Here is a 114957-nt window from a genome sequence, read left to right as displayed (position 1 = left end):
ATAAGACAGTTGCCGCCGTAGCAAAAATCTTCTAACAACTGTTTGTTAGAGGACGATGAAAACTTCAAGACCTTAGGCTTGAAGTTTAGCAATGAAACCAAAGGTTTGCTTGCGTCCATGCTACCTTAGGCAAGCTGTCAAAAAAATAGAATTTATGACAGAAAAAATCAAAATACAAGAAGTCCTCGTCGTCGAAGGCAAAGACGACACCGTCAATCTACGTCGCTTTTATGATGTAGATACATACGAAACCAGAGGATCAGCTATCAATGATGAAGATTTAGAGCGCATCGAAAAACTCAATAATCTGCGCGGAGTTATCGTATTTACTGATCCAGACTATAATGGCGAACGCATTCGCAAGCTGATTATGACAGCTGTTCCGACCGCTAAACATGCTTTTCTCAATCGCGGTGAAGCAGTGCCTAAGTCCAAAACTAAAGGACGTTCGCTGGGCGTTGAACATGCCTCTTTTGAAGATTTGCAAAAGGCTTTGTCTGGTGTTTTGGGTAACTATGATGATGAAAATCATTTTGATATTAGCAAGTCCGACCTTATGCGCTTTGGCCTTCTCATGGGAGCTGATAGCCGCAAGCGCCGTGAGTATCTTGGGGAAAAGCTGCGTATAGGTTACAGTAATGGCAAACAGCTGCTTAAACGCTTGGAACTCTTTGGAATTACTAAGGCGGAAGTTGAAGAAGTGATGGAAAAGTATCAAAAAAGATAGAAATTGGAAGACAAAATAGCTACAATCAGACTAGAGCGAGGCACAAAAGGTGCTAATATGTTTAGGAAGTTTAAAGTTTTCATTGATGGCGAATACGTTGGAAAAATTAAGTGAGGGTAGAAATTAAAATTTCATGTATCAGAGGGCATGTACGAAGTTTATTGTAAGATTGACTGGGAACAAAGCAACACCTTGACGGTTGACCTCCCAGCAGCAGGTGCAGATCTGATTGTTAATTCAAAAGGAATAGCAGAATAATTGAGGAGGAAATCAATATGACAGCTTTTTACCTACTAGTTCCTTTCCTGTTTATCAGATTTATTTTTCTCTCACTCTTGGATAGGAAAGCAACGGGGCGGGCAGTCTATTTTGCTTCGATGCAGGGAAAAGAAATAATAGCTTACTATCTTTATCAATTATCTACCCTTATGCTTCTGATTGTTCCTTTCTTTTTAAAAGTCAGTCTTCATTTCTCTAGTTTTTTCTATTTAGGGTTGGGTGCCTATCTCTTAGGCAGTGTGCTTCTTTTTTTGGTCATAAAGGATTTTGCCAACCCTGATGAAAAAGGATTGAATACCAAAGGGCTCTATGCTCTGTCCCGTCACCCAATGTATACTGCTTATTTTGTTTTATTTTTAGGCGTGGCGATGCTGACTCAGTCGTTAACACTGCTCATTTTCTTAGCGATTTTTCAACTATCAGCTTACTTTATCATACTGGCGGAGGAAAGAGAATGTTTAATAAAATTTGGCGCTGCCTATCAAGAATACCAAAAACGAGTTAGGATGTATCTGTGAAGTTTATTTTTACAAATCAGACTGTTTCTATAAGGAAGATTAGCTAATAAGAGCCCTTCTACGTGGTGTTACACCCATTGAAAGAAATAAAATTCCCAAAATGGCTTATCTTAGGGGGATTCTGGAGTTTACAGGTTTGCAGTCTGTTCAAACTTATATTCAGAGTGGTAACATCATTTGTGAGACGGATTTGTCGGATGAAAAGTTTAACCAGCTCATTCACGATACTATTAAAATCAAGCCTAACTGGTGCAGATTGCTGCGGAGCAATCTTTTGTGACAGCTTCGACATCTCACGCATACCAATGATGTCTGACCTTCAGAACTTTCCTACACCTAATTATTCGTAAAATGTTATAAATTTTCTCTCCCCCAACCATTCAAAGACATCAGTAAATTTAATAATTCCTTGCCCTTATTTGTCAGTGAATACTGAGTATGGAGTGGCCAAGTCTTGAAGTCTTCTTTGAAAATAAGCTTGTTTCGAATGAGACTGTCTAAAGATCGCGTCAGCGTGATTTTGGTAATGCCATCAACTCCTCTCTTTAGCTGATTAAAGCGGATGGGGCCTTTTTGCGAGATAACCCAAAAAATCTGTAGTGCCCATTTGCTTGAAAGAGCGTCCATAACACGGGTTAAACCGCAATTCCAGTTTGGCTTTGTTTGCATTATTTTCTCCTGATTTGGTAGGTCACAAAAAAGTGCCTACTGTTTTTCTTTTGATAAGCCTATTATAATAAAACTATCTTAAAAAACAAGGAGGCTTATGATGAATGATTATTTGAATTTTTTAGATGGACGCGTATCAGTCAGACGATTTGATCCTGATGCAGTCCTGCCAAATGATCTTATCAAGGATATGTTAGAGCATGCCAGCTATGCTCCGTCTGGTAATAATTTTCAACCTTGGCGCGTTGTGGTTGTGAAAAATAAAAACAAACAAGAAGATCTGAAAAAACTGGCAGCCCTTCAGCCGCAAGTTGCAACTGCGTCGGCAGTATTTCTCTTATTTGGGGATGAAAATGCCTATGATTTGACTTGGTGGCAGGAATTTCATGTGCAAAAAGGTATTATCACGAAAGATGAAGCAGCAGCGCGAGCTGAACGAATTCGTCAGTACTTTGACCTGCACCCTGAGGATAAGGAGACTCAGGGTTTACGATTAGATGTTGGGCTCTTTGCTATGAATCTCATGCAGGTTGTGAGGGTTTACGGCTATGATAGTGTGCCTATGCGTGGCGTGGATTTTGATGCTATTAAAACCTATCTCGACATGCCGAATGGTTGGGAACCTATTTTGATGCTGCCGGTGGGAAAAGCATTGCAGGCAGGCAATCCGCATGTGAGGAAGTCTGTTGCAGAATTTGCAGAGATTATTGAATAAGGTAAGCGGAGGCTAAGAACTATCGGCCTTTGCTTTATTTATGTTACAATAAGGAAGGTGAAAAATTAAGTGATTTTATATACTCAGGAGAAGAACAACATGTGCCTCATTTGTGAACGGATTGATAGGATTAAATCAAGAACCAATCCTTATTTTGTTAAAGAATTAGAAACTGGTTATGTTGTTGTTGGCGATTATCAGCATTTCAAAGGGTATACGATTTTTCTTTGTAAGAAGCATGTGACAGAGCTTCACGACTTGCCCAAAGACTTTCGTGACAAGCATTTGTCTGAAATGGCAGACGTATCACAGGCAGTCAGTGCAGCATTTTCAGCTGAAAAAATGAATATCGAAAGTTTGGGAAATGGCGATAGTCATCTGCATTGGCACCTTTTTCCAAGAAAAACTGGTGATTTAGGAAATCATGGTTGCAAGGGTAAAGGTCCTGTTTGGTGGCTGCCTTTTGAGGAGATGTATGCGGTTAAAGCAAGTTCTTCTGAGATAGAAGAATTGAAAGATCAACTTTTACAACACTTACCGAAATAGAAAGAGAAAACATGAAAATCGCAGACAAAACCGTTACTCGCGCGATTTTGGAGCGCCACGGGTTCACGTTTAAGAAATCATTTGGTCAGAATTTTTTGACCGATACCAATATCTTGCAGAAGATTGTGGATACGGCTGAGATTGACAAAACTGTCAATGTCATTGAGATTGGTCCTGGCATTGGTGCTCTGACCGAATTTTTGGCGGAGAATGCCGCTGAGGTTATGGCTTTTGAGATTGATGATCGCCTTGTCTCGATTTTGGCGGATACGCTGCGCGATTTTGACAATATCAAGGTGTTCAATGAAGATATTCTCAAGTCCGACTTGCAGACGTGTATCAAGGAATTTGCCAATCCTGACCTGCCTATCAAGGTGGTAGCCAATCTACCTTACTATATCACGACGCCTATCCTCATGCACCTGATTGAGAGTAAAATTCCTTTTGCGGAGTTTGTGGTCATGATGCAAAAAGAGGTAGCAGACCGCATTTCAGCTCAGCCAAATACCAAGGCTTATGGGTCTTTGTCAATCGCTGTGCAGTATTACATGACGGCTAAGGTTGCTTTCATTGTGCCACGTACCGTCTTTGTGCCAGCACCCAATGTTGACTCAGCCATTCTTAAGATGACCCGCCGTGAACAACCGCTCGTGCAAGTGCAGGATGAAGATTTCTTCTTCCGCGTCGGCAAAGCTGCCTTTGTCCACCGCCGTAAAACCCTCTGGAACAATCTCACCAGCCACTTTGGTAAATCAGAAGAGGTCAAAGTCAAGCTGGAACAAGCCTTGGAAGCAGCAGACATCAAACCATCTATTCGTGGTGAAGCACTGACGATTACAGACTTTGCCAGATTGGCAGATGCTCTACGAGAAGTTGATTTGAAATGAAGGATTCTTATGACTAAGCCCAAACTAATCGCTGCTTTCTGCGCTGTTCTTTACTTTATACAAGCTTTCCTTCATTTCTTGATTTTGTTAGGCTTGCCTTTGGGTGGTTTCTTTTTCGGAGGACTTTACACGGTCTTCCCGCTTTGGCTAAGACCAGCCAATCTCTTTTTCGCCCTGATTTGGTCATTTTTTGCTTATTTTTACTTGATCTATGGGCAAATTCTTCCAAGCCGCTGGCCCAAAGCAAAGCTGAATCTCGTTATGATGACAATGACCGGCTTGTCTTTATTAGCAACCGTTTTTAATCTTTTTATCAGCAGCAGCCCGCTTGAAAAGTATGGCACAGGCAGTGTGACAGCTTTGACCTTCTTGCTAGGTTGCTGCCTGCTTGTCTTATCAAAAAAATCTCGCTAAGTCAGTGAGATTTTTCTTATTATTTAAACTAAAGCAATCAATCATAATTTAAATCCATTTGATTAAATCATCTTACTGGAATATTTTAGCTTCTTTCAATGTTAAGGAAAGGACGGGATTTGAACCCGCGCATGAACAATGTCCACTTGCCGGATTTCGAGTCCGGTGCTGTACCAAGCTGAGCCACCTTTCCAAAATATAACGAGGAAGCACAATGAGGCATAACTTGTGTTAGGCACACTGTGGTCAAACAATTTTATAATATTTTTTGAATGAACTTGACAAGGCAGTGAAATAAAAGATAATACTGAAGAAGTAGATTAAGTTAAACTAACGTTGTCAAGGCATTCAAAAATGCGGAGAAAGGGATTTGAACCCTCACGCTCATACGAGCACATGCGCCTGAAGCATGCGTGTCTGCCGTTCCACCATCTCCGCAAGTAATAATTATATTATACGCTTTTTTTAAAATTTGCCAATAGCTACCAGCAAAAAGATTGTTTTTTTGATATAATGAAACTATTAAGTTTAGTAAGGAGAGCGTTTGCAAGGAAAAATTATTGAGTCCCTAGCTGGTTTTTATTATGTAGAGTCAGATGGTCAGATTTATCAGACACGAGCGCGTGGTAATTTTAGGAAAAAAGGACATAAACCTTATGTTGGTGATGAAGTAGATTTTTCAGCTAAAGAAAATTCTGAGGGTTATATACTGGCTATTCATGAACGAAAAAACAGTCTAGTGAGACCGCCAATTGTCAATATTGATCAGGCAGTAGTCATTATCTCTGCTAAAGAACCTGATTTTAATCATAATTTGTTAGACCGTTTTCTCATTCTTTTAGAACATAGGAAGATTAGTCCCATAATTTATCTTTCTAAAACGGACTTACTAGAGGATTTAGATGAATTTAAAAAGGTTCAAAAGCAGTATCAAAAGATTGGTTATTATTTTGTTTATTATTTAGAAGATTTAACTCCTCTTTTAAAAGATAAAATAACTATTTTTATGGGACAAACAGGTGTTGGGAAAACGACCTTGCTCAATACACTTGCCCCTGATTTGGCACTAGAAACTAATGAGATATCAGATAGTTTAGGACGAGGTCGTCACACGACACGCGCAGTTACTCTGTATAACATTTATGGCGGGAAAATTGCGGATACTCCTGGATTTTCTTCGCTGGATTACGAAATAACAAGTAGTGAGGAATTAAATGCTGCTTTTCCTGAACTTCTGAAGTTAAGTGCTGCTTGTAAGTTTCGTTCCTGCACTCATACGCATGAACCGGGGTGTGCTGTTAAATCGGCTCTGGCACAGAGAAAAATATGGAAAAAACGCTATCAAACTTATTTGCAAATTCTTAGTGAAATTGAAAATCGCCGAGAGACTTATAAAAAAGTATTAAAAAGAAAGTAGGTCTGTTATGTTGCTCAATCAAATTGCCCCTTCTATTTTAGCTGCAGATTATGCTAACTTTGAAAGTGAATTAAAGCGCATTGAAGAAACTGGTGTGAAGTACGTTCATATTGATATTATGGATGGACAGTTTGTTCCAAGCATTAGTTTTGGTGCCGGTATTGTTGCTAGTATGCGTAAACATAGTAAGCTCGTCTTTGATTGTCATCTTATGGTAGTTAATCCAGAGCGTTATGTTGATGATTTTTCTCAAGCTGGTGCTGATATTATGACAGTACACGTAGAAGCCACCCATCATATTCACGGTGCCCTTCAAAAAATCAAGGCTGCTGGTATGAAGGCAGGAATTGTCATCAACCCTGGAACACCAGTTGCTGATTTAGAATCTGTCTTGTCTTTAGCAGATCAGATACTTATTATGACAGTTAATCCTGGTTTTGGCGGTCAGGCTTTTATTCCAGAAATGTTGGAAAAAGTAAGAACTGTTGCTAAGCTTCGTGAAGAAAAGGGTTTATCATTTGATATTGAAGTTGATGGCGGTATTGACAATGAAACCATTAAGTTAGCAAAGCAAGCCGGCGCCAATATCTTTGTAGCAGGTTCTTACCTTTTCAAAGAAAATCTAGCTGCTCAAGTTGAAACTTTGAAAGCGGCTTTAAATGACTAAGGTAGCTCTGTTTTCTGGAGGCGATCTTACTTATTTCACGAGAGATTTTGACTATTTTGTAGGTATTGATAAGGGAAGTTCTTTTCTGTTGAAAAATCAGTTACCGTTAGACTTAGCTATTGGGGATTTTGATTCTGTCTCAGCAGAGGAATTTAAGCAGATTAAAGCCAAGGCTAAAAAGCTGGTGATGGCTCCTGCAGAAAAAAATGATACAGATACAGAGTTGGCTTTAAAAACAATTTTTGACTGTTTTGGCAGGGTTGAAATAATTGTTTTTGGTGCTTTTGGCGGTCGGATAGACCATATGCTGTCCAATATTTTTTTACCTAGCGATCCTGATTTAGCTCCTTTTATGCGCTGTTTTAAATTACGTGATGAACAAAATTTAGTGGAATTTTTTCCAGCAGGGCAACATCAAATTGAACAGGCAACTGATATGGTTTATATTTCCTTTATGGCAGCAAACGGCGCTCATCTGTCTATTCAAGATGCTAAATACGAATTAACAGAAGAGAACTACTTTCAAAAGAAAATTTACAGCAGCAATGAATTTAAGGACAAACCGATTTGTTTTTCAGTCGCTTCAGGTTATGTTGTTGTCATTCAAACAAAAGATAGGACCTAATAATAAATGGATATTCTTACTCTCTTACTGGCTTTGACAGCTTGTTTTATCAGCTCTGCTATTTTTCTAAAACTGGATAAAAATCAATCGGGACTTGAAAAAAAGTTAGATGACAATGCGGATAACCTTTCTGATCAAGTTTCTTATCAGTTGGAGGTTGCTAATAAAAATCAATTGCTTGCAATTAATCAGCAGTTGACACGTTTACAAAATGATCTCTCTCAACAATTAACTGACTTAAGAGAGGTATTACATCAAAATCTAAATGACAGTCGGGATCGATCGGATAAGCGTTTAGAGCAAATCAATTTACAATTAAATCAGTCGGTCAAAGAAATGCAAACTTCCAATGAAAAACGCTTGGAAGAGATGCGGCAAACCGTTGCAGAAAAATTAGACCAAACCTTACATACGCGCCTGAAAACATCTTTCGAAACTGTTTCTAAGCAGTTGGAAAATGTTAATCAAGGTTTGGGTGAAATGAAGAACATGGCACGTGATGTTGGTACCTTGAATAAGGTTCTGTCCAATACTAAAACACGGGGAATTCTGGGTGAATTACAATTAAGCCAAATTATTGAAGATATTATGACCGAATCTCAATATGAACGTGAATTTGCAACTGTGAAGGACTCAAAAGAACGTGTGGAATATGCTATTAAATTGCCGGGGAATCAGCAAGGAACCTATGTTTACCTACCTATTGATTCTAAGTTTCCACTGGAAAATTATTATCGTTTGGAAGATGCCTATGATCTTGGTAATAAGGAGCAAATTGATCTTTATCGAAAAAAACTGCTAAGCAGTATCAAGACTTTTGCTAAAGATATTCAAAAGAAATATCTCAATCCACCAGAAACAACCAATTTTGGGATTATGTTTTTGCCAACAGAAGGGCTTTATTCGGAAGTTGTTAGAAATGCAAGTTTCTTTGATGCTTTGCGGCGTGATGAACATATTGTTGTAGCGGGTCCGTCAACTTTATCAGCTCTCTTAAATTCTTTGTCTGTTGGTTTTAAAACATTGAATATTCAAAAAAATGCTGATGATATCAGTAAAATTTTAGGAAATGTCAAGACAGAATTTGCTAAGTTTGGAGGTCTTTTACAGACAACCAAAAAACAACTCAATCAAGCTAGCAACAATATTGATAAACTTTTAACAACACGCACCAATGCAATTGGTCGAGCACTAAGAAACATTGAATTATATGAGGATGAAAGCACTAAGTCGGCTTTAAACCTTCCGCCGCTAGAAGATGAGGAATCAAATGAAAATTAATCAAATGAAAAAAGATGAACTTTTCGAGGGATTTTATCTCATTAAATCAGCAGAGCTCAGAAAAACAAGAGCAGGAAAAGATTACCTTGCCTTTACCTTTCAAGATGATAGTGGAGAAATTTCTGGTAATCTTTGGGATGCTCAGCCTTATAATGTTGAAGAATTTACTGCTGGGAAAGTTGTCTTTATGAGGGGACGCCGTGAAGTTTATAATGGGACACCACAGGTCAATCAAATCAGCTTACGGCATCCTAAGGATGGAGAGCCTAATGATCCTAGAGATTTTAAAGAAAAACCGCCTGTTGATGTTGAAGAGGTCAAAGATTATCTTGAACAGATGCTCTTCAAAATCGAAAATGCTACCTGGCAACGGATTGTCCGTGCCCTTTATCGTAAGTATAGTAAAGAATTTTTCAGCTTTCCGGCAGCTAAAACAAATCACCATGCTTTTGAAGTTGGTCTGGCCTATCATACAGCAACTATGGTTCGTTTGGCTGATAGTATCGGGGATATTTATGAAGAACTTGACAAAAGTCTTCTGTTTGCGGGTATCATGCTGCATGATTTAGCCAAAGTTCTTGAGCTATCTGGTCCTGATAATACCGAATATACTATTCGTGGCAATCTTATTGGTCATATTGCTTTGATCGATGAAGAAATTACTAAAGTTTTATCAGAATTGTCTATTGATGATACTAAGGAAGATGTTATTGTCTTGCGCCATGTTATTCTCAGCCATCATGGTCTCTTAGAATATGGCAGTCCCGTTAGACCTAAAATTATGGAAGCAGAAATCATTCATATGATTGATAATATTGATGCTGAAATGATGATGATGACGACTGCTCTATCTCGTGTATCAGAAGGAGAGATGACTGGTCGTATCTTTGCTATGGATAATCGTTCTTTCTATAAACCTAAAACAAACCATCAAAACACGAAAAAAGATGACTATTAGAGCTCTAATGTTCGTCTTTTTATTTTTTAATATGATATAATAAAAGTAAAAAACGAATGGTGATTTTATGAAATTGCGACGTAGCGAACGAATGGTTGTTATTTCAAATTATTTAATTAACAACCCCTATCAACTAACCAGCCTTAATACTTTTGCTCAAAAGTATGAAGCGGCAAAGTCTTCGATTTCTGAAGATATTGCAATTATTAAGAAAGCTTTTGCTCACGCTGATATTGGCCATATTAAGACGGTAACTGGTGCCAATGGTGGTGTTATTTTTACACCGACTATTTCAGATGATGAAGCGAGAACGGTTGCACAAGAACTTTGTCAGCGACTGGCAGAAAGCAACCGTATCTTGCCGGGTGGCTATATTTATTTGTCTGATTTACTATCGACACCAAGTATTCTAAAAAATATCGGTCGTATTATTGCCAATGCTTTTAAAGATGAAAAAATTGATACTGTTATGACAGTGGCAACCAAAGGTGTTCCTTTGGCTAATGCCGTTGCTAATATTCTTAATGTCCCTTTTGTCATTGTGCGTCGAGATTTGAAGATTACAGAAGGTTCAACAGTATCTGTTAATTATGCTTCTGGATCAAGCGATCGTATTGAAAAGATGTTTTTATCAAAACGCAGTTTAAATCCCAACAGTTGCGTTTTAATTGTTGATGATTTTCTTAAGGGTGGGGGAACCATCAGTGGTATGGTTAGCCTTTTGAGCGAATTTGACAGTCAGTTGGTTGGAGTGGCTGTCTTTGCCGATAATGCTCAGGAAAAACGTGAGGGCATCAGCTATAAATCTCTTTTAACAGTAACCAATATTGATGTTAAAGAAAGCAAGGTAGATGTTAAGTTGGGAAATATTTTTAGTAAATGAAATATAGCACATAGTGAAATTGAAATAGTATAGAGAAAGTTCATATAAGGTCAGTTTAAAAATAGCTAGAAGATATAAATCAAGGAAAAAGTGTTTGACAAAGCGATTCTGCTGTGTTATTATGATAAATGGTACTTTTTACTTTTGGTCTCTCAAAAGTGTACAGAGACGTGCTGACAAATGTTGCAAAGTACACACAGATTAGGACTGTCACCAAGTGCCTAATCACCCAAAAATAAAAAAATACAGGAGAATGTAGATGCCTACAATTAACCAGTTGGTTCGTAAGCCACGTAAGTCTAAAGTAGAAAAATCTGACTCACCAGCATTGAATATTGGCTATAATAGCCATAAAAAAGTTCATACTAAACTTGCTGCACCTCAAAAACGCGGTGTTGCAACACGTGTTGGAACAATGACCCCTAAGAAACCTAACTCTGCTCTTCGTAAATTTGCTCGTGTTCGTTTGAGTAACCTTATTGAAGTCACTGCTTATATTCCAGGTATTGGTCACAATCTGCAAGAACACAGTGTTGTACTTATTCGTGGTGGACGTGTAAAGGACCTTCCAGGGGTACGTTACCATATTGTTCGTGGTGCACTTGATACTGCCGGTGTTACTGATCGTAAACAAGGCCGTTCTAAATATGGTACTAAGAAACCAAAAGCATAAGGAAGGGAGATTAAGAAATGAGTCGTAAAAACCGTGCGCCTAAGCGCGAAGTATTGCCAGATCCATTATACAATTCAAAACTTGTAACACGTCTTATCAACCGTATTATGCTTGATGGTAAACGTGGTACAGCTGCATCTATCGTTTATGGAGCTTTTGAACAAATTAAGGAAGCAACAGGGAATGATGCACTTGAAGTCTTTGAACAAGCCATGGAAAATATCATGCCTGTACTTGAAGTACGTGCACGTCGTGTTGGTGGTTCTAACTATCAAGTCCCAGTTGAAGTTCGTCCTGAACGTCGTACAACATTAGGTCTTCGTTGGTTGGTGACTGCATCACGTACTCGTGGTGAACACACAATGAAAGATCGTCTTGCAAAAGAAATCTTAGATGCGTCAAATAATACAGGTGCCTCAGTTAAAAAACGTGAAGATACACATCGTATGGCTGAAGCTAACCGTGCTTTTGCACACTTCCGTTGGTAGGATACAACCCGCTTTGACACTTGTCAACAAGGGGAAACTAGACAAGCGCTTTTTGAGAGCTTGATCTTCTTGTTTAATTGACATGAAACAAAACATAAAGCGGGTAGGTTATGCCTATCCGTTTTTAATAACAAAGTAATAAAATAAAAAATAGGAGAAATAAACCTCATGGCTCGTGAATTTTCACTTGAAAAAACTCGTAATATCGGTATCATGGCTCACGTTGATGCTGGTAAAACAACTACAACAGAGCGTATTCTTTACTATACTGGTAAAATTCATAAGATTGGTGAAACACACGAAGGTGCTTCACAAATGGACTGGATGGAACAAGAGCAAGAACGTGGTATCACAATCACTTCAGCTGCAACGACTGCTCAATGGAAAGACCATCGTGTCAATATTATTGACACACCGGGGCACGTAGACTTTACTATCGAAGTGCAACGTTCCCTTCGTGTTCTAGATGGTGCTGTTACTGTTCTTGATGCTCAGTCAGGTGTTGAACCTCAAACAGAAACTGTTTGGCGTCAAGCAACTGAGTATGGTGTTCCTCGTATCGTATTTGCTAATAAGATGGATAAAATTGGTGCTGATTTCCTTTATTCAGTGAGCACTCTTCATGATCGTCTTCAAGCAAATGCACACCCTATTCAATTGCCGATCGGAGCAGAAGATGATTTTGAAGGTATTATTGATTTGGTAACAATGAAAGCCGAAATCTATACAAATGATCTTGGTACAGATATTTTGATTGAAGATATTCCTGCTGATTACCTTGATCAAGCTAAAGAATACCGTGAAAAATTGATTGAGGCAGTTGCTGAAACTGATGAAGATCTGATGATGAAATATCTTGAAGGTGAAGAAATCACTGAAACAGAATTAAAAGCAGCTATTCGTAAAGCTACTATTAATGTTGAATTCTTTCCAGTTCTTGCGGGTTCAGCTTTCAAGAATAAAGGCGTCCAAATGATGCTTGATGCGGTTGTTGATTACCTTCCAAGTCCGCTTGATATTCCTCCTATTAAAGGTGTTAATCCAGATACTGATGAAGAAGAAGAGCGCCCAGCATCTGATGATGAACCATTTGCTGCTCTTGCCTTTAAGATTATGACTGACCCATTCGTGGGACGTTTGACTTTCTTCCGTGTTTATTCTGGTATCCTAAACAGTGGTTCTTATGTGTTGAATACCTCTAAAGGAAAACGTGAACGTATTGGACGTATTCTTCAAATGCATGCCAACAGCCGTCAAGAAATTGAAACCGTTTATGCTGGTGATATTGCGGCTGCAGTTGGTTTGAAAGAAACAACAACTGGAGATTCATTAACTGATGAAAAAGCAAAAGTGATTCTTGAATCAATTGAAGTTCCAGAACCTGTTATTCAGTTGATGGTTGAGCCAAAATCGAAAGCCGATCAAGATAAAATGGGGATTGCTCTTCAAAAACTTGCTGAGGAAGATCCAACTTTCCGTGTGGAAACAAATGTTGAAACAGGTGAAACCGTTATTTCTGGTATGGGTGAGCTTCACTTGGATGTCCTTGTTGACCGTATGAAACGCGAATTCAAGGTTGAAGCTAATGTTGGTGCTCCTCAGGTGTCATATCGTGAAACTTTCCGTCAAGCTACGCAAGCACGTGGTTTCTTTAAACGCCAATCCGGTGGTAAAGGTCAATTTGGTGATGTTTGGATTGAATTTACTCCAAATGAAGAAGGTAAAGGGTTCGAGTTTGAAAATGCTATTGTGGGTGGTGTTGTTCCACGTGAATTTGTTCCGGCCGTAGAAAAAGGTTTGATTGAATCTATGGCTAATGGTGTTCTTGCTGGTTACCCAATTGTTGATGTTAAGGCCAAACTTTATGATGGTTCTTACCATGATGTTGACTCATCTGAAACAGCCTTCAAGATTGCTGCGTCGCTTGCTCTTAAGGAAGCTGCTAAAACTGCGAAACCTGTTATTCTTGAACCAATGATGTTAGTCACTATCACTGTTCCTGAAGAAAACCTTGGTGATGTTATGGGGCATGTCACTGCCCGTCGTGGACGTGTTGATGGCATGGAAGCACATGGTAATAGTCAAATTGTTCGTGCTTTTGTTCCGCTTGCTGAAATGTTCGGTTATGCAACTGTTCTTCGTTCAGCATCTCAAGGACGTGGGACCTTTATGATGGTATTTGACCACTATGAAGATGTTCCAAAATCTGTTCAAGAAGAGATCATTAAGAAAAACGCTGGAGAAGCTTAATTTCTTTAGTGAACATGCTAATTAATCCTTTATAAAAGAAATAATATTTTGTAGCATTTCAATAGTGATTATTAAGAGAAAATAAGAAGTTTAAAGTAATAAATCTTGACTTCTTATTCTCTCTTTTTTCTTGCTAGAATAGGGAAAATCGTTTGCAATTTTCTTAAAATAATTATATAATAATTTTGTTGAAAGGTTGGTTTATATTTGTGTAAGTTAATCTTTTCACAATCGTCTAAAAGGCAATGCCTTTTAAAATAAATTTTTTTGATTTTCATAAGGAGGAAATCACTAATGGTAGTTAAAGTTGGTATTAACGGTTTTGGTCGTATTGGACGTCTTGCTTTCCGTCGTATCCAAAACGTCGAAGGTGTTGAAGTTACACGTATCAATGACCTTACAGATCCAAACATGCTTGCACACTTGTTGAAATATGATTCAACTCAAGGTCGTTTTGATGGTAATGTCGAAGTTAAAGAAGGCGGATTTGAAGTTAATGGTAAATTCGTTAAGGTTTCAGCTGAACGTGATCCAGAACAGATTGACTGGGCTGCTGATGGTGTAGAAATCGTTCTTGAAGCAACTGGCTTCTTTGCAAGCAAAGCAGCTGCTGAAAAACACTTACATGCTAATGGTGGAGCTAAAAAGGTTGTTATCACTGCACCAGGTGGTAATGATATTAAGACAATCGTCTTTAACACCAACCACGATGTTCTTGATGGTACTGAAACAGTTATTTCAGGTGCTTCATGTACTACAAACTGTCTTGCACCAATGGCGAAAGCTTTACATGATAACTTTAGTATCAAAGAAGGTTTGATGACAACTATCCATGCATACACTGGTGATCAAATGGTTCTTGATGGACCACACCGTAAAGGCGACCTTCGTCGTGCACGTGCTGCTGCAGCAAACATCGTTCCTAACTCAACTGGTGCTGCTAAAGCTATTGGTCTTGTTATTCCTGAATTGAATGGTAAACTTGACGGTGCTGCACAACGTGTTCCAGTTCCAACAGGTTCAGTTACTGAATTAGTTGCTGTACTTGATAAAAAGGTAACTGTTGATGAAGTGAATGCTGCTATGAAAGCTGCTGCAAATGAATCTTACGGATATACTGAAGATCCAATCGTATCATCAGATATTGTAGGTATGTCTTTTGGTTCATTGTTTGATGCAACTCAAACAAAAGTTCTTGATGTTGATGGCAAGCAATTGGTTAAAGTTGTTTCATGGTATGATAACGAAATGTCATATACTTCACAACTTGTACGTACTCTTGAGTACTTTGCAAAAATCGCTAAATAATACTCATTATTTTGTAAAAGGGGACCTTTGGTCCTCTTTTTCTTATAAAGGTTAAGAACTTGAAAAAAGCGATACTGTGTGTTGGTTAAAATTATTGCTATAAAACTATGATTTATTTTTGCGTTTTTTGGTCTATGAAGGAAATATCTGGAATATTCTCTTTTGATTCATTACCTAGCTGCAGTAAATTTTATAGCAAAACGATTTTAATCTGATTACCCGAATAAGGTTATTTTCAAGAAATAACTAATCTTCTCCCCCTCCTTGCAGTAATTGGAACAATGACTTTACTTAATAAAGAGCTATCGTCGCTCGCTTATTAAATATAAATAAAATTACTTTGTTACTTTTATTGATTTTGTGATATAATTATCATGTATAAAAAAAATTAAGGAGTCTATATTCATGGCAAAATTGACTGTTAAAGATGTTGATTTGAAAGGGAAGAAAGTTCTCGTTCGTGTTGACTTTAATGTCCCTGTAAAAGATGGCGTTATTACAAATGATAACCGTATTACTGCAGCTCTTCCAACAATTAAATACATCATTGAACATGGTGGTCGTGCTGTTCTTTTCTCTCACCTTGGACGTGTCAAAGAGGAAGCAGATAAAAAAGGGAAATCTCTTGCTCCTGTAGCTGCTGATTTGGCTAAAAAGCTTGGGCAAGAAGTTGTTTTTCCAGGTGTAACACGTGGTGAACAATTAGAAGCAGCTATTAATGCTCTTAAAAATGGTGAAGTTCTTTTGGTTGAAAACACTCGTTTTGAAGATGTTGATGGTAAAAAAGAATCTAAAAATGATCCTGATCTTGGTAAATATTGGGCAAGTCTTGGCGATGGCATTTTTGTAAATGATGCATTTGGTACTGCTCACCGTGCTCACGCCTCTAATGTTGGTATTTCAGCTAATGTGGACAAAGCAGTTGCTGGCTTTCTTCTTGAAAACGAAATTGCTTACATTCAAGAAGCTGTTGACAATCCTGTTCGCCCATTTATCGCTATCCTTGGTGGTTCAAAAGTTTCAGATAAGATTGGTGTTATTGAAAATCTTCTTAAAAAAGCTGATAAAGTCCTTATTGGTGGTGGTATGACTTATACTTTCCTCAAGGCACAAGGTATCGAAATTGGTGATTCACTTGTTGAAGAAGACAAACTTGACATTGCTAAAGATCTTTTGGCTAAAGCAAATGGGAAATTAATCTTACCAGTTGACTCAAAAGAAGCTAATGCTTTTGCTGACTACACTGAAGTTAAAGATACTGAAGGTGCGGCTGTTGATCCAGGTTTCCTTGGTCTTGATATCGGTCCAAAATCAATTGCTAAATTTGATGATGAATTAACAGGTGCTAAGACAGTTGTTTGGAATGGTCCTATGGGTGTCTTTGAAAATCCTGATTTCCAAGCTGGGACAATCGGTGTGATGGATGCTATCGTCAAACAACCAGGTGTTAAATCAATCATCGGTGGTGGTGACTCAGCTGCTGCAGCCATCAACCTTGGCCGCGCAGATAAATTCTCATGGATTAGTACGGGTGGAGGTGCAAGCATGGAATTGCTTGAAGGAAAGGTACTCCCAGGCCTCGCTGCACTCACGGAAAAATAAGATGTACGCCTGTAAGTCTCAATCCTGATTTTGTAAAAAAGTGCGAAATCGTAATGATAGCAAAGGGGTGGATTTGTCCACCTTTTTGTGAGAATGAAGATATTGTGATGAAAAGAGTTGTGAACGCAACTCTTTTCTAGTGCATACAGTAGATTTTTTGCCAAATAAGGTGAGCTCAGAAAATCAGTGGAGACAAGGGAAGGATACTTTCAGGTTTGGCTGCATTGACTGGTAATAATCCTCTTTATTGAGAAGGTTGGGGAAAGGCTATAATGCGTCTTTTATGTGTATGATATCAGCCTCAATGAAATTAAATAAGACTGAGACATTATTATAAGGTAGTTTTCAATTAGCTTCTTTTTTTCTAATCATGTTACAATAAAAGTATGAAAAAATATCATTTTGATCTCCAAAAATTTACATTGGGTATGCGGACTTTTAAATCGGGTTTAGCTGTTTTTTTAGTGCTTTTACTTTTTGATATACTTGGCTGGAAGGGCCTTCAAATTGGTGCTTTAACGGCTGTTTTTAGTTTACGTGAGGATTTTGATAAAAGCATCCATTTTGGGACGTCACGTATAGTTGGTAATAGTATTGGCGGGGTTTATTCACTGCTATTTTTTCTCATCAATAATCTATTTCACTTTCAGTATTGGGTTACAGTTGTTTTTGTTCCAATATTTACCATGTTAACCATTATGACTAATGTGGCCATGAGTAATAAGACGGGAATTATTGGTGGTGTTGCAGCTTTGCTTATTATTACGCTTTCTATTCCCAAAGATGAAACAATTCTTTATGTTTGTGCTAGAGTTTTTGAAACTTTTGTAGGGGTTTTTATTGCTATTTCTGTTAATTCAGATATCGATAGAGTACGAAAATTTTTTACAAAAAGTAAAGTTTAGAGTTTATGTCAGGAAATATGACATATAGGCTTGACAGCTATAAATTTTCAGAATATAATAGACAATGAAAGGAGGAAAGTCATGAAAGAAAAAGAGCTTCGACGATCAATGGCGGTTTTTCCTATTGGAACTGTAATGAAATTGACGGATTTAACGGCTCGTCAAATTCGTTATTATGAAGACCAAGGTTTATTGACGCCAGATCGTAGTTCTGGAAATCGACGTCTTTACTCGCTGAATGATATGGATGTTTTACTGGAAATTAAGGATTTCTTAGATGAAGGATTAAATATCGCGGCTATCAAGAGAGAGTATGCTGATCGTAAAGATCGTGCTCTGAAAAAGCAAAAAGCTTTGACAGATGCGGATGTTCGACGTATCTTACATGACGAACTCCGAAATCAGGGTCGCTTTTCGAGCCCAACGCAACATCTTGGTGGTTTACGTATGTAAATACGTAACGTGGAATTTAATTTTTAAAAGGAGGCCGTTATGGCAATCACAGCAGCAGACATCCGTCGTGAAGTTAAAGAAAAGAATGTTACTTTCCTTCGTTTAATGTTTACGGATATCTTGGGAACCATGAAAAATGTTGAAATCCCAGCTACTGACGAACAATTAGACAAAGTACTTTCAAACAAAGCGATGTTTGATGGCTCTTCAATTGAAGGTTTTGTACGTATTAATGAATCAGACATGTATCTTTATCCTGACCTTAATACTTGGACTGTTTTTCCTTGGGGAGATGAAAACGGAGCCGTTGCTGGATTAATTTGTGATATTTATACAGCAGAAGGAGAACCATTTGCCGGTGACCCACGTGGTAACTTGAAAAAAGCACTGCGTCATATGGAAAGTCTAGGTTATAAATCGTTTAACCTCGGTCCAGAACCTGAGTTTTTCCTTTTCAAAATGGATGAATTTGGTAATCCGACAACAGAAGTAAATGATAAAGGTGGTTACTTTGATTTAGCACCAACTGACCTTGCTGATAATACCCGTCGTGAGATTGTCAATGTCTTAACAAAAATGGGATTTGAAGTTGAAGCAAGTCATCATGAAGTGGCTATTGGTCAACATGAAATTGATTTTAAATATGCAGATGTTTTAACTGCCTGTGATAAAATCCAACTTTTCAAATTAGTTGTTAAAACGATTGCCCGTAAACATGGTTTGTATGCAACCTTTATGGCCAAACCTAAATTTGGTATTAATGGCTCAGGGATGCACTGTAATATGTCTCTGTTTGGCAGTGATGGTAAGAACGCTTTCTTTGATCCACAAGATCCTAAAGGGATGCAGTTATCTGAAGTTGCTTATCAATTCTTAGGTGGTTTGGTAAAACATGCTTATAGCTATACTGCTATCATGAATCCAACTGTTAATTCATATAAACGTTTGGTTCCTGGTTATGAAGCTCCAGTCTATATTGCTTGGGCGGGACGCAATCGTTCACCGTTGATTCGTGTTCCAGCTTCACGTGGTGTTAGTACACGTCTGGAGTTGCGTTCGGTTGATCCTACAGCTAACCCTTATTTAGCTTTGGCTGTTCTTTTAGAATCTGGTCTTGATGGCATTGAAAATAAAATTGAAGCACCAGCACCTGTAGAATCAAATATTTATGTTATGACTGTTGAAGAACGCAAAGAAGCAGGTATTGCAGATCTTCCATCAACTCTTCATAATGCTCTGAAAGCATTACAAGAAGATGAAGTGGTTAAAGCAGCCTTAGGCAACCATATTTATACAAGTTTTCTTGAGGCAAAACGTATTGAATGGTCAAGCTATGCTGCTTTTGTATCGCAATGGGAAGTTGACAACTATTTGGATCTTTATTAAGGTTAAAAAACAGCCGATAGCTGGCTGTTTTTTTAATCAATCTAATAATTGAATTTTCAGAATTTTTTGAGGAAATCTGTTTTTCTTCATTAATATATGATATAATTTAGGCGTTTATTCGAAAATTTAGCAATAATGACATTTGGTTAGGAGAAGTGTATGAGAGAGGTTATTAAAAAAGCTAAGCAGACGACTTTGTGGGATCCATCTTTTGAGACAGATGCCTGTGGGATGGGCTTTGTTGCTCAAATTGATGGTATTGCCAGTCATCAGTTAGTGGATTATGCCTTAACGATGTTAGAGAGAATGAACCACCGTGGAGGTACAGGTGCAGAGCCTGATACAGGAGATGGTGCTGGTATGTTGTTGGCCATGCCAGATGAGTTCTTTAGATTGAAGGCTAAAGAAGAAGAGATTGATTTACCACCATTGGGAGATTATGCTGTTGCCCAATTGTTTCTTCCTCAAGATAAAGTAGCAAAAACAATTTTAGAAGATAGTTTGATTAGTGAAATCAAAAGATTAGGCTTTCATGTATTGCTGTCGCGTGATGTTCCTTTCAATTATGACAACTGTGGTCCAGCTGCTCAGGAAATCATGCCAAGTTTTGTGCAGCTTTTTATTGAAAAACCTACTGAAACAAATAGTGGGTGTGCTTTTGAAGATAGTCTTTTCCGTCTGCGCCGCAAGTTGGAAAAAACGTTTGCTGCAGATGAACTTTTTATTTGTTCCTTATCAAGCAAGACGATTGTTTATAAGGGAATGCTGCATGCTTTTCAGGTTCGTCTGTTTTATCCTGACTTGTCAGATGAAATGTTCAAATCACACATTGCTTTAACACATTCTCGCTTTTCAACAAATACTTTCCCATCTTGGGATCGTGCTCAGCCTTTCCGCTTCTTAGCGCATAATGGAGAAATCAACACGCTTCGTGGTGCTGAAAATTGGATGCATAGTCATCAAATTGAAGTCTACAATGAAGAAAATTCAGACTCTGCTAAATTAGAAAACTGTCTAGAATATCTCTATCGTCATGGTCGTGATATTCCGCAAAGCTTATTGATGATGGTACCTGAAGCTTGGGGGAAAGATGCAGGACTTTCTAAAGAATTAACAGCCTTTTATGAATATGCTTCCAGTTTTGTCGCTCCTTGGGATGGCCCAGCCGCTCTCGTTTTCACTGATGGTGAGATGGTTGGGGCTCGTTTGGATCGTAATGGTCTTCGTCCTAGCCGCTATTCTCGCACCAAAGATAATTTTTTAATTTGCTCTAGCGAATCGGGTGTCGTTGATATAGCACCTAGTCAGGTTGTTGAAAAAGGGGTCCTTGGTCCCGGCAATATGATGTTAATTGATACCAAAAAAAACTTGGTATTAAAGAATGATGAGGTTAAAGAGCATTATTCTAAACAACACCCTTATCAACAGTGGGTGCAAGGAAATGTTACTCTTTTGGATGACTTTGCTGCTCAAGAGGAAATTGTCAATGATTATGATGTGAACCAAATGTGGAAAATTTTTGGTTATACAGATGAAACCATTCGAACAGTTATTCTCCCCATGTCAGAAAAAGGAGAGGAACCTGTTATTTCAATGGGCTTTGACAGTCCATTAGCAGTATTATCGAAAAAACCACAGTCTCTCTTTACTTACTTTAAGCAACAATTTGCTCAGGTAACCAATCCTCCTATTGATGCTATTCGTGAGCAATTAGTGGTGTCAACGACAGTCTTTTTAGGCGGTGATGGCGATATTCGTCAAGATAATGCTGATAATTGTGTCAAGGTTCGAGTTGACAGTCCTGTCCTTTCTAGTCAAGATTTTGCAAAATTAGCCAATTTAACAGATGAACGTTACAAGGCAACAACTCTATCCACTGTTTATGACTTAGGAGATTCTGACAATAATCGCCTGCAATATGCTTTGGAAGATCTTTTCAAAAAAGCTGATGAAGCAATTAATCAAGGCAGTAAGATCATCATTTTGTCAGACCGTGGAGTCACTAAAGGTCGCATAGCCATTCCTATTTTGTTGGCAGTTTCCGGTTTGAATAATTACATGGTTGTCAAAGGAAAAGCAAGTCAATTTTCAATTGTTGTTGATACGGCGGAAGCTTTTGAAGTTCATCATTTTGCAACCTTGGTTGGTTTTGGTGCAACAGCTATTCATCCTTATGGGGCTTATGCAACTCTAAAAGCTTTTGATAAGACCAATGACTCTTTTGAAAAATATCGTAAGGCTGCCGAAAAGGGCATTGTTAAAGTCATGAGTCGTATGGGAATTTCAACAGTACTCGGATATAAAGGTGCTCAGCTTTTTGAAGCCATTGGTCTTTCTGCTGATGTTGTTAACCAATACTTTAGAGGAACAGCTACGCGTATTGAAGGTTTGAGTCTGAAGCAAATTGAAAAAGAATACCTAGAACGCGTTGATTTCGCCTTTGGACCGAGAGCCAATGATTTCTTGCCTTCTGGTGGTTCCTATCAGTATAAGACAGATGGAGAGTATCACCTCTTTAATCCACGCTCTATCTATAATTTCCAACAATCCATTCGTCGTGGTGACTATGGTCTCTTTAAACAATATTCAACTGAACTAGATAATGAGGCCTTAAAACAACCGACGACTCTGCGTTCTCTTTGGGAATTTCATTCTAAACGACCAAAAGTTGATTTAGCAGAAGTTGAGCCTGCTAAGGAAATTGTTAAGCGTTTTAAGGTTGGTGCCATGAGTTTTGGTTCTCTTTCTAAAGAGGCGCATGAAACCATTGCTCAAGCGATGAATACTATCGGAGCTAAATCAAATTCTGGTGAAGGCGGTGAAAATCGCAAACGCTTCAAACCGCAAGTTGATGGTCGCAATATTAATTCTAAAATTAAGCAAGTTGCTTCCGGACGGTTTGGTGTTAATGCAGAATACCTTATGTCTGCAGAAGAATTGCAAATCAAATTAGCACAAGGAGCTAAGCCTGGTGAAGGCGGACAACTTCCCGGTCAAAAGGTCTTTCCTTGGATTGCTGAAATTCGCGGAGCAACCCCAGGTGTGCGCTTGATTTCACCACCACCTCATCATGATATTTATTCCATTGAAGACCTAGCACAATTAATTTATGATTTGAAAGCTATCAATCCTTATGCCAAAATCAATGTTAAATTAGTATCAAGTACAGGTGTTGGTACGATTGCTACGGGCTGTGTTAAAGCGGGTGCTGATAAGGTGGTTATTTCAGGTTATGATGGTGGTACAGGTGCCTCTCCTCGTAATTCTGTTCGTGATGCGGGGCTTCCATGGGAAATGGGCTTGGCTGAAGCTCATCAGACCTTGTCTATGAATCGTCTTCGTCAACGTATGACTTTGGAAACAGATGGAAAATTAATGACGGGTCGCGATATTGCTATTGCTACTTTATTGGGTGCAGAAGAATATTCATTTGCTAGTCTAGCTTTGATTTCAGTTGGATGTGTCATGATGCGTGTTTGTTCACTTAATACTTGTCCTGTCGGTGTCGCAACACAAAATCCAGAATTACGTAAAAACTTCTCAGGCAAGCCAGAACATGTGATTAACATGATGACTTTCTTGGCAGAAGAATTACGTGAATACATGGCTGAGTTAGGTTTCCGCTCTGTTGATGAAATGGTTGGTCATGCAGAAGTTTTGAAATCGAGATTTGTTGCACAAGGTAAGGCAAAATCTCTTAATTTTTCAAGGGTTATTGGGAACAGTTTCCCAATTGATCGGAAAAATGAAGATCCTTTTGCTGAAGAACGTCAATGGAAAGAACTGGATGGTTTTGCAGCAGCAGCTATTGAAAAAGGCATTAGTGTTACTATTGAAAATACCATCAATAATGTGGACCGTTCAGTAGGGAGTCGCATGGCTGGTTGGATGGCAGAACGTTATGGTAATGACGCTGTTAAAGAAGGTTTAATTAAATATCATTATACTGGCATTGCAGGGCAAAGTTTTGCGAGTTACCTTACACAAGGTTTAGAGTATACCTTGATTGGTGAGGCTAATGACTATATTGCTAAATCTATGTCAGGTGGACGCTTAATTGTCAAACCGCCGCACGACGCAGCCTACGACGTTGAAAATTCACCAATTGTTGGTAATGTCTCTCTCTTTGGTGCTGTCAAAGGTGAAGCTTATTTTGCAGGTCGTGCTGGTGAGCGTTTCTGTGTTCGTAATTCAGGAGCAAAAGTCGTTGTTGAAGGTGTCGGTGCTCACGGTTGTGAGTATATGACTGGCGGTGTAGCTGTCATTCTTGGAACGACAGGTCGCAACTTTGCTGCTGGTATGAGTGGTGGTGTTGCCTATATTTACGATGTTCATGGTGATTTTGCTCAAAAAGTCAATATGGAGATGGTAGATCTTTATCAGATTGGTGAAACTCGTGGTGATGACATCTTAAAAGACATGATTGAAAAGCACTATGAATATACAGAAAGTGTCAAGGCCAAACGTCTTTTGGATAATTGGGATGAAGAGGTGAAAAGATTTATCAAAGTTTATCCAAGTGATTTCCATGAAATTAATGATATTGAATATGCTCTCAGCCAAAAAGGCATGAGTGGTGATGAACTCGAATTACGTACATTTGAAGTAGCAACTGGCGGCGATGCTACAGCGCAAGAGCGTCAAGCTTTGTTGGCTAGTGTAACAGGAGGGAAATGAGATGGCAGATCCGTTTGGATTTTTAAAGTATGAGCGCAAGGACAATCCCTATCGTCCTGTTAATGAGCGTATCAAAGATTTTGAAGAATTGCAGACAACTTTATCAGTTGAGGAACGTCAAAAGCAAGCTGCTCGCTGTATGAATTGTGGGATCCCTTTCTGTCATGAGGGAACTTTCTATGGTGGCGGTCGTGCTGTTTCAGGTTGTCCCAATGACAATTTAATCCCTGAATGGAATGATTTGATTTATAAGGGCGATTTCAGACGTGCTTTTGAACGCTTGACACGAACTAACCCTTTACCAGAAATGACAGGTCGTGTCTGCCCGGCACCTTGTGAAAAGGCCTGTACAGAAGGTTTAAATGGTTCGGGTGTTACCATTCATGATAATGAACGTTTTATTATTGATAATGCATTTGAAGAAGGCTGGGTAGCTGATTCTGGTCGCCCTATTGAGCGTACAGGTTTTAAAGTAGCTGTCGTAGGTTCAGGTCCTGCTGGCCTATCAGCTGCTTGGCGTCTTAACCAGTTGGGTCACAGTGTAACTGTGTTTGAGCGTTCTGATCGCTTTGGTGGTTTGCTCATGTATGGTATTCCCAATATGAAATTGGATAAGAAAATTGTGCAACGCCGTATTGATACGATGGCTTCAATTGGTATTAATTTTGTTGCCAATACAGAAATTGGTCGTGATATTACAGCAGAAGAATTATTAGAAAAATTTGACCGTGTAATCTTGGCAACTGGAGCTAGCGTTCCTCGTGACTTGGATATTCCAGGCCGTGACTTAAAAGGCATTCGATTTGCTGTTGATTTCTTAACAGAAACGACTAAAAATCTTTTGGACAGTGACACACACGAATTACCGCCCTTGCTTGAAGGAAAACATGTCTTAGTTATTGGCGGTGGCGATACTGGAAATGACTGTATCGGTACGGCTGTTCGTTTGGGAGCTGCTAGTGTTAGACAATTAGAAATTACGCCGCAACTGCCTGAAAAGCGTCTGCCAACAAATCCATGGCCACAATATCCTATGATTAATCGTACAGGCTATGGACAGGAAGAAGCCGATTTTGTTCAACAGACTGATTTGACGGACTATATCACGTCAACAGTAGAATTTCTTGGTGAAAATGGCCAAGTGACTGCGGTGAAGACAATTAAGGTTGGACCTGGTTTCAAAGCCATTGAAGGAACTGAAGAGGTAATTAAGGCAGATCTTGTTCTTCTTGCTATGGGCTTCACAGGTGCTGAAAAAGCGCTCTTTGACCAATTCCGAGTTGAATGTGTTTATGATGACTATTCAACTCGAAATGAGAAGGTTTTTGTTGCAGGTGATGCACGCCGTGGTCCTAGTCTTGTTATTTGGGGAATTCGAGAAGGACGCAAAACAGCAGAGAAAATTGATCAAAACCTCAGAATGATGGTTACAGAGTGAGAGTAGAACAAAAGAGACAGGACTTTCGTCTCAGGCTTTTCTTTGTTATCAATTAGTAATAGAAAAACTTCTTTTTCTTAAAAAAGTTGAAATAATAATTCGGTATGATGTTACTATTACTAAAAGGAGAAGTTAAGAATAATCGTTATGAAAAAACAATTTTTGGAAAAAGCTGTGTTTACTGTTGCGGCTACGGCAGCAACAGTTGTTTTAGGAAATAAAATGGCTGATGCAGACACTTATACTCTTCAAGAAGGAGATTCTTTTTTCAGTGTTGCTCAACGATATCATATGGATGCTTATGAGTTAGCTTCTATGAATGGAAAAGATATTACCAGTCTGATTTTGCCGGGTCAGACTTTAACTGTTAATGGTTCGGCAGCACCGGATAATCAGGCGGCAGCGCCAACTGACACTACGCAAGCAACCACTGAAACGAATGATGCGAATGCCAATACTTATCCTGTTGGTCAATGTACTTGGGGGGTTAAAGCTGTTGCAACTTGGGCAGGCGACTGGTGGGGCAATGGCGGTGATTGGGCCTCTAGTGCTTCTGCACAAGGTTACACTGTCGGTAACACTCCGGCAGTAGGGTCTATTATGTGTTGGACAGATGGTGGTTATGGACATGTTGCCTATGTCACAGCTGTTGGTGAAGATGGTAAAGTTCAAGTACTGGAATCCAATTATAAAGATCAACAATGGGTTGATAACTATCGTGGTTGGTTTGATCCAAATAATAGTGGAACACCAGGCAGTGTCAGTTATATTTATCCTAACTAAAATAAAAAAATTAGAGAAGATTTTCTTTTATCAGATTGACGACAAGCTTTTTGAGGCTTGTCTTTTTTGTTTTAGACAAAATAAAAAGCCAATGTCTGTAGACACTGGCTAAGGATGGGGCAAAGAATAGCGTTTTTGCTTAGGCTTAGACAAGCTCTTTAATAATAGCTGCTTACAATTATGATTTAAGACTTATCTGGTGTCAATATCATAGGAATGATAATAGGTTCACGTTCTGTTTTTTCATATAAAAATGGGCGTAGTGCATTGACAATAGCGCCATTGACCGATTGAATGCTGGCTTCTTTATTTTTTAGAGCGATACGAATCGCATTGAAAAGAATGCGTTGACTGCTGCGGATGAGATCACCAGATTCACGCATATAAATGAAACCGCGGCTGAGAATATCTGGGCCAGCTAAAATCATTTTGGTTTTAAAATCAACAGTTGCTACTGCTAAGACAACACCATCTTCGGAAAGATCATGTCGGTCGCGCAGAACCGCTGTACCAATATCACCAATACCATTACCGTCAACATAAATATCTTGCGCATTGAAATGACCGGCACGTCTAGCAGAATCTTTGGTTAGAGCTAGGACATCACCATTTTCCATGATGAAAATATTGTCTTTAGGGATACCGGTATCAATAGCTAAGCCGGCATGAACCTTTTGCATGCGGTATTCCCCATGAACAGGCATGAAGAATTTAGGTTTTATAAGGCGCAGCATCAATTTTTGTTCTTGTTGTCCGCCGTGTCCTGATGTGTGAATATTATTGACCTTACCATGGATGACTTCTACACCAGCTTCTTGAATGGTATTGATCAGCTTATTAACACTAGTTGTATTACCAGGAATTGGGCTAGATGAGAAAATGACGGTATCACCGGGCTGCAATTGAACTTGTCTGTGTGTTCCATTGGCAATTCGTGAAAGAGCTGCCATAGACTCTCCCTGACTGCCTGTACACATTATCATGATTTCACTAGCATGATATTCTTTGATTTCATTTGGCTCTATAAAAGTCCCCTTGGGTACTTTTATATAACCCAGTTCAATACCGTTGACAATAGCTTTTTCCATCGAACGTCCAAAGACGGCAATTTTACGGCCTGTTTTGACAGCAGCTTCTGCAGCCTGTTGTAAACGAAAAATATTTGAAGCAAAGGATGCAAATATAATACGTCCATGAATACCTTCGATGATATTCATAATGGACTGGCCAACCACTTTTTCAGAATTGGTAAAAGTTGGGATTTCGGCATTGGTTGAATCAGATAAGAGACAAAGAACGCCATCTTCACCCAGTGCGGCCATGCGGTGGATATCTGCTGGCTCACCAACAGGTGTCCAATCAAATTTAAAGTCACCTGTACAGACAACTTTACCTTGAGGAGTATGAATGACAATTCCTAGAGGCTCTGGAATTGAGTGAGTTGTTCGGAAAAAAGTGACGCTAAGATTTTTAAAGGTTAACTCAGTATTATGATTAATTTCATACATCTTAGCATCACGCAAGAGACCGTGTTCTTCCAATTTACCGCGGATGAGAGCTAGAGCCAGAGGTCCTGCATAAATAGGGATATTGGCTTGCTTTAAGAGAAATGGAATCCCACCAATGTGATCTTCGTGTCCATGTGTAATGACGAGAGCTTTTATACGATCCACATTGTCAACAATATAAGAATAGTCAGGAATAACATAGTCAATACCGAGCAGATCGTCTTCAGGGAATTTGATCCCTGCATCAACAATGATGATTTCATCTTGGTATTCAATACCGTAAGTATTTTTACCAATCTCACCTAGACCTCCAATAGCATAAACGCCAACTTCTTCAGGTTTTAAATTAATATTTGCCATTTTAGAACTCCGTTAATTGAAAGGCACCTGTTTCTTTTTCATACTCCAAGTGTTTATCTGAAAGAAGTTCTATTAATTCAATATTATAAGCTATTTTTTCTTCAACTAATTGACGAGCTTGAATACGTCCGTCCAGTTCGGTTTGAGCATCAATATCGAGGTATAAAGTTTTGGTTTGTTCGCGGCGTGGGCTGCTGTCTTTAGTTTCTTGATAGAAAACTTTGTAAATCATAGTGTTCCTTTCTGTCATATCATGATTAATCCAAACTACAAAAAATCAGTCAAATATAACTACATTTGACAAAAATTTATGAAATTTTTACGAGTAATAGATTTAATCTTGATTGTTACAATTACTCAAATTATACCATAATTTAAGGAGTTAGTAAAAGTATTAAAGGAAAATTATTATACTGGGTTCTATCTTTGTTAGTAATGTGAAACCTATATTATCAACTAAAAATGACGATATCCTCTATTAGACTTTAATTTAGCTCCATTTTTACAGCACCTTTTTGATGCTTCAGACTTTAACAAGTTTTGTTGTTTCTTTAATGAAAAGATTTATCAGAGAATTGAGAGACTATCTATAAATTTTCTATAGTGACATTAATGTCGTCTGACATTGATGTCACTTTCTTTTTGTTTTTTTATCTTTTATAATAATGCTATACCGTTAAGAAAGGAAAACGTATGAATACTCCAGTTATTGTTGCCAAAGATATCAGAAAAATTTTTAACAAGGCTGTTGCACTTGATGCTATTAGTTTTTCGATTGAAAAGGGTCAAATCTTTGGATTTCTTGGACCTTCAGGTTCAGGAAAAACCACGACAATCAATATTTTAACCGGACAGTTAATGGCAGACAACGGTCAATCCTCTATTTTAGGACAAGACTCCCGCAAATTAACGAGTCAAGAATTAGGGAAAATCGGTTTAGTCGGTGATACCAGCGGTTTTTATGAAAAAATATCTCTTTATAATAACCTGCTTTTTTATAGTAAATATTATGGGATAGATAAAACGACTGTTGACAATCTCCTCAAGCGGGTCGGTCTCTATGACAGTCGAAAAACAGTAGCCGAAAAGCTCTCGACAGGTATGAAGCAGCGGATGCTTCTAGCTCGTGCATTAATTAATAAGCCTCGCGTTCTATTTCTTGATGAGCCGACCTCAGGTCTTGATCCGGCTACTTCTCAGACTATTCATTCTTTAATTTTAGAACTAAAAGCGGCAGGGACTGCCATTTTTCTAACTACCCATGATATGAATGAGGCTACCCTGCTTTGTGATAAATTGGCTTTGCTTAATGAAGGCCGGCTAGTTGAACAGGGCAGTCCAAAAGATTTAATTCAGAAGTATAATCAAAACAAACGGGTTAAGTTGAATTATCAAGATGGTTCGGAAAGAATTTTAGATTTTACTGAACTAGGTCAAGCGATGGCTAGTGATAGTGAAAAAATAATTGCAATTCATTCTTGCGAACCGACATTAGAAGATATTTTTATTCAATTAACAGGAGGTAAACTCAATGTTTAGACAATTTATGGCTCTTCTTTGGTTGCGATGTCAGATTATTCTTTCTAATAAGAGCATTCTCTTGCAAGTACTTATGCCTGCAGCTTTGATTTATCTTTATCGTTTTATGATAGACAGTCAGTCTGGTCCAAAAGCCCAAATGGCTCTTGCCTATCTGATGATCTGTATTCCTTTTGCCATTGTCCTAGCTGTAGGCAATCCAATTTTAACTATTTTGGCAGATGAAAAAGAAAAGAAAACACTAAAAACTCTGCTGCTTAGCGGTGTTAATACTAGTGAGTACCTCTTATCAACATTAGTTGTCCCAATTGTCTTAACAGTAGTCTATCTGACGCTTACTCCACTTATTTTGGATGTGCCGATTGATCATTTAGTAAATTATTGTCTTGTCGGTAGCGCTACAGCTTTAGTAATCGCACTTCTCTACTTATTGTTAGGCTTACTTGTCAAATCACAAGTTATGGCCCAGGTTGTTGCGGTTCCAACGATGCTTATTTCGGCTTTCTTACCAATGTTATCTGGTATGGATAAAACCGTTACCAAAGTGACAGACTATAGCTTTATGGGTCTTTTTACGAAGTTTTTTACCAAATGGGAAAAATTTTCTTGGCACCATGCCACCTTACAAATATTGAGTTTATTTATCTGGCTTTTGGTTCTTTTGATCCTAATTGTTACAGTAGCTAGACAACAAAAGAAAAGCTAGTTACTCATAAATAAATTAGTCTTCCTTATTACAAGGAGGTTAAAATGGAGGAGAATATGATTGGATTAAATTTTGTCTTTGAAAAAGATGAGTTGCTGTATTCACTGAAATTATCAACTCAAATTGATCAAAACTATAGCTTGGATTATTTTGATTTTGATAAACAAAGTTTTGAAGATTTTATTGATTACTTGGAATTCTTAGAATTTGATCAATATATCTTTATTAAGCTTGAAGAAAATAATAGATTAAAACATCTTGTTAGCTATTTAAAAGCCCAACTTGATATGAAAATTGAAGTAATTGATATTGAAGATCTTGATAACTTACTTGAAAATTCTAAAATACAGGAAATTAAAACTGAATTGGAAAATCATGATTTATATCACAAACTAAGCTCTCTTAAGACAGAGCAAATCTTTCAAAATGGCTTTAAAGCCTTTAAAACTGCTACTTATACAAATTTGCCTAAAGGGTTATTGAAACACGCTTTTGTTGATGATTTGGGGAAATTTATTTCAGAAAATCATAATTTACTAAATCATTTTGCAATCAACAGTGCTGTCTATACAAATAACAAAGTTGTTAAAGAAGAGTGGCCTATTATTATTAAATCTGTGGCAGATTTTGAAAAGCTAAACTTTAAGATTTTGAATCAGGAGTCTTTGAGAAAACTTTTTAGGCAGTTTGTCGATTCTGGACGAATCAGTTTGACAAATTATATTGCGGATTATGGTGTATTAGCGGGAATTGCTAAATTAAATTCCTTATACTTCATGGAGGGGCAGTTTTATTTAGATTCTCAAGCGAAAATGAGACTTGGGAATTCAGGAGACAGCTACCAGAAACTCCATAATCAAGCTAGTTTGCAATTATCGGAAATTGATAATTTATTAATAAAAGAGAATGTAAAATATTTGTTGACAGCCTTGTTAGATATTACATATATTTACGGGGAAGTAGATTTTATTACCCCATATAACAACTATCAAATTGAAGCAGTCGATTTACCGCTTAACCAGTTAGAATGGATTGCCTTTAAAAATGATAGTGCACATTTTGCTTTTAATGTTAAAACTGGGCGTTTATTTAAAGTGAATGATTTAGTTACCCAATATTTAGAATACATCATTAAAGATAAGACCGGTAACATTGACAATAAGAAATTAATGAGTCAAGTGAAGGAGAAGCTGCAAGTATATGGATAAATCATTAATTTTTAGTAAGCTTCAAAAAAGAGCAGAAGAGCTAGAAATCATTGAGAATCTTTATGAGGATGATATCTTTGCGAACTACTACCGATCAATTGTTAATCAAGATGAATTGTTAGAGGATGATATTGACAGCTATAAACAATTTTTTGATAAGTCAATGCCCATTTTAGAAATTGGTAGTGGGACAGGTAGAATTTTTAACCCTTTATTTGAAGATGGCTATAATATTTTTGGTTTAGAGCCTGCAAAAGAAATGGCAAAGTATATTACCAATGAAGGCCGAGATAGGATTTATTCTCTTACCCTACAAGAAATTGGGAATCTTCCGCAGAAAAACATCGAGGTCATTATTATTCCAGCAACTTCAGTTTCGCTTTTCAGTCATGGAGATTTCTATGATTTTTTGAAAAAGATTAAAGAAACTCAGCCCCATATCAAGAGAATTGTATTTGACTTCTTAAAAGAAAGCTTTTTTGAATCAACGGCTGGCCTTATACAATCTAGCCAAATAGATGGTGAAAAATTTTACAATGTTAACTTTTTTGATCAATCTGAAGAACGGATTATCTACAATTTGGTAAGTCCTCAGAAAATAGGTTTTTCTGTTAAATATTCTTATTCCTATGAAATATTAGAAAAACTGTTTAAAGAATCAGGTCTTAGATTGAAAATTATCAAAGATTTAGATAATTATGCCATGGTAGAAGGAGTTTTTCATGGGGAAGAATAATTTGCTTTTAATTGGTTCAGAAAGCCATATTTGTCAGGGCTTTTTGAAAAATTATTCCGAGGATTTTGATCAAATCGTTGGAATTGATTTTCCTAAAAAATCTAGCAGTTTAACAACGTACCTTTCTGTTGATTTTCGACAAGATGATTCTTTCCACAAGATGGAAACCTTTTTAAAAGAATTAGACCTAAACTTTTCCAGCGTTGTGTTTACTTCTGGTATTAATTATATGAATGATGCATTTGGAGTAACACTTAAGGACTGGGAAAACACATTTGATATTAATGTAAAGGCAGCTCTCTTTTCTATGAAGGCAATTTATAGCTATCTGTCTGACAAAGCTTCTATCGTTTTTATAGCTTCGCAAAATGGTGTTGTTGCTCACGAACAAAGAATAGATTATGGGCCTGCCAAAAGTGCCTTAATCCAATTGGCAAAAAATCTATCAGTTGATTACGCTAAAATAGAGGATAAGGATATCAGGGTCAATACAATCTCGCCTTCATATATCATTAATGATAGTAATAAGGAACTGTTATTTTCGAGCTTTGGGAAACGCTTATTAGCAAAGATTCCTTATAGGAAGTTTGTGACTGTTGAAGATGTTAGTCAGACACTATTTTTCCTTCTAAGTAAGAACAGCAGAGCTATGCGTGGACAAAATCTCATTTTAGATTATGGTTATACTATCATTTAGGAGGTAGATAATGTATCAAACAATAGAAGAATATAAGGATATTCAGTACCAAATTAACGATAATAGAAGATGGCTATATAATGTCCGAAACGATCGTATGATTACGTCCAACCATCATTTGGAAAAGTATTTGGAAGCTATTGAAGAACCTGATAACCCTCTGCACGATTTTTATACCTCTCCTTATAGGAGAGGAAAATGGACCAACTTTCACCTGATTAGACTAATTTTAGATAGTTCTAAGATTAATGCTTTCTATAAAATTTCTTTATTTTTAAATAGATGGTATTTAACACTTTTGATGTTAATAAGCAGTTTTATCTTGCTACCTATTGTAGCAACAGCAACCTCTGTTGATTTGACTCATTTTTCACTGGGACACTTTTCAGCTTGGGATATGGTAGCTATTTATTTTGTGACTACTGTGATAATTCTCCCATTGCATGAGTATGCTCACTTCTCAGTTTATTATAAGTATTTGAAACCATCTAAAGTTACTTTTGGATTCTCTTTGAGATATTTTTCTATGCCTGTCTTCTTTATCAAGGTTCCTTTTTATAAAATCTTAAAAGGAAGAAAGAAGAATGAGTTGGTTTTAGCTGGTGTAAAATTTCAAGTTGCTATTTGGTTTTTCTTAACCTTAATAGCTTTGATATATCCATCTAATTTCCTATTTGGATTAATCATTGTCAATCTAGGACTTATTGTTACCAATTTATTGCCGTTTTTAAAATTAGATGGTTATTGGTATCTTAGCAACTTGCTTAAGGTAGAGGACTACATGGCTTATTTCAAGGATATGTTTTCAAAGAATAAAAAGTTCAGATTAGATATCTTTTTGTTAGGTATCGTAAATTTTCTTATGATCATTCTTTCCATTATTAGTTTTATTCATAGTTTACTTGGCCATTTTATTTAGAAGGTGAGGAGAAAAATGAAAAATTATGCTTTGCTAAACGGTGCTTATGATAATAAAACCATGTATGATTTCAAGCCCGTCAGGGCAGATAACACTTATTTATATGATAGTCAAAATAGGAAGTATCTTGATTTAAGAAGTGGTTTATGGAATACTTCACTTGGTTATATTGATTCTCTCTACCAACGGGTTTCCAAGCGATTTGATCAAGTATTAAATAAAAAACTCCCTTATCTTGATATTCATTCTTTTCAACATGATATTTACGATGAAGTGGCCCAAAAAGTTTTAGAGCTAACAGGGCATGCTTTTAAGCGAGTTCTTTATACGAATTCTGGTTCAGAAAATACAGAATTAGCTTTAAAAATCGCTGATTATACCAATAAGAAGGGGGAAAATAATCGTATTCTAGCCTTTAAAGATTCTTATCATGGAACCTTCTTTGGCGGTGTTTCAGTGAGTGGTATTGATCAAGAAATCAATAGTTCTTTCTATCCGAAATATGGAGAAGTAACGTTTATAGACTACCCCAAATCTGCAGAACAAGAAAAAAATGTCCTAGATTATATTGCCAATGTAGCTTCCTTCTATGATGTCATGATGATTGAACCGATTTTGGCTTCGGCAGGTATCTACTTTGCCAGTACAGATTTTTTCAATGCACTTTTAAAACTACTGAGAAAAAATCAAGTTTTGATTGTCTTTGATGAGGTAGCTACTGGATTTTTTAAAACAGGGAAGCCGTTTTATTTCCAACAGTTATCTGAAAAACCGGATATTTTATGCCTCAGTAAAGCTATTAATAACGGCATTACGTCTTTTGGCTGCGTCTGTGTTAATGAAGAAGTTGATGCAAAATTACAGAAAAATCCCAAAACGATGGAGCATTTCTCAACTCAAAATGGGAATCTTTTAGGATTAGAGTCGGCTAATATTGTTCTGGATTACTATCTTAAGTCTAGAGACGTTATAAAAGGCAAAGTCAAAGATATTTCTGATAGTATTTCAAATGTCTTAGATTCACAAAATGTGTTCTACCGTAATCAGGGAATTATGACAGCGATTAGGACAGAAAGCAACCAATCGTTACAGCTAATGAAGTCGTTAGAAAAACTTGGGATACTTACTTATCTTTACGTTAATGAAGAAGAAGAGGGACTGTCTATTATGCCACCGATTAATATTAATCTAAATGTTTTAGAAAAAGCTCTCAAATTGATTTCTAAAAAAATTGAAAGTCAAAATTCTTTTTAAGCTCAGTTTTTAGAGATAAAAACTTTGAAAGGGGGTGATGAAATGGAAGAAAAGAAGCAAATGTCTAATGTGAATCTTTATCAAGAAATTGAAGTTGACGAATTAAACACTAACTTTGGAAAGTTAATTTGGCAAGCATTGTTACAGCCAGTTATTTTATAGCTTAATCAAATTTCTAATATAATTTTGAAGGGAGGTGATAGAATGAAAGGACAAAATAAAAATGAGACAAAGCTGTCTGTTTTAAAATTTGAGGAAGTTACTTCAGAAGAATTAAATGGTTGGGGGTCTTATGCTTTAGGAGTAGCAGTAGGTGCAGGAGGAAGTTTAGCTGTTGCTGTTGCTATCACTTAATATAGAGAGGAGTTCCTGTGAAAATATTACTTTCAAGAAAGCTACTCTATTTGGAAGTTTTCATAACATTAATATTAGCATATTTAGGTTCAAGTTTTTTAAAGAATCATGAGATATTAACGAATTTTCAAATTTTGTTAGTTAGTACCTTGTCGATTCTTACTGTTTTTACAGCAGGAGTCGCAGTTGCAAATTTTAAAACAAATCAAGAAATTAAAAAGAAGGAGGAAAAAGATGGAAAAAGAGTTGATGTTTGAAGAGGTCACAGTTGAAGAGCTGAATGGAATTAATCTTAATGACTTTAATAATGGGGTTATAGCAGGAGCAGCAGTTGTTGCAGCAGGAGCGGGACTTGCTGCTGTTCTGACATAGACAGATATAATTCTTTAAGATGGAGACAAATTTCTTTTTGGAGGTTTGTCTTTTTGTTTATTTTAATAAGTTACAGTAAAAAGTGTTCTGTACTAATCTAATAAATCAAAAAAGAAAAGCCCTGTAATACCCTTAGCAGGTAAATATACCTACTATAGATATTACAGAGCTAGTTGCTATAATTAATAATTTACTAGAGATTGTCTAACTGAAGAGAAGTAGTGTCTAATAGATGTTCATTATTAGCGCACGGCCATTACTAACATAACAAGGGTAGTTAAAATTTCCAATACTTTTTTCAAGTTCATTTGATAAAGACTTCCTTTCATTTGATGAGTCTATTCTACCCCAGATTCCTCAAAGCAACAACGACATTAGTGTCACCTCTTGGAAAAAGAATATTTTTCTAAAGAGAATCATCCTTTTTGTACTAGTGACTTCCCCTTTTACTTTGAAAGTATAGACGCTAAAGTTCTTTGTTATGCTAAACTTAATAACCTCTCTTGCTAGTCTATCCCATCATTTGCCATCTCCATCTTAACATCTGCAATTATAACAGGATCACCTAGAACTTCGCCCATCACCAAGGCTTGCTGATAGAGTTCCTTAGCTTTTTTCTTATCCTTGACAACCTTGACATAGTACTTGGCTTCAAGTTCTAAAAGTGGCGGTTTATAGGTGTGAAGCTGAGCCTTATCAATAATTCGCTGAGCCTTCTTCATTAAAGGAAGAAGATTCTGGTAATCATTATGAAGGGCATAAACACCTGATGCCTCCATAACAGCAATCAAAAGTTCAATATTATAAAGTTCGTCTACTGTTAGCTCTTGCTTGAGCAATTTTTGCTCAAGCAACTTGAAAGTTGTCTGATCATAGTCCGCTGTTTTTCCGCACTTTTGTAAAAAATAGCTCATGTAAAGATAGTCATTAAAGGCAAAGGTCTCCTTTTTGAGGACTTGCTCAAAGGCATCGTCGTAAATCTCCTCAATGTTAGGAATGTCTTTTTCATGAAAACTGTCTAGGATATTCTCTGACAAATCTAAAAAGAGCAGTTCATCCTCAGGCAGGATATCAAAGTATTTGTCATAGATTTCTTCGATCAGCTCCTGTTTTTGCTGAAGTCTTTCCTTATCAGCATAGGTGGGAAATTTAACAATCTGCCCCTTTAGCTCCCAGTAATCATCTGGCAGCTGGATATCGCTGCCTTCCAGCAGGTCGGCTATTTTAGTTCCTAAGCGATCAGCAATGAATTCTAATTTTTCTAGGGTCGGCAAAGACTGCCCGCCCTCAATCCGCTGAAGCTGTCGAATGGTCAGTTTTGTTTCATCTCCGCACAAAAGGCTTTGTGTGAGTTGCTTGCGATTCCTTTCTGCTTTAATCCGCCGTCCTAAATCTTCTTTTATTGTCATGATGGCTCAGTTCCTCTCAATATGCTGATTATATCATTATCTCCTATGTCTGTACAGTATCAAGAATGGTTTTCTGTTATTCTGGATTCTGAAATGTTTCGGTTTAGATTTTCCACTTGTTGCTATGTCTGTCTTTAAGTTTAGTTATCAGCTATGGTGCAGTTCATAATATCTGTAGTGGGTAAATCCGCCTTGGATAGTGTAGGAATGTTAAATAACGCTTTTCCTAGTGATTTTCTTTTATCGTTCTACAAAAGTTTCATTTAAAATTAAAGGTGTTAAGATTTTAGATGTATTGGTATTTTAAATATCATTTGGGAGGATCAGATTGCTGTTTTCCTGATTTATTATTAGTCTTAGAACAAGAAATAGTGCTAATTCAGCTTTTCACTGTCAACGCTTAATTTTTGCAGATCTGTTTTAGTCAGTTTAAAATTTTGTGCTTCAAGATTGCTTTGAGCTTGTTTGAGACTGCTGGCGCCAGGAATGGCAAAAATGGTGCTAACATGTGCATGGATTAACCAGTTAAGAGAAATCTGTGCAGGTGTCTTATGATATTTATCAGCCAGTTTTTGCAGAAGCTCAATCAAGGGTTGAGTTTTTTTAAGACTGCGGCTGCTTAATTCGGAATTTAATCGCCGTAACATGGAGATCTTTTTGATGCTGTCTGATTCTGCATGAAAGCGGCCTGTCAGTACACCTTGCTGTAAGGGACTGTATGCAATAAGAGAGATCCCTCGCTCTTTAGCAACATCTAAAACACCGTTTCGCTCTGGTTTGCGGTGCAAAAGGTTATATTTTACTTGGTTAGAATCCAGTCTTAAACCAAACGATTTGAGGAGCTCATCCATTTTTACCATTTGATGGGCCGAAAAGTTGCTGACCCCAATGGCTTTTATAAGGCCTTTTTCTTGCAAGTTTGCTAATTCTTCTGCTTGTTTTTTGAGAGAGGAAATGGAAGTAGGGTGATGAATTTGGTAAAGATCAATAAAAGGTCTTTGCAGGTTACTCAGTCTGCCGCTGAAAGTCTGTGCAATTGTTTTGGCAGATCGCAAAAGCGGAAACCATTTATCAGCAATATAGATAGTTTCTGTCAGACTGCCTTCTTTTTCCAGCAGCTTTAGGATACTGCCGATAAATTTTTCTGAATTTCCATGTCCATAATACTCAGCGGTATCAAGCCAGTTAATTCTGCCTTGCAAAGAGGCTTTAATGATATCATAAACCAAATAACTGCTAACAGGTTTCCACCAGTTTCTGCCCTGGTTGCTAAATTGCCAAGTTCCCAGTCCGATAGGAGATAGAAGAAGATCTGAGTGCCCTAAAGATCTTAAGTTTTTTATAAAAAAGCTCCTTTTGATTACTAGTTCAGATAGCCGTGATTGCGATACCAGCGGACAGTATCTAACAAGGTTTCCTCAAAAGGTCTGAATTGTCCGCCAAGTTCCTGCTCAGTTTTTTTATGGCTAAAATATGTCCGAAGATATTCTTCAGCTGTAATGTCTGCAATTTCTTTGCTGACCAGAACAGGTTTGCCAGTAATCTTATGATAAAGTTCATTCCATTGGGCTAATGCCTGAACTAGAAAAATGGGAATATGACGTTTTGGAGCAGGAATGCCTGTTATTTCTTCCAAGGTTTTGACAATACTTTCCATAGTCATATGACGGCCTGCTGCCAAATAGCGTTCATTTCTGCGCCCGTATTTTAGAGCTAAAATATGAATATCAGCAACATCTCTGGTATCAACGACACTATAGCTAGCTTTGGTGATGATCCCGGGTAGTTTTTGCTGCATGTAATCCAAGATTAGTTGTCCCGTAGCAGTTGGTCCCATATCTCCCGGACCATACATAGAACCTGGTAAAACATAGCAAAGAAATAAATCTGGATACTCCTTAAGAAAATTGCTCACAGCATTTTCGCTTAGGATTTTACTACGATAATAGTCTAATTTGGTACTAGGATCTCGTGACATCGTCTCATCAATTAGCTGATGACGTTCCCCTTTAAGTACAGCAATAGAAGACGTATGAATCATTTGACGAATACCTTCTTCGTAGGCTGCTTTCAATAAATGAGTGGTTCCTGTAACATTAGTATCGTAGAGTTCTTGCCAATGTTTTCCGCCTTTGTGACTATCGCGAAAAAAAGCAGCTGTATGAAAAAGAGTGTCGCAATCGGTAAAAGCAGACCGAAAAGCTTCGGGATTAAGGATGTCTCCTTTAACATACTGGATAGGCAAATCACCAAATTGTAACCTAGCTTTTTCCATGGAACGTACGAGAGCAGTGACTTTAATACCTTGTTTAAGTAAAGCGCGAACAAGATTGTTACCTAAAAGACCGGTGGCACCAGTTACAAAAGCATGTTTGATAGTTCTTGGACTTCTTGTGTAAGGAGAATTCATTTCAATTGTCCTTTCTTAGTGGCGAGTTAATTAATAAAAGTTTAATCAAAAATAGATGACATGTCATCTATTTTTGATTATTTTATATTTTTTAACTTAAATTGTCAACAATTTGGTGAATCTAGTGTAAAATAATAAAGAAACGAATTATATTTTTAAAAGGAAAGTGCACAATGTCATTGAAAGGGTCTCAATTTAGGTATTTATTTAAAAGTGCTGAAAAACTGGCTATGAAAGAATTAAGTAAATTATTAGAACCTTTGGGAATAACTCCTAATCAAGGAGAAGTCCTTGTTATATTAGGAAGCTGTGCTCCATTATCTTTAAAAGAATTAGGAAATCTACTCATCTGTGAAGAGAAAAGTCCTAGCAGATTGGTACAGTCACTTATTAAGAAAGGTTTAGTTGCTAAAGAAAGATCGACCAGTGACGGGCGCAGCTTCCTGCTTTCTTTAACGGCAGCAGGCCTAAAACTGCTGCCGCAAGTTGAAGCATGCGAAAATAATTTTGATCAAAAATTAGAGAAAGACTACCCAGAAATTGAACGTTTTAGTCAAGCTTTAAGGGAGTATACGAAAGGTAGTTTTTACGAGGAGAAGCTCAAACGTCGTTCTCTCTGGGATAAAGAATGAAAGGAAATTCATGAAACTTTTAGCATTTGATACCTCTAGCACAGCACTCTCTGTTGCTATTTTAGAGGATGATCGGTTATTAGCTGACGCAAGTCTCACTATCAAAAAAAATCATAGCATTAGTCTGATGCCAACCATTGATTTTTTGATGAAGTCAGTTAATTTAAGTCCTCAAGATCTGGATAGGATTGTGGTTGCTGAAGGACCGGGATCCTACACAGGTCTACGCGTGGCTGTAGCGACAGCGAAGACCTTGGCTTATACGCTTACTATTGATTTGGTTGGCGTGTCTAGCTTAGCGGCGCTGGCGCTTAATAGTCATCATGAAGGGTTCATTGTACCTATCATGGATGCCAGGCGGAATCATGTTTATGTTGGTTTTTATGAAAATGGCAGAGCAGCGAAGGCTGATCAATATGCTTCTTTGAATGCTGTTTTGGAACAATTAAAAGGAAGAAAGCAAGTCACCTTTGTAGGAGAAGTGACAGCATTTCGCCAAGAAATTAATCAGACCTTTCCTGAGGCAAAAGTCTTGGAAGTTCTGCCATCCGCTTTTAAAATCGGTCAGGTCGGACAAAAGCTTACTCCAGTTGATGTTCATGCCTTTGTTCCCAAATACCTTAAAAAAGTGGAAGCAGAAGAGAATTGGCTCAAAACGCATGAAGATTCTGGTCTTTCTTATGTCAAACGGGTGTAATGATGAAAGATGAGAAAAACCAAGAAATAGCTGCTATCCTTTTTGCCATCCTAGAGGATGTTTATCAGGTCTCTCCTTGGAGTCAAAAACAGATTTTAACTGATATGAATCGTCTAGATGTGGATTATTTTTTTGCTTATGATGATAAGGAAATTGTGGGCTTTTTATCTATTCAGCATTTAGTAGGGGAGTTAGAATTGACAAATATAGCTATTAAGAAGGCCTATCAAGGACAGGGGCTAGGTAGTCAACTCTTGGCGATGTTAACAAAGGATGAACTGCCCATCTTTCTAGAAGTACGAGCTTCCAATCAAGCAGCACAAGCTCTTTATCAAAAATTTGGCTTTCGATCTCTTACTACAAGAAAGGATTATTATCATAATCCTAAAGAAGATGCCATTTTGATGAAACGTGAAGGTTTAATAGATTATTAAGATAAGAAAGACATATGATAGATAGATACATTTTAGCCATCGAATCATCCTGTGATGAAACCAGTGTGGCCATTTTAAAAAATGAAGATCAACTTTTAAGCAATATTATTGCCAGTCAGGTAGAAAGTCATAAGCGTTTTGGTGGTGTGGTACCAGAAGTTGCCAGTCGTCACCATGTTGAAGTCATTACGCTTTGTATTCAGGATGCTTTGCAGGAAGCTGGAATTACTGCAGGTGATTTATCTGCTGTTGCGGTAACTTATGGTCCGGGTCTTGTTGGAGCCCTTTTGGTAGGAATGGCAGCAGCTAAAGCTTTTGCTTGGGCTAATCATTTGCCCTTAATTCCAGTTAATCATATGGCAGGTCATTTAATGGCAGCACAAAGCATTGCCGATTTGCAGTATCCGCTTTTAGCGCTCTTGGTGTCAGGGGGACATACAGAACTTGTCTATGTAGCGGCTCCCGGTGATTATCGTATTGTTGGGGAGACTCGAGACGATGCTGTTGGTGAGGCTTATGACAAAGTCGGGCGCGTCATGGGCCTTACTTATCCTGCAGGCAAAGAAATTGATCAACTAGCTCATCAAGGGCAAGATATCTATGATTTTCCGCGCGCTATGATTAAAGAAGACAATTTGGAATTTTCCTTTTCAGGTCTTAAATCAGCTTTTATTAATCTTCATCATAATGCCCGACAAAAAGGAGAGCAACTCCGCTTAGAAGATTTATGCGCTTCTTTCCAAGCAGCTGTTTTGGATATCTTGATGGTGAAAACAAAAAAGGCTTTGGCAGCTTATCCTGTAAAAACTTTGGTTATTGCTGGAGGTGTGGCAGCTAACCAAGGTCTTCGTGAACGCCTAAAAGAAGACATAAAAGATATTAATGTTGTCATTCCACCACTACGTCTTTGTGGTGATAATGCTGGAATGATTGCTTATGCTGCGGCCGTTGAATATGAAAAGGGCCATTTTGCAGAACTCGATCTAAATGCTAAACCCAGTTTGGCTTTTGAAGGATTAGAATAAAAGTCAATACTCTGAACCCCATGTTCAAGTATATTTTTCTATGTTATAATAAAGGTATTATCTTTTGTGGAGAATTGTATGCAAGAAAAAGGCTTCAAGGAAGGAGTTAAGGCATCTCTGCCAACAGCCTTAGGTTATGTTAGTATTGGACTTGCCTGTGGAGTTGTAGGAGCAAATTCAGGTTTAACGACTTTTCAGATGGGCTTAATGAGTCTGTTAGTCTATGCTGGCAGCGCTCAATTTGTTATGTGCGCCATGTTTGTAGCTGGTGCAGATTTATTTTCAATTGTCATGACTGTTTTTTTAATTAATCTTCGAAATTTCTTGATGAGTTTGCATGCGACAACGATCTTTACTAAATCCAGTCTTTGGCAAACTATCTGTATCGGAACACTCATTACAGATGAAAGTTATGGTGTTCTCTTGAATGAACATGTTCATCATAAAAATATTAGTACAGCTTGGATGCATGGCAATAATATTACGGGGTATATTGCTTGGTTATTTGCAGTTATTTTGGGAACTGCCTTGGGTTCTGTTATTCCTAATCCTGAGACGCTTGGTTTAGATTTTGCGCTTATTGCCATGTTTGTTTCTATCTTTGAATCTCAATTAGCCGCTATGATGCAGTTCGTAAAGCTTAAAAAGATAGGACTTATTTTATTGGCTGTAACCTTATCTTATTTTTTATTAGTTATTGTGATATCTGAATCTTTGGCTGTTTTACTTTCAACATTAATAGGTTGTTTTGCGGGGGTGCTTCTTGATGTCAGATAATTTTATTTTACTTGCCATAGGACTTAGTGCCTTAGTAACATGGATTCCACGGATTGCTCCCTTTATTTTAACTAAATATAAAGCCTTGCCGAATTTTATTATTCGTTTTCTCAATTATCTGCCAATTACGATTATCTTTGCTTTAACATTATCTAGCGTTGTCATTGAAAGAACAGGGCATTTACCAAGTATCAAATGGTTGGAATTGTTGGCGGTGTTGCCGACTTTCTGGGTGGCTGCCAAGACAAAGAATATCCTCTTAGCAGTGGTGGCAGGAGTTCTTATAATGGCTTTTCTAAGATTTGTTTTTTGAAGATAGAGCACTTTGGTTCTTATTCCTACCAAGGAAGGTAAATGTTTTTACTATCTTTTCTGTGAGAATAAAAAAATCAAAAAAAGCAAGAACATTTAGTGTCCTTGCCTTTTTTGATGGCGTTTTTCCTGCTTCAGTTGATATTTGTACTGCTTTAGAGCTTGCCGTTTTTCTTTACTTTGAGATTTTTTCTCTTTTTTTAAAGCCTCATGAAGCTTTTGCATCTCTGCCTGAGCCTTAGTAGAAACCGCAGACTGTTTTTTGGATTTATTAAGAACCCTTTGCATACGCTTGGGATTCATCTTCTTAGGCTGCGGTATACTATCAGCATGAGAACTAGTTTTGATATGATCGTATTTCTTAATCAAACTGGGCAGCTTTTTAGCAATAAAGTTCCAAATATCAGAATCCTTAGGCTCTTTGCCAAATGGATAACGAAAGACTTTATATTGTCCTTTACGGTTGACATGTTCAACCAAAGCAAACCAAAATGTGCCATCAAAATAGACTGTCAATTTCATGATAGTCCCCTCCAAAAGAAAATTTGATAAAGGACGACCTGGAGGGAAGGTTACTGACATCATCATGATGCTTGCAGACTACCAACTGCAACGTGTTTTTATATCATAAATCATTATAGCACGATGGGAATTACAGGTAAAGATTAAAGTAATATTATAATTATTAGTAGTGTAAACTGCCAGCAACCCAGCCAGTACAAAGGGCTGCTGTGATATTGAAGCCGCCAGTATGGGCGTTAATATCAAGCACTTCACCAGCAAAATGTAGACCAGAAATAGTTTTGCTTTCCAAGGTTTTAGGATTGATTTCCTTTAAGTCAATACCACCCTTGGTCACAAAAGACTTAGCTAGAGACATTTTACCAGTAATTGGAATCGGTAAAGCTTTGATTTTATGGAGAATTTTTTCCAAATCTTTTTTGGAAAGCTGTTTGACCTTGTGGTCATAACCTTCTGATAGAAATGCTGCTAGACGTTCAGGCAAGAATGTCTTCAAGGCATTTTTCAACGATTTTTCCCGAGTTGTTTCAATTTTTTTCAGCAATGCTTCTTTAGTAAGCTGTGGTAATAAATCTAAATAGGCTGTTTCTCCTCCCTGAATAAAAGTGGATAAGCGCAGTGCTGCAGGACCAGATAGACCAAAATGCGTAAAAAGCAGATCATGATTGATCTGATGTTTACCACATGTCAATGTCACATCATCAAGTGAAATCCCCTGTAGCGCTTTGTGAGGAAAATCAGTCAGTAGAGGACTCTCAGCGGCTTCAAGATGGGTCACTTTCAATTTGAAATGTTTAGCAATAGCATAACCAAAGCCAGTTGAACCGGTGGAAGGATAAGATTTTCCGCCAGTTGTAATAATCAACTGCTGGCAGGTGAAAGCTTCATCAGCTGATTTAACAATAAACTGTCCATCCTCTTTTTTGACGGAAACAATTTCGCACTGTGTCTTGATTAAACCACCAAGTTCTTTGATTTTTCTTTCCAGACAATCAATAATAGTGCATGATTTGTTTGTTTTGGGAAAGACTCTGCCGTGATCTTCAACCTTTAAGGCGACGCCATTATCTTCAAAAAAAGACATAATATCATGATTATCAAATTGAGAAAAAACACTATGGAGAAAACGTCCATTGCCGGGAATACCGGCTAGTAAATCCTCTAAAGTGCCGTTATTGGTAACATTACAGCGTCCTCCACCAGTACCAGCCAGCTTTTTACCAAGCCGTTTGTTCTTTTCTAGAAGAAGGGCTTTCTTACCATAAAACCCAGCAGAAATGCAGGCCATCATACCCGCAGGCCCGCCGCCGATAACGATTGTATCAAAATGTGTCATGATTTTATTCTAGCATAAATGATGCTCCTTTAATAGGAAAAGAAACAACAGGTTGTTTTCCTATCATAAATTGACAGATTAAGGGCGATATGATACTATCTTCATAGTATTAATTCTGTAAAAATGAGGATATTATGGCAATTGAAAAGACAGTCAGCGAATTGGCTGAGATTTTAGGAGTGAGCCGACAAGCGGTTAATAATCGTGTCAAATCTTTTCCTGAAGAGTATGTTGAAAAGAATGATAAAGGTGTTACTGTTGTTAATCGTGCTGGTCTGATCAAATTAGAAGAAATTTATAAGAAAACTATTTTTGAAGATGAACCTGTCAGTGAAGAAGCAAAACAACGTGAATTTCTAGAAATTTTGATTGATGAGAAGAATACAGAAATCACTCGTCTTTATGATCAGCTCAAAGCAAAAGACAGTCAGCTAGAATCAAAGGACGAACAGCTGCGTATCAAAGATGTTCAAATTGCTGAAAAAGATAAGCAAATTGATCAACAACAGCAATTAACATTGACGGCTATGCAAGACAAAGAACAATTGAAGCTGGAACTTGATGAAGCCAAAGCAGAAGTTGAAGAAATTCAAAGCCAGCAAGAAGGCATTAAAAAAGGCTTTTTTGCACGTTTATTTGGTGGAAAATAAGGGACTTCTGTATGTAGAGGCTTTTTAAGCAGTTATAAGGAAATAACCATTAGCATGTTTTTAAAAAGAAGTAAAAAAGCAGCTGAGCGCTGCTTTTAAATGTATCGGACCACATCTTCTTTACTTTGCCGAGTTTTAGGGGTGGCTTCCTCATCACGGTAGCCAAAGCCAGCCATGACAGATACGCCAAATTCTTGAGGATTGATGATTCCCTTGTTCGCTAGAAGTGTCTCAACCTTTTCTTGGTCAAATCCCTCAATTGGGCAGGAGTCAATCTCTAAGCAGGCTGCGACAGTCAGCATATTGGCCAAGGCGATATAAGTCTGCTTGGAAGCCCAGTCAAAAATGGTCTGGTCACTGTCTAAAAGTTTAAAATCACTTTTTTGAAAATGTTCAAATGATTGGCGTTTACCAGTAGCTTGTTCATCGGATAAGTGTTGAATATCCGTCATGATATGGGAGATATAGTTCGAGCTGTAAATGGTGTCTGGTTTTTTACGCGCTAGAAGGATGACAAAGTGACTGGCACCCTTTAGGCTGTTCTTAGCACCCCAAGCTATGGGAGCTAAGTCATTCTTCAGTTCTTTATCCTGAATGACTAGAAACTGCCAAGGCTCAAAACCGAAAGAACTAGGTGAGAGTCGGCCGGTCTCTAAGATAGTTTGAAAATCCTTATCAGAGATTTTTTTATTAGGATTGAAATGTTTGCAGGCATAGCGGAAATGAAAAGCTTGTAAGAGTTCTTCTGCTTGAATAGTCATATATTTTCCTCCAAGTAATATTTCTTTCTTTTATTATAGCACGATGAAAGAATTTCTTGAAGAACGCAAATTTTTGTTATATACTATATAAAAAGTTACCTAGCTATATTTTTTATACTGAAAGAAGGGAAGAATATGCAGACAGATGTCAATAAGGAACGGATGTGTCCTGTTGCAAAAACCTTGAGTCTGATTGGTGGAAAATGGAAGGGACTGCTTATCTACCGCTTGATAGATGGGAAAAAACGATTTAATGAACTGCAGAGGATGAACCCAAGAATTTCTCATAGGAGCTTAACCCTGCAGCTCAGAGAATTAGAAGCTAGCGGTCTGATCAAGCGAACGGTCTATCCGGTTATACCACCTAAAGTAGAGTATGAACTAACAGAATTGGGACAGTCTATGAAGCCAATCATTATAGCCATGTACCAGTGGGGGACGAGATTATCAAGATAAAGAAAGTGAAGGAACGGCCTCCGCTAAGCAAACTCGGTAGTAGGGTAAAATATTGACTGATATAAAAAATGTAGTTTACTCGTGGTACTAGTTAATCTCAAAAATTCAGTTTGTAATAACAGTAAGACTAATAAAGATTCGTCTGAAACCTTAGACATCTGACGTTATAACGGTATTTTATCGGAACTGGGCAATAGTTCTGATAGAGCAGATGAGAGATTTTTGATGATTGTTGTGTAGTCCAATTGGGTCTTTTCTTCTTAACTAGTACCACGGGACAATTAGCATGTTTTTGAAAAGAAAACTGGCTCATTCTCTTTGAGGAGAATTGCCAGTTTTTTGTTGTAAGGATTAGAATGGTAATTTACCTGCAAATGCCCCCATTGTCTTTTGCGTAGCATCTTCAATTTGACCAAGTGCATCATTAATAGCCTGAACAGTCATATCTTGCAGAGTTTCCCTATCATCGGGATCAACAACAGCTTCTTTAAAGTCAATAGAAACTAATTTCTTATTACCTGTAAAGGTTGCGACAACAAGATCTTGTGCAGATTTACCAACAAAAGTCATGCTAGCCAATTCAGACTGCTTTTTTTCCATTTGCTTTTGCAATTTTTGCGCTTGTTTCATCATATTTTGCATATTCATCATAAGATTTTTAAGATTCCTTTCGTGACAAGGGTTTAGACCTTGTTTAAATTTGTTTGTGGATTAAAATCGTCTTATTGAAAAGTAAGAACTGAGTTGTCAGCCTGTTTTTTATTATATCATTTTTAATTAGCTAGAGGAAGAAGTTTTACATTGATAGTGTTAGAGTTTTTTAATGCTATATTAAGACAGATCTTAGGATGAAGATCAAGCTTTCTTTCTAAGAGCAAAAATTTTTTGCTCTTTTTATATGCGTTGGCCTTAAGCAATGGGAATTTCGATAGTTGATTTTGCTAAATCAACTACCAGAATATAGTTGCTGTTATCATGAACGGTTTGTTCAAAGTCTGTAGTATAGAGGACGATTCTGAGACTGTCTCCTTTTTGTAGCTGATAAAGACTTGCTTGGAGATTAAAAGTAATGGTCATCCATTTGTTGGGGAAGATATCTTCAATCGTTAAGAGATCTGTGCGATTTTGTAAATTAAGGACACCTTTTGTGATGATGCGATAAGGTGCTTTTTTAAAAGGTAGTTCTCGTAAAGCTTCACGGGAGAAATTTTGTCCGTTGTCAATGCTATTGTGTTCAAGGATTGTTGGTAAATCAGAGAAACGCTTTTTTTGACCATAATCAAGAACTTGGGCAGAGAGCAGTCCTTTATTACTACTGGATTTAAGTGTCAGATTGAGTTTGATCTGTCCATTAACTAGCATATCTTCTTGGATGGGTAAGTCAATGGCAATTTCGTTAGCTTTCTTGAGAAAAAGATCGTGTTTAAAAGCATGATAGTCATCACTGTAGCGCTTAAAATCAGAAGAAGGATAGTGATTATCAATGATTTTTTTCTCTTGTCCAAGAGAAAATTGACGTGTCTGATGAGAGCCGAAATTGTTAAGTTTTTTCCAAGTTTGTACTTGTGAATTATCCTGCCAAATAATAGTTGGTAATTGAAAATGATTCTGTAGACCTAATAGTTCTTCACTTAAAAGGGCATTCATGCTTTCACGAAAATCAATGGATTGCCAGTTATGCATATAGACATGTTGCCCTTGATGAAGAAAAATATGCTTTTGGATCTCCTCTGGCAGAGCATTAAAAATGTAGTAGACTTGATTTGGCTTGACATTCCAGTCTTGCAGACCATGAGTATAGACAACATGTGCTTTGATCTTATGGGCATGAGGAAGATAATTGCGGTCCTGCCAAAATTGATTGTAATCGCCACTGGTGCGATCAATTTGTTTAACTTGTTCTGCTAGCATTTTTTGATATTGCGCATTATTTCTTAGATAATCGCCAGCTGCTAAATTTCGAGAATAGGTCAATTCCGTCAGAACATCTATATCCTCTCCCGGATAGCCACCGGGACTGCACACCAGACCATTTTCACGATAATAATCATACCAAGAAGAAATAGCAGATTCCGCAATAATGACCTTAAGTTCTTTAATACCAGTCGTTGCTAGTCCTGTTGACATGGTTCCTAAATAGGATTTTCCTGTTGTGGCTACCAAACCATTAGTCCAGTCAGCCATAACCCTTTTATCACGCTTATGACTCGTATAGGCAGTGGTTCTGCCATTTAACCAATCAATAACGGTCTTAAAGGATTCGATTTGAGCATAATCACCGCTCGTCATAAAGCCATCGGAATCTTTGGTGCCAACACCTGATACATAAATGTTAGCAAAACCGCGAGCTAGAAAGTAATCATTGAGGGTATAGCTGTCAATGTAAGAAAAACTTTCTTGTGCAGGACTAATTGGCAAATTGGAAGAAGGAACTTGCAGAGCCTGAAAATGGGAATCAGTGACGGTAATAGTAGCAGCTTTTTTAACAGTCAATTCACCTTCCATTTGATGCAATTTTTTATCGGCTCCTTTATCATTTGTTCCTTGGTGATAGGGACTGGCCGTCATGACGACTGGTAGTTTTGCCTTTGTTTGGGGGCGAATAATATTGACCTTAATGAGATCCAGTTGTCCATCTTTATCGGTATCAAGGGGAGCTTCGACATAAACAATTTCACGGATGAGGGCATTCGTATCAAAGGTTGCTAGACTCTTGCCATTAAAATAACGATAATGGTTATCGGCTGGCAAAAATCCTTGACTGACCAACTTATCAATCAAAGTCATTCCATTTTTAGTACGCGTCCCCAGCAATTGATAAAAATTCAATAAGAAGTGCTTTGGTTGAAAGATGATAGGAAAATGACTGTGTTTAATGAAAGTTTTTGCTTCGTCAAAGTCAATATAAGGCGTAAATTCCAAGAGTTGCAAGGCTATAGTATAAAAAATCTCTTCTGTTAATTCTCGGTCAGAATGCAAAAAAGTTGCTAAATCAGTCTGACTATCAGCAATTATACTTTTGAAGACATCATCTTTATCAGGATTGTGAAAGTAAACTTGACTAACAAAGGTCGCTAAGTTTGCTTTATTGGTTTTTTGACTGCTGATTTGAAAACCAAGTTCTTTTAGCTCTTTTTCAGCCTGTGAGATTGAAGTACCGATATAACTGTATTGATTATATTTCATAGGGACCTTTCATAAAGTAAACGTTTTAATTTTCTAAGAGTCTTTACATTATCTATTATACTTGATAAAATGATACATGTCTAAAAAATTAAAATGCGGAGGAATAACAGACAAATGGATGTTACGTGGACTGTGAAATATATCACAGAATTTATTGGTACTGCTCTACTCGTTATTTTGGGGAATGGTGCCGTTGCAAATGTAGAATTGAAAGGAACAAAAGGTTACAAAAGTGGCTGGGTTATTATCACCTTAGGTTATGGTTTTGGTGTGATGCTGCCTGCTTTGATGTTTGGTAATGTATCTGGTAACCATATTAATCCTGCTTTTACGCTTGGCCTTGCAATATCGGATCTTTTCCCTTGGAAACAAGTACTTCCTTACATTCTTGCACAAATGCTGGGAGCTATCTTTGGTCAGTTAATTATTGTGGCAACTCATGCTCCTTATTACAGGCAAACTGAAAGTTCTGATGGTATTTTGGGAACATTCTCTACTATCTCAGCTGTGGATGATGGTACGGATGCAAGTAAGAAAGCTTCACTTATCAATGGTTTTTTAAATGAGTTTGCTGGTTCATTTGTGCTTTTCTTTGGTGCACTTGCTCTTACGAAAAACTACTTTGGCGGTGAAATTGTTCAGCAATTAAACACCATGGGAACTGATGTAACATCTTCTACTTTTAAATTCTCTCAAGTTGGTCTGACAGTGGGTGCCAATGTTAATTCTGGTTTGGCGATAGCTCACCTTGGTTTAGGTTTCCTTGTTATGGCACTGGTAGCATCTTTAGGAGGTCCTACTGGACCTGCCCTTAATCCTGCACGTGACTTAGGTCCGCGTCTTCTTCACCATTTCTTGCCAGAATCAGTACTTGGTAAATCTAAGGGTAACTCAAAGTGGTGGTATTCTTGGGTTCCAGTCATTGCACCAATCCTTGCTGGAATAGCAGGCGTTGCCTTGTTCAAATATTTATATATGAAGTAATCATTTAGATTAACAAAAAGCTGAGTTGTTTGCTCAGCTTTTTGTTTTTTACTTTCGTCTTTCGGTTATTTTTAATCTTGTGTTAAAAAAATATTAAAGAAAGCATACAATTTCTTGTCAAATTTTCATATTTTGTCTAAAATAGAACTACTAAGGGAGGATTGGACAAGATGACAGTGTTTGAACAGATGGAGTTTTACTCACCCGTTTTACGGATTAATAATCGTGAAGAAAATATTGATTTCTATCAGAATACTTTAGGTTTCAAAGTGCTTTCGGAAGAGAATTCTTTGGTTATTTTTGGGGATTGGGCTCAAGCAGGCAGTCTCTTTTTGATTGAAGAGTCACCGGATATTCGTACAAGAGCAGTAAAAGGGACAAAAAAACTCAATAAAATAATTATCAAAGCTAGTAAGACTGAAGAAATTGCTGCTTTACTAGCTAATGGAGCCCAGGCAGATAAGGTTTTTAAAGGAGCTAATGGCTATGCTTTTGAGGCTATTTCTCCTGAAAAGGATCGCTTTCTTATTCATGCTGAAGATGATTTAACGACTCTTCAAGAGACTAAGCAAGCGGATTATCAACCTTTACCTGATTTTAAAGGGCTGTCAGCTTTCAAAGTGGAAAGTATGTGTTTAAATGTTCCCGATAAGGTAAAATCACAGAATTTTTATCAAGATCTTTTTCAAAATCAATTTCCAATTTTGTTAGATTTTGTTGAGAGTCATGGAGAGGATCTAACCATCAAGCCTCATATTGTCTGGGATCTGGAAATTTTAGAAATTCGAGTTGCTGAAAATTATGATCTTGTTGCTTTAAAGAATTATCTTGAAGAAAAAGGACAGGATGTCTACTTAGATAAGAAGGAAAAGATTTTGGTTTTTTCAGATCCAAGCCAGATTGAAATTTGGTTTCGTAAAGTAAAATGACCTATCAAAAAATTATTGATAAGATTAATCAACAGATTAGTCAGCACGTTTATTTAGGAGCAAGTTTAGCACTTTATGATGGTCAATGGCAGGAATTTTATTTAGGAGAAACAATTCCTCATCACAAGACAAAAGCAGGTCTGGTCTATGATCTTGCTAGTGTTTCTAAGGTAGTCGGTGTTGGGACAGTTATTATCTTTTTGCTTCAGGCTAACCATTTAAAGCTTGATGAGCCTCTCCAGGCTTATTATCCCAATTTTCATGACTCCTCAGTAACCATCAGGCAGCTTTTAACGCATACAAGTGGTATTGATCCCTTCATTCCCAACCGAAATAAGTTGGACTTTGCAGCTCTCAAACAAGCAATCAATCACATTGAAGTTACTAAAACTAAATCTTTTCATTATACAGATCTTAATTTTATTTTGTTGGGTTTTTTGTTGGAAGAATTCTATGATCAGTCTTTAGATAAGATCATAAAAGAACATGTTTTGAAGCCTTTTGGGATGGAAAAGACAAGTTTTGGACCTGTTAAAAGAGCAGTACCAACTGGCAAAACAATCCCTATTGGAAGGGTTCATGATCCAAAGGCTCAAGTTTTGGGCATTCACACAGGTTCAGCAGGACTTTTTTCAAATTTAGAAGATTTAAAGTGCTTTGTTAACCATTATTTAAGCGATGACTTTGCTAAGCCGTTGACTCAAGATTTTGCTTATGCCGACAAGACACGTAGTCTTGCTTGGGACTTAACTGGTGATTGGCTGTTTCATACAGGCTATACTGGTACCTTTATTTTACTTAACATTAAGAAACAGAGCGCGGCCATTTTTCTTAGTAATCGTACCTATGAAAAAGATGAACGTTCCCAGTGGATTTTAGATCGCAATGATTTAATTGAAGTAATTAAGGCTGCTTTAAAAAAAGTTTCAGATAGCAATTGTGACTGATTTTCTAAGCTATAGATGAAATGGGAGTTGAACCCCCTAGACAATAAAAGGGTCAGGACACCTTTGTCCCAATCCTATCTGATATTTAGAGAATCAAGATGATTGTACGAATACAGTCATCATATAAACATATTTATGACAAAGCTTTTGTCATAGTAATATGCTTAATGCCAGCTTCCTCAAATTCTTGTCCTAAAGATTTAAACTGCATTCTTTGGTAGAAACCTTTGGCACTCAATTGAGCATGTAAAGTCATTTGCTGATAACCCTGCTTTTTGGCGAAGTCTGTTGCAGTATCTAGAATGAGTTTTCCATAATTTTTACCGCGATTGCCCGGTAAAACAGCCATGCGCTGTAAGGTCGCTGTGATTCTATCCTGCGTGGGTAAAAGACGACAGGTTGCAACAGCCTTATTTTTGTCATCATAAAGTACAAAATGAATGCAATGTGCTTCGTTCTTATCAACTTCAATAGTTAATGGGACACCTTGTCCTTGAACGAAGACAATGTTTCTAATTTTTACTGCATCAAGATAGGTGGATGACAGTGTGTCGCGAGTATAATTAATTTTCATAATATTATTGTAGCTAAAAGCTTTTCAAATCACAAGAGCTGTTTTTTTCTGAATTTGTGAGTTTTTAGAATATAAAAAGCTCTCACTGCTTTGATCGTACCCGAAAGCAAATAAAGACCTCACTTTTATGAGTGAGGTCTTTTAAACTAAACTGTTTAACTCTTATTTGTTGTTAACCAAGTCTGTAGCTGCATCATCCATTGAAAGAACTTCATGGAAAACACGTTGTGTCAATTCAGTCTTTTGTTCTTTAGTAAGGTATTTAGTGTTAACACAGTAACCTGAGATACGAACGATAACATCTTCACCATTCATGATCTTGTCATAAACATCTTTAAGATCCATAACGTTCAAGTTAACGTGTTGACCGCCGCCTTCAAAGTAACCATCAAGAATTGTTACTAAGTTAGCAACTTGTTCATCGAATGTCTTACCAAGAGCTTTTGGTGAAACTTGAGTTGTCAATGAGATACCATCATTTGCGTGAGCAAAGTCAAGTTTCTTCAATGAGTTCAAGTTTTGTAACCAGCCGCCGGAAGCTTTATTTGATGGGTTAGCACCTGGTGAGAAGAATTCTACTTTAGACAAGTTCACAGAACCATCTTCATTGAGGTAAACACCCTTGTGAACTGGAGAATTACCAGTTTGTTTAGAATAAGCAACATTAGAAGTGATTGTAAGCAATGATACAGTAGCTTCGGAATCTTTGTACAGTTTATGACGTGCAAGACGAGTATGGAAAGCTTCAAGCAACCATTCAGCGATTGAGTCTACACGGTCATCATCTTCTCCGTAACGAGGGAAGTTACCAACAGTTTCATAGTCGTAAATGTAACCATCTTCATCACGGATAGGTTTTACAGTAGCATATTTAATAGCTGATAATGAATCAACTGTATTAGAGAATCCGCAAATACCAAATCCCATATTGGCTTTAACACGTGTTGGTAAGAAGGCCATTTGAACGGCTTCATAGTTATATTTATCAGTCATATAGTGAATGATATTCATTGCGTCCACGTAAGTATCAGTCAACCAATCAAGTGCTTTTTCAAAATTAGCTTTAACCGTTTCAAAATCAAGGACTTCATCACGGATAGGTTCGACATCAAATACTTTGTAGTCTTTGTGAACATCGTCGTAACCGCCATTAAGACCTGTAAGAAGTGCTTTAAGAACGTTAACGCGAGCACCAAAGTATTGTAGATTGTGGCGACGATCTTCGTTTTCAGGATCAAGCGGAGATACACAGCATGAGATACATGACATTTCACCATAACCTTCTTTAGCCATAGTTGTGACACCTTCATATTGAATTGAAGAATGCTTGTGGCTCATAGACATACAATAATGACGGAAAGAGTAAGGCAATTTACTTGACCAAAGAACGGTTAAGTTAGGTTCTGGAGCATTGCCAATATTATCAAGCGTATTTAAGAAACGGTAGTCCATCTTAGTAACACGGTGACGTCCATCAGCTCCCATACCAGCCATAGAAGTCGTAATAAATGTTGGGTCACCTGAATAAAGTTCGTCATAAGCCTTAGTACGTGCAAATTTAACCGTACGAAGTTTCATAACGAAGTCATCAACGAATTCTTGGATTTCTGATTCAGTGAAAGTACCACGAGCAAGGTCACGTTCTGCAAAGATATCAAGAACGATTGGGACACGTCCAAGAGAAGTTGCAGCACCATTGATAACGCGGCAGACAGCCATAAAGGCGATATTAATCCATTGGATAGCTTCCTTAACATTCATAGCAGGTTTGCGAACATCAAGACCATACAGATCACCCAACCGCACTACTTGGCCAAGTGCCTGATATTGAAGATTGATTTCTTCACGAAGACGAATTGATTCTTCATCAATTTCAGCAATTGAGTTCCAGTCGTTCACTTTTTCTTGCATCAAGTAGTCAGCACCATAGAGAGCAAGACGGGCATAAACTCCAATAATACGTCCGCGAGAGTATGCATCTGGGAGACCAGTTACAGTGTGGGCATGACGTGCACGGCGAATGTTTGAAGTGTAAGCACGAAAGATACCATCATTAACGGTTGTTGCATATTTAGTAAAGATTTCATGAACGGCAGGGTCTGGTTCATAACCATGTTCTTTCAAAGCTGTTTCAGCCATGCGAATACCGCCTTTTGGCATGAAGTTCAGCTTAAAAAGTTCATCGTTTTGGATACCAAAAATCAATTCATTTTCCTTGTCAATATAACCTGCTGGGATATCAGCAATAGATGTAATACGTGTATCCATTGGAAAACGTGTTTCTTCGTAATGCGCTTTAGTTTCTTCTACGACTTTTTTGATGTGAAGTGAACGTTCAGTAGGGCCGGCAAGAAAACTTTCGTCTCCGTCATATGGAGTGTAGTTGTCTTGAACAAAGCGAGAAATGCTTGCTCTGTCTTTCCAGTCAGTTCCTTTAAAGCCTTCCCAGGCTTTTTCAAAAACGTCAGTGTTAGTTTTGACAGTTGCCATAATTGAGTTCCCCTCTATTCTAGTAACAGTTAATCTGTTACAATTTACGATTATATTCTATCATACAGTAACCGGTTACACAAGCGAAAGAACTTGCTTGTAAGCGATTTCTTTTATAATACAGTTTATTAAAAGAAGCTTAACTGTATTATAAATACAAAAAGTGGCGGAAAGTACAGAAAGATTATATAATGGATACAACAAATCATAAAAGAGGTTGCGATGCTTATTTTTCCGCTGATTAATGATACGTCACGAAAAATTATTCATATTGATATGGATGCCTTTTTTGCTGCAGTAGAAGAACGTGATAATCCTAAATTGAAAGGTAAACCGCTTGTAATTGGTGCTGACCCCCGTCAAACAGGCGGCCGTGGTGTTGTTTCGACAGCTAATTATTTGGCCAGAGAATTTGGTATTCACTCAGCCATGAGTTCAAAAGAAGCTTACGAACGTTGTCCGCAAGCTATTTTTATCAGAGGCAATCATACTAAATACCGTCAAATTGGATTACAAGTCAGAGAAATTTTTAGACGTTATACAGATTTGGTAGAACCCATGAGTATTGATGAAGCCTATTTAGATGTTACTGAAAATAAATTGAACATAAAATCAGCAGTGAAGATTGCTAAACTTATCCAACGCGATATTTGGGAAGAATTTCATTTAACTTGTTCTGCTGGTGTCTCCTACAATAAATTTTTAGCTAAGTTGGCTAGCGATTATGATAAGCCGCATGGTTTAACAGTCATTTTGCCACAGGATGCAGAAGGCTTCTTAGCAACCTTACCTATTGAAAAGTTTTATGGTGTGGGGAAAAAATCTGTTGAGAAACTGCATGCTCTTCATATCTTTACGGGTAAGGATTTGCAACAGGTGCCGGAAATGACCTTGATTGATCTTTTTGGGCGTTTTGGCTTTGATCTGTATCGTAAAGCACGTGGTATCAGTAATTCTCCTGTCAAAAACGACCGCATTCGTAAATCTATTGGCAGTGAGAGGACCTATGGGAAATTGCTTTATAATGATGAAGATATTAAACTGGAACTATCAAAGACTGCCAGACGAGTAGCTGACAGTTTAAAAAAGCATGGGCGCAAAGGAAAGATTGTCGTTATTAAAGTTCGTTATTCGGATTTTTCAACACTGACCAAGCGAAAAACCTTAGATGTACCCACTCAGGATTTTGAAGTTATTGAGCGTTCAGCTCATCGCATTTTTGATCATCTGACAGAAAATAATTCTGGTGTCCGTCTTTTAGGTGTAACAGTAACTGCTCTGGAAGATAGTGCCAGAGAGGAGCTTTCCTTAACAGCAGACGATTTTAAGACTTAATTGAGCTAAAAAGTAGCTAAAACGATACCAACAGCACCAAGTCCTGCTAGAAAAAGGGTAAGGATAGCCCATCTCTTACGTTTTGAACTCTCTGCCTGCTTTTTGGGTGGAAAGTTTTTGATAGGATAATCTTCCCGATGTTTAAAATAGAGAATAAGACCGATAATATTTCCTCTGCCAGCAGTAGAAAGTCCCCAAAGTTCGGGATTATTTAGTCCTCTAGCTCGTGCATCAAGTTCAACAATTTTAAAAATTTGATAGCTGGTTAAAATAGCACCTATCAAAAAGAGAAAAAGACTGATTATTAACATTATTTGTTGTATCATCATTACAATCACCTTCTAAATTCTTTTTATGATTTGATAAAACAAAATAAGTACACCTAAAATCATGATAATACTTAAAAACAATAAGAAATAATAACTTTTTAGAAAGAATAATGACAAAAACAGCAGACAGGTTATCATCGCCAGATAGCTTAATAAAAAAGTTTGCAGTTTTTGATTGCTTTTAACAGCATTAGTTGTCTTATCTAGATGTTCGATCATTTTTCCATCGTCTTTTAACAGTGTGTCTAAACTAATCTGATAAAGGTCACTAAGTTTTATCAAATTGACAATGTCTGGGTAAGATTTTTCATTTTCCCAATTAGAGATGGTTTGTCTGGAAACTAAGATTAAGTCAGCGACAGCTTCTTGAGTTAGATGAGATTGTTGGCGTGCTGTTTTGAGTTTTTCTCCAATGTTCATAGGTTACCTCGTTTATCTTCATCTTACTCTCTTTTAGGAAAAAGGTCTATCAAAAATCCTTTGCATAATGGTCAAAAAAAGGTTTGTCAAAATATTTTGACAAACCTTTTTTACTCTATAAAAACAATTTTTTTAGTTCTTTAGCCACGCCATCGTGATCATTGTCAAATTGTGTCATTTTATCAGCATAAGGTAATAGTACTTCACTGGCATTTTTCATGGCATAGCCGACAGAAGCAAAGGCTAACATTTGCCGATCGTTATGTTCATCACCAAAGGCTATTAAATCATCTCGAGAAAGATTGAGCGTTTTGAGCAGATTTTTTAGTGCATAAGCTTTGTGCACTCCTTTGGGTGAAAATTCAAGGATATTCATAGGGCCGCCCCAGCTGCTGATTTCCATTTCATGATTGAAATGGCGACGCATATCATTAGCTAGAGCATATTTATCAGCAACTCGGGTCTGCATAAGAAGGGCATGGGGATCCCGTGTAATCTTTTCAGGTTTAAGCTGCATCTTATTTGTCAATTCTTTAACACCAAAGATCTCTGGTTTAATGGCGTGACGGTGATCAAGTGTCAAGTAAAATTTTTTGCGGTATTCACTGGCAATAAAGTCTGCTTCAAAGGCCTTTTCATTCTTTAAAACGTCAAAAAGATACCTTCGGTCAATCCGAACCTTGTGTTCACCAGCCCATTTTTTCTCAGGAATGTGAATCAAAGAACCATTGAAATTAATCATTGGTGTTTTTAATCCTAGAATTTTATAAAATTCCAAAGCCATACGGTAGGGCCGGCCAGTCGTAATGATAACCAAGTGTCCTTGCTCTTGAATTTTTTTAATAATAGCGACAGTGTAATCGGAAAGTGTTCCGTCACTTTTGAGAAGCGTACCATCTAAATCAATGGCAATCATTTTTTTAATCATAGCAAAATTATAGCAGAAAAGAAGAAAATTAAGCAAGTGAAGGGATGATTAGTGTGCTTTTTGAACGAAATATTTCAATGATTAATTGAGGATGCTCTTACTTAAACCAAACTGTTTTTACTACTATTATAAGGAAAATCAATGATAGAGCGGTGATTATCAAATTTTATTTCAGTAAAAAATTTAAAAGGCTTGCTAGGATAGAATAGTAAAATTGAGGTTCTAAGAACTTCTTAATAGTGAACTCTAGATAGAAGATATCATTTTTGAGAATATGGTATAATTTTATTTTACAAGTGGAGGTGTTTTATGAAAAATAAATTGCTTATCAGCCATCTTTTTTTCTTTATGATTTCTGGAGCTATTGTTTATTTTCAAATAAAAGAAACGTATTTAATTTGGAATATGTTTCTGGCCCTTTTGGCTTTGGATTTTAGTTTTTGCCTTAATCGTTTTAAAAATCTTTCATTAACCTTTATTTTTACGTTATTTTGGCTTTTCTTCTATCCCAATACTTTTTATATGTTGACGGATTTGGTGCACATGGATTTTATTGGCAGTAGTTTTAGTAATGTTCAGAGTCTGATTCACTATTTTTTGTTTTTGGCTAGTATTCTTTTTGGTTCCTTGTGCGGTGTTGAGAGTGTCAATCAGTTATTGAAACGTTTTGTGATTAAAGAATATTATTTTAAGCTGTTTGTTCTAATATTGCTGTCTGTGATTTCTAGTTTTGCCATCCATCTAGGACGCTATGCCAGACTTAATTCTTGGGATCTTGTCTTGCGTCCAACAGTAGTCATTACTGAATTAAGTAAACTCTTATCAGCAGATGTTCTACCTTTTATTGTGGGATTTAGCTTTATTCAAATCATGGTTTTGCTTTTTCTTGATAAGGAAAGCAGCAAATAGGCTCTTGAATACCATTTCATCTTTAGCTATAATAAGACTTAGCGTTCATAAAAAGGAGAACTATTTTTAATGGAAAAGTTTTTTAAACTAAAAGAGAACAAAACAACTGTTCGGACAGAAGTGTTGGCTGGCATCACAACCTTCTTTGCCATGTCCTACATTTTATTTGTTAACCCTTCTATTTTGAGTCAGACAGGTATGCCATCACAAGGTGTTTTTCTAGCAACTATTATTGGCTCTATCGCGGGAACCTTGATGATGGGACTTTATGCTAATATTCCTTATGCTATGGCACCGGGAATGGGGCTCAATGCTTTCTTTACCTATACAGTGGTTTTTTCACTTGGTTATACTTGGCAAGAAGCTTTAGCCATGGTTTTTATCTGTGGGATTATTTCAATTATTATTACCTTAACCAGAGTTCGTCGTATGATTATTGATGAAATTCCAGACAGTCTTAAAAAAGCTATCAGTGCTGGTATTGGTATCTTTTTGACTTACATTGGTCTTAAGAATGCTGGTTTGTTGAATTTTGCTATTGATCCAGGAACTTATAGCGTCTCTGGTAAAGGTGCAGCAAAAGGCCTAGCCTCTATTACAGCTAACTCTTCTGCAACACCATCACTGGTTAATTTTAACAATCCGGCAGTTCTCGTGGCCGTTATTGGTATTATTATCACAGCTTTCTTTATCATTAAAAATATCAAAGGCGGGGTTATCCTTTCTATTATTGTAACAACTGTTATTGCTCTTTTAGCGGGTGTTGTTGATCTGTCAAAAATTGATTTTTCTGCCAATAATCCAGTGGCTGCTGTTAAGGATTTGGGCACAATTTTTGGAGCGGCTCTTGGCAATAAAGGTTTGGGAGCTCTGTTTTCAGATGCTGGTCGCATTCCTGAGGTTTTGATGACTATCTTGGCTTTTGCCTTGACTGATATTTTTGATAATGTTGGTACTCTCATTGGTACAGGAGCTAAAGCTGGTATTTTTGATGTAACTAGTGAATCAACATCATCTGGTCTGCAAAATAAAATGGATAAGGCTCTGTTTTCAGACATGGTGGGAACAACGGTTGGAGCAGTTGCGGGTACCTCAAATGTGACGACTTTTGTTGAATCTGCCGCTGGTATTGGTGCCGGAGGCCGTACGGGTCTGACAGCGGTTGTCGTTGCGCTTCTTTTTGCTGTATCAAGTTTTTTCAGTCCTCTTCTTGCTATTGTTCCAACGCAGGCAACAGCAGCAGTACTTTTAATTGTCGGTATTATGATGCTATCAAGTCTCAAAGACATTGAGTGGTCTGACATGAGCCAAGCCATTCCAGCCTTTTTTGCAACTGTTTTTATGGGGCTTGCTTACAGTATTACACAAGGAATTGCAACTGGTTTTCTCTTTTATACCTTCTCTAAATTGATTAAAAAGGAAGCCAAGGATATTCATCCTATTATTTGGGTGCTTGATGTTCTTTTCATCTTGAACTTTATCAGTTTAGCTGTTTTGTAATTAAAAATTTTATTTGCATATTAGGGGCTCAGATAAAGCTGAGCTCCTATTTTTACTGTCCAAAGCGAAATTTTTTCATTTTTTGAAAATAGTTGGAAGTAATAAAAGATTTTGATATAATACTTTTATGTTTTATAGCCAAAATGAAAATCAGCTAATGGCTCTTGGACAGAGAATTGGTCAAAAACTACAAGCTCAAGACGTTCTTGTTCTGACAGGTGATTTAGGATCTGGGAAAACTACTCTGACAAAAGGAATTGCCAAAGGTTTGGGGATTAAGCAGATGATTAAGAGTCCAACCTATACGATTGTTCGTGAATATGAGGGAAGGCTGCCGCTTTATCATTTGGATATTTATCGAATTGATGATGATCCTGATTCTATTGATCTGGATGATTTTCTTTTTGGAGATGGCGTAACAGTGATTGAGTGGGGAGAGCTCTTAGACGATAGCCTTTTGAGTGATTATTTGACAGTCTTTTTAGATAAAACAGAGGATGGCAGACAAATTACTTTATTACCTCATGGCCTGCGCTCTCAGCAATTGGTTGCGGAACTTGAGCATGACTGAGCAGGAAGTTTTTATCTGTCAAGTCAGTTTTGAAGATACAGAAAAAAAGTTTATCAGAAATCTCGAAAAAACCGATTAAGAGATTAATTTTAAATTGAGATGAAGAGGGCCCTCATATAACTGCTCAAGAAATGGCTGCTTTTATTGAAAAAAGCTCAATCAGTCAATGAAATTTGTGTGATTGTAAGCTAGTCGGCCAAGTGATAGAGCTTGTGATGATTTTAGCACATAGCGAAATGATACGCTGTTTGGAATGAACGGCTCAAAAACAAAAGATGGAGTATTTCTTGATGTTTACCTTAGGAGGAAACTGATAGATTAGAAAAACAAATGAAGATTGGTAAAAAAATTCTAATTATGCTGGTTACAATATTTCTCACAAGCTTGGTAGCTTTAGGAGTTTATGCAACGAGTATTTATAACTTTTCTTTAGGAGAATTTTCAAAAACTTTTAAAGATTATGGCACAGGTTCAGGTAAAGACGTTATTGCTGATGAAAAACCTTTTAGTATCCTCTTAATGGGAGTTGACACGGGCTCTTCCGAGAGGACTTCCAAATGGGAAGGTAACAGTGACTCTATGATTTTGGTAACGGTTAATCCCAAAACTAAAAAGACAACCATGACCAGTTTAGAACGGGATATCTTGGTTAAATTATCTGGATCTAAAACTAATGACCAGACTGGTTATGATGCCAAGCTTAATGCAGCCTATGCTGCTGGAGGTGCTAAGATGGCTATTATGACAGTTCAGGATATGCTTGATATTAAGATTGATAAATATGTTCAAATTAATATGGAAGGGCTGGTTCAGTTGGTTGATGCTGTAGGTGGTATTACGGTAACCAATCATTTTGATTTTCCAATTTCAATTGAAGAACATGAGCCTGAATTTACAGCATCAGTTGAGCCCGGGACTCACAAGATTAATGGGGAGCAGGCCCTCGTTTATTCGCGAATGCGTTATGATGATCCAGATGGAGACTATGGCCGTCAAAAGCGTCAACGTGAGGTCATCAGCAAGGTCTTAAAGAAAATTTTAGCTTTAGACAGTGTCAGCAAGTATCGTAAAATTTTATCAGCTGTCAGCAAGAATATGCAGACTAATATTGAAATTTCCAGCAGTACTATTCCTAAACTTTTGGGGTACAGCGATGCTCTCAAGAGTATTAGGACTTATCAGCTCAAGGGAGAAGGAACGACTATTGACGGTGGTTCTTATCAGCTAGTAACCAGCAAGGAATTGCTAAAAGCTCAAAATCGTATTAAAGGACAATTAGGGCTGAAAAAATCAACTGCTGAAAATCTGAAAACAACGGCTAGTCTTTATGAGAATTTTTATGGAGGCGATACGAGTATTTATGACAGTAGCTCCAGTGCCTCAGATTACAGTAGCAGCGGTAATTATTCTGGCTCAAGTTCAGATTATGGTTCTAGTTCTTCTTATGGCTCCAATTCGAGTTCTGGTTCTTCCAGTGATTATTCTGGACAAAATAGTTATAATCAAGGAAATTACCAACAACCTGCTGCAGGAACGGGAATTGGTAATTAAAAATAAAAAATAAGGTGGAAGGGTATGGTTTTTCAGTTATACCCTTTCACCTTACTTCATAAAGTTGAGATTAAACGTTGCAAAAAATGAGATTAGAATCTTACTTTAACCCCAATTTTTCTATAATAATGATATCTTTCCAAGTTTCTCTGAGGCTCTCTTTTTCAATCTAGTCTTCTTGGTGATATCTAGCAACTATTTTTTGAATTTCGTCCATGTGAGATTGGCTTTCTTTTTGAAAGACACGGATTTTATAAGTTAAATCTTGATTGATAGCTTGTATCTTTTCTTTTTGCTGCTCTATTATCGCTAAATTTTCTTTAATGTTATTAAGATCGAATTTAGCTTTGTCATAATGTGTTTTGCTTTCCTTGAAAGAAGTCTTGATATCTTTGCGTTTGTAATACATCTGATAAAGACCGGCTCCAAGAAGGCTTGAAAGAATGAAAGTTTTAATTTTCATGCTTCAATCTCCTTTTGAATATCTTCGGCTAATTGTCCAAGACGGGTAAAGTCAGGTTCGTGTTGGACAAAACGAATGTCAAATTCATCAGAATCAGCAAAGCGAGGAACCAAATGCACATGGGCATGAAAGACGGTTTGACCGGCGGTTTCTTCGTTATTATTAATGATATTGAGGCCATCAGCCTTGGTTGCCTTTTGCAAGGCGCGTGCGATTTTTGGAATGCGTGCAAAGAGATTGGCCGCTTGTGTTTGAGTCATCTCAAGGGCATTTCTAACATGCTCCTTGGGAATAACAAGAGTGTGCCCCTTGGTAGCTTGAGAAATATCAAGAAAGGCTAGGACATCCTCGTCCTCATAAACTTTTGATGAGGGAATGTCACCAGCTACAATTTTACAAAAAAGACAATCGTTCATAAAAAATCACCTACTTAACTTGTTTTTGTTATAATATAGTATATCAAAGTTAGAAAGAAACGTCATGTTAAAAATAGAAAATTTGACCGGTGGTTACGTCAACATTCCTGTCTTGAAAAATATCAGTTTTGAGGTTGCTGATGGTGAGTTGGTCGGGCTCATAGGCCTCAATGGTGCAGGAAAATCAACAACTATCAATGAAATTATTGGACTTTTGCAGCCTTATGAAGGCAAAATCAGTATTGATGGACTGACGCTTGCAGATCAAGAAATGGCTTATCGAAAGAAAATTGGGTTTATTCCAGAAACGCCTAGCCTTTACGAAGAATTAACCTTAAAAGAGCACTTGGAGATGATAGCCATGGCTTATGATATTAAAGTGGAAGCAGCTTTGGCGCGTGCGCAAAAACTGCTGGAACTTTTTAGATTAGAAGATAAACTGGATTGGTTTCCTATTCATTTTTCCAAAGGAATGAAACAAAAGGTCATGATTATCTGTGCCTTTATCATTGATCCGAGTCTTTTTATTGTTGATGAGCCTTTCTTGGGATTGGATCCTGTTGCCATTTCAGATTTGACTCAGCTTTTGGCAGCAGAAAAGGCTAAGGGAAAATCCATTTTGATGTCAACTCATGTTTTGGATTCTGCTGAAAAGATGTGTGATCGCTTTGTTATTTTACATCATGGACAAATCCGAGCTCAAGGAAGTCTCGCTGATTTACGAATGACTTTTGGAAATGCACAAGCCAGCCTTAACGATATCTATATGACTTTGACTAAAGAGGGTTGATTATGAAGGCAATTTTTACAAAAAGACGATTCCATTTTATCAATCAATGCAGTCGATACCTTCGCTATGTTTTTAATGATCATTTTGTTTTAGTATTGATTTTTTTACTAGGTTTTCTTATGGTACAGTATAGCCAACTGTTAAAACATTTTCCGGCTAATCATTGGCCTATCATGCTTGTTTTAGTGTTAGTTGTCTTGACCTTACTATTTTGGGGAAATATAGCGACTTATTTGGAACCAGCGGATCAGCAATTTCTTTTGGTCAGGGAAAAGGACATTGTTGCTTTAATCCAAAAAGCTAAAAGACGAGCTCTTTTCTTTTGGGGAACTTGGCAGACACTCTTGCTTCTTATTTTGGCACCTCTTTTTTTACGTTTGGGACTGGCACTTTTTTCTTTTCTTTTTTTGCTCCTTTTTTTGCTCTTTTTAAAAGGATTGATCATTGAAAAAAAAAGCAGAGCTTTTTTGAAGCAGAAAGGACTGAACTGGGATCATGCTCTTAATCAAGAGAAAAAACGGCAGCAGGCAATTTTAAAATTCTTTTCACTTTTTACCAATGTTAAGGGAATTTCAAACAGCGTTAAGCGACGGGCTTATTTGGATTTTGGGACAAAATTATTGCCGAAGGAGACTCATAAAGCGTGGACTAATCTTTATTTAAGAGCTTTTTTACGCAGTGGCGATTATTTAGGACTGACCTTTCGTTTAGGTTTTTTAAGTCTTTTAAGTCTTCTTTTTATTGATAATCCTTTAATGTCAGCAGGTTTAGCGCTCCTTTTTAATTACCTCTTGCTTTTTCAATTGTTGGCTCTTTATAAACATTATGATTATCAATATTTAACAGCCCTTTTTCCCATTTCAAAAGCGGAGAAGAAGGCTAATTTGAAACAGTTATTGCGTGTTATTCTATATTTTCTAACAGCTGTTGAATTTTGTTTTAGCTTTTCATGGCAAAAGACAATTATTTTACTTTTGGCAATGCTTTGTCTCAATGAAGTTTATCTGCCTTACAAAATAAAGAAGATGATTGACTAAGCTGTTTAAAACAAGTAAAATAAGACTAGTGATTTGAGATGAAAAGGAGGGAGAAAGTTTGGCACAATCAGATAAAGATTTAACCTTAACACCTTTAAAGGGCAAAAGTGGTCAAGCTTATATCGGAACTTATCCAAATGGTGATAAGATTTTTGTTAAAATCAATACCACTCCCATCTTAGCTGCCTTAGCTAAGGAGCAGATTGCTCCTCAGCTTTTATGGGCAAAACGCTTAGGTAATGGCGATATGATGAGTGCTCAGGAATGGCTGGATGGCAGACTTTTAACCAGAGCCGATATGAATAGTAAGCAAATTATACAAGTTTTGCTGCAAATGCATAAGTCGAAACCCTTGGTTAATCAGTTACTTCAGTTAAATTATAAAGTTGAGACACCTTTGGATTTGCTTCTATCATGGGAACGCAGCGCGCCTTACCAAATTTCAGAAAATGCCTATTTGCAATCAGTTGTTGCTGAAATGAAGCGCAACTTACCTGATTTCAAAAAGGACTATGCAACTATTGTTCATGGAGATGTTAGACACAGCAATTGGGTGATTACAACCAGTGGTTTGGTTTATTTAGTAGATTGGGATTCTGTTCGAGTGACAGATCGCATGTATGATGTAGCTCATATTTTAAGCCATTATATTCCACATACGCGTTGGGTAGAATGGCTGAGCTATTATGGTTATAAGCAAAATACTAAGGTTTTTCAAAAGATAAAATGGTACGGGCAACTGTCTTATTTATCACAAATTTTAAAATATTATGAAAATCGAGACATGGAAAATGTCAATCAGGAAATCTATGAATTACGTAAATTTAGAGAATCCTTTTAGAAGGGGAGTATGAGAGTTAGAAGACGCAAAGGCGCCAAAGAGCATCTGGAAAACAATCCTCGATATGTTATTTTAAAACCAGAAGAAGTCAAGGGGCATTGGCAGGAAGTTTTTGGCAACGATCATCCCATTCATATTGAAGTTGGCAGTGGCAAGGGTCGTTTTATTACAGGAATGGCTGCAAAAAATCCTCAGATCAATTACATAGGGATTGATATTCAGGTTTCTGTTCTTAGCCATGCTTTGGATAAAGTTCTAGACAGTCAGCTTCCCAACGTCAAATTAATGTTGGCGGATGGTTCTAGTTTGACGCATTATTTTGCAGATGGAGAGATTGACCTTCTCTATTTAAATTTCAGTGATCCTTGGCCTAAAAAACGGCATGAAAAACGCCGCTTGACTTATAAAAGTTTTCTTGATACTTATAAGAAAATTTTGCCAGAAAAGGGTGAAATTCATTTTAAAACAGATAATCGTGAACTTTTTGAATACAGCTTGGCAAGTTTCTCACAATATGGTATGATTTTAGAGCAGGTCTGGTTAGACTTGCATGCTAGTGATTATGAAAATAATGTTATGACAGAATATGAAGAGAAATTTTCTCAAAAAGGTCAAGTTATCTATCGTGTTGAAGCACGATTTTAAGAGATCAAATGTTTCTTTGAGAAATATAGCTGTCTGTTCACAGTTATCAATATAACTGAGCACTTGTTCAGTTTATATGGAGAGGTCGCATAGTGGCTGAGTGCGCACGCTTGGAAAGCGTGTAGTCCTTAACGGGGCTCGGGGGTTCGAATCCCCTCCTCTCCTTTGATAATTAGCATAAATTAACGCTTAGCCTTGCTTTTTTCCTTATTTATGCTATAATAAGAAGAAATAATACAGAAAGGAGCGAAGTCACAACTTCGCTCCTTATGTGTGTAAGGAGGGAAATACTATCGCAACGCTTGTTGATATTGTAAGGCCAGTAGTCGCACCTGTCATTCCAAAACCTTTTGAATTGGTTGATATCGAGTATGAAAAATTAGGTGGAAACTATGTACTCAGTATTTTAGTTGATAAACCAGAAGGGATTACGGTTGAAGATACAGCTGATTTGACAGATATTATCAGTCCTTTGCTTGATACTATAAAGCCTGATCCATTTCCAGAACAATACATGTTGGAAATTTCAAGTCCTGGTCTAGAACGCCCCTTAAAAACTGCCCAGAGTTTAATGAATGCTGTTGGTCATTATATCAATGTCAGTCTTTATCAAGCTATTGATAAGGTCAAAGTTTTTGAAGGTGATTTGACTGCCTTTGATGGTGAAACACTAATAATGACTTATTTAGATAAAACACAGCAGAAAACTGTTACTATCCCCTATAAGATGGTCGCCAAAGCCCGTCTTGCTGTAAAACTATAGAAAGGAAGATCTTTGCAAGACAAAGAGAAACAACTATGAGCCAAGAAATGCTAGAAGCCTTCCGTATTCTGGAAGAGGAAAAACACATTAACAAAGATGATATTATTGATGCGGTTAAAGAATCATTAAAGTCAGCTTATAAACGTCGCTATGGGCAGGCAGAAAGTGCTGAGATTGAATTTGACGAAAAGTCAGGAGACTTTAAAGTCTTCACTGTTCGTGAAGTTGTTGAAGAAGTTTTTGACAGCCGCCTTGAGATCAGCTTGAAGGACGCCCTTGCGATCAGTACAGCCTATGAACTTGGAGATAAAATTCGTTTTGAAGAGTCTCCCAAGGAATTTGGTCGCGTGGCTGCCCAGTCAGCTAAACAAACGATCATGGAAAAAATGCGCCGTCAAATGCGTGAAGTCACTTTTAATGAGTATAAAGAGCATGAAAGAGAAATCATGACAGGGACTGTTGAGCGTTTTGATAATCGCTTTATCTATGTTAATTTAGGAACGATAGAAGCGCAGCTGTCACGTCAAGATCAAGTTCCGGGTGAAACGTTTGCTTCTCATGATCGCATTGAAGTTTATGTTTATAAAGTAGAAAACAATCCTAAGGGCGTCAATGTCTTCGTTAGTCGCAGTCATCCTGAATTTATCAAGCGTATTATGGAACAGGAAATTCCTGAAGTTTTTGATGGCACTGTTGAAATTATGAGCGTGGCACGTGAAGCTGGTGATCGAACGAAGGTTGCGGTTCGCAGTCATAATCCTAATGTTGATGCTATTGGAACTATAGTTGGCCGCAAAGGTGCCAATATTAAGAAAGTGACCAGTAAATTCCATCCTAAACGTTTTGATCAAAAAACTGGACTTTGGGTTCCAATGGAAGAGAATGTTGATGTTATTGAGTGGGTTGATGATCCAGCAGAATTCATTTATAATGCTGTTGCTCCTGCTGAGGTTGATCAAGTTCTCTTTGATGAAGAAGATGACAAACATGCAACAGTTGTTGTACCAGACAATAAGCTGTCACTTGCTATTGGCCGTCGTGGTCAAAATGTCCGTTTAGCCGCTCATTTGACTGGCTATCGTATTGATATTAAGTCTGCTAGTGAATTTGAAGAAATGGAAGCCGAGTGGACAGCACAAGATGAAACCCAAAAGGCTACTTATGAAGAGGCTCCTGCTGAGGAAGTTTCTGAACTCTCTCAAGAATTTGCAGCAGAAGATGCAAAATAGAAAGTCAGAGGTGTTTGATGGCAAAGACAAGAAAAATACCTTTAAGAAAGTCTCTTGTTTCAGGAGAGATTATTGATAAACGTGATTTGCTTCGGATTGTTAAAACCAAGGAAGGTGATGTTTTTATTGATCCTACTGGTAAGAAAAATGGGCGAGGGGCTTATATTAAACTTGCTAACGAAGAAGCTTTAGAAGCTAAAAAAAGAAAAGTCTTTAATCGCAGTTTTTCCATGGAAATTCCTGAAAGCTTTTATGATGAATTAATTGCTTTTGTTGATCATAAGGTTAAAAGAAGAGAGTTAGGTCTTGAATAATTCAAAAAAGTTATCAAACTTATTAGGTTTGGCCCAGAGAGCAGGACGTGTTATTTCAGGTGAAGAATTAGTTGTTAAAGCTATTCAAACTGGACAGGCACAGCTCATCTTTTTAGCCAAAGATGCTGGTTCTAATCTAACTAAAAAAGTAACGGATAAAAGTAACTATTATAATATAGAAGTCTCCACAGTGTTTTCAGCACTGGAATTAAGTATCGCTATTGGCAGAAACAGAAAAGTTCTTGCTATTGTGGATACTGGATTTTCAAAGAAAATGAGGACCTTTATGGAATAAAAAGAATAGGAGGACAAGATTTGTCGAAGAAAAGATTATACGAAATTGCCAAGGAAATTGGCAAAGAAAGTAAAGAAATTGTTGAAAAGGCAAAATCATTGGGCCTAGAAGTTAAAAGCCATGCTTCAAGCGTGGAAGAAAGTGATGCTAAACGTATAGTAGAAAGTTTTACTGTCTCTGTGGAACCCAAGGCTGTTACTCCAACTTCTAAAGTTGAGAAAGAAGCCAAAGCACAAGAAGGATCTGTTGCAGCGGAACCTAAAGCAGTTGCTACAAAGCCTGCAGGGCGTCCAAGACCGCAAAATCGTAATTTTAAAGCAGAACGAGAAGCGCGTGCCAAAGCAGAGGCTGAACGTCGTCAAAATAATGGTGAACGTCGAAACCAAAATAAAGGACAGAACAATCGGCAAAAAGACAATCGTAATCATGGTTCCCAAGATCGTCGTAATGATAACCGCAATAATCGCAATCGTCAAAATGACAATCGTCGCGATAATCGTAATCATTTTCAAAATCGACAAGAAGCATCAAAATCCCAGCCGACAGGACCGCGTTTTGATTTCAAAGCACGTGCTGCAGCCTTAAAAGCAGAACAAAATGCGGAATATTCGCGTCAGAGTGAAACACGTTTTCATGAAGCTCAAGAAGCTAAACGTCAAGCCGCTCAAGCTAAAGAAAAAGCTAAGAAGCTAAATCAGAAAGAGCAGCCGACGGTTGAAGCTGCAGCAACTGCAGCGCCACAAGCTCAGCCTCAGACAGTTGAACAAGTGACACATCCAGCAGCTGTGGATACACGTCGCAAAAAACAGGCTCGCCCAGATAAATCACGTGATTTTTCACATGAGAATGAAGACGGACCAAAACAAAATAAACATAAGAAAAATCGGAATAAACAAAACCAAGTGAGAAATCAAAAAAATAGTAATTGGAATAAGAAAAATAAAAAATCTAAAAATAACCGTAATCATAATGCCAATCTGAAACCTGTGACTGAACGCAAATTCCATGAACTACCAAAGGAATTTGAGTATACAGAAGGTATGACGGTTGCTGAAATTGCAAAACGAATTAAGCGTGAGCCTGCCGAAATTGTAAAAAAACTCTTTATGATGGGAGTTATGGCAACTCAAAACCAATCTTTGGATGCTGATACGATTGAACTCCTAATGGTTGATTATGGCATTGAAGCACATCAAAAAGTGGAAGTTGATACAGCTGATATTGAACGTTTCTTCGTTGAAGATGATTATCTTAATCCGAAAAATATGGTTGAACGTGCGCCCGTTGTAACGATTATGGGGCATGTTGACCATGGTAAGACAACATTGCTTGATACATTGCGTAATTCCCGTATAGCGACAGGTGAAGCTGGAGGAATTACCCAACATATTGGGGCCTATCAAATTGAAGAAGGTGGAAAGAAAATTACTTTCCTTGATACACCCGGACATGCAGCCTTCACAAGTATGCGGGCACGCGGCGCTTCGGTAACTGATATTACCATTCTTATTGTAGCTGCTGATGATGGTGTTATGCCACAAACGATTGAAGCTATTAACCACTCCAAAGCTGCTGATGTTCCAATTATTGTTGCTATTAATAAAATTGATAAGCCGGGTGCTAATCCAGAACGTGTCATCGGTGAGTTAGCTGAGTATGGCGTTATTTCAACTGCTTGGGGCGGCGATTCTGAATTTGTTGAAATTTCAGCTAAATTCGGTCAAAATATTGAAGAACTTTTAGAAACTGTTCTTCTAGTAGCAGAAATCCAAGAACTGAAAGCTGACCCAACTGTTCGTGCTATTGGTACAGTTATCGAAGCTCGCCTTGATAAAGGAAAAGGTGCAGTAGCGACGCTTTTAGTACAACAAGGAACGCTGCATGTTCAAGATCCAATCGTTGTTGGGAACACATTTGGACGTGTGCGTGCTATGACTAATGACCTTGGACGTCGTGTTAAGGTTGCTGCTCCATCAACGCCAGTCTCTATCACTGGTTTGAATGAAGCCCCAATGGCAGGTGACCATTTTGCCGTTTATGAGGATGAAAAGGCTGCGCGTGCTGCTGGGGAAGAAAGAGCTAAACGTGCTCTGCTGAAACAACGTCAATTGACTCATCGTGTCAGTCTTGACAATCTCTTTGATACGCTCAAAGCCGGTGAGGTTAAATCTGTTAATGTTATTATCAAAGCAGATGTGCAAGGTTCCGTTGAAGCTCTTGCAGCCTCTCTTTTGAAGATTGACGTTGAAGGTGTGAAAGTTAATGTGGTCCACTCAGCTGTTGGTGCCATCAATGAATCAGATATCACCTTGGCAGAAGCTTCTAATGCTGTTATCATTGGTTTCAATGTTCGCCCAACTCCACAGGCCCGTCAGCAAGCCGAAGCAGATGAAGTTGAAATTCGTTTGCATTCCATTATTTATAAGGTAATTGAAGAAGTAGAAGATGCCATGAAAGGTATGCTTGATCCAGAATTTGAAGAAAAAATTATTGGTGAAGCGATTATTCGTGAGACCTTCAAAGTTTCTAAAGTGGGAACTATTGGCGGCTTCATGGTAACAAATGGTAAAATTACGCGTGATTCAAGTGCTCGTGTTATTCGTGATGGTGTGGTTGTCTTTGACGGTAAGCTCGCTAGTTTGAAACATTATAAAGATGATGTTAAAGAGGTTGGTAATGGTCAAGAAGGCGGTCTCATGATTGAAAATTACAATGACATCAAAATTGATGATACTATTGAGGCTTACATTATGGAAGAAATTAAAAGATAATCATATTTAGTTACTCCTTTGTTAACACTTCTAGGCATACGCAAGTACAGTCGTTGTCGTGTTGCCTTAGATGAACGTCATATGATTTCTTTTGAAATTCAAAGATAAACAATAAAGCTAGGTCATCTGGCCTAGCTTTTTTCAGAAGATGAGCGAATGAAGTGAGCTTTTACAAGATATTTTTTGTCGTGGTGAAAAAAGAAAATTGTAAAATTAAAAGAAAGGAAAAGAGAATGTCTAATCATCGTATTGAACGTGTTGGTATGGAAATTAAGCGCGAAGTTAATGAGATTTTGCAAAAGAAGGTACGTGACCCACGTGTTCAAGGTGTCACTATTACTGATGTCCAAATGTCAGGTGATTTATCTCTGGCAAAGGTTTACTATACTATCATGAGCGACCTTGCTTCTGATAATCAGAAAGTTCAAATAGGTCTTGAAAAGGCTAAAGGGACCATTAAACGTGAACTTGGAAAAAATTTGACCATGTATAAAATTCCCGATTTAACTTTTATCAAAGATGAATCTATTGAGTATGGTAATAAGATTGACCAAATGCTGCGGGATTTAGAAAAAAGAAATTAAGTAAACAAAAAAGTTTCTTCTGTCTGCTTGTTAATTGCTGTAAAAGTACGAAAATAGGTGTCAAGCCTTCGTTAGGATTATAAGTCCAACGAAGGCTTTTTCCATCAACCAAAAAACGATTATTTTCGAAGTAGGCCTGTCTGTACTCTTTAAAAACCAGAATAATAGGTTGTTGTGCTGACGATATCAGCTTATCTACTTCTATTTTCATCTCAGAAGGCCTCCCAAGCCTTTTGACTTTTTTGAGCTTGTCGTGCTCCAGTATGTTTGTAGTCAGTTGCGATGCGAGTAGGCGAAAACTATTTTTAATTTTTATTGACTATTATTACAGGCATTATAACGTCATTTTTAACCGTTTAGGACAAAATAGCTACCGTTTAGGATATTTTGCTCCATTTTGAAAAATAATTTGCTATATTAAAGATGTCGGTTGGCTAACCAGACAAAAAATTAAAAATGGAAAAGAGGTATCTATCATATGAATACACAAGCATTTGAACAATTTAACGTAATGGATAATGAAGCACTTTCAACTGTTGAGGGTGGTGGTATGATTAGATGTGCACTTGGCACAGCTGGTTCTGCAGGTTTAGGATTTGTAGGGGGTATGGGAGCTGGTACAGTTACTCTCCCAGTCGTTGGTACAGTATCTGGAGCGGCTTTAGGAGGCTGGTCTGGAGCAGCTGTAGGTGCTGCTACTTTTTGTTGAACATGAAAAATAGAAGATCCTTATTGATCGGAAGTCTGCCTTTATTATTCTTGTTATTTATGGCAGTAAAAAATCTTTTTAAGGAGCTCTCGCCAATCATTTATAGCATTAATTTACTAGGTCTGTTAGGTTTGTTAGTCTTATGGTTTAAAATTAACAAGAATCACAAGAGCTAATAAGGACTGTATCATTTTGAAAAATTATTATTGAAGAACTGTTCATTGTTTGAGTGAAGAGGCAGAAACTAAGGTTTCTCGCCTCTTTTTTTGCTCTTTTAAAAAGCTGATAAGTAGGGTCATATTTTGTCAAAAAATTAAAAATCAGTTTTTGTTGACAAATGTAGACAAAGAGGTTATAATATATCTACAAATGTAGATGAAAGGAGCTCAAATGACAACTATTTCAAATGCGGAATGGGAAGTAATGCGTGTTGTCTGGGCTAAGCAGATGACTAGCAGCAGTGAAATTATTGCTATCTTAAGTCGGACTTATTGCTGGTCCGCTTCAACGATTAAAACGTTGATCACGCGTTTATCAGAAAAAGGCTACTTGACCAGTCAGCGTCAAGGAAGAAAATACATCTATTCTAGTTTGATTTCAGAAGAAGAGGCATTAGAGCAGCAAGTGTCGGAAGTTTTCTCGCGCATTTGTGTCACGAAGCATCAAGCTTTGATTAGGCACTTAATTGAGGAAACGCCTATGACTTTGTCTGATATTGAAAAATTGGAAGCTCTGCTATTGTCCAAAAAAGCAAATGCTGTGCCTGAAGTTAAGTGTAATTGTATTGTCGGGCAATGTTCTTGCCATGAACATTTGGAGGTGACATCAAAATGAGTGAAGAAGTATTTTTGATAGATGGCATGACCTGTGCCTCTTGTGCCATCAATGTTGAAAATGCCGTTAAAAAACTAGACGGTATTGAAAGCGCAGTAGTCAATTTGACAACTGAAAAAATGACGATAGATTACGATGCCGCTAAGGTTAGTGAAGCAGATGTTACTAAGGCAGTTGCTGGTGCAGGCTATGGCGCTAAAGTTTATGACCCAACGACGGCTGAAAGTCAGGAGGATCGTGAAGAACATAAGTTAGCAGGTATTAAAAAACGTCTTTTGTGGACTTCTATTTTTACCATTCCCCTCTTTTATATTGCTATGGGAAGTATGGTTGGCTTGCCCTTACCTAACTTTTTAGCACCAAGCAGTGCTCCGCTCACTTATGCGATGGTTTTGCTTCTTTTGACAATTCCGGTTATCGTGTTAAGTTGGAGCTTCTATGACAATGGTTTTAGATCGCTTTTTAAAGGTCATCCTAATATGGACTCATTAGTGTCCTTAGCAACAACAGCGGCGTTTCTTTACAGTCTTTATGGAACTTACCATGTTTACTTGGGACATACACATCATGCTCACCATCTCTATTATGAATCGGTAGCTGTTATTTTAACTCTCATTACTTTAGGGAAATACTTTGAAACCCTATCGAAAGGTCGAACCTCAGATGCGATAAAAAAATTAATGCATTTGTCTGCTAAAGAGGCTACTCTGATACGTGATGGCGAGGAGATTAAGGTTCCTATTGAGCAAGTGCAAATCGGAGATAAAATTTTAGTCAAACCCGGTGAAAAAATACCTGTGGATGGTCGAGTCCTGTCAGGGCATTCTGCTATTGATGAATCCATGTTAACAGGGGAATCTATTCCTATTGAAAAAATGGCGGATAGCCCTGTTTATGCCGGGTCAATCAATGGTCAGGGAAGTCTGACTTTTGAGGCTGAAAAAGTTGGCAATGAAACCTTGCTTTCACAAATTATTAAATTGGTTGAGAACGCTCAGCAAACTAAGGCACCCATTGCCAAGATTGCTGATAAGGTATCTGCTGTCTTTGTACCTGTTATTATAACGATTGCTATTTTGACTGGTCTCTTCTGGTATTTTGTCATGGGACAAGACTTTACCTTTTCAATGACAATCAGTGTCGCTGTTCTTGTCATTGCCTGCCCTTGTGCTTTGGGTCTTGCAACGCCAACGGCTATTATGGTTGGTACAGGTCGTGCTGCTGAAAATGGAATCCTTTATAAACGTGGTGATGTCTTGGAATTGGCACATCAGATTAATACGATTGTTTTCGATAAAACAGGCACTATTACTCAAGGTAAACCAGAAGTTGTTCATCAATTTTCTTATCATGATCGAACTGATTTAGTGCAAGTGACAGCTTCCTTAGAAGCATTATCTGAACATCCCCTTAGTCAGGCCATTGTTGATTATGCTAAAAAAGAAGGGACTCGTTTACTTGCAGTGGAAGACTTTACTTCTCTAACAGGGCTAGGACTGAAAGGTTGTGTTGCTGATGAAACTTTGCTTGTTGGTAATGAAAAATTGATGCGTCAAGAAAATATCTCTCTAGAACAGGCTCAAGCAGATTTTAAGGCAGCAACAGCTCAGGGACAAACACCCATTTTTGTTGCCAGTGATGGTCAATTGTTAGGACTGATTACGATTGCGGACAAGGTAAAGAATGACAGTGCAGCAACAGTTAAAGCTTTACAGAATATGGGGGTTGAAGTGGCCATGCTGACGGGTGATAATGAAGAAACTGCGCAGGCTATTGCCAAAGAAGTGGGGATTACTTTTGTTATCAGTCAAGTTTTGCCGCAGGAAAAAACACAGGCCATTCTTGATTTGCAGGCGGAAGGCAAGAAAGTTGCCATGGTTGGGGACGGTATTAATGACGCTCCGGCACTTGCGACAGCAGATATTGGCATTTCCATGGGCTCTGGAACAGATATTGCCATGGAGTCCGCGGATATTGTCTTGATGAAACCTGCAATGCTTGATATTATTAAGGCACTGAAAATTAGTCGTGCTACTATTATTAATATTAAAGAAAATCTTTTCTGGGCATTTATTTATAATGTTCTGTCAGTTCCTATTGCTATGGGAGTACTTTATCTCTTTGGCGGACCTTTGCTGGATCCAATGATTGCTGGTCTAGCCATGAGCTTTAGCTCTGTTTCTGTTGTTCTAAATGCCCTGCGTCTTAAAGTTGTAAAATTATAAAGGAGAATTATCATGGAAAAAACATATCATATTGATGGCTTAAAATGCCAAGGCTGCGCTGACAATGTCACCAAACGCTTTTCAGAATTAAAGAAAGTCAATGATGTCAAAGTTGACCTTGATAAAAAAGAAGTCACGATTACAGGAAATCCAAGCAAGTGGTCTCTTAAACGAGCACTGAAAGGAACCAATTATGAATTGGGAGCAGAAATTTAAGTAGGCTCCATATACCTTAAAAACTGTAAAGACACAGTTATTTCATTGCATCTTATCAGATGGTCACAAAGAGGGAAAAGACTGGAAAACCAGTTTTTTTCTGCTGTAAAATGAATTTATAGCATTGTCATAGTTATCTGTTTCAATTATTGTAGAATATACAGAATTATAATAACTTGCTGTGCCAGTTTCCTTGATTTGTGATACACTAGATAGTGGAATGTTTTAGAAAAGGTTATATGATTATGGTTAAACTGATTGCTATTGATATGGATGGCACGCTTTTGAATAGTCGAAAAGAAATCCCGCAAGAAAATATTGCTGTTATTCAAGAAGCAGCTCGTTCGGGCTATAAAATTGTTCTTTGCACAGGCCGTATGCAGACTGGTGTTGAGCCCTACTTTGAACAATTAGGTTTGGCTGCTGAACAAGAATATGCGATTCTAAATAATGGCTGCTCTCTTCACACTATTAATAGAGATTGGCAGTTACTGACTTATCATGATTTAAACTTTAATGGAGTATCTTATTTGTATGATTTGCTTGAGGGTTATCCTGAAATCGATTTAACATTGACTGCTGATAGGGATTATCTGGTTTTGGCTGATCAAGTATCAGAATTAGTAGCTTATGATGCGAGTCTGGTATTTACGCAAGCACAGACTGTGGGCTTAAATGATGTAAAGCATGCTGCTAAACCAGTTTTTCAGGCTATGTATTTAGGAGAGAGCGATCGCTTAGATGCTTTCCAGCAAAAATTTGAGTGCAAATTAGCAGAAAAATTTACTACTGTAAGAAGTCAGCCTTACATTTTTGAAGTGATGCCTCAAAGCATTACAAAAGCTACTGGTTTGAAAGAATTAGCTCAGAAATTAAGAGTTTCAAGGACTGATATTATGGCAATAGGAGATGCACTTAATGATCTTGAAATGCTCAAAGCAGCAGGTTTCAGTGTGGCTATGGGAAATGCTAGTCCAGAAGTTAAGGCTGCAGCAGACCTTGTGACTGGTTCTAATGATGATGCTGGTGTTGCTCAAGCTATTGCCAAGTATGTCTTAAATAAGTGATAAATCATGAAAAAGGAACTGGGAAATCGTTTTCATCTGCTTAACACTAGAAAATAGAAAGTTCAGGATCAATTAAATAAGAATAGGAAGCAGGACAAAGCCAATTCACAAGGAATGTCCTGCTTTTTTTCGATGTTTATATAAAGCCAGCAGTGTTGAGAGAATGATCAAAATATCCATGCAAACAGTAGGGTAGGCGTTGATAGTGAGGTCATAAATGAACCAGAGAGACATGTTTTCAATAATCAACCAGCGCAAAAATTGCATTTTGGATGTTAAAAAGGTTGTCAAAGTGTAAGAGACAGAAGAAATAATGGGCAAGTAACCGACTAAGCCCAAGTTATTCACATAAGTACCTAAAGCAATTTGAATGAGGACTAAACAGATGGTAATAACTTTTGTATTCTTTTTCTTAAGAATAAGTGCATTTCTGACGATGGAAACACTAATGGTTAGGGCGCCTGTATAGCCACCCAGTAAAAGATTAGCAATAATCGTAAAAATATAGTCGCTGATTTGCCAAAGTAGCATGTGCTGTTTCTCTTTAGTAAAAGAAGAATAAGCGAGGCAAAAAGCACCGAGGGCTGAAAAAAGCATTGCAATTGGAAGAATTCATTAAAGTTACCATTTTTGATTGTCAAAAATTAATACTCTTCAAAAATCAAAATGATAGGTTGTTAACTTCGTTTTGCTGTACGTTAGTATGGCCTGCAACTCGTCGCCTAGTTTAATTTTAATTTTTTGAGTATTAAATAATAATCCTATTATAATAGAAAGCAGAGGAAAAACCAAGCCTAGCAAGATTTGCCAAAAAGAATCAAAGCAGAAAGTATTTCGTTTTCCGAATAGGACATCTTATCTAGTTATTTTAACCTCTTATCCAAAAAGCCGAGATTTTTATTTTTGCTTTTGATAGACTATGGTCAGAATATTTAAGAAAGGATATTTATGATGATACTTAAAACACAAGATCTTACTAAAACTTATGGTCAACATATTGCCGTCAACCATGTTAACTTAGAAATTGAAAAAGGAAGTTTTACGGCTATCCTTGGTCCTAACGGTGCTGGTAAATCTTCTACCATTCAAATGCTGATTGGGCTATCACAGCCAGATTCAGGGAGTGTTCATTATGCTCAAGAAATTAAAATCGGTGTTGTTTTCCAAAACAGTGTCTTAGATGAAATGTTAACGGTTAAGGAAAATTTACAAATTCGTGCTTGTCAGTATAAGCAAGTTGCTTCTGGGAAAGTCGAAGAGTTGATTGACCAATTAGGTTTGACCAATTTTAGCCATCAACAATATGGAAGCCTATCAGGAGGGCAAAAACGGCGTGTTGATATCGCGCGTGCTCTGCTAAACAATCCAGACATTCTCTTTTTGGATGAGCCGACAACAGGTCTTGATATTCAAACGAGAGAAGCTATCTGGGACTTGCTGAATTTGCTTCAGGAAAAGCAAAAAATGACGGTTGTTCTGACAACACATTATTTGGATGAAGCAGACAGTGCTGATCAGGTTTATATTGTTGATCATGGTCAAATTATTGCCCAAGGAACAGCCAATCAAATTAAGGGAAAATATGCTAAAAACATTCTCAAACTACAAACAGGAAATATTGATCCTTTACTTGATTATCTGAGAGATGATTCCTTGATTGAAAAGGTCAATGAAGGAGAAATCATTTTAAAACCTGAAACAGCTCAATCGGCTTTAGATATTATTAATGATTGTCGTGATTTGATTGATAATTTTGAATTTCGCTCTGGCACAATGGATGATGCTTTTATAGCCTTAACTGGACGGGAGGTACGTTAAATGTTGGCTTTGGTTAAACGTAATTGTTTGCTCTATTTCCGCAATCGCAGCGGTGTGGTTTTCTCACTACTGGGTGCTCTGATTTCTTTTATTCTTTATTTGGTATTTCTAAAGGATAATATTGAATCTTCTTGGTCTCAAATTGACAATACCAATCAACTCTTAGATACATGGCTTATTGGTGGAACCTTAGCTATTACGGGGATTACAACAACCTTATCTAACCTTTCACAATGGACAAAAGACAAAGAAAGTCATGTCCGTCAAGATCTTTTGATTACAGATTTAGGTTATTGGCCTCTTTCTTTAAGTTATATTATCAGCGCTGCTCTTGTTGGTTTTATCATGCAGGCTATTATGCTGACGATTATGGGAACGTATTTCTATTTTACTGATAAAGTAACACTTTCTTGGACTGTTCTTTTGCAGCTTATCTTTATCATGATTTTAAATACACTGATTTCAACCATCATTAATGCTCTGATCGTGAATCGCATTCAATCGGTTGATAATCTTGGGAAACTAGCTACTATTTTTGGAGCTGCCTCTGGATTTCTTGTAGGTACCTATGTTCCAATCGGTGCCCTGCCAGATACAGCGCAAACCATCATGAAGCTGACTCCGGGTGCTTATATCGCTTCTTTATTTAGACAAACCTTAATGTCAGATACTCTTAAAGACAATTTTAGTCAAGCAAATGCTAGAGAGCATTTTGAAAAAATGATGGGGATTCGCTTGAATTGGCAAAATTTATTGACAAATACTGATACTTACTATATAGTGATAGGTATCTTAGTGGCTGGTGTTCTCATCTTTTGTTTACAAAATGCTTTGCGAAAATACCAAGCCCTCATTTAGAGAGGAAAAATAGGTGGTAGAAAGTCAATTCGAACAGGATTCACAAATTTCGACTGACAGCCCCCTTGTCTTAGTCAAGGCGGCGGAAAAGACAAGTGCTATTCAACAGTTGTTGGATTATATCAGCAACTATCAGATGATATCTAGTAATTCTATTCCTATCAAAAGTATGGATAAAATTATGATGTTGAAGCTAGATGACATTATTTTAGTTGATGTAAATCAGACGACACTTAAAATTTATACTTTAACGGGTGTATTTACCACGACTGAGACCTTGGTTCATTTTGCCAATCGTCTGAATAAATCTAACTTTATTCAAATTTCCAAACATGCCCTGATTAATCTTGACCATCTGGAATCTCTGTCAGACAGTTTTTCGGGGAACATGATGGCAAAGTTAAGCAGTAATATCAAATCAAGCGTCAGTCGCAAGTATGTTAAAGGTTTAATGACTCAGCTGGGCATTTAGAAAGGAAAGAAAGATGAAAACAATTGTTAGCAACATACTTTCAGGAATCCGTACAGGCAGCTTAGTCTACTTGCTTGTTCTGCTCTTTAATGTTCAAAAGTCACCCGTTTCTAAAAGTAATATTGTCAGTATTTTTATCATGAGTGCTTGTATTGGTGTTATTAGTCTGATTTTCGAAAGTGAACGCTTCTCCTTTTTAAAGCTTTTAATCATTCATTTTTGGGTGACTCTTGGTGTGGTGTCTGCCATGATGATTTATAATGGCTGGGCAGATATTTTGGCTTTGCCGCGTTTCTGGATTGACTTTATTCTTATTTATATTATTATTTGGGGAGGTGTTCGTTTGGATATTTACTTGAAAACACAAAAGATTAATCAGGTCTTATCTGAGCGCCATAAAAAACAAGAGTAATTTCTCTTGTTTTTTTATTGTTGATTATGAGAAGCTAGATAGCATAAAAAGGAATTGAAGGCTTTAAAATGAAATTTTTGACCTTATTTAATCATGAGGAAGATTATATTGGTTGGCAGCTTTAATGGGACAGCACATTTTATTATTTTAAATTATTGCTGGAAGGCTATATTATACAGGTATGAATATGCCTATGATAATCGGCTTCCTCGATGGTTTTTGAAGAGAACAGGAATTAATTTGCTTGGTATGAAGCTTTGCTGATGGCCTAAAGAAGAAATTTGGTATATACCATTTACAACTGTTATTAATAAGAGTATAATGAAAGTAACAATATGGAGGTGTAAAGTGACGACATACATTAAAGCAAATAAGTTTTATTATCCTTATGAAACAAAATTGGGTGGTTATTTAGAACTAGTTGATGATTCTTTTGGAAAATGGCTGAGCACTGTTCCAGAAGGTGCTCAAGTGCTTGATTATTCAGGATATGAAATTGCGCCTGGACTTGTTGACACACATATCCATGGCTTTGCAGGAGCCGATGTAATGGATAATAAAGAAGAATCCTTAGCGACAATGAGTCGAGAATTGCTCTCGGCTGGTGTGACTAGTTTTTTACCAACAGGGCTAACAGCTTCCTTTGAAACTTTAAATAAAGTCTGTCAAACGACAGCCAAATTTGCAGGTAAGGAAACGGGTGCTCACATTCAAGGTCTGTTCTTTGAAGGTCCTTATTTCACTGAAAAGTATAAAGGTGCGCAAAATCCTTCTTATATGCGAAATCCCTCAACTAGTGAATTGGATCAGTGGTTAGCAAGTTCCAAGGGACTCTTAAAGAAGATTGCCCTTGCACCTGAGCGTGAAGGAACAGCTGAATTTATCTCTTATGCATGCAAGCGAGGGGTTGTTGTGGCTTTAGGACATTCTGATGCAACCTATCAAGAAGCTGTTGAGGCAGTTGAAGCTGGTGCCTCTGTTTGGGTGCATGCTTATAATGGTATGCGGGGGCTCAATCATCGTGAACCGGGTATGGTCGGAGCTGTTTATGACATTCCTAATACTTATGCCGAATTGATTTGTGATGGTTACCATGTGCATACTTGTGCTTGTGACATTCTTCTGCATCAAAAGCGACCTGATCATGTGGTTTTGATTACGGATTGTATGTCAGCTGGCGGTCAGCCTGATGGAAATTACATGTTGGGAGAATACCCTGTTACTGTTGAAAATGGCACTGCTCGATTGAAATCAAATGGTGCCTTGGCGGGTTCTATTTTGCAATTGAAAGATGGTGTCAAAAATATTGTTGATTGGGGCCTTGTCTCTAAAGCTGATGCTATTATGATGGCAAGTCTTATTCCAGCTATATCTGTTGGTATAGATGATGTTTGCGGTCAAATAAAAGAAGGACACCTAGCAGATTTTATCGTGTTGGATAAAGAGATGAACTTACGCGCAACTTATTTAGCAGGTAAAAAAGTTTATGAATATCAATAAAGGCAAGTAAAGAAAGATGATTATAAAAAGAAAAAGGCGTGGAAGTCGTTTTGTGAACGACATTCCAGCCTTTTTTAATAGTTAATAAAAAAATTAGGACAAAAACGGCTTGTCATTTAGACTTATTTTTTAACTAAGCATTGACTTTGGTCTTTTGCATTTTCTTAGCAGTTGTCATCATAAGACGAATACGGTTGAGCTGATTGACTTCTGAAGAACCTGGGTCGTAGTCAATAGGAGCGATATTAGCCCCTTTATACTGCCTGCGAAGTTCTTTTACCATTCCCTTACCAACGATATGGTTGGGCAGACAGCCAAATGGCTGCAGACAGACGATGTTTTTAACATCATTATTAAGCAGTTCAATCATTTCACCAGTCAGGAACCAACCCTCACCTGTATGATTACCAATAGAGATAATCTTGGAAGCACTATCAGCAATGTTATAAATAGACTCAATGCCTTCAAAACGTTCCGATTTTTCAAGTGCTTTATTCATTGGCTTTTCAAGGAGGTTAATAGCATCAATACCTAGTTTAGCCAAGCGTTTTGTTTTTTGACTCATATTGAGTTCATCAGCTTTCCAGATTTGATTAAACAGTGAATAATTCATAAAACCAATCAAATCTGGAACAACAGCTTCACCCCCCTCTCTTTCAATAATACCAACGATGTCATTGTTGGCTGTTGGAGCATATTTAACCAAAATTTCTCCGACAACACCAACGCGTGGTTTTTGTCCAAAATTAACTGTTTCCAGCTTGTCAAACTCACGAATAATACGTTTCATATTACGATTGAATTCAAAGTAAGAACCTGATTTGACATTTTTACGAGCAATTTCTAACCATTTGTCATAAAGAGTATTAGCTGAGCCTTTAACAGACTCGTAAGGACGCACGCGGTAGAGTAAGCGTTCGAAAAGATCGCCGTAGAGCACACTGATAAGCAGACGTTTGACAAAAGAATAGTTAAGTTTCCATCCCGGTGTTTCTTCAGTTCCTTGATTTCCCATAGAAATAGAGACAACAGGAATTTGTGGAAAACCAGCGTCCTTAAGAGCTTTGCGTAAAAGCGGAATATAATTGGTTGCTCGACAACCGCCGCCAGTTTGCGTCATCATGACACTGGTATTGTTGAGATCATATTGACCGCTTTGTAGGGCTTCAACTAATTGACCAATAGTAATAATAGCAGGATAGCAGGCATCATTGTGGACAAATTTTAATCCTACGTCAACTGCCTTGCGATCCATGGCTGGCAATATGACAACATTGTAACCTGATTGCTTAAAGGCTTCTTCAATGAGACCATTTTGATGAATAGGCGATAGCATTGGCATGAGCAGGGTATGGGTCTTTTTCATGTCCTTGGTGAAGATAGGCCTTTGTTTGCTTTCTTCATTTTCTAGCTCCTGTGGAAATTGTGGTGTTTGGTTGAAAATGTGATCAAGCTTAGCCTTTTTGACTTTTTGGTCACGTTCTTTCACGGCTGCCTTAAGCGAACGCAGACGGATACGAATAGCTCCCATATTGCTGCCTTCGTCAATCTTAAGAACGGTGTAGAGTTTGTTATGACCGCGCATGATTTCTTCAACTTGATCTGTTGTGACAGCATCAAGACCACAACCAAAACTATTAAGCTGAACCAGTTCCAAATTAGGATTTTTAGAAACGACCTTGGCAGCGGCGTAAAGTCGAGAATGGTAGACCCATTGATTGACAACACGCAAGCCATCAACCTCTTCAAGACCCGATACCATATCTTCAGTCAGCACATGGAAACCTTCCTGAGTAATGATATTAGCGATACCATGATTGATTTCTGGATCAAGATGATAAGGACGACCTGACAATACAATAGCTTTTTCATTGTTCATTGCCAAGTGTGTTAAGAGTTCATCTGCTTTGGTTTGTAAGTCAGTTTTGAAATCCGTTAAAGCTTGAAAGCCATGTTCAACGGCTTTGTGAATCTGCTCGTTCGTTATATCATCATAATCTGCAAAAGCTTTGGCAAGTGCTTGGACAACACTTGCTGGATCAGCTAAATTAACAAAGGGATGGAAATATTTGACCTCTTTATTACGAATGGGGTCCATATTTTTTTCAATCAGTTCTGGATAACCTTGGACAATAGGGCAGTTGTAATGATTAGGTGCTTGTTTATTTTCGACTTGTTCGTAAATGACACTTGGATAGAAAATGGCTTCTACTTTTTTATCAATAAGAGCTTGAATATGACCGTGTACCATTTTAGCAGGGTAACAAACGGTATCACTTGGAATGGTTTCGATTCCCTTTTGATAAAGTTTTTTATCAGATTTTGGTGAAATTTGAACACGAAATCCTAGGTCGGTCAAGATAGTATGCCATAGAGGATAATTTTCATATAGATTGAGAACGCGAGGGATTCCCATCACACCATGCTTAGCATCGCGTTTAGATAAGGCCTTGAATTTAAAAAGCTTCTTGTATTTATAATCAACCAAATTTTCTTTTTGCTTGCTGCGGTCAAATTTAATTTTGGTGACTTTTTCGGCACCGCGTTCACAGCGATTACCCGTCACAAATTTAGAGCCATCGTTAAAGATAGTAACGGTCAAGGAACAATTATTTTCACAAAGACCACATCGAGTGAATTCTTTTTCTGCCTTGAATGCTGTTAATTCTTCTAATTGCATGAGTTTGGATGGCTGAGCATGGTCTTCATACTTTTCTTGGGCAATAAGGGCACAGCCGTAGGCTCCCATAAGTCCAGCAATGTTGGGACGAACGACTTCACGACCTGAGACCAATTCAAAGGCTCGAAGAACAGCTTCATTGTAAAAAGTACCGCCTTGAACGACAATCTTTTGTCCCAAATCTTCTGGCCGTTTGACCTTGATAACCTTGTAAAGGGCGTTTTTGATAACAGAATAAGAAAGTCCTGCTGAGATGTCAGCGACAGTGGCTCCTTCTTTTTGTACCTGTTTGACCTTGGAATTCATGAAGACAGTGCATTTTGACCCCAAATCCACAGGATGTTTAGCCAAAAGGGCTGCTTTAGCAAAATCTTTGACATCGTATTTGAGAGATTTGGCAAAGGTTTCAATGAAAGAACCGCAGCCAGACGAGCAGGCCTCGTTGAGCTGGATGCTAGAGAGCGCCCCATCTTGAACAGACATGGCTTTCATATCCTGACCACCAATATCTAAAATGAAATCAACACCAGGATTAAAATAATTGGCAGCTTTGAAGTGAGCAACGGTCTCAACTTCGCCATTATCAACTCGCAGAGCAGCCTTGATAAGGTGTTCTCCGTAACCAGTGACACAAGAATTGGCTATAAAAGCAGTACTTGGTAATTCTTGGTATACTTGCTTGAGGATGACAATGATATTTTCTAAAGGTTGCCCTAAATTGTTGCCGTAATGCTCGAATAAAATATTACCATTAGGATCAGTCAAAATAACTTTTGAAGTGGTAGAACCAGCATCAATTCCTAAGAAGACTGGACCAGAAGCGGTAGAGATGTCCTTACGCAGAGCACTAGCTTCATTGTGGCGTTGACGCCAAGTATCTAACTCATCTTGGTCTTTAAAGAGAACATCTAAAGTGCTTTTAGGTACAAGAGAATCAGAACTATTATTGTTAAGGTTATCAATAATTTGTGATAATTTTAATTGGCTTTGATTTTCATCAAGGGCTGCTCCCATAGCAACAAATAGTTGAGGATTTTCTGGGAAAATAACATTCTCAGACTTGATATCCAGAGTTTCAATGAAGCGTTGGCGCAATTCACTCATGAAAAAGAGCGGTCCGCCTAAAAAGGCAATATTACCTGTAATCTTACGACCAGAAGCTAGTCCAGCAATAGTTTGATTGACGACCGCCTGAAAGATGGAAGCCGCAATGTCTTCCTTACGGGCTCCTTCATTAATCAGCGGTTGGACATCTGTTTTGGCAAAAACACCGCAACGGCTGGCAATCGGATAGATGGTTTCATACTCTTTAGCCAATTCATTAACACCGTTAGCATCTGTTTTTAGCAATTCTGCCATTTGGTCAATGAAAGCTCCTGTACCACCAGCACAAGTTCCGTTCATGCGTTGTTCGAGGGCATCCCCAAAGAAGGTCATTTTGGCATCTTCACCGCCCAATTCAATAACCACATCTGTTTGTGGAATGAATTTTTCCACGGTGGTAGTTGCTGCGATAACTTCTTGGACAAAAGGAATTTCAGCCGCATCAGACAGTCCCATACCTCCAGAGCCAGTGATGGCAATGGAGACCTCCTGATTACCGATTTTAGATATGGCTTCTTGAATTATCTTGATAGTTGCCGCTTTTACGTCTGAAAAATGGCGTTCATAACGTGAAAAGATTAAATGATAATCTTGGTCAAAGACAACGACCTTAACTGTTGTTGAACCAACATCAATACCAGCTTTATACATATAAAAATACCTAGTTTGACTGTAAATCGTAGAATTTTAAACTGATTTGTAAAGAAAGGAGCTTCTTAATTCTAATTCAGCCTGCAATTTTCCCTTCTAGTCACATTTTTATCAACGGAATAACAGTGACAATACAACAGATTGTTGCCTATCAAACAGTCCGTTTGTTATAATGCTATTATAAATCTCTAAATATCAAATTCAATCGTTAATTTTTATGATTGTGTTGTTTAGGCAACGGCAATTGACGTTTTGTTGTTTATCTAAGGAGGATAATGTCATGAAATTTACTGATATTCGTTATTTGCGGACGGAAAAATTAATTTTTGATGCCTTTGTTAAATTACTGAGTGACAAACCTTATGAAAAAATTACTATTCAAGATATTGCTGATGAGGCTATGATTAATCGGGCAACCTTTTATTCTCATTATGCCGATAAGGATACCTTACAGCAAGGCATTCAAAAACAAATGATTGAGCAGCTGTCCGATATGATTGATGCAGCGCAAGTTACTACTGATGATACGGTCAAGGTCAAAAAAGCAGAGAGTCTGTTAAGTCATTATTATCACAGTTTAGAAAAAAATCCCTCTATTGCTAAAATTGTTTTAAAAAATATTTCTCAAGAAATTCTTCAAAACGATTTCAGTCAATTATTGCATCAAAAATATGATCATCTCTTAACAAAACTTAATGTCACAGAATCTGGGGAACCCGTACCAACAGATTTTATTGTTGCTTATTTGACCAGCATTTTTGTTGGGACTTTGATGTGGTGGATCCAGTCTGATTTCGATATGCCTGCAAAAGAATTGGCTCGTTTGGTCATTAAACTCATTAGCAATGGTCACTTGACTGTTATGGGAGTTAATATTAATCGTGAGGATTGATATTGGAAAAAGCAAAAATCTTATTAGACATGGCTGTCTATCTCATTCTTTTCTCTTGACAAATATTGTAAGTAGACTTATAATATAAATATTTATTAAATATGGAGGTGTTTTTTATGAAATTTTCTTTTGAATTGGCGGTTAATGCTAAAAAAGAGGACGCTTGGACCTACTATTCTCAAGTTAATCAGTGGTTTGTCTGGGAGGGTGATTTGGAACAAATTAGTTTGGAGGGTGAATTCACTACAGGGCAAAAGGGGAAAATGAAGATGGAGGATATGCCTGAACTTGCCTTCACTTTAGTTGAGGTGCGTGAGAATCAGTGTTTTTCTGATTTAACAGCAACGCCTTTTGGCAATGTCCTCTTTGAACATGAGATACTTGAAAATCCTGACGGTACCATTAGTCTAAGGCATTCAGTTTCTTTGACAGACAGCGATACGACAAAGGAGGCTTTAGCCTTTTTGAAACAGATTTTTGCTGATGTGCCCGAAAGTGTCGGAAAGCTGAAACAAATCTTGGAGACAGTATGACAAAAACTTTTCATTCCCAGTATGCTGACAACCATCAGGAATCGACAGGTCTCTTATTCGCACGAGTTTACAATGCTTGGCATGGCCGAGTAAAAGCAGCTCTGCAAAAAGTGGGGCTGACTCATCCGCAATTTATTATTCTGACCAGTTTAGGAGCCTTAGAGCTGCAACAGGACCTGATTACTCAGGTCAATCTAGCTGCTTTTTCGGATATGGATGTGATGACGGTTTCTCAGATTCTTAAGCTCCTGTTGAAAAAAGGCTTAGTTGAGCGTCGGGAACATCCGCAGGACAGTCGAGCCAAAGTTGTTTTCCTAACTGATGCAGGCAGAGAGCGCATGAATCAGGCTCTGCCTCTCATTGAGGCAATTGACCAAACCTACTTTGGTCAGCTGGAAGAACAGCTGTCGGTTTTCAATCGGCTTTTAATAAAACTGGAGGAAAATCATGGTTAAGTTCTGGGTTGGTGTTGTTTCAGAAAATCATGTTAAACGCGGTGTTGACGGCGGTTTTTGCCAGGTCTGTCATGGTAAAGGCGGTCCTTTAAGACGCATGAAAAAGGGCGATTACCTGCTCTATTACAGTCCTAAAATCGCTCTTGATTCTAATCAAAAGCCGCAGGCTTTCACAGCCGCGGGTAAGATGAAGAATGATAGGGTTTATCAATTTGAAATGGCACCGGACTTTATCCCTTTCAGGCGGGATGTTGAGTATTACAGGTCTGTCCAGCCTTGCCCGATTGAAACCGCCAGACAGCATCCAGACTGGAAAACCTATGCCAGCCAGCTACGCTACGGGCATTTTGAAGTCAGCCGAGATTTCTTTATGTATATTTTTAACGCCATGAAGTTGGAGTAAGTCTGGACAAGCTTGACCTTTTTTGCTATAATCTTTGTTAAGAAAGAGAGTTTTGTGGCGTTTCTGCAGCGAACCTGAGAGAGTGTAAGTCAGGTGAAACAAAATGAAGGACTGGCACTTTCTCTTGGCTAATAGCCAAGCTAACAATCAGATAAATGAAGTAATAAATTAGGGTGGGACCGCGTTTCAAACGCCCCTATGTCAGTTGGCATGGGAGTGATTGAGCGTGGCTCTTTTGATTTCCCAGCGTCAGCTATTTTACAAAAAAGAGAGACGAAATGTCTAAAGAACAAACCTTTCACCTAGCCAAAGTTGCTAATAATCCTAAAGATTTAAGCACCTAACGATAATTACTATGTACCTAGTCTATGCACTTGTTTCCTTTTCAAAAGAATATCGCTTTTAAAAGGAAATGTCGCAAGATATAATTATTAAGAAAGAGAGTAAATTATGTCAAAAAAACTAACCTTCCAGGAGATTATCCTCACGTTACAGCAATACTGGAATGATCAGGGTTGTATGTTGATGCAGGCTTATGATAATGAAAAAGGTGCAGGTACCATGAGTCCCTACACTTTCTTACGTGCTATTGGACCTGAGCCTTGGAATGCGGCTTATGTTGAGCCTTCCCGTCGTCCTGCCGATGGTCGTTATGGTGAAAATCCTAATCGTCTGTATCAGCACCATCAATTCCAAGTAGTTATGAAGCCATCACCAAGTAACATTCAAGAACTTTATTTGCAATCACTTGAATTACTTGGTATTAATGCCTTAGAACATGATATTCGTTTTGTTGAGGATAATTGGGAGAATCCTTCAACTGGTTCAGCTGGACTTGGTTGGGAAGTTTGGCTTGACGGTATGGAAATTACCCAGTTCACTTATTTCCAACAAGTAGGAGGATTAGCAACACAACCTGTAACCGCTGAGGTAACCTATGGTTTAGAACGTCTAGCTTCTTATATTCAAGAAGTTGATTCTGTCTATGATATTGAATGGGCACCTGGCGTTAAATATGGTGAAATTTTCAGACAGCCAGAATATGAGCATTCTAAATATTCTTTTGAAATTTCCAACCAAGAGATGCTGTTGGAGAATTTTGAAAAATTTGAAGCAGAAGCTAAACGCTGCTTGGAGGGAAGCTTAGTGCATCCAGCTTATGACTATATCCTAAAATGTTCACATACGTTCAATCTGCTTGATGCCCGTGGAGCTGTTTCGGTAACAGAACGTGCTGGTTACATTGCACGGATTCGCAATTTAGCGCGTGTGGCTGCCAAGACCTTTGTAGCCGAACGTAGACGTCTTGGTTATCCACTGTTAGATGAAATGACACGAGAAAAACTTTTGGCAGAGGAGGAAGCATAATCATGACAAAGAATTTATTAGTCGAACTTGGTCTTGAAGAAATGCCGGCTTATGTTGTAAAGCCGAGTATCAAACAGTTACGTCAAAAAATGGGACAGTTTTTGGAGACCAATCGTCTTTCCTTTGAAAAAATAGAAATGTTTTCAACTCCTCGTCGTTTAGCTATTCGTGTTGTTCATTTGGCTGATCAGCAAAGTGATTATTCTGAAGACTTTAAGGGGCCGGCTAAGAAAATTGCTCTGGATGCTGATGGTCATTTTACTAAAGCAGCCCAAGGATTTGTTCGCGGTAAAGGATTGACAACAGATGCCATTGAATTTCGTGAGGTCAAGGGCGAAGAATATGTTTATGTCACTAAAAATGAAGCAGGCAAACCAGCTAAAGAAGTTTTAGGTGGTCTTATTGATGTATTGCAGTCTCTGACTTTCCCTGTTAATATGCATTGGGCTAATCATACTTTTGAATATATTCGTCCTGTTCATACACTTGTTGTTCTTTTGGATGATGAAGCTCTTGATCTTAATTTTCTTGATATTAAATCTGGGCGTATCAGCAGAGGCCATCGTTTTCTTGGTCAGGAAACACAAATTGCTAGCGCTGCCTCTTATGAAACTGATTTGCGAGCAGAATTTGTCATTGCTGACGCTAAAGAACGTGAAGACATGATTATTGAGCAAATTAGAGAAATTGAAAAAACCTATAATGTTTCTGTCGAAATTGATGAAGCATTGCTCAGCGAAGTGCTGAATTTGGTTGAATATCCAACAGCTTTTATGGGGAGTTTTGATGAGAAATATTTGGAATTGCCAGAAGAAGTTTTGGTAACGTCAATGAAAACGCACCAACGTTATTTTGTTGTTCGTGATCAAACTGGTAAATTATTGCCTAATTTCATTTCAGTTCGTAATGGTAATGAACAATTCATTGAAAATGTCGTTAAAGGAAATGAAAAAGTTTTATTAGCACGCTTAGAAGATGGAGAATTTTTCTGGCGTGAAGACCAAAGATTGCAGATTGCAGATCTAGTTGAAAAATTAAAATTGGTTACTTTCCATGAAAAAATTGGTTCTTTATATGAACATATGATGCGAACCAAGCAGATTGCGGCTTATCTAGCAGAACAGGCAGATTTGACGGATCAAGAAAAAGCAGAAATAGAGCGTGCAGCTAGCATCTATAAGTTTGACCTTTTGACTGGTATGGTAGGTGAATTTGATGAATTACAAGGTATCATGGGAGAAAAATATGCTACTTTAGCAGGTGAGAGTCAGGCGGTTGCAACTGCTGTTCGTGAACATTATTTGCCAATCAGCAGTGACGGTCAGCTGCCTGACAGCAAGGTAGGCGCTATTTTAGCCGTTGCTGACAAACTTGATACCCTATTGTCCTTCTTCTCAGTCGGTCTTATTCCAAGTGGTTCCAACGATCCCTATGCTCTTCGTCGTGCGACCCAAGGAATTGTTCGTATTTTAGATAAATTCGGTTGGGAAATTCCTTTGGATCGTTTAGTTGCCAATCTTTATCAATTTGACTTTGACAGTTTGACTTATCAAAATCAGGCAGATGTTCTGGCATTTATTCGTGGTCGTGTTGAAAAAATGATTGATAAGTCTGTACCAAAAGATATTAGAGAAGCAGTTCTTGACAGTTCAACACATATTGTTCGTCTGGAGGTTGAAGCAGCAGCAGCCTTGGCTGAAAAAGCTGACGAGGATCATTTTAAAGCTTCTATTGAAAGTTTATCGCGAGTCTTTAATTTAGCAGAGAAGTCTAATCATAATGAAATGGTGGACACCAGTATTTTTGAAAATGAATATGAACAAGAGCTCTTCGATGCTGTTGAAGAATTGCATTTTACAGAAGATATGACTGACAATGTTGACCGTCTTTTTGTCTTAAGTCCGATTATTGATGCTTTCTTTGATAATACAATGGTTATGGTGGATGACGAGGCTGTGAAAAAGAATCGTTTAAACTTACTGGATCGTCTGGCACAGAAAGCTAATACTATCGCAGCTTTTAATGAAATTAGGACAAAATAAGTTCAGATGTGATATGTAATAAGACTTGGTGTCTCATACCCTGATTTCTTAATTAAGGTGTTGACCTATTTTTATTTAAATAAGAAATAAATAGAAGGAGTTTTTATGGAACAAACAAAAATTGATCGTATTAATGAATTAGCACGAAAAAAGAAGACAGAAGGATTAACTGGTGCTGAAAAACTAGAACAGGAAAGACTTCGAGAAGAGTATATTGAAGGCTATCGCCGCAGCATTCGCCATCATATTGAAGGACTTAAAATCGTTGATGAAGAGGGCAATGATATTACGCCTGCAAAGCTAAAGGAAATTCAGCGTCAAAAAGGAATTCATGGTAGGAAGCCGGGAGATAATAGTTAAATAGATACCTCATCATGCTTCTTTTTATAATCTGGAACTTATCTTTTCAAAATAATTTTGCTTTTCCTATTGACTAGTGACCTTAAAGTAGGTTACAATCAAAGAAAAAAGGTGGTGTGTGTTATGAAAAAAAGATTGTTAGCGCTTTTATTAGCGATGTCTATAATCCCGCTCTTGATGGCCTGTAATAAGGATAACATCAATGATGACAATCAACTAGCTCAGACGAAGACTGACCAAACAACAAAGAAGAGTGATAAGGAAACAAGCCACTCTGATATCACCGAAACTAAAATTTCTAAAGAGCAAGCTAAGCATATTGCTCTTAAAGATGCAGGTTTTACTGAAAAGGAAGTCACATTGCTAACCGTTGAACAGGATATTGATGACGGGGTGACGGAATTTGAAGTTGAATTCACTAAAGATGCAACAGAATATAACTATACAATCAATGCTGATACGGGAAAAATTATTTCCAAGGAGACAGAAGATGTAAATGATTAGACAGTCATTTTGACACTAATAAAAGGGGCGGAACAATGTTTCGGCCCTTTTATTGTGCAGTAGTTTTAGGCTAACGCAGTGGTTGATTGGAAGTTTCACATCTTGGTTTTTAGGTACAAAATTTTAACAGTCCAGCGGACTATTAAAATCTCTCTTGCCAAGTGATAGCTCTAACGGTTTTCTAAACTGTTAAAGCTTATCTAATCCCCATAAGCCTCAGTTCATATCAATACCAAGTCCACTTTGCAAAAGCTGGATTATAAAATTGACATCACATTCATTGCGGTTTATCAATTTTGTCCTACTCCTTTTTAAAAAATTAATCGTTTGCTTATTTATACGAGTGTTGTGTTAAGATTTATCCTCATTCATAATAGTATTTTACTTGTTTTTGAATAAAATATTTCATTTTTTAAAGTTAAAAGGAGTTCTATTAAAGGTATCTTTCTACTATTGAGTCGTTTAAAGAGCAGTAAAAGTGTGTTATAATGAATCATATGAAACGAAATTTTGAACATGTCAAGCGAATTGTTATCAAAATCGGAACCAGTTCGCTTGTTTTACCAAGTGGAAAGATTGATTTGAATAAAATAGATCAGCTGGCTTTTGTTATTTCAAACTTGATGAATAGAGAACTTGATGTTATTTTAGTTTCATCTGGTGCAATGGGATTTGGACTAGATATCTTGAAAATGGATAAGCGTCCAGCCGAGGTTGCTCGCCAGCAGGCTGTTTCCAGCGTCGGTCAAGTAGCTATGATGAGCCTTTATTCTCAAATCTTTTCGCACTATCAAACCAATGTTTCTCAGATTCTTTTAACAAGAGATGTTGTTGAATTTCCTGAAAGTCTTGAAAATGTGACCAATACTTTTGAGACCCTTTTATCTATGAGAATTGTGCCTATTGTTAATGAAAATGATGCCATCAGTGTGGATGAGATGGATCATACAACTAAGTTTGGCGACAATGATCGCTTGTCAGCTCTAGTTGCAAATATTACAAATAGTGACCTTTTAATTATGTTATCTGATATTGATGGTCTTTTTGATAAAAATCCAACTATTTATGATAATGCAGTTTTGAGAGAAAATGTAACTGAAATTACCGAGGAAATTCTTAAATCAGCAGGTGGTGCAGGTAGTAAGTTTGGGACAGGCGGTATGATGAGCAAAATCAAAAGTGCTCAGATGATTTTTGACTGTGACCGTCAAATGATTCTGATGAACGGTGCCAATCCCCGTGATATTTTACGGGCTCTTGATGGAAAAATGATAGGAACCTTATTTGCAAAGGAGTAGCTTATGGCAATTATTGATAATTTAGGACAAAATGCAAAAAAGGCTAGTTTTTTACTTGCTCAATTAGGTACGGAAGCGAAAAATACTGCTTTGCTTAAAGTGGCGGAAGCTTTGTTAGCAGAATTGCCTTATATTTTAGAAGAAAATGCTAAAGATGTCGCCTTGGCTCAAGAACATGGTATTAGCGCTATCATGGTAGATCGTTTACGTTTGGATGAGAAACGTCTGCAAGATATTGCTTCAGTTGTTCGTGATGTGGCTGCTTTAGGTGATCCCATTGGACAGGTTGTTCGTGGTTATACGAATATGGTTGGGCTGAAAATCATTCAAAAACGTGTGCCTTTAGGTGTCATTGCTATGATTTTTGAAAGCCGTCCCAATGTATCTGTTGATGCTTTCAGCTTGGCCTTTAAGACAGGAAATGCTATCATTTTACGCGGAGGCCGTGATGCTATTTGTTCCAATACAGCTCTGGTCAATGTGATTCGTCGGACACTCGCTAGCTTTGGACTTGATGAAAATGCAGTTCAATTAGTTGAAGATACCAGCCATGAAGTTGCCAAAGAGTTGATGGCTGCGGTGGACTACGTAGATGTTCTCATACCGCGCGGCGGTGCCCGTCTGATTCAGACCGTAAAAAAGGAAGCCAAGGTACCCGTTATTGAAACAGGTGTTGGCAATGTCCATATCTATGTTGATGAGTTTGCTGACCTTGACATGGCTAGCAAGATTGTTGTTAATGCCAAAACGCAGCGACCTAGTGTCTGTAATGCAGCTGAGGGGTTACTTGTCCATGAAAAAGTTGCTTCGGATTTCTTACCAAAATTAGAAGCGGCTATTAATCAAATACATCCAGTTGAATTCCGAGCTGATGATAGGGCACAAAAGATTTTGAAAAACGCTCAACCTGCCAGTCAGGAAGATTACGCGACAGAATTTTTAGACTATATCATGTCTGTTAAGATTGTTAACAGTCTTGGTGAAGCGATTGACTGGATCAATACCTATACCAGTCATCATTCAGAATCCATTATAACAAGAGATATTCAGGCAGCCGAACGCTTTCAAGATGAAGTGGATGCGGCAGCAGTTTATGTGAATGCTTCCACACGTTTTACAGATGGTTTTGTCTTTGGTTTGGGAGCAGAAATTGGTATATCAACTCAAAAATTACATGCCCGTGGGCCAATGGGTTTAGAAGCTCTAACCAGTACTAAATTTTACATTAATGGTAAAGGACAAATTAGAGAATAAATGATGATTAGAAGTGAAGTTCACAAGAGGAATGCCAGACAAAATTTTGAATAGAGAATGTAAATAAAACATCACTTATTTATTGTAGAATGGCGCTTGAGATAAAACAGATATGAAAATGAGAGCAGGACAAGTGGTGTTCATTTATAAACTGACCTTAGTCCTGCTTTTTTATGTGTTACAGAAGCTGTTTGATTTAAAGAAAGGCTGCTTTTAAAGACTGCCCATGCCTTCATCTTAGAAATAATAAGATAGCTTCTTTTTTGGTTTATTATAGAGTAAAAGTGTGGTAGAATAAAAGTTATGACTAATGATTTTCATCATATCACTGTGCTCTTGCATGAAACAATTGATATGCTTGACATCAAGCCAGATGGCATCTATGTTGATGCAACGCTTGGTGGTGCAGGACATAGTGAGTGTTTGCTTTCAAAACTTGGTAAAGAAGGTCATCTTTATTGTTTTGATCAGGATCAAAAAGCCATTGATAATGCTAAAATACGTTTGCAACAATATGTTAAGACTGGTCAAGTCAGCTTTATCAAAGATAATTTTCGACATCTAAAAAGCCGCTTGGCTGATGAGGGAATCTACGAAATTGATGGTATTTGCTACGACTTAGGAGTATCAAGTCCTCAATTAGATGAACGCGAACGCGGTTTTTCTTATAAGAAGGATGCACCGCTTGATATGCGGATGAATCAAGATGCACAGTTGACAGCTTTTGATGTGGTCAATACTTATAATTATCGTGATTTAGTACGCCTTTTCTTTAAGTATGGCGAGGATAAATTTTCCAAGCAAATTGCAAGAAAGATCGAAAGTGCCAGAAAAGAGAAACTGATTGAGACAACGGCAGAGTTAGCTGAGATTATTAAATCTGCTAAACCTGCTAAAGAACTAAAGAAGAAGGGTCACCCAGCCAAGCAAATTTTTCAGGCTATCCGAATTGAAGTTAATGATGAATTAGGTGCAGCAGAGGAATCTTTAACACAAGCCCTAGATTTGCTGGCTTTAAATGGACGAATAGCTGTCATTACTTTTCATTCCTTAGAAGACCGTCTCACGAAACAACTGTTTAAAGAAGTGACCACTCTTGATGTTCCTAAAGGCCTCCCTTTTGTTCCAGAGAACTTACAACCGAAATTCTCTTTGGTAAATCGCAAACCCATCTTACCCAATGCTAGAGAACTATCAGAAAATAATCGGGCACATTCGGCTAAATTACGGGTCATTCAAAAAATTCGAAATTAGAGAAATAATATGACAAATGAAAAACGGAGCGAAGCTCTCTCTCAAGCTTTACAAAAAAGAATCAAAACCTTTACCAGATTGGAAAAGGCTTTTTATGGTGCGATTATTATTACTGCTATCACACTGGCTGTTAGTATTATTTATTTACAAAGTCGCAGCCTACAAATTCAGCAGGAAATCAGCCATTTAAACAGCCAAATCAATGATAGAGAGACTGAATATAATAATGCTAAACAGGAAGTTAATGAACTGAGCCGCTATGATCGTATTGCGGAAATTGCTCAAAAAGCAGGTCTTACTGTGCAAAAAGATAATATTAAGAAGGTGGACTAGTCTATGAAAAATTTTAAAAAGAAATTTTTGGACTATGTTGTAGGCGACCGCAGAGTACCTAGAGAAAACCGTGAACGTGTTGGACAAAATTTAATGATTTTGTCTGTCTTTATCTTTTGTGTTTTCATTGTTAACTTTATTATTATTATTGGAACGGATCGGAAATTTGGTGTTAATTTATCTAAAGGGGCGTCCTCTGTTTATCAAACCGTTCAAAAAGTTCAGGCTAAACGCGGGACAATTTATGATCGTAATGGAAATCCCATCGCAGAAGATTCAACCACTTATAATATTTATGCTGTTATTGATAAATCTTATGTGTCGACTTCCGGTGAAAAATTATATGTTCAGCCTTCACAATATGATAAAGTAGCTGATATTCTTAACCAGCATTTAGGCATGGAAAAAGATTATGTTACTTCTCAGTTAAAACAAAAGAAGCTAACGCAAGTATCTTTTGGATCTAAAGGTTCAAATATTACTTATGGAACAATGACAGATGTCACCAAGGCACTTAAAGATGCAAAAATTAAGGGAGTCGCTTTTACAACAAGTCCCGGACGTATGTATCCTAATGGGACCTTCGCTTCACAATTTATTGGTCTAGCTCAGATTAAAGAAAATAAAGATGGTAGTAAGAGCTTAGTAGGTGCAACAGGCATGGAAGCTTCTCTTGATAAAATTTTATCTGGAAAAGACGGACAAGTGACCTACCAAAAAGATAAAAATGGAAACACACTTCTAGGTGCTGCCACAACTGTAAAAAAAGCTCAAGATGGCAAAGATGTTTATACAACATTGTCTGCTCCTATTCAGACTTATTTGGAAACGCAGATGGATGCTTTCCAAAGTAAGGCTAAGGGTGCTCAGGCGAGTGCTACTCTGGTCAATGCCAAAACAGGCGAAATATTGGCAACCTCACAAAGACCAAGCTTTAATTCTGATACAAAGGAAGGTTTGGATTCTAAAGATTTTTCTTGGCAAAATGCTCTTTATCAAACCAATTATGAACCGGGTTCAACAATGAAAGTCATGTTACTCGCTGCTGCTATTGATGAAGGGGTCTTCAATCCTAACGAAACTTATAATAATGCCAGTCTGTCTATTGCTGACGCTACCATCAAAGATTGGTCAGTTAATGAAGGTATTTCGCAAGGAGGCTATCTTTCTTTCGCTCAAGGCTTTGCTTATTCTAGTAATGTAGGAATGACGCTGCTAGAACAAAAAATGGGTAATGATAATTGGCTTAATTATCTCAATAAATATCGTTTTGGCTTACCAACACGTTTTGGAATGGGCAGTGAAGCCTCAGGCCTCCTTCCATCTGATAATATGGTAACGATTGCTATGAGTGCCTTTGGTCAAGGTATTGGAGTGACACAGACACAGATGCTCAGAGCCTTTACTTCTGTCTCTAATGATGGTGTTATGTTAGAACCGCAATTTATCACCAAAATTTATGATCCTAAAACGGGAAGCAGCCGTACGGCGAAAAAAGAAGAGGCAGGCAATCCTGTTTCAGCCGATGCAGCGAAACAAACACGGCAGTATATGGTAACAGTAGGAACAGACCCTAATTACGGGACTCTCTATTCAGCCAGTTTGGGTGGTCCAGTCATTAAAGTAGGCAATCAGTCTGTTGCAGTCAAGTCAGGGACAGCTCAAATTGCTTCTGGTGACGGTTCGGGTTACTTATCTGGAAGCAATGATTATATCTATTCAGTTGTTGCTATGGTACCATCTGATAATCCTGATTTCTTGATGTATGTGACATTACAACAACCAGAATCATTTAGTGTGTCCTTCTGGCAAGATGTTGTTAATCCTGTTTTGGAAGAGGCAACATTAATGAAAGATACGCTATTGGCACCAATTGAAACACCTGAAGATCAACAGACTAAGTATTATTTACCAAATGTTATTGGAAAAAACCCAGGTAATACGGCTGATGACTTACGTCAAAATCTTGTTCACCCAATTGTGCTTGGTACAGGAAATAAAATCATTAAAACGTCTGTAAGTGTTGGTTCGAATTTGAAGGAAAATCAACAGGTTTTACTATTAACCAGCCATTTTGATACTATGCCTGATATGTATGGCTGGAGCAAGAAAAACGTTAAGAAGTTTGAAGATTGGACTGGTATCAAGGTAACTTTCAAAGGGAAAAAATCTGGAAAAGTTACCGAACAGAGTGTTAAAGTTGGCAGTAAGCTTAAAAATTTGAAAAAAATAAGAATAACCCTAGGAGAATAACATGTTAACCACTACAATCATCGCAGGAATTATTTCTTTTATCTTAACCATTCTTGCCATGCCATTTTTCATCCGGTTCTATCAATTGAAAAAAATCAATGGACAACAAATGCACGAAGATGTGAAGCAACATTTAGCTAAGGCTGGGACTCCAACCATGGGGGGGACAGTGTTTCTTCTTGTAGCAGCTTTAGTTACCTTTATCTGTGCATTCGTTCTTCATATTACTGGAGGGCCTGCTTTTGGGGCCACCTTGGCTATTCTTTTTATTGTCTTAATTTATGGGACTATTGGATTTTTGGATGATTTCTTAAAGATTTTTAAAAAAATTAACCAAGGTCTAACAGCTTGGCAAAAAATGACCTTGCAGCTTATTGGCGGTCTTGTTTTCTACCTTGTTCATGTTAAACCAAGCGGTACAGATTCCTTAAATCTTTTTGGTTTTCCTTTACATTTGGGCGTGTTTTACATTATTTTTATTCTGTTTTGGGTTGTTGGTTTTTCAAATGCCGTCAATTTGACGGATGGTATTGATGGCTTGGCTTCCATTTCAGTGGTTATCAGTCTGCTAACTTATAGTGTTATTGCATATATGCAAAACCAATTTGATGTTCTCTTGATTATCATTTCCATGGTTGGTGCTTTACTAGGCTTTTTTATCTATAATCACAAACCAGCTAAGGTTTTCATGGGAGATGTTGGTAGTTTAGCCTTAGGAGCAATGTTGGCAGCTATTTCAATTACACTTCATCAGGAATGGACTTTACTGATTATTGGTATTGTCTATGTGCTTGAGACGGCTTCTGTGATGCTTCAAGTATCTTATTTTAAATGGACTAAAAAGCGCAAAGGAGAAGGGCAGCGTATTTTTAGGATGACACCTTTTCATCACCATCTTGAACTTGGTGGCTTACGTCTAAGAGAATCTGGTAAAAAGTGGTCTGAGTGGCAGGTTGATTTTTTTCTTTGGTCAATAGGTCTTCTCGGGAGTTTACTTATTTTAGCGATTTTATATTTATAAGAGAAGTTAATGAAAATTTAAAGAGTATGATTCTTGGTTTTAACCGTTATTTTAACAGCCTTTACTTTAGTAATACTAGTTAGGTCAGGAGATTTGCCTTATCATATTGGAGTTCTTATTGGAAGATTTATCCTCCCTGCTTTTTCTATTCTTGGGCTTTTCGAAAGAAAAATCATAATGATTTGCGACACTCTGAAAGTTAACTGCTATCAACTAACTTTCAGAGTGTTTTTTGTTGTTCGAAAAGATAATTTTGTGTTTTGAGAAAGTAAGAAGCAAACACATTGGAATATAAGACTTTTACTTTTAAACATACTGAGTTGTCGTTTTGCTTTCTTGGGCTTTTTAATGCTATAATTAAGTAGAACAATAAAGAGGTTAACATGTTATTTACAGATTTTAAATTTAAAAATTATATTAACAATGCTTTGGCAAACTTACATTTTGAAGGACCGACGGAGGTTCAAGAACGCCTGATTCCACTTATCTTATCTGGAAAAGATTTGGTTGGTGAATCAAAAACAGGATCAGGAAAGACTCATACTTTTTTGTTACCTATTTTTGAAAAATTAGAAGAAGATTCTTTAGATGTTCAAGCCGTTATCACTGCACCAAGCCGTGAACTCGCCAGACAAATTTATGAAGCTGCTAAACAAATTGCTCAATTTTCAGAACAAAATATTCGGCTTGCTAACTATATTGGCGGGACTGATAAACTTCGTCAAGTTGAAAAACTAAAAGCAACTCAGCCACAAATTGTGATTGGGACACCGGGTCGTATTTATGATTTAGTTAAATCTGGGCATCTTGATATCCATAAAGCTCATACTTTTGTTGTTGATGAAGCAGATATGACTCTTGATCTGGGCTTCTTAGATACAGTTGATAAAATTGCTGCAAGTTTGCCCAAAGATATACAGCTCCTTGTTTTTTCAGCAACCATTCCTCAAAAATTACAGCCTTTTTTGAAAAAATATCTAAATCATCCTATTATAGAAAAAATCAAGACCAGTACAGTCATTGCAGACACCATTGGCAATTGGCTGATTTCAACTAAGGGACGCGATAAAAATCAGCAAATATTAGAGATTGTAAAGAGTTTGAAACCCTATTTGGCCATTATCTTTGCTAATACCAAAGACCGTGTCGATGATCTGCACGCTTTCTTGTCTGCTAATGGTTTTAAAACTGCAAAAATTCATGGAGGAATTCCGCCGCGTGAACGTAAGCGGATTATGAATCAGGTTAAGCAATTAGATTTTGAATACATTGTAGCGACAGATTTAGCTGCACGTGGCTTAGATATTGAAGGCGTTAGTCATGTGATTAATGATGCGATTCCTCAAGATTTATCATTCTTTGTTCACCGTGTTGGCCGAACAGGCCGCAATGGTCTTTCTGGTACAGCTATCACGTTATATCAACCCAGTGATGATTCTGATATCAGAGAACTTGAGAAGTTAGGGATAGTCTTTGTTCCTAAAGTCTTAAAAAATGGGGAGTTTCAGGATACTTATGATCGGGATCGGCGCCTCAATCGTAAGAAAACGCAGGAAAAACTTGATCTGGAAATGATGGGTCTGGTCAAAAAGAAAAAGAAGAAAATCAAACCGGGATACAAGAAGAAAATTCAGTGGAAAGTTAATGAAAAACGTCGTAAAGAACGCCGTTCCGTTAAACGTGCCCAAAATCGTGCTAATCGTAAAGCTAAAAAACAACGTTTTTGATATATAGAGAGAAAAGTTGGGATTAAGTGTCCCAATTTTTAAATTTCGAATGCTTTAGTCCTATTTGGTAAGAATATTCTATTTTGACTAGATGGATATTATTTTTAGACTTGAGGAGTCTAGTATTTAAGTTGTGGAGTGATAGAAAAATATTATCACGGTGATAGGAAAAAACTATTATACAGAGCTTGTGTATCGTGATAGACTGAGATATGAAACTATTTTAGGAGAAATGATGATATGAAAATTATCAAAAGGTTAATGGTAGGACTTCTTTTAGCTAGCTTAGCCTTGGTCGCTTTTACCTTACCAGTGAAAGCTGCTTCACAGGAAACAATCACTGTAGCAACAGACTCAGATACAGCTCCTTTTACTTATAAAAAGGATAAAAAGTTTGATGGATATGATATTGCTTTGGTTAAGGCTATTTTCAAGGAGTCTAAAAAATATAAAGTTAAATTTGAAACAGTATCCTTTTCTTCTATTTTGACGGGGATAGACTCAGGACGTTATCAGTTATCGGCCAATAATTTTAATTACAGCAAAGAACGGGCAGAAAAGTATCTTTTTTCAAATCCAGTTTCAAAATCCAATTATGCCATTGCTAGTAAAAAAGGCAAATATAAGTCTTTAGATGATTTATCAGGCAAATCGGTAGAGGTTTATGCTGGTTCTAACTATGCTGCTATTCTTGAGAATTGGAATAAAAATCATACGGAGAAAACTGCTATTAAAATTCACTATGTCGCTAATACCGTTACCCTAACCCAACGTCTTCAAAATGTAGAAGCAGGGAAAATTGACTTTTTATTTTACGATGTTATTTCTCTTCAAACTGTTATTAAAGATCAAGCTATCAATTTGAAAGTTACCAATGTCAAGGGTAAGATTGGTGGTGAAAAAGACGGGTTGGAGTATCTCTTGTTTGCTAAAGATAAAACTGGAGAAAAATTACAGACTTTTGTTAATAAACGCTTAAAAGAGCTTAAAAAAGCAGGGATTCTAAAGAAATTAAGTCAGCAGTATTTAGCGGGTGATCGCGTTTCGCATTTACCTTATTAAAAGCGTTTAGAAAAGGAAAATTATGTTTAATCTATTATTAATGATAAATTGGTATGACAAACTTGTTGCCAGTTTACCTAACGGTAAATTATTCAGTTGGCGGGCAGTCTTTGATGCCATTCCATCTATTTTAGAAAAGCTGCCAACAACTTTAATTTTGACTTTAGGTGGGTCCATTTTTGGTCTTGTTTTGGCGCTTTTATTTGCCATTGTTAAACTTAATCGTGTTAAAATTCTCTATCCCATCCAAGCTTTCTTTGTTTCTTTTTTAAGGGGGACGCCGATCTTGGTTCAACTGATGTTGACCTATTATGGTATTCCTTTGTTACTAAAAGCCCTCAATCAAAAGATGGGGACTGATTTTAATATTAATGCTATTCCAGCATCTGTTTTTGCGATTACAGCCTTTGCTTTTAATGAAGCTGCCTACACTAGTGAAACCATTCGTGCAGCTATTCAATCTGTCAATTCTGGGGAAATTGAAGCAGCTAAGAGTTTGGGGATGACAACTGCTCAGGTTTACCGACGTGTTATCATTCCTAATGCAGCTGTGGTGGCAACTCCAACCTTGATTAATACGTTAATTGGCTTGACCAAGGGAACCTCTCTTGCCTTTAATGCCGGAATTGTTGAAATGTTTGCTCAGGCTCAGATTCTCGGTGGTAGTGATTATCGTTACTTTGAACGTTTTATTTCCGTAGCTATTATTTATTGGGGTGTTAGTATTATTATTGAACAAGTTGGTCGTCTTATCGAAAAGAAAATGGAGATTGTTTCTCCTGATCACATTGTTAAGGATCAAGCTGTGGAAGGAGGTGTGCGTTAATGATTCGCATTTCCAATTTAACCAAGGAATTTTCTGGACAAAAAGTCTTAGATGGTCTGAATCTGGATATTGAAAAGGGAGAAGTTGTAGCCCTTGTCGGTGCTTCTGGTGCTGGGAAATCAACCTTTTTACGCAGTATGAATTACCTAGAGCAGCCTGATTCAGGCAGCATTGAAATTGATGATTTTAAGATTAATTTCGATACTATTAGCAAAGAAGAGATTTTAACTTTGCGTCGTAAATTAGCCATGGTTTTCCAACAGTTTAACCTTTTTGAGCGTCGAACAGCGCTTGATAATGTTAAAGAAGGTCTTAAGATTGTTAAGAAATTGCCAGATGATGAAGCAACTAAAATTGCTAAAGAAGAATTAGCCAAGGTTGGACTTTCTGATCGGGAAAATCATTATCCGCGCCATCTTTCAGGAGGTCAAAAGCAACGTGTTGCTTTGGCTCGTGCTCTGGCCATGAAACCAGATGTTCTTTTGCTTGATGAACCAACTTCAGCGCTAGATCCAGAACTTGTTGGTGAAGTCGAAAAGTCAATTGCTGATGCTGCTAAATCAGGTCAAACCATGGTATTGGTTAGTCATGATATGAGCTTTGTTCGTCAAGTAGCGGATAAAGTTCTATTTCTTGAAAAGGGACATATTCTTGAGCAGGGAACGCCGGATCAACTTTTTAATCATCCTCAAGAAAAACGCACAGAAGAATTTTTTGCTAGTTACAAAAAAACCTTTATTTGATATAATAAGAATGCTCTTAATCAGAGTATTTTTATTTATGGTGGTAATATGTTAGTAGAGATTTTTAATTTGTATATTCAAGGTCTTCTTATGTCTGCTTTGGCAGTTATTTTAGTTAGTGCGGGTTGGATTCTTTATCGTGCTATTAGAAAAAAAGATAAGACTTCTAAAGAGCGTTTAACAATTTTATATGAAGCTTTATTGATAGATTTGGTCACCATTCCTATTTTGTCTTTTGCTTTTATGGCTATTATTCTAATGTTCAAAGCATAAAATTGGTAAATTTTATAAAATTGATTTAGAATGAAAGAACAAAAAAAGAAGGAAAGTAAGATATGTACGATACAATTATTATTGGCTCAGGTCCTGCTGGCATGACAGCTGCCCTCTATGCTGCTAGAAGCAATCTCAAAGTTGCTGTAATAGAACAAGGTGCGCCCGGCGGTCAAATGAATAATACCTCTGATATTGAAAATTATCCCGGTTATGACTTGATTTCTGGACCAGAACTATCAATGAAAATGCATGAACCACTTGAAAAATTTGGTGTTGAAAATCTCTATGGTATTGTAACCGCTGTTGAAGATCATGGTAATTTCAAGAAGGTCCTTACGGATGACAATAGCTATGAAACCAAAACTGTTATCATTGCTACAGGTGCTAAACACCGCCCTCTTGCTGTCGCTGGTGAAGAAACCTATAATAGTCGCGGTGTTTCTTACTGTGCTGTTTGTGATGGTGCTTTTTTCCGCGGCCAGGACTTGTTAGTTGTTGGTGGTGGCGATTCAGCCGTTGAGGAAGCTCTTTTCTTAACCAGATTTGCCAACAAAGTTACTATTGTCCATCGCCGTGATGAACTGCGTGCGCAAAAAGTATTGCAAGAACGTGCCTTTGCCAATGATAAAGTAGACTTTATCTGGGATTCTGTTGTTAAAGAAATCAAAGGGAATGATCTTAAGGTAACCAATGTTGATATTGAAAATGTCAAAACAGGTCAAGTAAACAATTATGCCTTTGGTGGTGTCTTTATCTATGTTGGCTTAGATCCTGTCTCAAGTATGGTTAAGGAATTAGATATCACAGATGAAGCTGGTTGGATTCCAACAGATGATCATATGAAGACGAAAGCAGCAGGCGTTTTTGCTATCGGTGATGTCCGCCAAAAAGATCTTCGTCAAATTACGACAGCTGTTGGCGATGGTGCCGTAGCAGCTCAAGAAGCCTATCAATATATTGTCAATAACTATTAAGGATTTGAAAATAAATCAAACAATGTCAAAGGTTAGGACAGTAAAGTGTGTCTCAAAAGTTAGATAACTACTCTAACATACAACTTTATCCTAACCTTTTTTGCTTATAAATAGAAAAATAATAAGTTGAATTTAAATTTGAGTTTCATTAAATTTATTTTTACTCCTTTTTAATTGTCTAATTACCTTAGCGTTTTTGTGTTATAATAGTAACAATAAACATAATTGAACACGAGCTGCGATCTGTGTCAAAAAGACAGCTTCTCCTAGAGTCCTGAAACTCTTCACGAACCTCCTATTTTGCCTTTGCTCGCAATGCTCTTTGTATCTTAATAATTGAACACGGGCTAAAAGCGTCGAGAAAAAGATAGCCTGCCTTATGTGCAAGCGCACGGTGTCAGCCTCCTATTTTCTTCTCGTTTTCTTAACGCCCTTTGTATCTTAATAAAAAAGGAGATAATGTATGTATAAGGATGATAGTTTAACCTTACATACAGATTTGTATCAAATCAATATGATGCAGGTCTATTTCAACCAAGGGATTCATAACAAAAGAGCTGTTTTTGAAGTCTTCTTTCGTAAGGAACCTTTTGCAAATGGTTATGCTGTTTTTGCAGGTTTAGAGCGAATGATTGCTTATTTGCAAGGACTGAGTTTTTCTGAAACAGACATTGCTTATCTAGAGGAATTAGGTTATCCTGCAGATTTTGTTGCCTATCTAAAAGAGTTTAAATTAGAATTGAGTGTTAAATCTGCTAAGGAAGGAGATTTAGTCTTTGCCAATGAGCCGATTGTTCAAATTGAAGGACCGCTTGCTCAATGTCAATTAGTTGAAACAGCCATTTTAAATATTGTTAATTTTCAAACCCTCATTGCGACAAAAGCTGCTCGCATTCGTTCTGTTATTGAGAATGAGCCGCTTTTGGAATTTGGTACGCGCCGTGCTCAAGAGATGGATGCAGCTATTTGGGGAACGCGCGCAGCAGTTATTGGTGGTGCTAACGCTACCAGCAATGTTCGTGCAGGAAAACTCTTTGGTATTCCCGTTTCAGGTACGCATGCGCATGCCCTTGTCCAAGCTTATGGTAATGACTATGATGCCTTTATGGCCTATGCTGGAACGCATAAAGACTGTGTCTTTTTAGTAGATACTTATGATACGCTGCGTTTGGGAGTGCCTGCGGCCATTCGTGTGGCTAATGAATTGGGTGATAAGATTAATTTCCTAGGAGTGCGCATTGATTCAGGAGACATGGCTTATCTTTCTAAAAAAGTTCGTAAATTGTTAGATGAAGCTGGCTATCCCCATGCTAAAATTTATGCTTCGAATGATCTTGATGAAAATACCATTCTCAATCTGAAAATGCAAAAAGCTAAAATTGATATTTGGGGCGTAGGAACAAAACTGATTACAGCTTACGATCAACCAGCTTTGGGGGCTGTTTATAAGATTGTTTCCATTGAAGATGATAATGGTGTGATGCAAGATACCATTAAACTCTCTAACAATGCAGAAAAAGTATCAACGCCCGGTAAGAAACAAGTTTGGCGCATCACCAGTCGTGCTAAAGGAAAATCAGAAGGCGACTACATTACCTTCACAGATACAGATGTCAATTCTTTGGATGAAATTGACATGTTCCATCCAACTTATACTTACATTAATAAAAAAATTCGCGATTTTGATGCCGTACCGCTTTTAGTTGATATTTTTGACCAAGGGAAATTAGTTTATACTCAGCCAAGTTTATCAGATATTCAAGATTATGCGCGCAGAGAATTTGATAAACTCTGGGATGAGTATAAACGCGTCCTCAATCCACAAGATTATCCGGTTGATCTGGCGCGTGATGTTTGGCAAAATAAGGTGAATCTGATTGATCGTATTCGTAAGGAAGCCTATGAGAAAGGTGACGTTAAATGAGTTTACAAGAAGATATTATTACTCAGTTGGGTGTTAAACCTAAAATTGATGCTCAAGAAGAAATCCGTAAATCCATTGACTTTCTTAAAGCTTACATGAAGAAGCATGGCTTTTTGAAATCTTATGTTTTAGGAATTTCAGGTGGTCAAGATTCCAGTCTTGCTGGTCGTCTAGCGCAACTTGCTATTGAGGAATTACGTCATGAAACGGGTGATAATGGCTATAAATTTATAGCTATCCGTCTGCCTTATGGTGTACAGGCTGACGAAGATGATGCACAACGAGCGCTCAATTTTATTCAGCCTGATGTCAGTCTTGCTATCAATATTAAACCTGCTGTTGATGGGGAAGTCGCTGCCTTAGCAGAGGCTGGAGTTCAAGTTTCTGACTTTAATAAGGGAAATATCAAGGCACGTCAGCGGATGATTAGTCAGTATGCTGTTGCTGGTGAAAATGGCGGAGCTGTCATTGGAACAGATCATGCTGCTGAAAACATTACTGGTTTCTTTACTAAATTTGGCGATGGTGGAGCTGATATTTTACCTTTATATCGTCTCAATAAACGTCAAGGTAAGCAGCTGTTAGCAGAATTAGGAGCTGATAAGGCTCTCTATGAAAAAATTCCAACCGCAGACCTTGAAGAAAATAAACCCGGTATCGCTGATGAAGTTGCCCTTGGCGTGACCTATAATGATATCGACGATTATTTAGAGGGCAAGCAAGTCTCCCCAGTAGCCCAGAAAATAATTGAAAATTGGTGGAACAAAACAGAACATAAACGTCATTTACCGATTTCTATCTTTGATGATTTTTGGAAGTAAATTGAAGAGTTTGGGACAAAAGTCCCAAACTCCTTCAATCTGTGCAACATCAAATGTTTGACGCAGTGGTTTATTGGAAGTTAGATAATTTTATTCAAACAAGGAGAGTCCCATGTCTCAATTAACACAAACATTTACAGATAAATTATTTGCTGATTATGAAGCAAATACTAAATTTCATGCTGTTGAAAATGCTGTAACCCATAACGGTTTATTAAAATCGCTTGAAACACGCCAAAGTCAAGTAGAAAACGATCATGTTTTTTCCATTGATTTGACCAAAGATGAGGTTTCTAACCAAAAAGCTTCTGGACGTTGCTGGATGTTTGCAGCACTCAACACTTTTCGTCACAAACTTATTTCAGACTTCAAGTTGGAAAACTTTGAATTGTCACAAGCCCATACCTTCTTCTGGGATAAATACGAAAAGTCAAACTGGTTCTTAGAACAAGTCATTGCGACAGCGGATGAAGAACTTGCTAGTCGCAAAGTGAAATTTCTGCTTGATACGCCCCAACAAGATGGTGGACAATGGGATATGGTTGTCGCTCTTTTTGAAAAATATGGTGTTGTGCCTAAATCGGTCTATCCAGAATCTATCTCATCAAGTGCTAGCCGTGAATTAAACCAATATCTCAATAAATTGCTGCGCCAAGATGCTCAAATTTTACGCCAAATCCTTGCAGCAGGAGCAGACAGTAAAGCTGTTCAAGCCAAGAAGGAAGAACTTTTACAAGAAATCTTTAATTTTCTTGCGATGAATCTTGGTTTGCCACCACGCCACTTTGATTTTGCCTATCGTGATAAAGATAATCATTATCAATCTGAAAAAAAGATTACACCACGAGCCTTTTATAAAAAATACGTTGGTCTTAATCTGTCAGACTATGTTTCGATTATCAATGCCCCAACGGCGGACAAGCCTTATGGGAAATCTTATACAGTTGACATGTTAGGTAATGTTGTAGGCAGCCCTGCTGTACGCTATCTCAATCTAGAAATGGAACGTTTTAAAGAGTTAGCTATTGCTCAGATGCGGGCTGGCGAAACAGTCTGGTTTGGCTCTGATGTGGGTCAGGTATCCGACCGTCAAAAGGGAATCTTAGCTACTAATACCTATGATTTTAAGGCTGCTATGAATATTGATCTGACACAAGACAAGGCTGGTCGTTTGGACTATAGTGAAAGCCTCATGACCCATGCTATGGTTTTGACTGGTGTTGATTTGGATGAAAATGGCAAAGCTATTAAATGGAAAGTCGAAAATTCATGGGGGGATAAGGTTGGTCAAAAAGGCTACTTTGTTGCTTCAGATGTTTGGATGGATGAATACACTTATCAAATCGTTGTTCGTAAGGAATTTCTTACTGCTGAGGAACTAGCGGCTTATGAAGAGGCACCACAAGTTCTGGCACCTTGGGATCCAATGGGGGCTCTCGCAAAATAAGAACTTACTAGTATAGTTTTGATTTTTGAAAAAGATGACGATGACATATGATATACTTAGATTGGATATTTAAAGGCACACTCTAATACCAAGAGTGTGCCTTTAAAATAATTATTTATGGATTAGAAGATGTCGTAGCATCAGAACTTGATGAAGATGAGTCACTAGACGCTTCTGTAGTTTGATTATTATTTTGATCGTTATTGTTTGAATCAGAAGAAGATGATGAAGAAGATGACGATGAAGTTGCAGGAGCTGCACCATACCTACTATTTGACCCACTTGAACCATTTAGGTAAAGATAACCACCGCTGCGATAGAGACCGTCAGGCATGGTCCAATCAGAATTACCTGAGCTAGAAAGATAAGCCATCATAGTACGATAGACTTGCGCAGCAATTTTCATACTGTCTCCGTAAACAGGCATTAAGCGATTTTTATATCCTGTCCAAACAGCCATTGAATACTGAGGTGTATAACCAACAAAGTTTTCATCTGGAGCAATAGTACCAAGTCCATAAGGATTAATACCAAGTTTTTCAGACATCTCTACCAATTCATTGTCATCATAGTTGGATGTTCCTGTTTTACCTGCTTGATAAAGACCAGGAATAGCAGCCTCAGTACCAGTACCATATGTTAATACTGTTTTTAACATATCTGTCATCATGTAGGCTGTCGTTTCTTTCATCGCACGATTGCCTTTAGCATCATAGGTCTCTGATGTTCCATCCTTAAATTCTATTTTATTGACGTATTGTGGTTCATAATAAGTTCCACCATTAGAAAAAGCAGCATAAGCGGCGGCCATTTTTTCACTGCTGGCACCATACTTTTGTTCTGAACTACTTGTATTACTTGAAATGGCGTTTGAATAACGCATCTCAGGATAATCAATACCGAGACCGCTTAAGAAACCTTTGGCAGTATCTAATCCAGCGGCATCAATAGCTCTGACAGCAGGGACATTACGAGATTGTTGGATAGCCGTTTGGATAGTCATCCAACCATTATAACGATGATCCCAGTCATAGACTTGTGTTGTTGTACCTGGATAATAATAGACCGAGTCATTTAGCATCTGTGCAGTTGTCGTAAAAGCTTCGCTTTCAAGAGCAGGGCCATATGCTGAAATAGGTTTCATGGTTGATCCCCAGTCACGATCAGTTAAGACAGCCTGATTGGTACCAAAAGAAACATTAGTATCTTGATGGCGTCCGCCAAGCTGTGCAATAACTTTACCATTAGTAACATCCATAACAGTAGAAGCAACTTGGAAATTATCATCAGGATAAGCAATATATTCATTTGTATTATAAATGTTCCAGAGATATTGCTGTGCATCGGCATTAACATTTGTATAAACCTTCATGCCTGCTGAAAAGATATCTTGACCAGTACGTTTTTTCACCTCTGAAATAACCTGTTTCAGATAATTATCCATATATTTTGGATAACTAGAAGAGCGTTTCAGTTCTTGCAGGCCATCAGAAATTGGTGTTGCTACTGCAGCATCATATTCTCGTTTTGTAATTTTTTTATGTTTATACATCTGTGACAAAACGGTATTGCGTCTGCTTGTAGCTGCCTTTGGCTGAGCGTAAGGATCATATTGTGTCGGTGCTTGCGGAATACCTGCAAGTGTCGCTAGCTGGGCAATTGATAAGTCTTTAAGATCCTTGCCATAATAAGACTTTGCAGCAGTGCGCATTCCGTAATTCCCATTACCCATGTAAACCTTATTGACATAAAAAGTTAGAATCTCTTCTTTCGTGTATTTTTTCTCCATTTGTAGAGACAGCCAAACTTCTTGAGCTTTACGTTTTAAGGTCTGATCAGACTCTTTAGTAGAGAAATAGGCCAGCTTGATAAGCTGCTGATCAAGAGTGGATCCCCCTTGAGTTGATTTATGAAGTAAATTATTCCAAGCTGCACCAATAATACGATAAATGTCGACACCACGATGTTTAAAGAAACGGTGATCTTCAATAGAGGTAACGGCATTTACTAACTTCATTGGAATATTGTCTGAAGAAATACTTTCGCGCTTTTCAGCACCTAAATCAGCAATCAGATTATTATTGCTATCATAAACCAAGCTAGAATTAGTAGCTTTAAGTTTAGCTTCTGATAATTTAGGAGTACTGCTGACATAATAGGTAAACAGAAGACCTCCAATTATAATGGCTAGAATAATAGCACTTAAGAGAATACCTA

The 114957-nt window shown here is 37.6% G+C and carries 113 protein-coding genes, 3 tRNA genes and 3 pseudogenes (1 of these 119 only partly in view); 96 read left to right on the top strand and 23 right to left on the bottom strand.

Going from position 1 to position 114957, the window contains the following annotated elements:
* Positions 1-154: 154 nt before the first annotated feature.
* From rnmV to FNL60_RS10515, 3 genes are all read left to right on the top strand, one after another.
* Positions 155-727, top strand: a complete 573-nt coding sequence (gene rnmV / locus FNL60_RS08775; protein ID WP_002271541.1) for a ribonuclease M5 — start codon at positions 155-157, stop codon at positions 725-727.
* 275 nt (positions 728-1002) lie between these two features.
* On the top strand, positions 1003-1524 hold the full coding sequence (locus FNL60_RS08770; RefSeq protein ID WP_002267312.1) for a methyltransferase family protein: 522 nt from the start codon (positions 1003-1005) through the stop codon (positions 1522-1524).
* Positions 1525-1624: 100 nt separating this feature from the next.
* Complete coding sequence (locus FNL60_RS10515) at positions 1625-1804, top strand: DUF1697 domain-containing protein (RefSeq protein WP_002264894.1); 180 nt, start codon at positions 1625-1627, stop codon at positions 1802-1804.
* Positions 1805-1878: 74 nt separating this feature from the next.
* Here the strand turns inward: FNL60_RS10515 and FNL60_RS08760 are convergent, their stop codons facing one another.
* Positions 1879-2193, bottom strand: coding sequence for a winged helix-turn-helix transcriptional regulator (locus tag FNL60_RS08760; RefSeq protein WP_002280290.1), 315 nt, complete (start codon positions 2191-2193; stop codon positions 1879-1881).
* Between the two features lie 100 nt (positions 2194-2293).
* On the opposite strand from FNL60_RS08760, the gene FNL60_RS08755 reads away from it, so the two are divergent.
* From FNL60_RS08755 to FNL60_RS08740, 4 genes are all read left to right on the top strand, one after another.
* A complete protein-coding gene (locus FNL60_RS08755; protein ID WP_002264896.1) occupies positions 2294-2908 on the top strand; it encodes a nitroreductase family protein in 615 nt (204 codons plus the stop codon).
* A gap of 99 nt (positions 2909-3007) precedes the next feature.
* Entirely contained in the window at positions 3008-3454 is a 447-nt protein-coding gene (locus FNL60_RS08750) for an HIT family protein (protein ID WP_002268023.1), read from the top strand.
* Positions 3455-3465: 11 nt separating this feature from the next.
* Complete coding sequence (rsmA, locus tag FNL60_RS08745; protein ID WP_002264898.1) at positions 3466-4341, top strand: 16S rRNA (adenine(1518)-N(6)/adenine(1519)-N(6))-dimethyltransferase RsmA; 876 nt, start codon at positions 3466-3468, stop codon at positions 4339-4341.
* Between the two features lie 9 nt (positions 4342-4350).
* Positions 4351-4755 carry a hypothetical protein gene (locus FNL60_RS08740; protein ID WP_002264899.1) on the top strand — a complete coding sequence of 135 codons (405 nt, stop codon included), beginning with the start codon at positions 4351-4353 and terminating at the stop codon, positions 4753-4755.
* A 104-nt stretch (positions 4756-4859) separates the two neighbouring features.
* Here the strand turns inward: FNL60_RS08740 and FNL60_RS08735 are convergent.
* Together FNL60_RS08735 and FNL60_RS08730 are read right to left on the bottom strand one after the other, a co-directional pair.
* A tRNA-Ser gene (locus FNL60_RS08735) sits at positions 4860-4948 on the bottom strand.
* 162 nt (positions 4949-5110) lie between these two features.
* Positions 5111-5193 (bottom strand) — tRNA-Leu (locus FNL60_RS08730).
* Between the two features lie 106 nt (positions 5194-5299).
* On the opposite strand from FNL60_RS08730, the gene rsgA reads away from it, so the two are divergent.
* The 17 genes from rsgA to FNL60_RS08640 all read left to right on the top strand — a co-directional run bounded on the left by rsgA (position 5300) and on the right by FNL60_RS08640 (position 26549).
* Entirely contained in the window at positions 5300-6172 is an 873-nt protein-coding gene (rsgA, locus tag FNL60_RS08725) for a ribosome small subunit-dependent GTPase A (protein ID WP_002280291.1), read from the top strand.
* A gap of 7 nt (positions 6173-6179) precedes the next feature.
* Positions 6180-6839 carry a ribulose-phosphate 3-epimerase gene (gene rpe, locus FNL60_RS08720; protein ID WP_002265775.1) on the top strand — a complete coding sequence of 220 codons (660 nt, stop codon included), beginning with the start codon at positions 6180-6182 and terminating at the stop codon, positions 6837-6839.
* On the top strand, positions 6832-7464 hold the full coding sequence (locus tag FNL60_RS08715) for a thiamine diphosphokinase (protein ID WP_002264902.1): 633 nt from the start codon (positions 6832-6834) through the stop codon (positions 7462-7464). Before rpe ends, FNL60_RS08715 begins: the two co-directional genes overlap by 8 nt.
* 6 nt (positions 7465-7470) lie before the next feature.
* Complete coding sequence (locus FNL60_RS08710) at positions 7471-8745, top strand: DNA recombination protein RmuC (RefSeq protein WP_002268877.1); 1275 nt, start codon at positions 7471-7473, stop codon at positions 8743-8745.
* On the top strand, positions 8735-9703 hold the full coding sequence (locus FNL60_RS08705) for a 3'-5' exoribonuclease YhaM family protein (RefSeq protein WP_002262494.1): 969 nt from the start codon (positions 8735-8737) through the stop codon (positions 9701-9703). Before FNL60_RS08710 ends, FNL60_RS08705 begins: the two co-directional genes overlap by 11 nt.
* Before the next feature lie 67 nt (positions 9704-9770).
* Positions 9771-10586: a pur operon repressor gene (gene purR, locus FNL60_RS08700; RefSeq protein WP_002280292.1), complete on the top strand. Its 816-nt coding sequence runs from the start codon at positions 9771-9773 to the stop codon at positions 10584-10586.
* Between the two features lie 259 nt (positions 10587-10845).
* Positions 10846-11259, top strand: coding sequence for a 30S ribosomal protein S12 (rpsL, locus tag FNL60_RS08690; RefSeq protein WP_002262492.1), 414 nt, complete (start codon positions 10846-10848; stop codon positions 11257-11259).
* Positions 11260-11276: 17 nt separating this feature from the next.
* Positions 11277-11747 carry a 30S ribosomal protein S7 gene (rpsG, locus tag FNL60_RS08685; RefSeq protein ID WP_002262491.1) on the top strand — a complete coding sequence of 157 codons (471 nt, stop codon included), beginning with the start codon at positions 11277-11279 and terminating at the stop codon, positions 11745-11747.
* 168 nt (positions 11748-11915) lie between these two features.
* Positions 11916-13997: an elongation factor G gene (gene fusA, locus FNL60_RS08680; RefSeq protein ID WP_002262490.1), complete on the top strand. Its 2082-nt coding sequence runs from the start codon at positions 11916-11918 to the stop codon at positions 13995-13997.
* A 294-nt stretch (positions 13998-14291) separates the two neighbouring features.
* Entirely contained in the window at positions 14292-15305 is a 1014-nt protein-coding gene (gene gap, locus FNL60_RS08675; RefSeq protein WP_002262489.1) for a type I glyceraldehyde-3-phosphate dehydrogenase, read from the top strand.
* 405 nt (positions 15306-15710) lie between these two features.
* A complete protein-coding gene (locus tag FNL60_RS08670) occupies positions 15711-16907 on the top strand; it encodes a phosphoglycerate kinase (RefSeq protein WP_002280293.1) in 1197 nt (398 codons plus the stop codon).
* A gap of 386 nt (positions 16908-17293) precedes the next feature.
* Complete coding sequence (locus tag FNL60_RS08665; protein WP_002280294.1) at positions 17294-17812, top strand: FUSC family protein; 519 nt, start codon at positions 17294-17296, stop codon at positions 17810-17812.
* 81 nt (positions 17813-17893) lie between these two features.
* Positions 17894-18265 (top strand): MerR family transcriptional regulator, encoded by a 372-nt coding sequence (locus FNL60_RS08660; protein ID WP_002262486.1) that lies wholly within the window; start codon positions 17894-17896, stop codon positions 18263-18265.
* 39 nt (positions 18266-18304) lie between these two features.
* Positions 18305-19651, top strand: coding sequence for a type I glutamate--ammonia ligase (glnA, locus tag FNL60_RS08655; protein WP_002262485.1), 1347 nt, complete (start codon positions 18305-18307; stop codon positions 19649-19651).
* A gap of 159 nt (positions 19652-19810) precedes the next feature.
* Positions 19811-24328 (top strand): glutamate synthase large subunit, encoded by a 4518-nt coding sequence (gene gltB, locus FNL60_RS08650; protein ID WP_002280295.1) that lies wholly within the window; start codon positions 19811-19813, stop codon positions 24326-24328.
* Between the two features lies 1 nt (position 24329).
* Positions 24330-25766, top strand: a complete 1437-nt coding sequence (locus tag FNL60_RS08645) for a glutamate synthase subunit beta (RefSeq protein WP_002262483.1) — start codon at positions 24330-24332, stop codon at positions 25764-25766.
* 147 nt (positions 25767-25913) lie between these two features.
* Entirely contained in the window at positions 25914-26549 is a 636-nt protein-coding gene (locus FNL60_RS08640) for a COG3942 and LysM peptidoglycan-binding domain-containing protein (protein WP_002264906.1), read from the top strand.
* 185 nt (positions 26550-26734) lie between these two features.
* On the opposite strand, the gene rnjA is transcribed toward FNL60_RS08640, so the two are convergent.
* Together rnjA and FNL60_RS08630 are read right to left on the bottom strand one after the other, a co-directional pair.
* Positions 26735-28417, bottom strand: coding sequence for a ribonuclease J1 (gene rnjA / locus FNL60_RS08635; RefSeq protein WP_002264907.1), 1683 nt, complete (start codon positions 28415-28417; stop codon positions 26735-26737).
* A 1-nt stretch (position 28418) separates the two neighbouring features.
* Complete coding sequence (locus FNL60_RS08630) at positions 28419-28649, bottom strand: DNA-dependent RNA polymerase subunit epsilon (protein WP_002268030.1); 231 nt, start codon at positions 28647-28649, stop codon at positions 28419-28421.
* A gap of 461 nt (positions 28650-29110) precedes the next feature.
* On the opposite strand from FNL60_RS08630, the gene FNL60_RS08625 reads away from it, so the two are divergent.
* The 10 genes from FNL60_RS08625 (at position 29111) to FNL60_RS08585 (ending at position 36202) form a co-directional block, all read left to right on the top strand.
* Positions 29111-29956, top strand: coding sequence for an ABC transporter ATP-binding protein (locus FNL60_RS08625; RefSeq protein WP_002280296.1), 846 nt, complete (start codon positions 29111-29113; stop codon positions 29954-29956).
* Positions 29949-30662, top strand: coding sequence for an ABC transporter permease (locus tag FNL60_RS08620; RefSeq protein WP_002280297.1), 714 nt, complete (start codon positions 29949-29951; stop codon positions 30660-30662). The genes FNL60_RS08625 and FNL60_RS08620 overlap by 8 nt, the downstream gene beginning before the upstream one ends.
* A 44-nt stretch (positions 30663-30706) precedes the next feature.
* Positions 30707-31870 (top strand): hypothetical protein, encoded by a 1164-nt coding sequence (locus tag FNL60_RS08615; protein ID WP_002280298.1) that lies wholly within the window; start codon positions 30707-30709, stop codon positions 31868-31870.
* On the top strand, positions 31863-32606 hold the full coding sequence (locus tag FNL60_RS08610; RefSeq protein ID WP_002262476.1) for a methyltransferase domain-containing protein: 744 nt from the start codon (positions 31863-31865) through the stop codon (positions 32604-32606). The genes FNL60_RS08615 and FNL60_RS08610 overlap by 8 nt, the downstream gene beginning before the upstream one ends.
* Positions 32593-33303: an SDR family NAD(P)-dependent oxidoreductase gene (locus FNL60_RS08605; RefSeq protein ID WP_002262475.1), complete on the top strand. Its 711-nt coding sequence runs from the start codon at positions 32593-32595 to the stop codon at positions 33301-33303. The genes FNL60_RS08610 and FNL60_RS08605 overlap by 14 nt, the downstream gene beginning before the upstream one ends.
* Positions 33304-33313: 10 nt before the next feature.
* Complete coding sequence (locus FNL60_RS08600; RefSeq protein WP_002262474.1) at positions 33314-34222, top strand: hypothetical protein; 909 nt, start codon at positions 33314-33316, stop codon at positions 34220-34222.
* 15 nt (positions 34223-34237) lie between these two features.
* The gene (locus tag FNL60_RS08595) at positions 34238-35476 is read left to right on the top strand and encodes an aminotransferase class III-fold pyridoxal phosphate-dependent enzyme (RefSeq protein ID WP_002262473.1); all 1239 of its coding nucleotides are present in this window, start codon (positions 34238-34240) and stop codon (positions 35474-35476) included.
* 204 nt (positions 35477-35680) lie between these two features.
* Complete coding sequence (locus FNL60_RS10385; protein WP_002271212.1) at positions 35681-35830, top strand: hypothetical protein; 150 nt, start codon at positions 35681-35683, stop codon at positions 35828-35830.
* A 17-nt stretch (positions 35831-35847) separates the two neighbouring features.
* On the top strand, positions 35848-36087 hold the full coding sequence (locus FNL60_RS08590; protein WP_002262471.1) for a hypothetical protein: 240 nt from the start codon (positions 35848-35850) through the stop codon (positions 36085-36087).
* Positions 36065-36202 (top strand): hypothetical protein, encoded by a 138-nt coding sequence (locus tag FNL60_RS08585; protein WP_002262470.1) that lies wholly within the window; start codon positions 36065-36067, stop codon positions 36200-36202. Before FNL60_RS08590 ends, FNL60_RS08585 begins: the two co-directional genes overlap by 23 nt.
* Positions 36203-36708: 506 nt before the next feature.
* Here the strand turns inward: FNL60_RS08585 and FNL60_RS08580 are convergent.
* The 3 genes from FNL60_RS08580 to FNL60_RS08570 form a co-directional block, all read right to left on the bottom strand.
* On the bottom strand, positions 36709-37611 hold the full coding sequence (locus tag FNL60_RS08580) for a helix-turn-helix domain-containing protein (protein ID WP_002262469.1): 903 nt from the start codon (positions 37609-37611) through the stop codon (positions 36709-36711).
* Between the two features lie 374 nt (positions 37612-37985).
* Positions 37986-38954: an aldo/keto reductase gene (locus FNL60_RS08575; RefSeq protein WP_032499022.1), complete on the bottom strand. Its 969-nt coding sequence runs from the start codon at positions 38952-38954 to the stop codon at positions 37986-37988.
* Positions 38955-38974: 20 nt separating this feature from the next.
* Positions 38975-40021 (bottom strand): SDR family oxidoreductase, encoded by a 1047-nt coding sequence (locus tag FNL60_RS08570; RefSeq protein ID WP_002262467.1) that lies wholly within the window; start codon positions 40019-40021, stop codon positions 38975-38977.
* A gap of 173 nt (positions 40022-40194) precedes the next feature.
* Between FNL60_RS08570 and FNL60_RS08565 the strand changes: the two genes are divergently transcribed.
* From FNL60_RS08565 to FNL60_RS08540, 6 genes are all read left to right on the top strand, one after another.
* The gene (locus FNL60_RS08565; protein WP_002262634.1) at positions 40195-40653 is read left to right on the top strand and encodes a MarR family winged helix-turn-helix transcriptional regulator; all 459 of its coding nucleotides are present in this window, start codon (positions 40195-40197) and stop codon (positions 40651-40653) included.
* A 10-nt stretch (positions 40654-40663) separates the two neighbouring features.
* Complete coding sequence (gene tsaB, locus FNL60_RS08560; RefSeq protein ID WP_002262633.1) at positions 40664-41350, top strand: tRNA (adenosine(37)-N6)-threonylcarbamoyltransferase complex dimerization subunit type 1 TsaB; 687 nt, start codon at positions 40664-40666, stop codon at positions 41348-41350.
* On the top strand, positions 41350-41784 hold the full coding sequence (gene rimI / locus FNL60_RS08555; RefSeq protein ID WP_002262632.1) for a ribosomal protein S18-alanine N-acetyltransferase: 435 nt from the start codon (positions 41350-41352) through the stop codon (positions 41782-41784). Before tsaB ends, rimI begins: the two co-directional genes overlap by 1 nt.
* Before the next feature lie 14 nt (positions 41785-41798).
* Positions 41799-42809 carry a tRNA (adenosine(37)-N6)-threonylcarbamoyltransferase complex transferase subunit TsaD gene (gene tsaD / locus FNL60_RS08550; RefSeq protein ID WP_002262631.1) on the top strand — a complete coding sequence of 337 codons (1011 nt, stop codon included), beginning with the start codon at positions 41799-41801 and terminating at the stop codon, positions 42807-42809.
* 78 nt (positions 42810-42887) lie between these two features.
* Complete coding sequence (locus tag FNL60_RS08545; protein WP_002280410.1) at positions 42888-43586, top strand: AzlC family ABC transporter permease; 699 nt, start codon at positions 42888-42890, stop codon at positions 43584-43586.
* Positions 43576-43899, top strand: a complete 324-nt coding sequence (locus FNL60_RS08540) for an AzlD domain-containing protein (RefSeq protein WP_002262629.1) — start codon at positions 43576-43578, stop codon at positions 43897-43899. The genes FNL60_RS08545 and FNL60_RS08540 overlap by 11 nt, the downstream gene beginning before the upstream one ends.
* Positions 43900-43994: 95 nt before the next feature.
* Here FNL60_RS08540 and FNL60_RS08535 read toward each other — a convergent pair whose 3' ends face one another.
* Both FNL60_RS08535 and FNL60_RS08530 read right to left on the bottom strand, forming a co-directional pair.
* Positions 43995-44420 (bottom strand): YjdF family protein, encoded by a 426-nt coding sequence (locus tag FNL60_RS08535; RefSeq protein ID WP_002262628.1) that lies wholly within the window; start codon positions 44418-44420, stop codon positions 43995-43997.
* 163 nt (positions 44421-44583) lie between these two features.
* On the bottom strand, positions 44584-45756 hold the full coding sequence (locus FNL60_RS08530; protein ID WP_002264350.1) for a BaiN/RdsA family NAD(P)/FAD-dependent oxidoreductase: 1173 nt from the start codon (positions 45754-45756) through the stop codon (positions 44584-44586).
* Between the two features lie 134 nt (positions 45757-45890).
* Here FNL60_RS08530 and FNL60_RS08525 point away from each other — a divergent pair, with 134 nt between their 5' ends.
* The gene (locus FNL60_RS08525) at positions 45891-46406 is read left to right on the top strand and encodes a DUF536 domain-containing protein (RefSeq protein ID WP_002262626.1); all 516 of its coding nucleotides are present in this window, start codon (positions 45891-45893) and stop codon (positions 46404-46406) included.
* Positions 46407-46501: 95 nt separating this feature from the next.
* Here the strand turns inward: FNL60_RS08525 and FNL60_RS08520 are convergent, their stop codons facing one another.
* Complete coding sequence (locus FNL60_RS08520; RefSeq protein WP_002267471.1) at positions 46502-47167, bottom strand: NAD(P)H-dependent oxidoreductase; 666 nt, start codon at positions 47165-47167, stop codon at positions 46502-46504.
* A 135-nt stretch (positions 47168-47302) separates the two neighbouring features.
* On the opposite strand from FNL60_RS08520, the gene FNL60_RS08515 reads away from it, so the two are divergent.
* Positions 47303-47623, top strand: a complete 321-nt coding sequence (locus tag FNL60_RS08515) for a winged helix-turn-helix transcriptional regulator (RefSeq protein ID WP_002280411.1) — start codon at positions 47303-47305, stop codon at positions 47621-47623.
* Between the two features lie 351 nt (positions 47624-47974).
* Here FNL60_RS08515 and FNL60_RS08510 read toward each other — a convergent pair whose 3' ends face one another.
* The gene (locus tag FNL60_RS08510; protein ID WP_002262625.1) at positions 47975-48274 is read right to left on the bottom strand and encodes a YbaB/EbfC family nucleoid-associated protein; all 300 of its coding nucleotides are present in this window, start codon (positions 48272-48274) and stop codon (positions 47975-47977) included.
* Between the two features lie 258 nt (positions 48275-48532).
* Positions 48533-50809 carry a Xaa-Pro dipeptidyl-peptidase gene (locus FNL60_RS08505; RefSeq protein WP_002280412.1) on the bottom strand — a complete coding sequence of 759 codons (2277 nt, stop codon included), beginning with the start codon at positions 50807-50809 and terminating at the stop codon, positions 48533-48535.
* A gap of 114 nt (positions 50810-50923) precedes the next feature.
* Here FNL60_RS08505 and gla point away from each other — a divergent pair, with 114 nt between their 5' ends.
* From gla to FNL60_RS08490, 3 genes are all read left to right on the top strand, one after another.
* Positions 50924-51793 (top strand): aquaglyceroporin Gla, encoded by an 870-nt coding sequence (gene gla, locus FNL60_RS08500; protein WP_002262623.1) that lies wholly within the window; start codon positions 50924-50926, stop codon positions 51791-51793.
* Positions 51794-51963: 170 nt separating this feature from the next.
* Positions 51964-52722, top strand: a complete 759-nt coding sequence (locus FNL60_RS08495; protein ID WP_002280413.1) for a CppA family protein — start codon at positions 51964-51966, stop codon at positions 52720-52722.
* A complete protein-coding gene (locus FNL60_RS08490; protein WP_002275989.1) occupies positions 52719-53669 on the top strand; it encodes a serine hydrolase domain-containing protein in 951 nt (316 codons plus the stop codon). Before FNL60_RS08495 ends, FNL60_RS08490 begins: the two co-directional genes overlap by 4 nt.
* A 133-nt stretch (positions 53670-53802) precedes the next feature.
* On the opposite strand, the gene FNL60_RS08485 is transcribed toward FNL60_RS08490, so the two are convergent.
* Entirely contained in the window at positions 53803-54243 is a 441-nt protein-coding gene (locus FNL60_RS08485) for a GNAT family N-acetyltransferase (RefSeq protein ID WP_002278364.1), read from the bottom strand.
* 162 nt (positions 54244-54405) lie between these two features.
* Positions 54406-56733, bottom strand: a complete 2328-nt coding sequence (gene pflB, locus FNL60_RS08480; RefSeq protein WP_002266391.1) for a formate C-acetyltransferase — start codon at positions 56731-56733, stop codon at positions 54406-54408.
* 222 nt (positions 56734-56955) lie between these two features.
* On the opposite strand from pflB, the gene dinB reads away from it, so the two are divergent.
* Positions 56956-58068, top strand: a complete 1113-nt coding sequence (gene dinB / locus FNL60_RS08475) for a DNA polymerase IV (protein WP_002267774.1) — start codon at positions 56956-56958, stop codon at positions 58066-58068.
* A gap of 5 nt (positions 58069-58073) precedes the next feature.
* Here the strand turns inward: dinB and FNL60_RS08470 are convergent, their stop codons facing one another.
* The 3 genes from FNL60_RS08470 to FNL60_RS08460 form a co-directional block, all read right to left on the bottom strand.
* Positions 58074-58397, bottom strand: a complete 324-nt coding sequence (locus tag FNL60_RS08470) for a hypothetical protein (protein ID WP_002262617.1) — start codon at positions 58395-58397, stop codon at positions 58074-58076.
* A gap of 12 nt (positions 58398-58409) precedes the next feature.
* Complete coding sequence (locus tag FNL60_RS08465; RefSeq protein ID WP_002267776.1) at positions 58410-58817, bottom strand: helix-turn-helix domain-containing protein; 408 nt, start codon at positions 58815-58817, stop codon at positions 58410-58412.
* 115 nt (positions 58818-58932) lie between these two features.
* Positions 58933-59745, bottom strand: coding sequence for a Cof-type HAD-IIB family hydrolase (locus FNL60_RS08460; RefSeq protein ID WP_002262615.1), 813 nt, complete (start codon positions 59743-59745; stop codon positions 58933-58935).
* A gap of 309 nt (positions 59746-60054) precedes the next feature.
* Here FNL60_RS08460 and FNL60_RS08455 point away from each other — a divergent pair, with 309 nt between their 5' ends.
* The 4 genes from FNL60_RS08455 to lytR all read left to right on the top strand — a co-directional run bounded on the left by FNL60_RS08455 (position 60055) and on the right by lytR (position 64276).
* On the top strand, positions 60055-60654 hold the full coding sequence (locus FNL60_RS08455) for a DUF1361 domain-containing protein (protein ID WP_002265164.1): 600 nt from the start codon (positions 60055-60057) through the stop codon (positions 60652-60654).
* 69 nt (positions 60655-60723) lie between these two features.
* Entirely contained in the window at positions 60724-62154 is a 1431-nt protein-coding gene (locus FNL60_RS08450; RefSeq protein WP_002265163.1) for an NCS2 family permease, read from the top strand.
* A 127-nt stretch (positions 62155-62281) separates the two neighbouring features.
* Positions 62282-62725, top strand: a complete 444-nt coding sequence (tsaE, locus tag FNL60_RS08445; RefSeq protein WP_002280371.1) for a tRNA (adenosine(37)-N6)-threonylcarbamoyltransferase complex ATPase subunit type 1 TsaE — start codon at positions 62282-62284, stop codon at positions 62723-62725.
* Positions 62726-63055: 330 nt separating this feature from the next.
* Entirely contained in the window at positions 63056-64276 is a 1221-nt protein-coding gene (lytR, locus tag FNL60_RS08440) for a glycopolymer--peptidoglycan transferase LytR (RefSeq protein ID WP_002262611.1), read from the top strand.
* Between the two features lie 169 nt (positions 64277-64445).
* On the opposite strand, the gene FNL60_RS08435 is transcribed toward lytR, so the two are convergent.
* Positions 64446-64739 carry a hypothetical protein gene (locus tag FNL60_RS08435; protein ID WP_002268777.1) on the bottom strand — a complete coding sequence of 98 codons (294 nt, stop codon included), beginning with the start codon at positions 64737-64739 and terminating at the stop codon, positions 64446-64448.
* Entirely contained in the window at positions 64736-65155 is a 420-nt protein-coding gene (locus FNL60_RS08430; protein ID WP_002262609.1) for an HIT family protein, read from the bottom strand. The genes FNL60_RS08435 and FNL60_RS08430 overlap by 4 nt, the downstream gene beginning before the upstream one ends.
* Positions 65156-65219: 64 nt before the next feature.
* Between FNL60_RS08430 and FNL60_RS08425 the strand changes: the two genes are divergently transcribed.
* The 17 genes and pseudogenes from FNL60_RS08425 to FNL60_RS08350 all read left to right on the top strand — a co-directional run bounded on the left by FNL60_RS08425 (position 65220) and on the right by FNL60_RS08350 (position 79475).
* The gene (locus tag FNL60_RS08425) at positions 65220-65945 is read left to right on the top strand and encodes an ABC transporter ATP-binding protein (protein WP_002262608.1); all 726 of its coding nucleotides are present in this window, start codon (positions 65220-65222) and stop codon (positions 65943-65945) included.
* Between the two features lie 2 nt (positions 65946-65947).
* On the top strand, positions 65948-66982 hold the full coding sequence (locus FNL60_RS08420) for an ABC transporter permease (RefSeq protein WP_002267541.1): 1035 nt from the start codon (positions 65948-65950) through the stop codon (positions 66980-66982).
* Positions 66983-67040: 58 nt separating this feature from the next.
* Positions 67041-67823 (top strand): cell cycle regulator CcrZ, encoded by a 783-nt coding sequence (gene ccrZ / locus FNL60_RS08415; RefSeq protein WP_002273963.1) that lies wholly within the window; start codon positions 67041-67043, stop codon positions 67821-67823.
* Between the two features lie 9 nt (positions 67824-67832).
* Complete coding sequence (gene trmB / locus FNL60_RS08410) at positions 67833-68468, top strand: tRNA (guanosine(46)-N7)-methyltransferase TrmB (RefSeq protein WP_002265651.1); 636 nt, start codon at positions 67833-67835, stop codon at positions 68466-68468.
* Between the two features lie 78 nt (positions 68469-68546).
* Positions 68547-68633, top strand: a tRNA-Ser gene (locus tag FNL60_RS08405).
* 106 nt (positions 68634-68739) lie between these two features.
* On the top strand, positions 68740-69231 hold the full coding sequence (gene rimP / locus FNL60_RS08400) for a ribosome maturation factor RimP (RefSeq protein ID WP_002280372.1): 492 nt from the start codon (positions 68740-68742) through the stop codon (positions 69229-69231).
* Positions 69232-69266: 35 nt separating this feature from the next.
* Positions 69267-70460: a transcription termination factor NusA gene (gene nusA, locus FNL60_RS08395; RefSeq protein ID WP_002265156.1), complete on the top strand. Its 1194-nt coding sequence runs from the start codon at positions 69267-69269 to the stop codon at positions 70458-70460.
* A 17-nt stretch (positions 70461-70477) separates the two neighbouring features.
* Positions 70478-70774, top strand: coding sequence for an RNase P modulator RnpM (gene rnpM, locus FNL60_RS08390; RefSeq protein ID WP_002263922.1), 297 nt, complete (start codon positions 70478-70480; stop codon positions 70772-70774).
* The gene (locus FNL60_RS08385) at positions 70767-71069 is read left to right on the top strand and encodes a YlxQ-related RNA-binding protein (protein ID WP_002262601.1); all 303 of its coding nucleotides are present in this window, start codon (positions 70767-70769) and stop codon (positions 71067-71069) included. The genes rnpM and FNL60_RS08385 overlap by 8 nt, the downstream gene beginning before the upstream one ends.
* A gap of 20 nt (positions 71070-71089) precedes the next feature.
* A pseudogene (locus FNL60_RS10655) lies at positions 71090-71185 on the top strand (translation initiation factor IF-2 N-terminal domain-containing protein); the annotation flags it as partial.
* Between the two features lie 432 nt (positions 71186-71617).
* Positions 71618-73840, top strand: a pseudogene (gene infB / locus FNL60_RS08380) (translation initiation factor IF-2); the annotation flags it as partial.
* 233 nt (positions 73841-74073) lie between these two features.
* Positions 74074-74424, top strand: coding sequence for a 30S ribosome-binding factor RbfA (gene rbfA, locus FNL60_RS08375; RefSeq protein WP_002262599.1), 351 nt, complete (start codon positions 74074-74076; stop codon positions 74422-74424).
* A 478-nt stretch (positions 74425-74902) separates the two neighbouring features.
* Positions 74903-75133, top strand: coding sequence for a bacteriocin class II family protein (locus FNL60_RS08370; protein ID WP_002275977.1), 231 nt, complete (start codon positions 74903-74905; stop codon positions 75131-75133).
* Between the two features lie 390 nt (positions 75134-75523).
* Positions 75524-75967, top strand: coding sequence for a CopY/TcrY family copper transport repressor (locus FNL60_RS08365; protein ID WP_002267007.1), 444 nt, complete (start codon positions 75524-75526; stop codon positions 75965-75967).
* Positions 75964-78192: a heavy metal translocating P-type ATPase gene (locus FNL60_RS08360; protein ID WP_002267008.1), complete on the top strand. Its 2229-nt coding sequence runs from the start codon at positions 75964-75966 to the stop codon at positions 78190-78192. Before FNL60_RS08365 ends, FNL60_RS08360 begins: the two co-directional genes overlap by 4 nt.
* A 12-nt stretch (positions 78193-78204) precedes the next feature.
* Positions 78205-78408 (top strand): copper chaperone CopZ, encoded by a 204-nt coding sequence (copZ, locus tag FNL60_RS08355; protein WP_002264873.1) that lies wholly within the window; start codon positions 78205-78207, stop codon positions 78406-78408.
* A gap of 245 nt (positions 78409-78653) precedes the next feature.
* Positions 78654-79475 (top strand): Cof-type HAD-IIB family hydrolase, encoded by an 822-nt coding sequence (locus FNL60_RS08350; protein WP_032506494.1) that lies wholly within the window; start codon positions 78654-78656, stop codon positions 79473-79475.
* Positions 79476-79580: 105 nt separating this feature from the next.
* Here the strand turns inward: FNL60_RS08350 and FNL60_RS08345 are convergent, their stop codons facing one another.
* Complete coding sequence (locus tag FNL60_RS08345) at positions 79581-80072, bottom strand: YgjV family protein (protein ID WP_018110171.1); 492 nt, start codon at positions 80070-80072, stop codon at positions 79581-79583.
* 354 nt (positions 80073-80426) lie between these two features.
* Between FNL60_RS08345 and FNL60_RS08340 the strand changes: the two genes are divergently transcribed.
* The 5 genes from FNL60_RS08340 to nagA all read left to right on the top strand — a co-directional run bounded on the left by FNL60_RS08340 (position 80427) and on the right by nagA (position 84535).
* Complete coding sequence (locus FNL60_RS08340; RefSeq protein WP_002264876.1) at positions 80427-81293, top strand: ABC transporter ATP-binding protein; 867 nt, start codon at positions 80427-80429, stop codon at positions 81291-81293.
* Positions 81294-82151 (top strand): ABC transporter permease, encoded by an 858-nt coding sequence (locus tag FNL60_RS08335; protein ID WP_002263702.1) that lies wholly within the window; start codon positions 81294-81296, stop codon positions 82149-82151.
* Between the two features lie 13 nt (positions 82152-82164).
* The gene (locus FNL60_RS08330; RefSeq protein ID WP_002263701.1) at positions 82165-82623 is read left to right on the top strand and encodes a LytTR family DNA-binding domain-containing protein; all 459 of its coding nucleotides are present in this window, start codon (positions 82165-82167) and stop codon (positions 82621-82623) included.
* 13 nt (positions 82624-82636) lie between these two features.
* Entirely contained in the window at positions 82637-83035 is a 399-nt protein-coding gene (locus tag FNL60_RS08325; RefSeq protein ID WP_002263700.1) for a DUF3021 domain-containing protein, read from the top strand.
* Between the two features lie 348 nt (positions 83036-83383).
* Positions 83384-84535: an N-acetylglucosamine-6-phosphate deacetylase gene (gene nagA / locus FNL60_RS08315; protein ID WP_002280039.1), complete on the top strand. Its 1152-nt coding sequence runs from the start codon at positions 83384-83386 to the stop codon at positions 84533-84535.
* Between the two features lie 133 nt (positions 84536-84668).
* Here nagA and FNL60_RS08310 read toward each other — a convergent pair whose 3' ends face one another.
* Positions 84669-88970, bottom strand: coding sequence for a 2-hydroxyacyl-CoA dehydratase (locus FNL60_RS08310; RefSeq protein ID WP_002280040.1), 4302 nt, complete (start codon positions 88968-88970; stop codon positions 84669-84671).
* 280 nt (positions 88971-89250) lie between these two features.
* Between FNL60_RS08310 and FNL60_RS08305 the strand changes: the two genes are divergently transcribed.
* From FNL60_RS08305 to pepC, 24 genes are all read left to right on the top strand, one after another.
* Complete coding sequence (locus tag FNL60_RS08305) at positions 89251-89862, top strand: TetR/AcrR family transcriptional regulator (RefSeq protein ID WP_002265271.1); 612 nt, start codon at positions 89251-89253, stop codon at positions 89860-89862.
* Between the two features lie 116 nt (positions 89863-89978).
* Complete coding sequence (locus tag FNL60_RS08300; protein ID WP_002267015.1) at positions 89979-90395, top strand: SRPBCC family protein; 417 nt, start codon at positions 89979-89981, stop codon at positions 90393-90395.
* A complete protein-coding gene (locus tag FNL60_RS08295) occupies positions 90392-90850 on the top strand; it encodes a MarR family winged helix-turn-helix transcriptional regulator (protein WP_002267016.1) in 459 nt (152 codons plus the stop codon). The genes FNL60_RS08300 and FNL60_RS08295 overlap by 4 nt, the downstream gene beginning before the upstream one ends.
* The gene (locus tag FNL60_RS08290; protein WP_002280041.1) at positions 90843-91253 is read left to right on the top strand and encodes an EVE domain-containing protein; all 411 of its coding nucleotides are present in this window, start codon (positions 90843-90845) and stop codon (positions 91251-91253) included. The genes FNL60_RS08295 and FNL60_RS08290 overlap by 8 nt, the downstream gene beginning before the upstream one ends.
* A 450-nt stretch (positions 91254-91703) precedes the next feature.
* The gene (gene glyQ / locus FNL60_RS08280; protein WP_002262081.1) at positions 91704-92621 is read left to right on the top strand and encodes a glycine--tRNA ligase subunit alpha; all 918 of its coding nucleotides are present in this window, start codon (positions 91704-91706) and stop codon (positions 92619-92621) included.
* Positions 92622-92623: 2 nt separating this feature from the next.
* Positions 92624-94663, top strand: coding sequence for a glycine--tRNA ligase subunit beta (glyS, locus tag FNL60_RS08275; protein ID WP_002262082.1), 2040 nt, complete (start codon positions 92624-92626; stop codon positions 94661-94663).
* A 105-nt stretch (positions 94664-94768) separates the two neighbouring features.
* Positions 94769-95023, top strand: coding sequence for a DUF896 family protein (locus FNL60_RS08270; RefSeq protein ID WP_002265666.1), 255 nt, complete (start codon positions 94769-94771; stop codon positions 95021-95023).
* A 123-nt stretch (positions 95024-95146) separates the two neighbouring features.
* A complete protein-coding gene (locus FNL60_RS08265) occupies positions 95147-95527 on the top strand; it encodes a PepSY domain-containing protein (RefSeq protein ID WP_002262084.1) in 381 nt (126 codons plus the stop codon).
* 497 nt (positions 95528-96024) lie between these two features.
* Complete coding sequence (proB, locus tag FNL60_RS08260) at positions 96025-96825, top strand: glutamate 5-kinase (RefSeq protein WP_002265279.1); 801 nt, start codon at positions 96025-96027, stop codon at positions 96823-96825.
* Positions 96826-96828: 3 nt separating this feature from the next.
* Positions 96829-98079 (top strand): glutamate-5-semialdehyde dehydrogenase, encoded by a 1251-nt coding sequence (locus FNL60_RS08255; RefSeq protein WP_002280042.1) that lies wholly within the window; start codon positions 96829-96831, stop codon positions 98077-98079.
* 303 nt (positions 98080-98382) lie between these two features.
* Positions 98383-99333: a 16S rRNA (cytosine(1402)-N(4))-methyltransferase RsmH gene (gene rsmH, locus FNL60_RS08245; protein ID WP_002280043.1), complete on the top strand. Its 951-nt coding sequence runs from the start codon at positions 98383-98385 to the stop codon at positions 99331-99333.
* 9 nt (positions 99334-99342) lie between these two features.
* Positions 99343-99666 carry a cell division protein FtsL gene (gene ftsL / locus FNL60_RS08240; RefSeq protein WP_002262088.1) on the top strand — a complete coding sequence of 108 codons (324 nt, stop codon included), beginning with the start codon at positions 99343-99345 and terminating at the stop codon, positions 99664-99666.
* A gap of 3 nt (positions 99667-99669) precedes the next feature.
* Positions 99670-101919, top strand: coding sequence for a penicillin-binding protein PBP2X (pbp2x, locus tag FNL60_RS08235; RefSeq protein WP_002265281.1), 2250 nt, complete (start codon positions 99670-99672; stop codon positions 101917-101919).
* Between the two features lies 1 nt (position 101920).
* The gene (gene mraY / locus FNL60_RS08230) at positions 101921-102940 is read left to right on the top strand and encodes a phospho-N-acetylmuramoyl-pentapeptide-transferase (protein ID WP_002278857.1); all 1020 of its coding nucleotides are present in this window, start codon (positions 101921-101923) and stop codon (positions 102938-102940) included.
* Positions 102941-102973: 33 nt separating this feature from the next.
* Positions 102974-103204 (top strand): hypothetical protein, encoded by a 231-nt coding sequence (locus FNL60_RS08225; protein ID WP_002302302.1) that lies wholly within the window; start codon positions 102974-102976, stop codon positions 103202-103204.
* A gap of 119 nt (positions 103205-103323) precedes the next feature.
* Entirely contained in the window at positions 103324-104667 is a 1344-nt protein-coding gene (locus FNL60_RS08220) for a DEAD/DEAH box helicase (protein ID WP_002280044.1), read from the top strand.
* A gap of 240 nt (positions 104668-104907) precedes the next feature.
* Positions 104908-105729: a transporter substrate-binding domain-containing protein gene (locus tag FNL60_RS08215; RefSeq protein ID WP_002280045.1), complete on the top strand. Its 822-nt coding sequence runs from the start codon at positions 104908-104910 to the stop codon at positions 105727-105729.
* A gap of 22 nt (positions 105730-105751) precedes the next feature.
* On the top strand, positions 105752-106555 hold the full coding sequence (locus tag FNL60_RS08210) for an amino acid ABC transporter permease (protein ID WP_002274320.1): 804 nt from the start codon (positions 105752-105754) through the stop codon (positions 106553-106555).
* On the top strand, positions 106555-107298 hold the full coding sequence (locus FNL60_RS08205) for an amino acid ABC transporter ATP-binding protein (protein ID WP_002262094.1): 744 nt from the start codon (positions 106555-106557) through the stop codon (positions 107296-107298). The genes FNL60_RS08210 and FNL60_RS08205 overlap by 1 nt, the downstream gene beginning before the upstream one ends.
* A 48-nt stretch (positions 107299-107346) precedes the next feature.
* A complete protein-coding gene (locus FNL60_RS08200; RefSeq protein ID WP_002262095.1) occupies positions 107347-107571 on the top strand; it encodes a DUF4059 family protein in 225 nt (74 codons plus the stop codon).
* A gap of 62 nt (positions 107572-107633) precedes the next feature.
* Positions 107634-108548 (top strand): thioredoxin-disulfide reductase, encoded by a 915-nt coding sequence (gene trxB / locus FNL60_RS08195; RefSeq protein WP_002265673.1) that lies wholly within the window; start codon positions 107634-107636, stop codon positions 108546-108548.
* Positions 108549-109011: 463 nt separating this feature from the next.
* The gene (locus FNL60_RS08190; protein ID WP_002267026.1) at positions 109012-110472 is read left to right on the top strand and encodes a nicotinate phosphoribosyltransferase; all 1461 of its coding nucleotides are present in this window, start codon (positions 109012-109014) and stop codon (positions 110470-110472) included.
* Positions 110469-111293 (top strand): ammonia-dependent NAD(+) synthetase, encoded by an 825-nt coding sequence (gene nadE / locus FNL60_RS08185; protein WP_002267027.1) that lies wholly within the window; start codon positions 110469-110471, stop codon positions 111291-111293. The genes FNL60_RS08190 and nadE overlap by 4 nt, the downstream gene beginning before the upstream one ends.
* 112 nt (positions 111294-111405) lie before the next feature.
* A complete protein-coding gene (pepC, locus tag FNL60_RS08175) occupies positions 111406-112740 on the top strand; it encodes an aminopeptidase C (protein ID WP_002263054.1) in 1335 nt (444 codons plus the stop codon).
* A 343-nt stretch (positions 112741-113083) separates the two neighbouring features.
* Here pepC and pbp1a read toward each other — a convergent pair.
* Positions 113084-114957, bottom strand: a pseudogene (gene pbp1a, locus FNL60_RS08170) (penicillin-binding protein PBP1A) (its annotated part continues 22 nt past the right edge of the window); the annotation flags it as partial.

The sequence above is a fragment of the Streptococcus mutans genome (genome assembly GCF_006739205.1).
Classification (GTDB): Bacteria; Bacillota; Bacilli; order Lactobacillales; family Streptococcaceae; genus Streptococcus; species Streptococcus mutans.
Note: the sequence above shows the minus strand (reverse complement) of the source record. Positions and strands in the feature narration are given on the sequence as shown.

Excerpts from the sequence above, each read along its gene's own strand:
- rnmV (WP_002271541.1), top strand. The coding sequence starts at position 155 with ATGACAGAAAAAATCAAAATACAAGAAGTCCTCGTCGTCGAAGGCAAA.
- FNL60_RS08770 (WP_002267312.1), top strand. The coding sequence starts at position 1,003 with ATGACAGCTTTTTACCTACTAGTTCCTTTCCTGTTTATCAGATTTATT.
- FNL60_RS10515 (WP_002264894.1), top strand. The coding sequence starts at position 1,625 with ATGGCTTATCTTAGGGGGATTCTGGAGTTTACAGGTTTGCAGTCTGTT.
- FNL60_RS08760 (WP_002280290.1), bottom strand. The coding sequence starts at position 2,193 with ATGCAAACAAAGCCAAACTGGAATTGCGGTTTAACCCGTGTTATGGAC.
- FNL60_RS08755 (WP_002264896.1), top strand. The coding sequence starts at position 2,294 with ATGAATGATTATTTGAATTTTTTAGATGGACGCGTATCAGTCAGACGA.
- FNL60_RS08750 (WP_002268023.1), top strand. The coding sequence starts at position 3,008 with ATGTGCCTCATTTGTGAACGGATTGATAGGATTAAATCAAGAACCAAT.
- rsmA (WP_002264898.1), top strand. The coding sequence starts at position 3,466 with ATGAAAATCGCAGACAAAACCGTTACTCGCGCGATTTTGGAGCGCCAC.
- FNL60_RS08740 (WP_002264899.1), top strand. The coding sequence starts at position 4,351 with ATGACTAAGCCCAAACTAATCGCTGCTTTCTGCGCTGTTCTTTACTTT.
- rpe (WP_002265775.1), top strand. The coding sequence starts at position 6,180 with ATGTTGCTCAATCAAATTGCCCCTTCTATTTTAGCTGCAGATTATGCT.
- FNL60_RS08715 (WP_002264902.1), top strand. The coding sequence starts at position 6,832 with ATGACTAAGGTAGCTCTGTTTTCTGGAGGCGATCTTACTTATTTCACG.
- FNL60_RS08710 (WP_002268877.1), top strand. The coding sequence starts at position 7,471 with ATGGATATTCTTACTCTCTTACTGGCTTTGACAGCTTGTTTTATCAGC.
- FNL60_RS08705 (WP_002262494.1), top strand. The coding sequence starts at position 8,735 with ATGAAAATTAATCAAATGAAAAAAGATGAACTTTTCGAGGGATTTTAT.
- purR (WP_002280292.1), top strand. The coding sequence starts at position 9,771 with ATGAAATTGCGACGTAGCGAACGAATGGTTGTTATTTCAAATTATTTA.
- rpsL (WP_002262492.1), top strand. The coding sequence starts at position 10,846 with ATGCCTACAATTAACCAGTTGGTTCGTAAGCCACGTAAGTCTAAAGTA.
- rpsG (WP_002262491.1), top strand. The coding sequence starts at position 11,277 with ATGAGTCGTAAAAACCGTGCGCCTAAGCGCGAAGTATTGCCAGATCCA.
- fusA (WP_002262490.1), top strand. The coding sequence starts at position 11,916 with ATGGCTCGTGAATTTTCACTTGAAAAAACTCGTAATATCGGTATCATG.
- gap (WP_002262489.1), top strand. The coding sequence starts at position 14,292 with ATGGTAGTTAAAGTTGGTATTAACGGTTTTGGTCGTATTGGACGTCTT.
- FNL60_RS08670 (WP_002280293.1), top strand. The coding sequence starts at position 15,711 with ATGGCAAAATTGACTGTTAAAGATGTTGATTTGAAAGGGAAGAAAGTT.
- FNL60_RS08665 (WP_002280294.1), top strand. The coding sequence starts at position 17,294 with ATGAAAAAATATCATTTTGATCTCCAAAAATTTACATTGGGTATGCGG.
- FNL60_RS08660 (WP_002262486.1), top strand. The coding sequence starts at position 17,894 with ATGAAAGAAAAAGAGCTTCGACGATCAATGGCGGTTTTTCCTATTGGA.
- glnA (WP_002262485.1), top strand. The coding sequence starts at position 18,305 with ATGGCAATCACAGCAGCAGACATCCGTCGTGAAGTTAAAGAAAAGAAT.
- gltB (WP_002280295.1), top strand. The coding sequence starts at position 19,811 with ATGAGAGAGGTTATTAAAAAAGCTAAGCAGACGACTTTGTGGGATCCA.
- FNL60_RS08645 (WP_002262483.1), top strand. The coding sequence starts at position 24,330 with ATGGCAGATCCGTTTGGATTTTTAAAGTATGAGCGCAAGGACAATCCC.
- FNL60_RS08640 (WP_002264906.1), top strand. The coding sequence starts at position 25,914 with ATGAAAAAACAATTTTTGGAAAAAGCTGTGTTTACTGTTGCGGCTACG.
- rnjA (WP_002264907.1), bottom strand. The coding sequence starts at position 28,417 with ATGGCAAATATTAATTTAAAACCTGAAGAAGTTGGCGTTTATGCTATT.
- FNL60_RS08630 (WP_002268030.1), bottom strand. The coding sequence starts at position 28,649 with ATGATTTACAAAGTTTTCTATCAAGAAACTAAAGACAGCAGCCCACGC.
- FNL60_RS08625 (WP_002280296.1), top strand. The coding sequence starts at position 29,111 with ATGAATACTCCAGTTATTGTTGCCAAAGATATCAGAAAAATTTTTAAC.
- FNL60_RS08620 (WP_002280297.1), top strand. The coding sequence starts at position 29,949 with ATGTTTAGACAATTTATGGCTCTTCTTTGGTTGCGATGTCAGATTATT.
- FNL60_RS08615 (WP_002280298.1), top strand. The coding sequence starts at position 30,707 with ATGGAGGAGAATATGATTGGATTAAATTTTGTCTTTGAAAAAGATGAG.
- FNL60_RS08610 (WP_002262476.1), top strand. The coding sequence starts at position 31,863 with ATGGATAAATCATTAATTTTTAGTAAGCTTCAAAAAAGAGCAGAAGAG.
- FNL60_RS08605 (WP_002262475.1), top strand. The coding sequence starts at position 32,593 with ATGGGGAAGAATAATTTGCTTTTAATTGGTTCAGAAAGCCATATTTGT.
- FNL60_RS08600 (WP_002262474.1), top strand. The coding sequence starts at position 33,314 with ATGTATCAAACAATAGAAGAATATAAGGATATTCAGTACCAAATTAAC.
- FNL60_RS08595 (WP_002262473.1), top strand. The coding sequence starts at position 34,238 with ATGAAAAATTATGCTTTGCTAAACGGTGCTTATGATAATAAAACCATG.
- FNL60_RS10385 (WP_002271212.1), top strand. The coding sequence starts at position 35,681 with ATGAAAGGACAAAATAAAAATGAGACAAAGCTGTCTGTTTTAAAATTT.
- FNL60_RS08585 (WP_002262470.1), top strand. The coding sequence starts at position 36,065 with ATGGAAAAAGAGTTGATGTTTGAAGAGGTCACAGTTGAAGAGCTGAAT.
- FNL60_RS08580 (WP_002262469.1), bottom strand. The coding sequence starts at position 37,611 with ATGACAATAAAAGAAGATTTAGGACGGCGGATTAAAGCAGAAAGGAAT.
- FNL60_RS08570 (WP_002262467.1), bottom strand. The coding sequence starts at position 40,021 with ATGAATTCTCCTTACACAAGAAGTCCAAGAACTATCAAACATGCTTTT.
- FNL60_RS08565 (WP_002262634.1), top strand. The coding sequence starts at position 40,195 with ATGTCATTGAAAGGGTCTCAATTTAGGTATTTATTTAAAAGTGCTGAA.
- tsaB (WP_002262633.1), top strand. The coding sequence starts at position 40,664 with ATGAAACTTTTAGCATTTGATACCTCTAGCACAGCACTCTCTGTTGCT.
- rimI (WP_002262632.1), top strand. The coding sequence starts at position 41,350 with ATGATGAAAGATGAGAAAAACCAAGAAATAGCTGCTATCCTTTTTGCC.
- tsaD (WP_002262631.1), top strand. The coding sequence starts at position 41,799 with ATGATAGATAGATACATTTTAGCCATCGAATCATCCTGTGATGAAACC.
- FNL60_RS08545 (WP_002280410.1), top strand. The coding sequence starts at position 42,888 with ATGCAAGAAAAAGGCTTCAAGGAAGGAGTTAAGGCATCTCTGCCAACA.
- FNL60_RS08540 (WP_002262629.1), top strand. The coding sequence starts at position 43,576 with ATGTCAGATAATTTTATTTTACTTGCCATAGGACTTAGTGCCTTAGTA.
- FNL60_RS08535 (WP_002262628.1), bottom strand. The coding sequence starts at position 44,420 with ATGAAATTGACAGTCTATTTTGATGGCACATTTTGGTTTGCTTTGGTT.
- FNL60_RS08530 (WP_002264350.1), bottom strand. The coding sequence starts at position 45,756 with ATGACACATTTTGATACAATCGTTATCGGCGGCGGGCCTGCGGGTATG.
- FNL60_RS08525 (WP_002262626.1), top strand. The coding sequence starts at position 45,891 with ATGGCAATTGAAAAGACAGTCAGCGAATTGGCTGAGATTTTAGGAGTG.
- FNL60_RS08520 (WP_002267471.1), bottom strand. The coding sequence starts at position 47,167 with ATGACTATTCAAGCAGAAGAACTCTTACAAGCTTTTCATTTCCGCTAT.
- FNL60_RS08515 (WP_002280411.1), top strand. The coding sequence starts at position 47,303 with ATGCAGACAGATGTCAATAAGGAACGGATGTGTCCTGTTGCAAAAACC.
- FNL60_RS08510 (WP_002262625.1), bottom strand. The coding sequence starts at position 48,274 with ATGATGAATATGCAAAATATGATGAAACAAGCGCAAAAATTGCAAAAG.
- FNL60_RS08505 (WP_002280412.1), bottom strand. The coding sequence starts at position 50,809 with ATGAAATATAATCAATACAGTTATATCGGTACTTCAATCTCACAGGCT.
- gla (WP_002262623.1), top strand. The coding sequence starts at position 50,924 with ATGGATGTTACGTGGACTGTGAAATATATCACAGAATTTATTGGTACT.
- FNL60_RS08495 (WP_002280413.1), top strand. The coding sequence starts at position 51,964 with ATGACAGTGTTTGAACAGATGGAGTTTTACTCACCCGTTTTACGGATT.
- FNL60_RS08490 (WP_002275989.1), top strand. The coding sequence starts at position 52,719 with ATGACCTATCAAAAAATTATTGATAAGATTAATCAACAGATTAGTCAG.
- FNL60_RS08485 (WP_002278364.1), bottom strand. The coding sequence starts at position 54,243 with ATGAAAATTAATTATACTCGCGACACACTGTCATCCACCTATCTTGAT.
- pflB (WP_002266391.1), bottom strand. The coding sequence starts at position 56,733 with ATGGCAACTGTCAAAACTAACACTGACGTTTTTGAAAAAGCCTGGGAA.
- dinB (WP_002267774.1), top strand. The coding sequence starts at position 56,956 with ATGCTTATTTTTCCGCTGATTAATGATACGTCACGAAAAATTATTCAT.
- FNL60_RS08470 (WP_002262617.1), bottom strand. The coding sequence starts at position 58,397 with ATGATGATACAACAAATAATGTTAATAATCAGTCTTTTTCTCTTTTTG.
- FNL60_RS08465 (WP_002267776.1), bottom strand. The coding sequence starts at position 58,817 with ATGAACATTGGAGAAAAACTCAAAACAGCACGCCAACAATCTCATCTA.
- FNL60_RS08460 (WP_002262615.1), bottom strand. The coding sequence starts at position 59,745 with ATGATTAAAAAAATGATTGCCATTGATTTAGATGGTACGCTTCTCAAA.
- FNL60_RS08455 (WP_002265164.1), top strand. The coding sequence starts at position 60,055 with ATGAAAAATAAATTGCTTATCAGCCATCTTTTTTTCTTTATGATTTCT.
- FNL60_RS08450 (WP_002265163.1), top strand. The coding sequence starts at position 60,724 with ATGGAAAAGTTTTTTAAACTAAAAGAGAACAAAACAACTGTTCGGACA.
- tsaE (WP_002280371.1), top strand. The coding sequence starts at position 62,282 with ATGTTTTATAGCCAAAATGAAAATCAGCTAATGGCTCTTGGACAGAGA.
- lytR (WP_002262611.1), top strand. The coding sequence starts at position 63,056 with ATGAAGATTGGTAAAAAAATTCTAATTATGCTGGTTACAATATTTCTC.
- FNL60_RS08435 (WP_002268777.1), bottom strand. The coding sequence starts at position 64,739 with ATGAAAATTAAAACTTTCATTCTTTCAAGCCTTCTTGGAGCCGGTCTT.
- FNL60_RS08430 (WP_002262609.1), bottom strand. The coding sequence starts at position 65,155 with ATGAACGATTGTCTTTTTTGTAAAATTGTAGCTGGTGACATTCCCTCA.
- FNL60_RS08425 (WP_002262608.1), top strand. The coding sequence starts at position 65,220 with ATGTTAAAAATAGAAAATTTGACCGGTGGTTACGTCAACATTCCTGTC.
- FNL60_RS08420 (WP_002267541.1), top strand. The coding sequence starts at position 65,948 with ATGAAGGCAATTTTTACAAAAAGACGATTCCATTTTATCAATCAATGC.
- trmB (WP_002265651.1), top strand. The coding sequence starts at position 67,833 with ATGAGAGTTAGAAGACGCAAAGGCGCCAAAGAGCATCTGGAAAACAAT.
- nusA (WP_002265156.1), top strand. The coding sequence starts at position 69,267 with ATGAGCCAAGAAATGCTAGAAGCCTTCCGTATTCTGGAAGAGGAAAAA.
- rnpM (WP_002263922.1), top strand. The coding sequence starts at position 70,478 with ATGGCAAAGACAAGAAAAATACCTTTAAGAAAGTCTCTTGTTTCAGGA.
- rbfA (WP_002262599.1), top strand. The coding sequence starts at position 74,074 with ATGTCTAATCATCGTATTGAACGTGTTGGTATGGAAATTAAGCGCGAA.
- FNL60_RS08370 (WP_002275977.1), top strand. The coding sequence starts at position 74,903 with ATGAATACACAAGCATTTGAACAATTTAACGTAATGGATAATGAAGCA.
- FNL60_RS08365 (WP_002267007.1), top strand. The coding sequence starts at position 75,524 with ATGACAACTATTTCAAATGCGGAATGGGAAGTAATGCGTGTTGTCTGG.
- FNL60_RS08360 (WP_002267008.1), top strand. The coding sequence starts at position 75,964 with ATGAGTGAAGAAGTATTTTTGATAGATGGCATGACCTGTGCCTCTTGT.
- copZ (WP_002264873.1), top strand. The coding sequence starts at position 78,205 with ATGGAAAAAACATATCATATTGATGGCTTAAAATGCCAAGGCTGCGCT.
- FNL60_RS08350 (WP_032506494.1), top strand. The coding sequence starts at position 78,654 with ATGGTTAAACTGATTGCTATTGATATGGATGGCACGCTTTTGAATAGT.
- FNL60_RS08345 (WP_018110171.1), bottom strand. The coding sequence starts at position 80,072 with ATGCTTTTTTCAGCCCTCGGTGCTTTTTGCCTCGCTTATTCTTCTTTT.
- FNL60_RS08340 (WP_002264876.1), top strand. The coding sequence starts at position 80,427 with ATGATACTTAAAACACAAGATCTTACTAAAACTTATGGTCAACATATT.
- FNL60_RS08335 (WP_002263702.1), top strand. The coding sequence starts at position 81,294 with ATGTTGGCTTTGGTTAAACGTAATTGTTTGCTCTATTTCCGCAATCGC.
- FNL60_RS08325 (WP_002263700.1), top strand. The coding sequence starts at position 82,637 with ATGAAAACAATTGTTAGCAACATACTTTCAGGAATCCGTACAGGCAGC.
- FNL60_RS08310 (WP_002280040.1), bottom strand. The coding sequence starts at position 88,970 with ATGTATAAAGCTGGTATTGATGTTGGTTCAACAACAGTTAAGGTCGTT.
- FNL60_RS08305 (WP_002265271.1), top strand. The coding sequence starts at position 89,251 with ATGAAATTTACTGATATTCGTTATTTGCGGACGGAAAAATTAATTTTT.
- FNL60_RS08300 (WP_002267015.1), top strand. The coding sequence starts at position 89,979 with ATGAAATTTTCTTTTGAATTGGCGGTTAATGCTAAAAAAGAGGACGCT.
- FNL60_RS08295 (WP_002267016.1), top strand. The coding sequence starts at position 90,392 with ATGACAAAAACTTTTCATTCCCAGTATGCTGACAACCATCAGGAATCG.
- FNL60_RS08290 (WP_002280041.1), top strand. The coding sequence starts at position 90,843 with ATGGTTAAGTTCTGGGTTGGTGTTGTTTCAGAAAATCATGTTAAACGC.
- glyQ (WP_002262081.1), top strand. The coding sequence starts at position 91,704 with ATGTCAAAAAAACTAACCTTCCAGGAGATTATCCTCACGTTACAGCAA.
- glyS (WP_002262082.1), top strand. The coding sequence starts at position 92,624 with ATGACAAAGAATTTATTAGTCGAACTTGGTCTTGAAGAAATGCCGGCT.
- FNL60_RS08270 (WP_002265666.1), top strand. The coding sequence starts at position 94,769 with ATGGAACAAACAAAAATTGATCGTATTAATGAATTAGCACGAAAAAAG.
- FNL60_RS08265 (WP_002262084.1), top strand. The coding sequence starts at position 95,147 with ATGAAAAAAAGATTGTTAGCGCTTTTATTAGCGATGTCTATAATCCCG.
- proB (WP_002265279.1), top strand. The coding sequence starts at position 96,025 with ATGAAACGAAATTTTGAACATGTCAAGCGAATTGTTATCAAAATCGGA.
- FNL60_RS08255 (WP_002280042.1), top strand. The coding sequence starts at position 96,829 with ATGGCAATTATTGATAATTTAGGACAAAATGCAAAAAAGGCTAGTTTT.
- rsmH (WP_002280043.1), top strand. The coding sequence starts at position 98,383 with ATGACTAATGATTTTCATCATATCACTGTGCTCTTGCATGAAACAATT.
- ftsL (WP_002262088.1), top strand. The coding sequence starts at position 99,343 with ATGACAAATGAAAAACGGAGCGAAGCTCTCTCTCAAGCTTTACAAAAA.
- pbp2x (WP_002265281.1), top strand. The coding sequence starts at position 99,670 with ATGAAAAATTTTAAAAAGAAATTTTTGGACTATGTTGTAGGCGACCGC.
- mraY (WP_002278857.1), top strand. The coding sequence starts at position 101,921 with ATGTTAACCACTACAATCATCGCAGGAATTATTTCTTTTATCTTAACC.
- FNL60_RS08220 (WP_002280044.1), top strand. The coding sequence starts at position 103,324 with ATGTTATTTACAGATTTTAAATTTAAAAATTATATTAACAATGCTTTG.
- FNL60_RS08215 (WP_002280045.1), top strand. The coding sequence starts at position 104,908 with ATGAAAATTATCAAAAGGTTAATGGTAGGACTTCTTTTAGCTAGCTTA.
- FNL60_RS08210 (WP_002274320.1), top strand. The coding sequence starts at position 105,752 with ATGTTTAATCTATTATTAATGATAAATTGGTATGACAAACTTGTTGCC.
- FNL60_RS08205 (WP_002262094.1), top strand. The coding sequence starts at position 106,555 with ATGATTCGCATTTCCAATTTAACCAAGGAATTTTCTGGACAAAAAGTC.
- FNL60_RS08200 (WP_002262095.1), top strand. The coding sequence starts at position 107,347 with ATGTTAGTAGAGATTTTTAATTTGTATATTCAAGGTCTTCTTATGTCT.
- trxB (WP_002265673.1), top strand. The coding sequence starts at position 107,634 with ATGTACGATACAATTATTATTGGCTCAGGTCCTGCTGGCATGACAGCT.
- FNL60_RS08190 (WP_002267026.1), top strand. The coding sequence starts at position 109,012 with ATGTATAAGGATGATAGTTTAACCTTACATACAGATTTGTATCAAATC.
- nadE (WP_002267027.1), top strand. The coding sequence starts at position 110,469 with ATGAGTTTACAAGAAGATATTATTACTCAGTTGGGTGTTAAACCTAAA.
- pepC (WP_002263054.1), top strand. The coding sequence starts at position 111,406 with ATGTCTCAATTAACACAAACATTTACAGATAAATTATTTGCTGATTAT.